The sequence below is a fragment of the Peribacillus sp. FSL P2-0133 genome, from assembly GCF_037975445.1.
GTDB classification, from domain to species: domain Bacteria; phylum Bacillota; class Bacilli; order Bacillales; family DSM-1321; genus Peribacillus; species Peribacillus simplex_E.
Genome location: NZ_CP150254.1, coordinates 5,471,264 through 5,586,606, shown reverse-complemented (window position 1 = coordinate 5,586,606; position 115,343 = coordinate 5,471,264). Strand labels below are relative to the sequence as shown.

The 115,343-nt window shown below is 41.5% G+C and carries 98 protein-coding genes, 1 pseudogene and 1 riboswitch (1 of these 100 cut by a window edge); of the genes and pseudogenes, 75 read left to right on the top strand and 24 right to left on the bottom strand.

Translation table 11 applies throughout. The annotated features are described in order from the left end of the window. On the top strand, window positions 1-224 hold the final stretch of the coding sequence (spoIID, locus tag MKY17_RS27015; RefSeq protein ID WP_260397942.1) for a stage II sporulation protein D. 814 nt of this gene lie to the left of the window's left edge; 224 of the gene's 1,038 nt are visible here — the last part of the coding sequence; its start codon lies off the left edge, out of view; it ends in the stop codon at window positions 222-224. A 20-nt stretch (window positions 225-244) separates the two neighbouring features. Here the strand turns inward: spoIID and MKY17_RS27010 are convergent, their stop codons facing one another. Then, window positions 245-670, bottom strand: coding sequence for a VanZ family protein (locus MKY17_RS27010; RefSeq protein ID WP_076368335.1), 426 nt, complete (start codon window positions 668-670; stop codon window positions 245-247). Window positions 671-821: 151 nt separating this feature from the next. Here MKY17_RS27010 and MKY17_RS27005 point away from each other — a divergent pair, with 151 nt between their 5' ends. The 8 genes from MKY17_RS27005 (at window position 822) to MKY17_RS26970 (ending at window position 7,330) form a co-directional block, all read left to right on the top strand. Then, window positions 822-1,721 carry a M23 family metallopeptidase gene (locus MKY17_RS27005; protein ID WP_098371637.1) on the top strand — a complete coding sequence of 300 codons (900 nt, stop codon included), beginning with the start codon at window positions 822-824 and terminating at the stop codon, window positions 1,719-1,721. A 434-nt stretch (window positions 1,722-2,155) separates the two neighbouring features. Further along, a complete protein-coding gene (gene spoIIID / locus MKY17_RS27000) occupies window positions 2,156-2,428 on the top strand; it encodes a sporulation transcriptional regulator SpoIIID (protein WP_034315767.1) in 273 nt (90 codons plus the stop codon). A gap of 309 nt (window positions 2,429-2,737) precedes the next feature. After that, entirely contained in the window at window positions 2,738-3,739 is a 1,002-nt protein-coding gene (locus MKY17_RS26995) for a rod shape-determining protein (protein WP_076368333.1), read from the top strand. A gap of 279 nt (window positions 3,740-4,018) precedes the next feature. Continuing rightward, complete coding sequence (locus MKY17_RS26990) at window positions 4,019-4,858, top strand: flagellar hook-basal body protein (RefSeq protein ID WP_098371635.1); 840 nt, start codon at window positions 4,019-4,021, stop codon at window positions 4,856-4,858. A gap of 54 nt (window positions 4,859-4,912) precedes the next feature. Continuing rightward, window positions 4,913-5,755 (top strand): flagellar hook-basal body protein, encoded by an 843-nt coding sequence (locus MKY17_RS26985; RefSeq protein ID WP_098371634.1) that lies wholly within the window; start codon window positions 4,913-4,915, stop codon window positions 5,753-5,755. A gap of 169 nt (window positions 5,756-5,924) precedes the next feature. Beyond that, window positions 5,925-6,179 carry a DNA-directed RNA polymerase subunit beta gene (locus MKY17_RS26980; RefSeq protein ID WP_098371633.1) on the top strand — a complete coding sequence of 85 codons (255 nt, stop codon included), beginning with the start codon at window positions 5,925-5,927 and terminating at the stop codon, window positions 6,177-6,179. Between the two features lie 128 nt (window positions 6,180-6,307). Beyond that, window positions 6,308-6,736, top strand: coding sequence for a 3-hydroxyacyl-ACP dehydratase FabZ (gene fabZ, locus MKY17_RS26975; protein WP_034315755.1), 429 nt, complete (start codon window positions 6,308-6,310; stop codon window positions 6,734-6,736). 288 nt (window positions 6,737-7,024) lie between these two features. Next, window positions 7,025-7,330: a hypothetical protein gene (locus MKY17_RS26970; RefSeq protein ID WP_339201131.1), complete on the top strand. Its 306-nt coding sequence runs from the start codon at window positions 7,025-7,027 to the stop codon at window positions 7,328-7,330. A 113-nt stretch (window positions 7,331-7,443) separates the two neighbouring features. Here the strand turns inward: MKY17_RS26970 and MKY17_RS26965 are convergent, their stop codons facing one another. Further along, window positions 7,444-7,878 (bottom strand): YwpF family protein, encoded by a 435-nt coding sequence (locus MKY17_RS26965; RefSeq protein WP_098371631.1) that lies wholly within the window; start codon window positions 7,876-7,878, stop codon window positions 7,444-7,446. 359 nt (window positions 7,879-8,237) lie between these two features. Between MKY17_RS26965 and ssb the strand changes: the two genes are divergently transcribed. The 8 genes from ssb to MKY17_RS26925 all read left to right on the top strand — a co-directional run bounded on the left by ssb (window position 8,238) and on the right by MKY17_RS26925 (window position 19,347). Beyond that, a complete protein-coding gene (ssb, locus tag MKY17_RS26960) occupies window positions 8,238-8,600 on the top strand; it encodes a single-stranded DNA-binding protein (RefSeq protein ID WP_098371630.1) in 363 nt (120 codons plus the stop codon). 514 nt (window positions 8,601-9,114) lie between these two features. Next, a complete protein-coding gene (locus MKY17_RS26955; protein WP_179891069.1) occupies window positions 9,115-10,119 on the top strand; it encodes an ABC transporter ATP-binding protein in 1,005 nt (334 codons plus the stop codon). Next, window positions 10,100-11,068 carry a dipeptide ABC transporter ATP-binding protein gene (locus tag MKY17_RS26950; RefSeq protein WP_098371628.1) on the top strand — a complete coding sequence of 323 codons (969 nt, stop codon included), beginning with the start codon at window positions 10,100-10,102 and terminating at the stop codon, window positions 11,066-11,068. The genes MKY17_RS26955 and MKY17_RS26950 overlap by 20 nt, the downstream gene beginning before the upstream one ends. Window positions 11,069-11,110: 42 nt before the next feature. Beyond that, window positions 11,111-12,727: an ABC transporter substrate-binding protein gene (locus MKY17_RS26945; protein WP_098371627.1), complete on the top strand. Its 1,617-nt coding sequence runs from the start codon at window positions 11,111-11,113 to the stop codon at window positions 12,725-12,727. Between the two features lie 115 nt (window positions 12,728-12,842). Then, the gene (locus MKY17_RS26940) at window positions 12,843-13,847 is read left to right on the top strand and encodes an ABC transporter permease (RefSeq protein ID WP_098371669.1); all 1,005 of its coding nucleotides are present in this window, start codon (window positions 12,843-12,845) and stop codon (window positions 13,845-13,847) included. A 12-nt stretch (window positions 13,848-13,859) separates the two neighbouring features. Then, window positions 13,860-14,762, top strand: coding sequence for an ABC transporter permease (locus tag MKY17_RS26935; protein WP_076368323.1), 903 nt, complete (start codon window positions 13,860-13,862; stop codon window positions 14,760-14,762). 207 nt (window positions 14,763-14,969) lie between these two features. Then, window positions 14,970-18,707, top strand: a complete 3,738-nt coding sequence (locus MKY17_RS26930) for a S8 family serine peptidase (protein WP_098371626.1) — start codon at window positions 14,970-14,972, stop codon at window positions 18,705-18,707. 223 nt (window positions 18,708-18,930) lie between these two features. Next, window positions 18,931-19,347 (top strand): hypothetical protein, encoded by a 417-nt coding sequence (locus MKY17_RS26925; RefSeq protein WP_098371625.1) that lies wholly within the window; start codon window positions 18,931-18,933, stop codon window positions 19,345-19,347. Window positions 19,348-19,474: 127 nt separating this feature from the next. On the opposite strand, the gene MKY17_RS26920 is transcribed toward MKY17_RS26925, so the two are convergent. Continuing rightward, window positions 19,475-20,920: a PLP-dependent aminotransferase family protein gene (locus tag MKY17_RS26920; RefSeq protein WP_098371624.1), complete on the bottom strand. Its 1,446-nt coding sequence runs from the start codon at window positions 20,918-20,920 to the stop codon at window positions 19,475-19,477. 122 nt (window positions 20,921-21,042) lie between these two features. Here MKY17_RS26920 and MKY17_RS26915 point away from each other — a divergent pair, with 122 nt between their 5' ends. After that, the gene (locus MKY17_RS26915; RefSeq protein WP_098371623.1) at window positions 21,043-21,651 is read left to right on the top strand and encodes a LysE family transporter; all 609 of its coding nucleotides are present in this window, start codon (window positions 21,043-21,045) and stop codon (window positions 21,649-21,651) included. Between the two features lie 169 nt (window positions 21,652-21,820). Here MKY17_RS26915 and MKY17_RS26910 read toward each other — a convergent pair whose 3' ends face one another. The 3 genes from MKY17_RS26910 to MKY17_RS26900 all read right to left on the bottom strand — a co-directional run bounded on the left by MKY17_RS26910 (window position 21,821) and on the right by MKY17_RS26900 (window position 27,942). Then, the gene (locus MKY17_RS26910; RefSeq protein ID WP_098371622.1) at window positions 21,821-24,793 is read right to left on the bottom strand and encodes a DEAD/DEAH box helicase; all 2,973 of its coding nucleotides are present in this window, start codon (window positions 24,791-24,793) and stop codon (window positions 21,821-21,823) included. Next, on the bottom strand, window positions 24,786-26,411 hold the full coding sequence (locus tag MKY17_RS26905) for a hypothetical protein (RefSeq protein WP_098371621.1): 1,626 nt from the start codon (window positions 26,409-26,411) through the stop codon (window positions 24,786-24,788). The genes MKY17_RS26910 and MKY17_RS26905 overlap by 8 nt, the downstream gene beginning before the upstream one ends. 637 nt (window positions 26,412-27,048) lie before the next feature. Next, window positions 27,049-27,942 (bottom strand): helix-turn-helix domain-containing protein, encoded by an 894-nt coding sequence (locus MKY17_RS26900; protein ID WP_098371620.1) that lies wholly within the window; start codon window positions 27,940-27,942, stop codon window positions 27,049-27,051. Between the two features lie 547 nt (window positions 27,943-28,489). Between MKY17_RS26900 and MKY17_RS26895 the strand changes: the two genes are divergently transcribed. After that, on the top strand, window positions 28,490-28,804 hold the full coding sequence (locus MKY17_RS26895; protein WP_098371619.1) for a hypothetical protein: 315 nt from the start codon (window positions 28,490-28,492) through the stop codon (window positions 28,802-28,804). Between the two features lie 28 nt (window positions 28,805-28,832). Here the strand turns inward: MKY17_RS26895 and MKY17_RS26890 are convergent, their stop codons facing one another. Continuing rightward, on the bottom strand, window positions 28,833-28,976 hold the full coding sequence (locus MKY17_RS26890; protein ID WP_179891068.1) for a hypothetical protein: 144 nt from the start codon (window positions 28,974-28,976) through the stop codon (window positions 28,833-28,835). Between the two features lie 469 nt (window positions 28,977-29,445). Between MKY17_RS26890 and MKY17_RS26885 the strand changes: the two genes are divergently transcribed. The 3 genes from MKY17_RS26885 (at window position 29,446) to MKY17_RS26875 (ending at window position 35,452) form a co-directional block, all read left to right on the top strand. Next, window positions 29,446-30,882, top strand: coding sequence for a hypothetical protein (locus MKY17_RS26885; protein ID WP_098371618.1), 1,437 nt, complete (start codon window positions 29,446-29,448; stop codon window positions 30,880-30,882). Window positions 30,883-31,037: 155 nt separating this feature from the next. Continuing rightward, window positions 31,038-33,044: a penicillin-binding transpeptidase domain-containing protein gene (locus tag MKY17_RS26880; RefSeq protein WP_098371617.1), complete on the top strand. Its 2,007-nt coding sequence runs from the start codon at window positions 31,038-31,040 to the stop codon at window positions 33,042-33,044. Between the two features lie 338 nt (window positions 33,045-33,382). Next, complete coding sequence (locus tag MKY17_RS26875; protein WP_098371615.1) at window positions 33,383-35,452, top strand: SpoIID/LytB domain-containing protein; 2,070 nt, start codon at window positions 33,383-33,385, stop codon at window positions 35,450-35,452. Between the two features lie 31 nt (window positions 35,453-35,483). Here the strand turns inward: MKY17_RS26875 and MKY17_RS26870 are convergent, their stop codons facing one another. Beyond that, window positions 35,484-35,975 carry a hypothetical protein gene (locus MKY17_RS26870; protein WP_339201129.1) on the bottom strand — a complete coding sequence of 164 codons (492 nt, stop codon included), beginning with the start codon at window positions 35,973-35,975 and terminating at the stop codon, window positions 35,484-35,486. Window positions 35,976-36,076: 101 nt separating this feature from the next. Next, window positions 36,077-37,501 (bottom strand): alkaline phosphatase, encoded by a 1,425-nt coding sequence (locus tag MKY17_RS26865; RefSeq protein ID WP_339201128.1) that lies wholly within the window; start codon window positions 37,499-37,501, stop codon window positions 36,077-36,079. Between the two features lie 242 nt (window positions 37,502-37,743). Between MKY17_RS26865 and secA (MKY17_RS26860) the strand changes: the two genes are divergently transcribed. The 4 genes from secA (MKY17_RS26860) to MKY17_RS26845 all read left to right on the top strand — a co-directional run bounded on the left by secA (MKY17_RS26860) (window position 37,744) and on the right by MKY17_RS26845 (window position 42,616). After that, complete coding sequence (secA, locus tag MKY17_RS26860) at window positions 37,744-40,128, top strand: preprotein translocase subunit SecA (protein ID WP_339201126.1); 2,385 nt, start codon at window positions 37,744-37,746, stop codon at window positions 40,126-40,128. Continuing rightward, window positions 40,125-40,586 carry an SLAP domain-containing protein gene (locus MKY17_RS26855; RefSeq protein WP_098371612.1) on the top strand — a complete coding sequence of 154 codons (462 nt, stop codon included), beginning with the start codon at window positions 40,125-40,127 and terminating at the stop codon, window positions 40,584-40,586. Before secA (MKY17_RS26860) ends, MKY17_RS26855 begins: the two co-directional genes overlap by 4 nt. After that, entirely contained in the window at window positions 40,571-40,756 is a 186-nt protein-coding gene (locus MKY17_RS26850; RefSeq protein ID WP_098371611.1) for a hypothetical protein, read from the top strand. Before MKY17_RS26855 ends, MKY17_RS26850 begins: the two co-directional genes overlap by 16 nt. Window positions 40,757-40,828: 72 nt before the next feature. After that, entirely contained in the window at window positions 40,829-42,616 is a 1,788-nt protein-coding gene (locus MKY17_RS26845) for an LTA synthase family protein (protein WP_098371610.1), read from the top strand. 20 nt (window positions 42,617-42,636) lie between these two features. On the opposite strand, the gene MKY17_RS26840 is transcribed toward MKY17_RS26845, so the two are convergent. The 4 genes from MKY17_RS26840 to tagD all read right to left on the bottom strand — a co-directional run bounded on the left by MKY17_RS26840 (window position 42,637) and on the right by tagD (window position 46,743). Further along, complete coding sequence (locus MKY17_RS26840) at window positions 42,637-43,563, bottom strand: LCP family protein (RefSeq protein WP_098371609.1); 927 nt, start codon at window positions 43,561-43,563, stop codon at window positions 42,637-42,639. 289 nt (window positions 43,564-43,852) lie between these two features. Further along, a complete protein-coding gene (locus MKY17_RS26835) occupies window positions 43,853-44,896 on the bottom strand; it encodes a peptidoglycan endopeptidase (RefSeq protein WP_098371608.1) in 1,044 nt (347 codons plus the stop codon). Window positions 44,897-45,188: 292 nt separating this feature from the next. Then, the gene (locus tag MKY17_RS26830; RefSeq protein ID WP_179891067.1) at window positions 45,189-46,352 is read right to left on the bottom strand and encodes a CDP-glycerol glycerophosphotransferase family protein; all 1,164 of its coding nucleotides are present in this window, start codon (window positions 46,350-46,352) and stop codon (window positions 45,189-45,191) included. Continuing rightward, entirely contained in the window at window positions 46,345-46,743 is a 399-nt protein-coding gene (gene tagD / locus MKY17_RS26825; RefSeq protein ID WP_057278149.1) for a glycerol-3-phosphate cytidylyltransferase, read from the bottom strand. Before tagD ends, MKY17_RS26830 begins: the two co-directional genes overlap by 8 nt. 895 nt (window positions 46,744-47,638) lie before the next feature. Here tagD and MKY17_RS26820 point away from each other — a divergent pair. The 5 genes and pseudogenes from MKY17_RS26820 (at window position 47,639) to tagH (ending at window position 55,569) form a co-directional block, all read left to right on the top strand. After that, the gene (locus MKY17_RS26820; RefSeq protein WP_098371606.1) at window positions 47,639-50,968 is read left to right on the top strand and encodes a CDP-glycerol glycerophosphotransferase family protein; all 3,330 of its coding nucleotides are present in this window, start codon (window positions 47,639-47,641) and stop codon (window positions 50,966-50,968) included. Between the two features lie 101 nt (window positions 50,969-51,069). Next, window positions 51,070-52,608, top strand: coding sequence for a glycosyltransferase family 2 protein (locus MKY17_RS26815; RefSeq protein ID WP_179891066.1), 1,539 nt, complete (start codon window positions 51,070-51,072; stop codon window positions 52,606-52,608). 232 nt (window positions 52,609-52,840) lie between these two features. Continuing rightward, a pseudogene (locus MKY17_RS26810) lies at window positions 52,841-53,953 on the top strand (CDP-glycerol glycerophosphotransferase family protein); the annotation flags it as partial. 3 nt (window positions 53,954-53,956) lie between these two features. Then, the gene (locus MKY17_RS26805) at window positions 53,957-54,754 is read left to right on the top strand and encodes an ABC transporter permease (RefSeq protein WP_098371603.1); all 798 of its coding nucleotides are present in this window, start codon (window positions 53,957-53,959) and stop codon (window positions 54,752-54,754) included. Between the two features lie 17 nt (window positions 54,755-54,771). After that, window positions 54,772-55,569: a teichoic acids export ABC transporter ATP-binding subunit TagH gene (tagH, locus tag MKY17_RS26800; RefSeq protein WP_098371602.1), complete on the top strand. Its 798-nt coding sequence runs from the start codon at window positions 54,772-54,774 to the stop codon at window positions 55,567-55,569. 36 nt (window positions 55,570-55,605) lie between these two features. Here the strand turns inward: tagH and MKY17_RS26795 are convergent, their stop codons facing one another. Genes MKY17_RS26795 through MKY17_RS26785 form a run of 3 tightly spaced genes read right to left on the bottom strand, consistent with a single transcriptional unit; the run spans window position 55,606 to window position 59,755 of the window. Beyond that, window positions 55,606-56,772: a glycosyltransferase family 4 protein gene (locus tag MKY17_RS26795; protein ID WP_339201122.1), complete on the bottom strand. Its 1,167-nt coding sequence runs from the start codon at window positions 56,770-56,772 to the stop codon at window positions 55,606-55,608. A 21-nt stretch (window positions 56,773-56,793) separates the two neighbouring features. Then, window positions 56,794-58,320, bottom strand: a complete 1,527-nt coding sequence (gene murJ, locus MKY17_RS26790; RefSeq protein WP_098371600.1) for a murein biosynthesis integral membrane protein MurJ — start codon at window positions 58,318-58,320, stop codon at window positions 56,794-56,796. Window positions 58,321-58,324: 4 nt separating this feature from the next. Further along, the gene (locus tag MKY17_RS26785) at window positions 58,325-59,755 is read right to left on the bottom strand and encodes an O-antigen ligase family protein (RefSeq protein WP_098371599.1); all 1,431 of its coding nucleotides are present in this window, start codon (window positions 59,753-59,755) and stop codon (window positions 58,325-58,327) included. Window positions 59,756-59,866: 111 nt separating this feature from the next. Here MKY17_RS26785 and MKY17_RS26780 point away from each other — a divergent pair, with 111 nt between their 5' ends. From MKY17_RS26780 to MKY17_RS26770, 3 genes are all read left to right on the top strand, one after another. Continuing rightward, a complete protein-coding gene (locus MKY17_RS26780) occupies window positions 59,867-60,610 on the top strand; it encodes a WecB/TagA/CpsF family glycosyltransferase (RefSeq protein ID WP_098371598.1) in 744 nt (247 codons plus the stop codon). An 18-nt stretch (window positions 60,611-60,628) separates the two neighbouring features. Next, complete coding sequence (locus MKY17_RS26775) at window positions 60,629-61,732, top strand: glycosyltransferase family 4 protein (protein WP_098371597.1); 1,104 nt, start codon at window positions 60,629-60,631, stop codon at window positions 61,730-61,732. Between the two features lie 85 nt (window positions 61,733-61,817). After that, on the top strand, window positions 61,818-62,876 hold the full coding sequence (locus tag MKY17_RS26770; protein ID WP_098371668.1) for an MraY family glycosyltransferase: 1,059 nt from the start codon (window positions 61,818-61,820) through the stop codon (window positions 62,874-62,876). 213 nt (window positions 62,877-63,089) lie between these two features. On the opposite strand, the gene MKY17_RS26765 is transcribed toward MKY17_RS26770, so the two are convergent. Together MKY17_RS26765 and MKY17_RS26760 are read right to left on the bottom strand one after the other, a co-directional pair. Further along, window positions 63,090-64,118, bottom strand: coding sequence for an LCP family protein (locus MKY17_RS26765; protein ID WP_098371596.1), 1,029 nt, complete (start codon window positions 64,116-64,118; stop codon window positions 63,090-63,092). A gap of 178 nt (window positions 64,119-64,296) precedes the next feature. Continuing rightward, window positions 64,297-64,932, bottom strand: coding sequence for a YigZ family protein (locus MKY17_RS26760; protein WP_098371595.1), 636 nt, complete (start codon window positions 64,930-64,932; stop codon window positions 64,297-64,299). A gap of 617 nt (window positions 64,933-65,549) precedes the next feature. On the opposite strand from MKY17_RS26760, the gene MKY17_RS26755 reads away from it, so the two are divergent. From MKY17_RS26755 to MKY17_RS26660, 20 genes are all read left to right on the top strand, one after another. Next, window positions 65,550-66,692, top strand: coding sequence for a sensor histidine kinase (locus tag MKY17_RS26755; RefSeq protein WP_098371594.1), 1,143 nt, complete (start codon window positions 65,550-65,552; stop codon window positions 66,690-66,692). A gap of 47 nt (window positions 66,693-66,739) precedes the next feature. Then, window positions 66,740-67,423, top strand: coding sequence for a response regulator transcription factor (locus MKY17_RS26750; protein ID WP_098371593.1), 684 nt, complete (start codon window positions 66,740-66,742; stop codon window positions 67,421-67,423). A 200-nt stretch (window positions 67,424-67,623) separates the two neighbouring features. Next, a complete protein-coding gene (locus MKY17_RS26745) occupies window positions 67,624-68,466 on the top strand; it encodes a DegV family protein (protein ID WP_098371592.1) in 843 nt (280 codons plus the stop codon). 122 nt (window positions 68,467-68,588) lie between these two features. Continuing rightward, window positions 68,589-69,980, top strand: a complete 1,392-nt coding sequence (locus tag MKY17_RS26740) for a DEAD/DEAH box helicase (RefSeq protein WP_098371667.1) — start codon at window positions 68,589-68,591, stop codon at window positions 69,978-69,980. Next, a complete protein-coding gene (locus MKY17_RS26735; protein ID WP_098371591.1) occupies window positions 69,973-70,665 on the top strand; it encodes a ComF family protein in 693 nt (230 codons plus the stop codon). The genes MKY17_RS26740 and MKY17_RS26735 overlap by 8 nt, the downstream gene beginning before the upstream one ends. A 95-nt stretch (window positions 70,666-70,760) precedes the next feature. Next, window positions 70,761-71,174, top strand: coding sequence for a TIGR03826 family flagellar region protein (locus MKY17_RS26730; RefSeq protein WP_098371590.1), 414 nt, complete (start codon window positions 70,761-70,763; stop codon window positions 71,172-71,174). A 211-nt stretch (window positions 71,175-71,385) separates the two neighbouring features. After that, window positions 71,386-71,649, top strand: coding sequence for a flagellar biosynthesis anti-sigma factor FlgM (gene flgM, locus MKY17_RS26725; RefSeq protein WP_098371589.1), 264 nt, complete (start codon window positions 71,386-71,388; stop codon window positions 71,647-71,649). 77 nt (window positions 71,650-71,726) lie between these two features. After that, window positions 71,727-72,215: a flagellar protein FlgN gene (locus MKY17_RS26720; RefSeq protein ID WP_179891065.1), complete on the top strand. Its 489-nt coding sequence runs from the start codon at window positions 71,727-71,729 to the stop codon at window positions 72,213-72,215. A gap of 30 nt (window positions 72,216-72,245) precedes the next feature. Continuing rightward, the gene (gene flgK, locus MKY17_RS26715; protein ID WP_098371587.1) at window positions 72,246-73,805 is read left to right on the top strand and encodes a flagellar hook-associated protein FlgK; all 1,560 of its coding nucleotides are present in this window, start codon (window positions 72,246-72,248) and stop codon (window positions 73,803-73,805) included. Between the two features lie 15 nt (window positions 73,806-73,820). Beyond that, entirely contained in the window at window positions 73,821-74,699 is an 879-nt protein-coding gene (gene flgL / locus MKY17_RS26710) for a flagellar hook-associated protein FlgL (protein ID WP_098371586.1), read from the top strand. A gap of 44 nt (window positions 74,700-74,743) precedes the next feature. After that, window positions 74,744-75,322 carry a DUF6470 family protein gene (locus MKY17_RS26705; RefSeq protein ID WP_098371585.1) on the top strand — a complete coding sequence of 193 codons (579 nt, stop codon included), beginning with the start codon at window positions 74,744-74,746 and terminating at the stop codon, window positions 75,320-75,322. A gap of 8 nt (window positions 75,323-75,330) precedes the next feature. After that, window positions 75,331-75,774: a flagellar assembly protein FliW gene (gene fliW, locus MKY17_RS26700; protein ID WP_098371584.1), complete on the top strand. Its 444-nt coding sequence runs from the start codon at window positions 75,331-75,333 to the stop codon at window positions 75,772-75,774. Beyond that, a complete protein-coding gene (gene csrA / locus MKY17_RS26695) occupies window positions 75,774-76,007 on the top strand; it encodes a carbon storage regulator CsrA (protein WP_098371583.1) in 234 nt (77 codons plus the stop codon). Before fliW ends, csrA begins: the two co-directional genes overlap by 1 nt. A 138-nt stretch (window positions 76,008-76,145) precedes the next feature. Continuing rightward, entirely contained in the window at window positions 76,146-77,411 is a 1,266-nt protein-coding gene (locus tag MKY17_RS26690; RefSeq protein WP_098371582.1) for a flagellin, read from the top strand. Window positions 77,412-78,168: 757 nt separating this feature from the next. Next, on the top strand, window positions 78,169-78,531 hold the full coding sequence (gene flaG / locus MKY17_RS26685; protein WP_098371581.1) for a flagellar protein FlaG: 363 nt from the start codon (window positions 78,169-78,171) through the stop codon (window positions 78,529-78,531). Between the two features lie 14 nt (window positions 78,532-78,545). Beyond that, a complete protein-coding gene (locus tag MKY17_RS26680) occupies window positions 78,546-80,057 on the top strand; it encodes a flagellar hook-associated protein 2 (protein ID WP_098371580.1) in 1,512 nt (503 codons plus the stop codon). 24 nt (window positions 80,058-80,081) lie between these two features. Continuing rightward, window positions 80,082-80,483 (top strand): flagellar export chaperone FliS, encoded by a 402-nt coding sequence (gene fliS / locus MKY17_RS26675; RefSeq protein ID WP_098371579.1) that lies wholly within the window; start codon window positions 80,082-80,084, stop codon window positions 80,481-80,483. Next, complete coding sequence (locus MKY17_RS26670; protein ID WP_098371578.1) at window positions 80,483-80,827, top strand: flagellar protein FliT; 345 nt, start codon at window positions 80,483-80,485, stop codon at window positions 80,825-80,827. The genes fliS and MKY17_RS26670 overlap by 1 nt, the downstream gene beginning before the upstream one ends. Window positions 80,828-81,079: 252 nt before the next feature. After that, the gene (raiA, locus tag MKY17_RS26665) at window positions 81,080-81,637 is read left to right on the top strand and encodes a ribosome-associated translation inhibitor RaiA (protein WP_098371577.1); all 558 of its coding nucleotides are present in this window, start codon (window positions 81,080-81,082) and stop codon (window positions 81,635-81,637) included. Window positions 81,638-82,268: 631 nt separating this feature from the next. Then, window positions 82,269-82,354, top strand: a riboswitch (cyclic di-GMP riboswitch). Window positions 82,355-82,385: 31 nt separating this feature from the next. After that, complete coding sequence (locus MKY17_RS26660; RefSeq protein ID WP_098371576.1) at window positions 82,386-82,526, top strand: anti-repressor SinI family protein; 141 nt, start codon at window positions 82,386-82,388, stop codon at window positions 82,524-82,526. Window positions 82,527-82,675: 149 nt separating this feature from the next. On the opposite strand, the gene MKY17_RS26655 is transcribed toward MKY17_RS26660, so the two are convergent. Beyond that, window positions 82,676-82,999 (bottom strand): helix-turn-helix domain-containing protein, encoded by a 324-nt coding sequence (locus MKY17_RS26655; protein WP_063233922.1) that lies wholly within the window; start codon window positions 82,997-82,999, stop codon window positions 82,676-82,678. 416 nt (window positions 83,000-83,415) lie between these two features. Here MKY17_RS26655 and secA (MKY17_RS26650) point away from each other — a divergent pair, with 416 nt between their 5' ends. The 9 genes from secA (MKY17_RS26650) to MKY17_RS26610 all read left to right on the top strand — a co-directional run bounded on the left by secA (MKY17_RS26650) (window position 83,416) and on the right by MKY17_RS26610 (window position 94,934). Continuing rightward, complete coding sequence (gene secA, locus MKY17_RS26650) at window positions 83,416-85,929, top strand: preprotein translocase subunit SecA (RefSeq protein WP_098371575.1); 2,514 nt, start codon at window positions 83,416-83,418, stop codon at window positions 85,927-85,929. Between the two features lie 170 nt (window positions 85,930-86,099). Continuing rightward, a protein-coding gene (gene prfB / locus MKY17_RS26645) for a peptide chain release factor 2 (RefSeq protein ID WP_283899583.1) occupies window positions 86,100-87,198 on the top strand; the annotation gives its coding sequence in 2 pieces (ribosomal slippage) (window positions 86,100-86,162 and window positions 86,164-87,198; 1,098 coding nt in all). A gap of 157 nt (window positions 87,199-87,355) precedes the next feature. Then, window positions 87,356-88,219, top strand: coding sequence for a YitT family protein (locus tag MKY17_RS26640; RefSeq protein WP_098371573.1), 864 nt, complete (start codon window positions 87,356-87,358; stop codon window positions 88,217-88,219). A gap of 49 nt (window positions 88,220-88,268) precedes the next feature. After that, window positions 88,269-88,610 carry a cytochrome c551 gene (gene cccB / locus MKY17_RS26635; RefSeq protein WP_076368274.1) on the top strand — a complete coding sequence of 114 codons (342 nt, stop codon included), beginning with the start codon at window positions 88,269-88,271 and terminating at the stop codon, window positions 88,608-88,610. Window positions 88,611-88,904: 294 nt separating this feature from the next. Further along, window positions 88,905-89,591 (top strand): cell division ATP-binding protein FtsE, encoded by a 687-nt coding sequence (gene ftsE, locus MKY17_RS26630; RefSeq protein WP_076368273.1) that lies wholly within the window; start codon window positions 88,905-88,907, stop codon window positions 89,589-89,591. Beyond that, window positions 89,581-90,474, top strand: a complete 894-nt coding sequence (gene ftsX / locus MKY17_RS26625) for a permease-like cell division protein FtsX (RefSeq protein ID WP_098371572.1) — start codon at window positions 89,581-89,583, stop codon at window positions 90,472-90,474. The genes ftsE and ftsX overlap by 11 nt, the downstream gene beginning before the upstream one ends. A gap of 91 nt (window positions 90,475-90,565) precedes the next feature. Next, entirely contained in the window at window positions 90,566-91,960 is a 1,395-nt protein-coding gene (locus MKY17_RS26620; RefSeq protein ID WP_098371571.1) for a M23 family metallopeptidase, read from the top strand. Between the two features lie 141 nt (window positions 91,961-92,101). Further along, window positions 92,102-93,526: a S41 family peptidase gene (locus tag MKY17_RS26615; protein WP_098371570.1), complete on the top strand. Its 1,425-nt coding sequence runs from the start codon at window positions 92,102-92,104 to the stop codon at window positions 93,524-93,526. Between the two features lie 214 nt (window positions 93,527-93,740). Then, window positions 93,741-94,934 (top strand): PDZ domain-containing protein, encoded by a 1,194-nt coding sequence (locus tag MKY17_RS26610; protein WP_098371666.1) that lies wholly within the window; start codon window positions 93,741-93,743, stop codon window positions 94,932-94,934. 107 nt (window positions 94,935-95,041) lie between these two features. Here the strand turns inward: MKY17_RS26610 and MKY17_RS26605 are convergent, their stop codons facing one another. Both MKY17_RS26605 and MKY17_RS26600 read right to left on the bottom strand, forming a co-directional pair. Continuing rightward, entirely contained in the window at window positions 95,042-96,031 is a 990-nt protein-coding gene (locus MKY17_RS26605; protein WP_098371569.1) for an iron-siderophore ABC transporter substrate-binding protein, read from the bottom strand. Further along, on the bottom strand, window positions 96,024-96,152 hold the full coding sequence (locus MKY17_RS26600; protein ID WP_339201110.1) for a hypothetical protein: 129 nt from the start codon (window positions 96,150-96,152) through the stop codon (window positions 96,024-96,026). Before MKY17_RS26600 ends, MKY17_RS26605 begins: the two co-directional genes overlap by 8 nt. 59 nt (window positions 96,153-96,211) lie before the next feature. Between MKY17_RS26600 and MKY17_RS26595 the strand changes: the two genes are divergently transcribed. Further along, window positions 96,212-97,216: an iron ABC transporter permease gene (locus MKY17_RS26595; RefSeq protein ID WP_098371568.1), complete on the top strand. Its 1,005-nt coding sequence runs from the start codon at window positions 96,212-96,214 to the stop codon at window positions 97,214-97,216. Next, window positions 97,213-98,268: an iron ABC transporter permease gene (locus MKY17_RS26590; RefSeq protein WP_098371567.1), complete on the top strand. Its 1,056-nt coding sequence runs from the start codon at window positions 97,213-97,215 to the stop codon at window positions 98,266-98,268. Before MKY17_RS26595 ends, MKY17_RS26590 begins: the two co-directional genes overlap by 4 nt. 56 nt (window positions 98,269-98,324) lie before the next feature. Here the strand turns inward: MKY17_RS26590 and MKY17_RS26585 are convergent, their stop codons facing one another. Together MKY17_RS26585 and MKY17_RS26580 are read right to left on the bottom strand one after the other, a co-directional pair. Then, a complete protein-coding gene (locus MKY17_RS26585) occupies window positions 98,325-98,858 on the bottom strand; it encodes a YceI family protein (protein WP_098371566.1) in 534 nt (177 codons plus the stop codon). A 467-nt stretch (window positions 98,859-99,325) separates the two neighbouring features. Continuing rightward, window positions 99,326-101,515, bottom strand: coding sequence for an MMPL family transporter (locus tag MKY17_RS26580; RefSeq protein ID WP_286177042.1), 2,190 nt, complete (start codon window positions 101,513-101,515; stop codon window positions 99,326-99,328). A gap of 319 nt (window positions 101,516-101,834) precedes the next feature. Here MKY17_RS26580 and MKY17_RS26575 point away from each other — a divergent pair, with 319 nt between their 5' ends. From MKY17_RS26575 to MKY17_RS26530, 10 genes are all read left to right on the top strand, one after another. Continuing rightward, on the top strand, window positions 101,835-103,412 hold the full coding sequence (locus MKY17_RS26575) for a catalase (RefSeq protein ID WP_179891064.1): 1,578 nt from the start codon (window positions 101,835-101,837) through the stop codon (window positions 103,410-103,412). A 189-nt stretch (window positions 103,413-103,601) separates the two neighbouring features. Next, the gene (locus MKY17_RS26570) at window positions 103,602-103,832 is read left to right on the top strand and encodes a CsbA family protein (protein WP_034309928.1); all 231 of its coding nucleotides are present in this window, start codon (window positions 103,602-103,604) and stop codon (window positions 103,830-103,832) included. 218 nt (window positions 103,833-104,050) lie between these two features. Further along, window positions 104,051-106,036 (top strand): excinuclease ABC subunit UvrB, encoded by a 1,986-nt coding sequence (gene uvrB / locus MKY17_RS26565; RefSeq protein ID WP_098371664.1) that lies wholly within the window; start codon window positions 104,051-104,053, stop codon window positions 106,034-106,036. Between the two features lie 6 nt (window positions 106,037-106,042). After that, entirely contained in the window at window positions 106,043-108,922 is a 2,880-nt protein-coding gene (uvrA, locus tag MKY17_RS26560) for an excinuclease ABC subunit UvrA (protein WP_098371564.1), read from the top strand. Window positions 108,923-109,718: 796 nt separating this feature from the next. Further along, window positions 109,719-110,819, top strand: a complete 1,101-nt coding sequence (locus MKY17_RS26555) for a DUF4097 domain-containing protein (RefSeq protein WP_098371663.1) — start codon at window positions 109,719-109,721, stop codon at window positions 110,817-110,819. A gap of 417 nt (window positions 110,820-111,236) precedes the next feature. Next, window positions 111,237-112,172, top strand: coding sequence for an HPr(Ser) kinase/phosphatase (gene hprK, locus MKY17_RS26550; RefSeq protein ID WP_076368260.1), 936 nt, complete (start codon window positions 111,237-111,239; stop codon window positions 112,170-112,172). Window positions 112,173-112,198: 26 nt separating this feature from the next. Continuing rightward, window positions 112,199-113,011 carry a prolipoprotein diacylglyceryl transferase gene (lgt, locus tag MKY17_RS26545; protein ID WP_098371563.1) on the top strand — a complete coding sequence of 271 codons (813 nt, stop codon included), beginning with the start codon at window positions 112,199-112,201 and terminating at the stop codon, window positions 113,009-113,011. Between the two features lie 27 nt (window positions 113,012-113,038). Beyond that, the gene (locus MKY17_RS26540; protein ID WP_098371562.1) at window positions 113,039-113,983 is read left to right on the top strand and encodes a nucleoside recognition domain-containing protein; all 945 of its coding nucleotides are present in this window, start codon (window positions 113,039-113,041) and stop codon (window positions 113,981-113,983) included. Then, a complete protein-coding gene (gene ppaX / locus MKY17_RS26535) occupies window positions 113,973-114,641 on the top strand; it encodes a pyrophosphatase PpaX (RefSeq protein WP_098371561.1) in 669 nt (222 codons plus the stop codon). The genes MKY17_RS26540 and ppaX overlap by 11 nt, the downstream gene beginning before the upstream one ends. Continuing rightward, the gene (locus MKY17_RS26530; protein ID WP_098371560.1) at window positions 114,638-115,156 is read left to right on the top strand and encodes an acyltransferase; all 519 of its coding nucleotides are present in this window, start codon (window positions 114,638-114,640) and stop codon (window positions 115,154-115,156) included. Before ppaX ends, MKY17_RS26530 begins: the two co-directional genes overlap by 4 nt. Before the next feature lie 34 nt (window positions 115,157-115,190). On the opposite strand, the gene MKY17_RS26525 is transcribed toward MKY17_RS26530, so the two are convergent. Then, window positions 115,191-115,334, bottom strand: a complete 144-nt coding sequence (locus MKY17_RS26525) for a hypothetical protein (RefSeq protein ID WP_179891063.1) — start codon at window positions 115,332-115,334, stop codon at window positions 115,191-115,193. Window positions 115,335-115,343: the final 9 nt, after the last annotated feature.

Below are 115,343 nucleotides of genomic sequence, written 5' to 3'. Positions count from 1 at the left end.
AGAAGCTCGGGCTGACATCATCCGATTTTGACTGGGAGCGTCAGGGCAACCAGATTGTCATCACGACAAAAGGATCCGGACACGGAGTTGGAATGAGCCAATACGGTGCTAATGGCATGGCCAGGGAAGGTAAAACCTATGAAGACATCGTGAAATATTATTATAAAGGAGTCAAAGTTCAGTCTTCAAATAAGTGGCTGAATACGATGACAGCAAAAAAATGAGAGATGGGAATCCCCATCTCTCATTTTTTTGCGCTTAATTTTTCTATAATGGTCAAAAAGCCCCGTTCACGCTTGAAATAATGATATTGGACATGAAAATAGACTGCTGCTACTCCTATGATATCTTTAATGACGTCTATTAAGGTAGAGGAGCGGTATGGGACGAAAGATTGGTGGTATTCATCAATAACTCCGTAAAGGCAAGCCACAAGTGCCGCCAACAGGCTTAAACCAGGCTTCAGTTTTTGGTTTGCAGCAAGGGCGGAAACTAATAATATATACAAAAGGGCAAATTCGACCAGATGAAGTGCCTCTTTGATAAATCGGTCAATTGAGGATGAGGGAAGATCAAGAATCATATCATCGGGGTTGCTCGACATTATCCAAATGGCAATCATATATAGAAAGGGCAATAACGTTAACACAAGTTTAAAAGCTTTTTTCATGATTTAAACATCCTTCAACAGTAAGATACCAAACATTTTACCATTCTACGAATAAAATCGGTTTCATTTCCACAAAATAAATGTAAAAAATTTTTTCCTGAATGTATATAATCTTAACAAAATGTTCAGAATGATTGCTGAGGTGATTAATATGAGAGAGGAAGAAAAGAAACCAACTTCCACAATCCGACGTATACTAAAACAACGTTGGGCATTATCAGCAATCTATATCGCAAGTGCAGCCATAATCTTAGCCGCGGCCTTCTTATTACAAAATAGTTTTGACGATTCAGCTAAAGATGGTAAAGAGGAATCAGCTGAAACAGGAAAAAACTATGGTGAGCCTTCTGTAGAGGTTAATAGTAATCTTGAGACAATCAAGATGCCTGTAGCCGATGCGGACAAAACGGTTATCAAGAAACAGTTTTATGATGTGAATGCGGATGAAAAGGCACAAGAAGAAGCATTGGTATTCTACAACAATAGATATGAGCAAAACAAAGGTATAGACATTGCAATGGAAGATGGAAAGACTTTCGATGTAAAAGCTTCCTTAAGTGGAAATGTAACGAAAGTTCAAGACGATGCGTTACTTGGAAATTTAGTTGAAGTAGAGCATGAAGATGGAGTTGTTACCCGTTATCAATCTGTTAAAGACATTAAGGTTGCAGTCGGTGACAAAGTGAAACAAGGACAAGCAATTGCTACAGCTGGAAAAAGCCAAATCAATGAAGAGGCTGGCGTACATGTACACTTCGAAATCAGAAAAGATAACATTGCTTTAAACCCACTTGATTTTGTTGATAAACAAGCTTCTGCGATTCAATCGGCAACTGAAGCTGAAGGCAGCGAACTTGAAGATTCAGCTAATAAAGAAGAAACACCTGCAGTCGAAGGATCTGAAGCTGATAAAGAGGAAACACCTGCAGTTGACGAAACTGACGAGAGCACTGATTTAGAGAGTGGCACTGATGAGGAAGGCTCTGTCCCTGGTGAAGATAAAACTGAAGACAGCGATTCCTTAAAAGATTCGTTAAATCAATCTAATTAAGATTAAGATTTTTAATAAAATCAAAACAAAAACCTAGAGCGTTACGAATGACAACAACTGAAAATTTGGTAAAAGGAAGCCGTTCACTTTGAACGGCTTCCTTTTTTTTTTCGAGGAAATATTGGCCAATATGCTGAAACCTTTGAATTTCTGACAAATTTCTCGGGAAATAATTTACGCTTAATGAAAATAAACAGATGAAAATCAGAAATATATCCAAACCGCCTGTCCCATTAGGCATATATTCTTAACCAAGCTAATAAGATGTTATAAACCATGCAAAGAGAGTGTTTGAGGTGAGGAATCGTTTATTACAAATTATCTAATAGGTGAATAATTCTATCTTTCATTGTTTATAGGGCAGCGGTATTCGATTCGAAAAATACGAATCTCATTTCACACTTCTCACATCCAATTTGGGGAGGTCGAGTGGTGTGCACGATTACATCAAAGAAAGAACTATCAAGATAGGAAAGTATATCGTGGAAACTAGAAAAACAGTCCGCGTCATTGCAAAAGAGTTCGGAGTCTCTAAAAGCACGGTTCATAAAGACTTAACTGAGAGGCTGCCGGAAATTAATCCTGATTTGGCTAACGAAGTGAAGGATATATTGGATTATCATAAATCCATTCGCCACCTTAGAGGTGGAGAAGCGACAAAGTTAAAATATAAACGTTCTGAAAGAGAAGAAGAAATCGTTAAATGATACTTGAATCATTCCGGCAATTGGAAGTGAATCGGGCAATCGGGGCAGAATAAGGGGACATGAAAGTGAATGTCAGCTTTTTTCTTAACCTTGATTGCGGTTCCATGCCGGGATTTTTTTTATGGGGAATTGCGGAAAATTTAGTACATAAGGCATCGATTTTTTTTACATATTGGCAAAAAAGGGAATAATAGTATTTATTAGTGTTTATTTATAATTCATACTTACTTGTGCCAATGCAATATGGTAAAATAAACAATTAGGACAGAAGTAGGTTATATGTGAGGATATTCAAGGAGGATTTAAGAAATGTTTGCTAGAGATATTGGGATAGATCTTGGAACAGCCAATGTTCTTATACATGTCAAAGGTAAAGGAATTGTGTTAAATGAGCCTTCGGTAGTTGCGATTGATAAGAATACGAACCGTGTTCTTGCCGTCGGGGAAGAAGCTCGTAAAATGGTAGGCCGTACTCCAGGAAACATCATCGCAATCCGTCCTTTAAAAGACGGTGTCATTGCGGATTTTGATGTAACAGAATCGATGCTTAAGCATTTTATCAATACATTGAATGTGAAAGGCTTCCTTTCAAAGCCTAGAATTTTAATCTGCTGCCCGACCAACATAACAAGTGTCGAACAAAAAGCGATTAAAGAAGCTGCTGAAAAAAGCGGCGGGAAAAAAGTATTCCTTGAAGAAGAACCAAAAGTGGCTGCTATCGGTGCCGGTATGGATATTTTTCAACCAAGCGGCAATATGGTCGTAGACATTGGCGGGGGTACAACGGATATTGCCGTTCTTTCAATGGGGGATATCGTTACATCTTCTTCTATCAAAATGGCCGGTGACAAATTCGATAATGAAATTTTAAATTATATCAAGCGGAAGTACAAGCTCCTTATTGGTGAGCGCACAGCGGAAAACATTAAAATCCAGGTTGCAACCGTCTTCCCTGGATCTCGTAATGAAGTCATCGATATCCGTGGGCGCGATATGGTATCGGGATTGCCTAGAACCATTTCGGTCAACTCGGAAGAAATTGAGGAGGCTCTTCGCGAGCAGGTTTCCATCATTGTACAAGCTGCAAAAAGCGTGCTTGAGCGGACACCGCCAGAACTTTCTGCTGATATCATCGACCGCGGCGTCATTTTAACAGGCGGAGGAGCATTACTTCACGGGATTGATTTACTCCTTGCTGAAGAACTTAAGGTCCCAGTACTTGTTGCCGAGCAGCCAATGGATTGTGTAGCAATCGGAACCGGTATCATGCTTGATAATATGGATAAATTGCCACGGCACAAATTCAACTAAAAAGCGGATGGAAATCCGCATCATAAGATAGGGGTCTAAGGTTCAGACAAACGTGAGGCATAGTGAAAGTGCGTGCAGTTCTAGTACAGATGAGCAATAGGCCCTCTTCTTTTAATCGAGAATTTAACACCATTCCTTTAAATCTGACCTAGCCTACGATATAGACAAATTCTTCTGCCTAATGCTGTCCCTTTTCCTTAAGATACTGATGTTCATGACCGATATGATAGATATGAGAAATTGAACGGGATAAGTTATGTAAATTGAGGAGTGAAGAAGATGTTAAGAGGTTTTTATACGGCTGCTTCCGGGATGCTTACACAGCAAAGGCGCACAGAATTGCTCACAAACAATATGTCCAATGCGAATACAACAGGGTATAAAGCGGATCAAATGAGTGTAAGGTCTTTTCCGGAAATGCTCATAAGCAACATAGGTGGTAAAACGGTTCCTACGGAGAGCAAATTGAGCATGTCTAACTTATCCCAGGTTGGGGGGCTCAGTACGGGTGTTTACGTACAGGAAGCGAATCCTTTATTTGCCCAGGGCACATTGGAGGAAACCCAGCTTAATACGGATATTTCCTTGGTTGATGAAAACCTTCCGATCAATGAAGAAACGGGTCGGCAAGGATCGGTTTTTTTTACTGTCCAGGATGGTGATGGTGCTATCCGTTATACACGTAACGGCAGTTTCACCCTGGATGGGCAAGGTTATCTGACTACGCCTTCCGGTCATTATGTATTGAACGAAAATAATGAAAAGATCCAGCTTGATGGCGATCAATTCACAGTAGCGGAAAACGGTGTTATTTTAGAAGGAAATGTTCAAATCGCACGTATGGGCATCGGTTATTCGGATGATCCGTCATTACAGCTCATGAAGGATGGGGAAGGCCTGTACAAGGCTGTGAATGATGGGGATTTACCTAGCGCATATGCTGCTGCAGATGTCGGTTTTTCTACTAAGCAAGGCTTTCTTGAAGGCTCCAATGTTGACCAATCGAGAACGATGACAGAAATGATGTCGGCATACCGCTCTTTTGAAGCGAGTCAGAAGGTTCTTCAAGCCTATGATAAAAGTTTGGATAAAGCGGTCAATGAAGTTGGCAGGCTTTAATTAAACAGTAGGGAAAAATGATTTTGGAAATTTGAACATGTAAGGGGAAAAACCATGAATCGGACGATGATGACGGCGACGAATACGCTGAACCAACTTCAAAGTAAAATCGACCAAATAGGTAATAATATCGCGAATGCGGACACGACCGCCTACAAAAAGACCCAAACGAGTTTCAATGACTTATTGACACAGAGTTTCAATAATCAACCGGGTGAGACCAAGGAAAAAGGAAGATTGACCACACCTGGAATCCGGCAAGGAACAGGTGCTATGATAAGCCAATCTCAATTGGTGCTTTCACAGGGAGCCTTAAAAACGACGGACCGCAACCTTGATGCTGCATTCACCCGGGATGACCAATTCTTCACCGTAAGCGTTCATGACGATAAAGGGGTCAATACAAGGCTTACAAGGGATGGGGCCTTTTATTTATCTCCTAATGCTAACGACCAACTGATGCTCGTTACCTCTGCTGGACATAAAGTCCTTGATGAAAATGGTGAACCGATCCTCATTGAGGGGAATATTAAAGACATTAAGATTTCAGAAAATGGCTTATTGATAGTGGATACGGAAGAATATGGCGAAAAGAGTTTTGGGCTCGGAATCGTCTCGGTCAAGAAAACGCAATTTCTTGACCGGCTAGGCGGAAATTTACTTGGACTGCCCAAAAACTTCAATGCCTTGGGTGTTACTGAAGACGATATCATGACTGCATTAACAGGGGATTCCCGCAACCGGGCAGCAGTCCGTCAAGGGTCTTTGGAGTCATCAAATGTCGATCTTTCCAAAGAAATGACGGATCTAATCAATGTTCAGAGGTCTTACCAATTTCAATCCCGTGCTGTAACGATGGCTGATCAAATGAGCGGATTGGTCAATGGAATCCGTTAAGGTATCTGGTAAATAAAATGTCTCCCTGCGGAATTAGAGCAAATCGGTTATAATGTATTCATAACAAAGAGAATCATTCGTGCCGATCATTTTTGCATAGCTGCTGAATTTCTGGTGTATAGGGAAAATCAGTCGGCGAGTTTTCTTAAAAGGAGCTTTCACATTCTATATGGAACAAAATCGTGTAATGAGACAAGAAATTGAAGAAGAGATAAAGGAAGTTGAGGCGAAACCGAATCGTAGAATCAAGGTCCGTCTTTTGCCAATTTGGCTTCGTTTACTCATTGTTATTGGATTGATTTTCATTGCTGTATTATCCGGGGCACTATTAGGATATAGTGTGATTGGTGGAGGACATGCAATGGATGTTTTCCAAAAATCCACATGGACCCATATTATTGATATAGTGAACAAGGGCGCGTAGTTCCATGTTTTTTTGAAGTAGTTGCTGTCGTTATCGGATTTATATTACATGGCAACTACGCCTCTGTCTACATGGCAGGGGCGAGTTTATGTTATGTTAGAAATATTTTAGTCATAGGAGGAACATGTATGCTTGATATCACACAAATAAAGGAAATTATCCCACATCGTTACCCATTCTTATTAGTCGACCGGATCATAGAAATAGATGAAGGGAAAAGAGCGGTTGGATTGAAGAATGTCTCAGCAAATGAAGAATTCTTTAATGGCCATTTCCCCGATTATCCAGTTATGCCTGGAGTTTTGATTGTAGAGGCATTAGCGCAAGTCGGTGCTGTAGCCGTTTTGAAACAAGAAGAATACAAAGGAAGGCTTGCTTTTTTCGCTGGGATTGATAATTGCCGCTTTAAAAAGCAAGTTAAACCAGGTGATCAGCTGCGTCTGGAAGTGGAAATAGTGCGTATGAGAGGGTCAATGGGTAAAGGGAAAGCAGTGGCAACGGTAGATGGAGAAACAGCATGTGAAGCCGATATCATGTTTGCTTTTGGTGACAAATAAGATTCATTTTCCGCGAAAGGGAAATGGAATGTTTTAACTATATTTATCGAAAAATGGTTTAAGGAATCGTGAAGCGGTGTATATAAAAAGCACTGCATTGCTTTTTTAAAGCAAGAGCTGTTTTTAGATCTTTCTATTCTCCCTTTGAATGCCGGACATTTTATATGTCCGGCATTTTTTAATGATTAAGCAAAGCGAAATTTCTTTTTAAATTTAAAATAGGGCGCAAGTTATTTTCACATTCGGGCAAAATAACTAATGATAAAGAAAGAAGGGAGGTTGCCAAAAATGATGAAGAAAATTTTTGCACTAATTGGGGGATCTTTATTATCTATTATGTTCCTTGCTGGATGTGGAACGAATGATAATGACAACAATCCCGCACCAGAAGATGATAACAACATCATAGATGATAATAACAATGATGTAAATGATAACAACGATGATAACGATATGAATGATAACGATGATGATGGAGTGCTTGATAACGGCGATAATAACGTCGATGATAACGTCGATGATAACGTCGATGATAACGTCGATAATGATGCGGATGACTTGATTAAAGATAAAAAAGACGACGACAATAAGTAATTAGCAGAATGACAAAGACTGGCTTAGGTAAGAAGAGGATTTGTATCCTTATTCGTCTAAGTCAGTCTTTTTTATGTGCATTCGATTAGGGATGGGAATTATGGGAAGGGTATTTATTTATTAGTTGCCAATTTAGGCTTTGAGCGGATTTTTTGCTTGAACTCTTTTATTAATTCATCGCCGGATAGACCTTTTTGGACCAAATCTTCAAGAAGGAGTTCAGCATATTTGCTCCGTGTTTTTTTGATGTGGCCAACGAATAAAAGGCTATAATGGTTGCCCACTTTTCTTATTGTTCGTAAAACCGTGTGGAACAAAGCCGGTTCATTGTCCTTTTTGGTAATGACTGCCTGGATATACACCTCTCCGTCTATATTGGGAAGTGAGGGTTGAAGCTTATTGAAATGATTTTCTTCTACAAAGGCTTCCAGTAACCATGTTCTGGCGTCATTTTCTTTATTTATTATCAGTCCATCTGTTAATGCGATATCAATCAAGTTTAAATTTTCAGTAACAATTTGCAACGAGATCAATTTAAATGATTTCATCTAATTCCTCCGTTTCTTGCAAGAAAGAGCGGTATTACCTCTCTTAAACGTAATTTTGAAATGGTACATATCGATTTAATCCTTTTAAAGGTAATTATATCATACTAAAAAAAAGTCCCTTAATGAAATGAAAACCCAACATTTGTCTAAATTATGAAGGATAGAATAAAAATTTGCAAAATATTTAATTTTGTTAACTATTCGCTTTTCACCTGATTTTAATCAATAAAAAATGATTTTGCATCAATCCAAACGGTTTTTTATGAAGAAAAATGGTGTAATAAGACCATTTCCTCGATTTTTTAATCGATGGAAGAAAGAGTATGATTAAAGCATATTAAAGAGGAAGGAGTGAAAAGATGATTAACCAAGTTACCCTCGTCGGCAGGCTTACGAAGGATCCCGAATTAAGATACACACCCGATGGCAAGGCTGTTTCCAATATCACGTTAGCAGTCAACCGGAACTTCCGTAATACTGTCGGTAACTATGAGGCGGACTTCGTACAGTGTATCATATGGAAAAAGTCGGCTGAAAATACTGCTCAATATTGTAAAAAAGGTGCAACGATCGGCATAACTGGCAGAATACAAACAAGGAGATACGAAAATCAGGAGGGCAAATATGTATATGTAACTGAAGTGGTTGCCGAGAGGGTTCAATTCATTGGGTCCAAACAAAATGATATTAAGCCCAAAGATTTTGAACATATTGGTTTATAGTGTTACGTGGAGGTTGGTATGATGGCGTGCCACAGGACGGAAGCAAGTTTGTTTTCAAGAAAATGTAAGAGTGGGTTTATCCCGCCATGTGGTGAAGACCCATGTGAAAACGTAGGACCGATCAATTTGATGCTTACTGCATTGGAAACAATAAAAGTATTTATATGACCATAATGAAAAATACATGCACAGTTTTTCAGCACAATTTAGTCAAACTCGACAGTAGTATATAGATTATCTTTCATCCATTCATTCCCCAAAAGCTAATATAGCTTCTTCCCCGCTGGAAACCTCGATTTACCCTCAATAAAATCGAGTTATCTGATTTCCCCCTTGTAATGACTGCAAATAAGCAGTCATTTTTTTGTGCCAAAATGTGTGTAAAAGAGAAAAATAAAAAAATAATTCTGTTAAATTAGAATTTTTAGAAAATATATTGTAATATTTTAATTTTGATGCAATAATAAACCCAATAATATAATTGGAAAAAAAGTTATATATAGGAAGTGATTTGATGGACGAACCAATTATTAAGGTGAATGGGCTGCGAACCAGTTTTCGTACTGACGATGGGGTGATTCCTGTCGTGAATTCAATCGATTTCCATGTCAATCCTGGTGAGGTTCTAGGGATTGTAGGAGAATCGGGATGCGGAAAAAGCGTAACTTCTCTGTCCATCATGGGTCTGGTTCCTTCGCCGGCTGGTAAGGTGGAGGGGGAAATCCTTTTTAAAGGAGAGAACATCGCAAATGCTTCTGAAGCGAAAATGAGAAAAATTCGCGGGAATGATATAGCGATGATATTCCAGGAACCGATGACAAGCTTGAATCCTGTGTTCACTATTGGCGAGCAGTTGGTCGAGACGCTTCGGATACATAAAAAATGGAACAAAAAACAGGCCCGACATAGAGCGGTTGAAATGTTGAAGCTGGTAGGGCTTGGCCGTGCCGAGGAATTGCTCAAAGAATATCCGCATCAGCTTTCAGGTGGAATGAGACAAAGGGTCATGATAGCAATGGCCATGATTTGCGAGCCGAAACTCCTTATAGCCGATGAACCGACAACGGCTTTGGATGTGACGATCCAGGCACAAATCCTAGAGTTAATGAAGAATTTAAATAAAGAAACAGACACGGCAATCATGATGATTACCCATGATCTTGGGGTAGTGGCGCAAATGTGTGAACGTGTCATTGTCATGTATGCCGGCAAGGTGATAGAGGAAGGAAATGTGCAAACGATTTTCCAAAACCCTAAGCATCCTTATACGGTCGGTTTACTTCAGTCGATTCCTGATATGCGAATAAAGAAAGATCGCCTTTACTCGATACCGGGTAATGTGCCAAAACCTGGGACAAGCAACCTCGGGTGCCAGTTTGCCCCCCGGTGCTCCCATGCTATAGAGCAATGTATAAATGAGACCCCGTCTCTATTGAAATTCGATGAGGGTCAGCATGTTCGCTGCTGGCTGTATGAAGATGGGAAAGGAGCTGCCTTGCATGAATCAAACATTGGTTAAGGTAGAAAACCTAAAGAAGCATTTTCCAATCAAAGGAGGGGTTCTCGGAAAGACCATCGGAGAGGTCAAGGCAGTTGATGGTTTGTCTTTTTCCATTTATAAAGGGGAAACCTTAGGACTTGTCGGTGAAAGCGGTTGCGGAAAGTCTACGACGGGAAGGTTATTGCTTCGATTGCTTGAGCCGAGTGAGGGTAATGTTTATTTCGAAGGAAAGGACCTGACAGCTTTATCTTCCAGTGAAATGAGAAAGATGCGCCGTGAAATGCAGATGGTCTTCCAGGACCCATTCGCTTCCCTCAATCCCAGGCATACTATTGAAAAAATATTGGAAGAACCGCTCATCGTTCATGGGGTTAAAGATAAAAGGGCGCGAAAGGCCCGTGTGCAGGAACTTCTTAAGGTTGTTGGCTTAAGCAGTTACCATGCTAAGAGGTATCCGCATCAATTCAGTGGGGGCCAACGGCAGCGTATTGGCATCGCGAGGGCACTTGCAGTCAAACCCAAACTGATCATTGCCGATGAGCCGGTATCTGCACTGGATGTGTCGATCCAGGCACAGGTCCTGAATTTGTTGCAGGATTTGCAGGAAGATTTTGATTTGACCTACTTGTTCATTGCCCATGATCTTGGAGTGGTGAGGCATATCTCCGACCGTGTCGGTGTCATGTATCTTGGACATATAGTTGAATTGACGGAAAGTGAAGGACTTTATGAAGATCCGCTTCATCCATATACGCAGGCTTTACTATCAGCCGTGCCCATCCCGGATGTGGGATACAAAGGGGATAGGGTAATCCTGCAGGGAGATGTTCCAAGCCCATCAAACCCGCCCGGAGGCTGCCCATTCCATACGAGATGTCCGAAGGCGATTGCAGGATGCAGTACGGAAAAGCCAATCCTGAATGAACATAAACCTGGTCACTACGTTGCTTGTCATTTATACAATTGACACGACGTATACATAAATTCGCAAATAATAAGGGGGAAGAATATGAAGAAAACATTGGCATTATTGCTGACTGGTATCCTGGCTCTTTCGCTAGCGCTTGCGGGATGCTCCTCGTCTACATCAAAAGAAAAAGATGATGGTAAAGGGGGATCGAGTGAAGCGAAGGGCGGCGTATTGATATACGGTAAAGGCGGAGACGCTGTCGGTCTTGACCCGGCTATCGTAACCGATGGGGAATCATTCATCGTCACACAGCAGATTTTTGAAACGCTTGTGAAATATGGGGAAGATGATACGGAAATCAATCCGGGTCTTGCGGAATCATGGGAAGTGTCCGATGACGCAAAAACATACACATTCAAATTGAAAACCGGAATCAAGTTCCATGATGGTACGGATTTCAATGCAGATGCAGTCGTAAAAAACTTTCAACGTTGGGCAAAGAGTAAGGATGAGGGTAAATTTGCTTACTATGCCTCCATGTTCGGAGGATTTGAAGGTGATGAAGGCCATGTTATCAAAGAAGTAAAAGCGATCGATGCCAGCACGGTGGAATTCACTTTGAACCGTCCGCAGGCGCCGTTCCTGAAAAACCTTGCCATGCCTACATTTGCAATAGCCAGTCCGGCTGGAATTGAAAAAGAGGGTGATGACTTCACTAAAAATCCATCTGGTACAGGTCCTTTCAAATTCAAATCATGGAAACCTGGCGATACGATTGAAGTTGTGAAAAACGATGATTACTGGCAAGAAGGACTGCCGAAACTTGATGGAATCACGTTTAAGGTCATTAAAGATAACTCTGCGCGTTTAAATGCTGCAATCAAGGGTGAAATCGACCTGATGGACGGGTTGAACCCAAGTGATATCAGTAAGGTTACAGGAGATGAAAACCTGCAAATATTCGAACGTGCATCCATGAACGTCGGGTACTTTGCTTTTAATGTTGAGAAAGCGCCATTCGACAAGAAAGAAGTGCGTCAAGCCATTTCGCATTTGATCAATAAAAAGGAAATCATTGATAATTTTTATGAAGGCACAGCAGAGCCTGCCAAGAATCCTATGCCGCCATCCGTTTCTGGCTACAATGATAAAGTCGAAGACTATGATTACGATGTAGAAAAGGCGAAAGAACTGCTGAAAAAAGCTGGGCTTGAAGACGGATTTAAAATGGACCTATGGGCAATGCCGGTACCGCGCCCATATATGCCAGATGGTCAAAAAGTGGCTGAGGCCATTCAAGCAAGTCTAAAACAAGTCGGCATCGAAGCGAATATCGTTTCGTACGAATGGGCTGCATATTTAGAGAAAGTGCAGGCTGGTGAAGCCCAATCCTTCATGATGGGCTGGACAGGCGATAATGGAGATGCGGATAACTTCCTTTATACATTATTGGATAAAGATAATATCGGCTCCAACAACTATGCCCGTTACGCAAACGATGAGGTCCATAAACTGCTGATCGAAGCTCAGTCCACGGCAGATGAAGCCAAGCGAAATGAGCTGTATGGAAAAGCACAGGAAATCATCCATGATGATGCTCCATGGGTTCCGCTTGTACACTCTTTACCGCAGTTAGCCGGATCTAAGACGGTCAAAGGGTTTGTTCCACATCCAACTGGTTCACAATCCCTTGTTAATGTTTCACTAGAAAATTAACCGTACGAACCGGGTAGTATGGAGTCTTGCATGCTTCCCGGTTTTGTTATGGAATGTATTTCAAAATGATCAAGGGCGCTTCGAAGGACCCTTATTTAAAAGGCGGGTGATTGTTTTGTTTTCCTATACCGTACGACGTTTAGGATCTCTCATTCCAGTGTTACTCGGAATGGCATTTATTGTATTCATGATGATTCGGGCGATTCCTGGAAATCCAGCACAGGTGATTTTAGGGCAGCAAGCAACGGAAGAGGCAGTCGCTGCAATGACAAAGGAACTAGGTCTGGATAAACCTTGGTTCATTCAGTTTTGGGATTATTTATCAGGTCTGTTAAAGGGAGACCTGGGTGTTTCGTTAAAAACGAATAGTCCGGTTTCTGAAGAAATTGGGCCATATCTAATGGCCACGATAGAACTGGCCTTGATCGCCATGATCATCGCCGTGGTCATAGGCGTGAATGCAGGGATAATATCAGCTTGGTTTCAAAACTCATGGTTTGATTATGTCGCCATGGTGATTGCGTTGATTGGTTTGTCCATGCCTATTTTCTGGCTGGGATTAATGGAGCAATACATCGTTTCAATTCAATGGGATTTACTTCCGACGACAGGGCGGGATAATATCAGGGATCCCGTTGAAGCCATAACCGGCCTGTATTTGATGGATACACTCATGGCTGGCAGGGTTGATCAGTTTTTCGAGGTGATCAAACATCTCATTTTGCCGGGGATTGCGCTTGCGACCATTCCGATGGCCATTATTGCAAGGATGACACGTTCGTCCATGCTGGAAGTTATGAGATCGGATTTTATTCGTACGGCTCGTGCTAAAGGAATGAGAATGTTTTGGGTTGTTTACAAGCACTCCCTTAAGAATGCCCTGATTCCAGTGGTGACGGTTATCGGCCTGCAGACAGGATTACTTTTAGGCGGCGCCATATTAACGGAAAACATTTTTGGGTGGCCAGGTATCGGTACATATATTTATGATGCAATACTATCTCGGGATTATCCGGTGATACAGTCCGGAATTCTCGTCATCGCCTTTTTGTTTGTCATGATTAATCTAGTTGTGGACTTGTTGTATGCAGCGATCGATCCTAGGATTAAGTATAAATAGGGAGGGAAACTCATGCCTGAAATAGCAACGAATACTTCGCCAATCCTTCCTCCAAAAGAGGCAGAGGAAAAAGTCATCTCTCCCTGGAAGGAAGGATGGAAAAGTTTTAGGAAAAATAAGGTAGCCCTTGTGGGTCTGGGGATTGTTGCATTTTTTATCTTAATCGCCATCTTCGCGCCCGTTATTGCACCATATTCATTTGAGGGGCAAAAGCTAAGTGATAAACATTTGGCCCCGTCTGCGGAGCATTGGTTCGGAACGGATGAATTTGGACGTGACATTTTGAGCAGGGTCATTTATGGCTCGCGCATATCGATAGGGGTCGGCTTCTTATCTGTTGCCGGATCTGTCGTGGTTGGGTCTTTTTTAGGAATCATTGCCGGTTACTACGGCAAGTGGATAGATACGATCATATCGAGGGTCTTTGATATCATTTTGGCCTTTCCAAGCATCTTGCTTGCCATTGCTGTCGTAGCCGTTTTGGGACCTTCCCTTCGCAACGCACTTATTGCCATCGCCATCGTCAATGTCCCGATATTCGGCCGGCTTTTACGTTCACGGGTCTTAACGGTGAAAGAAGAGGAATATGTAACGGCTGCGAAGGCAATTGGAATGGGGGATGGCCGCATTCTCCTTCACCACGTCCTTCCTAATAGTCTTGCACCGATCATCGTTCAAGGTACCTTGGCGATTGCAACTGCCATAATTGAGTGTGCAGCACTGGGCTTTCTCGGCCTCGGTGCACAGCCGCCAGCACCAGAGTGGGGAAAAATGCTTGCTGATTCCAGGGCGTTCATCATTCAGGCACCATGGACGGTTCTTTTCCCTGGCCTTGCGATCATGCTTACGGTACTCGGCTTTAACCTAATGGGGGATGGGCTGCGCGATGCATTGGATCCAAGAATGAAAAACTAGAAGTAAAAGGGTGATGTTAGTTTAACATCACCATCTTTTTGTCGTTTATCTTGTAAATCTATTAAAATATGAAAAATAATAACATAATCCTAGTTCGAAATAGGAAAATAGTGACTATTACCCCTTAAAATCACCCCAAAAGTTGTGATACTTTTATACTCAGTAAGAATATTCCAAAAATTGATTATTTTAGAGGAGGAAAGTTCAGTGATTAAACGCAGCTTGTCCATTCTAGCAATCTTTCTATTAGTATTTACTGCAAGCGTTTCCGCAGCCAAGCTCCCAGATCCCCCGACAGGCTCAGGCGATGCAGGTAAGAAGAATCAGGAAAGTATTATAAAGCTGAAGAAAAATGATTTGGGGAAGAAATACAAAAGCAATGAGAAGGTCAGGGTCATCGTAGAGATGAAGGAAGCCCCGGCAATAGAAATAGCTTCGAAAGAAGGAAAACTTTTTAAACAGTTATCAAAAAATAAGAAACAACAATTAAAGTCCGAAAAGCTAGCTAATCAAAAGAAATTGAAAAAAAAGGTGAAAGAGAAAAAAATAGCTTTCAAGGAACTTGAAAGTTTTACGACAGTCGTCAATGGGTTCAGTGGTGAACTTCAGTATGGTGAAATCAAAAAGGTGGAAGCCATGCCTGAAGTTGCTGAAGTACATATTGCGAATGAATATGAACGTCCTGTAGAAAAACCCGAGATGCTTTATAGTAAAGAACTTGTCCAAGCCCAGGAAGCTTGGCGGGAATATGGATATAAAGGGGAAGGGATGGTCGTCGGGATTATTGATACTGGAATCGACCCATCTCACCGTGATATGGTCCTGAACGACGAGACTAAGGCTGAACTGACTGAAAGTGAAATAAGCGGGATGAAGGAATCTAGCCATCTATTAGGCAATTATTATACGGAGAAGGTGCCTTATGGATACAATTACATGGATGAAAATGAAGAAATCCTTGACCTTGGTGAAGGGGCTTCCATGCATGGAATGCATGTAGCAGGTACGGCTGGTGCCAATGGAGATGAAGAGAACGGCGGCATTAAAGGGGTTGCTCCTGAAGCCCAGCTGCTTGCTCTAAAGGTCTTCGGGAATGATCCCGACATGCAGACAACATGGGGTGATATATACATTAAGGCGATTGACGATGCCATTATCCTTGGGGCGGATGTGCTGAATATGAGCCTTGGCTCCACTGCAGGTTTTGTATCGGCAGAAGATCCGGAGCAGCAGGCGGTATCCAGGGCTGTTGATAATGGGATCCTCATGTCGATTTCAGCAGGAAACTCGGCGCATTTTGGAAATGGATTTGCAAACCCATCGGCCTCGAACCCGGATATTGGCGTTTCAGGTTCACCTGGGCTTGCTTACGATTCTGTACAAGTGGCATCGGTAGAGAATAACTATATGGATTTGGATGCAGCGACTTATGATATAAATGGACAAGCAGGTAAAGCTCCGTTCATGTCGGCTTCAAGCGTACATCCCAATACTTTGAAGGATAAAACACATGACTTGGTGGCTGCAGGTCTTGGGACGCCGGAGGAGCTTTCCAAAGTGGATGTTGAAGGCAAGTTCGTCCTCATCGAGCGCGGCACGCTTTCTTTTATAGAAAAGGCGCAAAATGCCCAGGCAGCAGGAGCGACAGGAGTCATCATTTACAATAATGCTGACGGATATATTTCCATGGCCACAGATCCAAGCATCACCATTCCTCAGCTGTTCATGTTGAAATCGGATGGTGCAAAGCTGAAAGCGGCCTTAACGGATGGCGAAAAGGTGAAGGTTACCTTTAATGGCGATAAAACAAAAGCTGTAAATCCAGAAGCAGGGAAAATGAGCTCATTCAGTTCATGGGGAGTCGCACCGAACTTGGATTTCAAACCAGAAATCACTGCTCCGGGCGGACAAATTTATTCGACGCTGAACAACGATGAATATGGAATGATGAGCGGTACTTCGATGGCGGCACCACATGTTTCCGGAGGCTCGGCACTGGTTCTTGAAAGAGTGGATAAAGAATTTAAATTAGATGGATCTGCCCGGGCTAATTTAGCTAAGAATCTTATGATGAATACTTCAAAACCATTAACGGATCAGGGTGTCGTCAATAAGGCCCTTGACTGGGAAAACCCTTACTCGCCTCGCAGGCAGGGAGCCGGAGTCATGCAGCTGCAATCCGCATTGTCCACACCTGCTGTCGTGACCGAGGCATTCACGAAAGAAGCGAAGGTTGCAATGAAGGAGATCGGCAATAAGTTCGCCTTCACTTTAAAGGTTGAAAACTTCAGCAACAAAGCGGTCAAGTATGATGTGAAAGGAAACATCCAAACGGACTATGCAATCCAGGGACAACTGGGTTATTCCGCTAATGAGCTGGAAGCACAGGAAATTAAGAACGCTTTGATTAAAATCAATAATAAAAATACAAATAAGATTACCGTTCCTGCAAAAAAATCGGTTACATTCGAAGTGAAAGTGGACATATCCGATGCAAAGGTACTTGGCGATGACCTTCAGACTCTTGTAGACATTGACAAGGTCTTTCCAAATGGATACTTTGTTGAAGGGTTCATTTCATTGAAGGATCCAGCCGATACGAATCCGGAACTGAATGTACCGTATGTAGGGTTTAAAGGAGAGTGGGACAAAGCCCCGATCCTGGATGGCACTAAATATGACAAAGAGTCTTTCTATGGCATGGCAGGAGGAGTATCGACAGCAGGTGAAGATTTCACTTATCTCGGCTATGACCCTGCGGGAAAAACATTCAATGGCAAAAATATTGCAATTTCCCCAAATGGTGATGGTGCACAGGATGACTTCGTGCCGGTCCTATCATTCTTAAGGAATGCGAAAAAGGTAGAATACAATATATTGAATGGTGAAAACAAGTCGGTCCGGAAACTTCGCACAGAGAATAATGTACGTAAGGACTATTATGATGGCGGACAAGGGACTGCATACACCCTGGATCCAGCCCGTAAATGGGACGGTAAAATCAATAATGCACTCGCTAAGGATGGGGTCTATTATTTTGAAATCAAAGCGATGATAGATTACGAGGGTGCGAAATGGCAGACGTTTAAAATGCCTATCAAAATCGATACGGTAAAGCCGACAGTCAAGATTTCGAAAAAAGGTAATGTATTGACCATCCAAGGTAAGGATAATTTGAATGGTTCAGGGCTTGCTTATTACGATGTACAAGTCGATGGAGCATCCATCATGGAAGAACCGCTCCCGGCGAATGCGAAACAATTCACCCTACCTGATGTAAAAGGGGATAAGGTTCAGGTTGTAGCAATAGACTATGCAGGTAATGAAAAAACGGCTGAAACCGAATTAGCAAGTGATTCGGCTCCGATCGATAATCATGCACCAGCTGTAAAGATCAAGAGTCCTAAAGCCTTGAGCGTGAACAATAAAACTAAAATCAAAATAACTGGAGAAATTGAAGAAGCGTCGGAAATAACGGAATTTAAAATCGACAATAAAACGGTACCTGTAACGTATAACAAGACGAATAATAAATATCAATTCTCATATGAAAAGAAATTTGTAGATGGTGTCCAAAGCTTCACGGTTAAAGCAACCGATAAATGGGATAACACGGTTTCCTTTAAACGGACGATTATGGTCGATGCAACAAAGCCAGGGTTAAAAGTTAAAGGTGTACCGGAAACTGTGGGAGCCAAAGGAAAGAATCCAAAAGTGGACGTGACGGTAGAGGATAATTTTGATGAAATCCGTCTTTACCTGAACGGAAGCGAAGTATTCTATCATGAATTCAAGGAACCATACAAAATGCGTGCCTACAAGAAGAAGATAGAGGATATGGAGCTGCCGCTTAAAACAGGCAACAACAAGATTGAATTTAAGGTGACCGATCTTGCAGGAAATGAATCGAAGAAATCCTTTAACATCAATAAAGCTAAAAAATAATGAGAAACAGCCCTCTTATCCAAGAGGGCTGTTTTTACGAAATGAGATTTCCGGATTATGGATTTGAAGTATGAATTCTTTAGTAGTTTATGGAGTAGTTTGCTTCGTTTTCACCGTGCAAATATGGAAATCTATTAGTAAGGAAGTATTTTCATTATCAGGCAGGTATATGGAACGGGATGAAAGAATTAGGTATAAAGAACCTATTAAAAGGAGGGTATCTATGAGTTATAAGAAAAAATCCAGCAATAAAGTAGGTAGTCTTGGAATTACAGTGAAATTCGAAAGGAGAGGAAGCGACAGTTCATATCTTACAAAACCGAGTTTCTTTGATGCACTTCAGCACGTCCATTCCCCCTTTGAAAAGGATCCCCGCTCAGATTCACTCTATCAGGATTTTCCTCTATGTCAGGAGGTAACCCTTTCTTTTTTTGAAAGAGGTGCTAAAACATCTATTAATTATGATCCCCACCAAGAAAAAATCATCATTGAGGAAAGTTCAGGGACGTATCAGCCGAATAAGGGTGAGGTGCTTACTGCAATCCTCGATCATATCATGATCAATCATGGCCATCACCATTCTTTTTTCATCATCCAGCAAAAAGGGCGGAACGTAAAAATGAAAGCTGCTAATCCGTGATATCATCTTCTGGAACTGCAGGACATTGTAGGGCATGAGAGCGTACGAATAAGTTACTTTACTCAATAGGGATGGAGCTGCCACGGCAGCTCCTCGATATGATGAGTGTTTCCTATCCTTCAAAATGTCAAACCATCCGCCGAATGATCTTTGATAGGGTTTGGATGCCATAAGCTAATTGATCCTTCGAGGCGTATGAATATGAAAGCCGTATATGTGTATGGTTATTTGGTTCGTATATGTATCCCGGATTAAGAAGTATGTTCTCCTTTATCGCTTGCTTGAAAAGGTTTGGATTCACGATGGGTTTACATAATTTTAACCATATATAAAATCCGCCTTGAGGTATTTGCCATTCAGCCAGTTCCTTAAAATATTGATCGAGAAGGGTTAATGTAAAATCTCTGCGATCTATCAACTCATGCCTTAGCCACTCTAAATGCCTTGAATATTGACCATTTGCTAACCATTCTGCCACAAGGTGTTGGGAAAGTGCACTGGAACCGTAATCCATTTGCATTTTAATGTCCGCTAAACGTTCAATCACAGTTATCGGGCCAGCAATCCATCCGATACGCAATCCGGGGCTTAAAGTTTTGGACATACTGCCAATGTGCAATACAAGGCCATCTGCATCAAGAGATTTTAAAGGCGGCGGTGGTTCTTTTTCAAACCACAAATCACTATATACGTCATCTTCAATAATAGGAATCTGTTCTTTTTTGCAAAGTGATAGGAGGTTTAGTCTTTCTTCTTTTGTCCATGTAGTATTTGTTGGATTGTTAAACGTTGGAACAGTATAAAACAGTGACGCTTTTTTCCTTCCATTGATGCGCTTTATTTGTGTCGGAATACTTTCCCGGCCTTGTATTGATAAACCTAATAAGTGCATGCCCGCAGATTGAAAAGGGTGAACGGAATTTAAATAGGAAGGGGATTCATGTAAAATCAACGATCCCTTCTGAAGTAAACCAACTGAAATCAACTGGAGTGCCTGAAGCCCGCCAGAAACGACCATGAGGGAGCTGGGACTTGCGTTGATCCCTTTTGTTTCTAAATAAACACTTATACATTGGCGAAGTCTCTTATCACCCTTGGGCTCGGAATAACCTAATGAGTGGGCATCAAATGAAGTGGATCGCAACGTCTTTTCGATTTGTTTTGTAGGCAATAGAGCTGGAGATAGTTCGCCCGTGCCCAATCTGATGATGGCGGTGTCCGTTTCATACTGATTAATGTCCTGAATCGTTTTTAAATTAGGTTCATGAAGGCCATTCCGGACATAGTTTTTCCAGTCGGGCTGTTTGCTGGAGACGAGCACATTCCATGTATTATTTGAAACGAATGTGCCGGACCCAATCTTAGTTTCCAATAATCCATCTGCAATCAGCTCATCTATGGCTGTGATGAGGGTACTTCGGTTTACACCAAATGAGTCGGCCAATGAGCGTTGTGATGGAAGCTTAGTACCAACCGGCCATTCCCCTCGTGTAATTTGTTGTTTGACCCAATCTACTATTTGTTGGTGAAGTGATTGGTCGGAAGTCCGGGTTGGCCTCCATTCGATAAACATGCGAAAACCACTCCTTTCATGTTCTATATTCATTAAATTGGTTGGATTGAAAACCAACCAATTGGATGGTTAATTCCTTTGTTATTTTCATTATACTGAATATGAAGGGAGGGGGTATTCGTATGGGGCCATTTTTTCATGGATTATTATTGGCATTAGGGCTGATACTTCCGTTGGGAGTGCAAAATGTATTCATTTTTAATCAAGGAGCAATCCAACCTACAATAAAAAGAGCATTGCCAGCAACGATCACAGCTGCAATTTGTGATACAGTGCTCATTCTGTTAGCTATTTTAGGTGTTTCGTTGGTTGTCATGCAATATGATTGGTTGCGCCTTACATTAATCATAATCGGAGTTGTATTTTTATTGTATATGGGTTTTCAGATTTGGTTTGCCAAATCGAATTCACAGTCAGGTGCCCAATCCATGCAGATGTCGACCAAAAAGCAAATTGTGTTTACTCTATCAGTCTCATTACTGAATCCGCATGCAATCTTGGATACGATAGGTGTAATCGGTTCAAGCTCACTTGTTTATTCTGGGAAAGATAAAATGATATTCGCCATAACGTGCATCTTTGTGTCATGGTGCTGGTTCCATGGATTATGTCTTGCGGGGCGATTGCTGAAAAAGGTTGATACATCCGGGAAATTCCTTGGAATATTAAATAAAATTTCTGCAATCATCATTTGGATCACAGCTCTCTATATGGTGAAATCGCTTTTTTGAATCATATAAACGTATTCGAACTAGACCATGCCAGGTATTCAAGGGTTTAAAAGTTACAGACGCTTATGTATAAAAAAAGGGGAATGCATATCATATATGCATTCTCCCCTTTTTTTGTCCTGAGTAGCTAACAACCTGCCCTCATTCATCTTCATATCGTGAGAGCGGGTTATTGAAGAGCAACCAAGTCCTTGATTTCCTCTGTGGAAAGTTCGGTGATCCAGTTGTCACTGCTGATGATCTCGTCGTTCAGGGCTTGCTTTTTATCAAGCATCTGGTCGATTTTTTCTTCCAGGGTCCCTGTGCAGATTAGCTTATGAACGTGAACGAAACGCTGTTGTCCAATTCGGTAAGCACGGTCGGTGGCTTGATTTTCAACAGCCGGATTCCACCAGCGATCATAGTGAATCACGTGGTTTGCTTCTGTAAGATTAAGTCCAGTGCCGCCCGCTTTCAACGAGAGTATGAAGATGGGGAATTCCCCATCTTGGAATCGGGTGATCATTTCATCACGCTGCTTCTTGTTCGCACTCCCGTTCAGGAATGGCACTTCAAAGCCATATCGTTTTTCCAGCAATTCTTTAATCATATTGCCCATCCCGATATATTGTGTGAAAATGAGACAGCTTTCATCCTGTTCGCGGACAGCATCGATAATCTCGGTCAGCTTCTCGAGTTTGCCTGATCGGTTAGGTGCCTTCATGATGTTTTCCTTCTCCGTCTCTTTTAAGTAAAGAGCTGGATGATTGCAAAGCTGCTTGAGCTTATTCAGCATCTGGAGGATGATGCCTTTTCTTTCAAAGGCAGACAGTTGTTCGATATCAGTGAATGTATCTTTTATCAGTTGTTCATACAACGATGCTTGCTCGGTGGTAAGCGGTACGAATTCCTTTTGTTCTTGCTTATCCGGAAGATTAAGAGCGACTTCTTTATCGCGTTTTGTACGGCGAAGCAAGAAGGGCTGAATCAAACGCTGCAATTCCTTGATTTTATCCTTCTGTTCATCACGCTCAATGGTCGCCACATATTTTTCCTGAAACTGACCTAGCGTTCCAAGATAACCTTTGTTGATGAAGTCGAAAATCGCCCACAGCTCACTTAAACGGTTTTCCATCGGCGTACCCGATAAGGCGATATGATGTCTGCCGTTTAGCTTGCGGACCGCTTTGGATTGCTTTGTTTGAGCATTCTTGATGTTTTGTGCTTCATCAAGGATAACGCTGCTCCAATGGATGGTGGTCAGTTCAGCCACATCTTGGTGGGTCAGTCCATATGATGTTAAGACAATATCATGATCGGCTGCCAGTTTAGTAAATGCTTCACCTTTAGCACGATTCGATCCGTAATGAAGGTGAACTTTAAGTGAAGGTGCGAATTTTTCCAATTCCTTTTGCCAGTTGCCCAGGACCGACGTCGGGCAGACGATGAGCGACGATTGTACAGAGACGGATTCGGGGGTAGTGGCAATGATCTCAGCCTCATCACTGCTCTCTGTGCTACTATCCTCTTCGACAATGATCGGTTCACTTTTTTGTTTAACCCTGGGGGCAGTGGGGAGCTCTTTACTCACTCCTTCTTTGCCTTTCACATGAAGTAGGTAGGCAATCATCTGGACGGTTTTTCCAAGTCCCATATCGTCGGCTAGACAAGCACCAAAACCATGCTCCCTTAAAAAAAGGAGCCAGCTCATGCCCAGTTTTTGATAGGGGCGTAAATCACCTTGAAGTGCATTAGGGACGGGCAGGATGGATATGTTTTTGGTTTCCCGGAGTCTTCCAACCATTTTACGGAGCTCCTGGTTCAATTCAAATTGAATCCGAAGCATTTCGTCGTTTTCAGAATCGTCATCGCCATCTTCATTTACGCCATTCAACAGTTCCTGCTGCAGCAAGTCAGTCAATTGGATGCCTTTTTCATTAGCTGTTTCCATCAGCTCCTGAATTTGTTTAATGAAAGCTGGATCAAGCTTGACCCATTGGCCGCGGATGAAGACAAGCCGCCTTTTTTCATTGACGAGCTCCTCGAACTCCGCCTCGGTGAGCTCTTTGCCATTTAATGAGAAACGCCAATCGAAGTCCATTAAAGCTTTTAACCCGACATAAGACGGGCCGCGGTTCGATTGGCTCTTCACTTTCGCCTTGACCTTCAATGAAGACTCCTTCAAGGCAAGCCACCACGATGGAAGGAGAATTTCGACGCCAAGAAACAGGAGCTTTTCGCTTGCGTCGGTCAGAAACTCCCATGCATCCGTTTCCGAAATCTCCCTTTTCAGACGGCCATTCTCCCCAAGCCATGGCACGACGAGTTGCCAGCGTTTCGTAGCACGCACCACTTCACTTGCATACTTATTCCAGCCGCGCGGCAGTTTTTTTCCTGTATATGTTTCAAGGATATTCTCATCCCTTTTTGAACGAAGGGTAACATCGAGAATCCAAGGCCCATTGCCATCAGGAGGCTCAGTTAAACGGAGACCTATGGTGAATGGCTTGGGATCGGGCAGGGTACCGAGCCATTCCTGCCAGCTGTCTTTGTCAAAAAAGGCCTGCAATTCTTCGGGAGAAAGTCGTGTATCCTTTAATGCCCCGACGGCTTCACTCCATTTATGCTGCATGGGTGAATAGTTTTTTAAATACATATTAGCGGCACCGTTATACCACTTTTCGATAAAAGTACGGTTTGTTTCCAGTTCAGGTGAAGGGAGATCCAAAGATATTTCTTCTTCCCAAAAGGAAGGGACGAATTCCTCTTCCACTTCTTCCGGCAGCTTCCAGCCGATGGAGTCCAACTGAAGATTAGTGAAATCCGGTACGGGGATTCCGGCTTCAATGGATTCATGAAGAACGGGCGCTGCTGATAGGCAAAGGGAGGATAACTCGGACCATTCCCATTCTATGAAGGAGTTAAAGCTTTCCCTAGCAAAAAAGTTGAGAAGTCCCCAAGCGTCAAGAATGAATACTTGATTTCCATCCACTATATCCGTAGTCATTTTAGTACCATAAAAGCTTGCGTCATCCCAGTTGAATAACAGCCTGCGTATATGATTCGTAGTGAGGAAGGTATTCTCTTCATTGACGACACCAAGGGCGTAAGTTCCGTTTTCGAGAGCCGCTATTTTGATTTTTAATTTCCCTGGATTAAACATCGATAAGCTTACCCCTTTTTAGTTCTTCTTGGAAAGCGCGAAGCCGTTTGGTTGAATCTGCTACATAAAGTATATAACGATCGAATACGTCTTCCTTTTTGCTCTTTTTATAAATGGTGCGCATCCTTTTCAAATAACGGACAGCTTGCTTATAAGCAGGCCGGTTTTTCAAAGAAACTTTTTCCTGGACCGCATGATAATAAAGGGGCAGGATTAGTTCCGGTTCTTTTGAGACCACTTCTTTGATGGATTCACTGCTGATTAAGTCAATGCTGATTTCTGAGTAAATATGCATCTCCACCCATTTTTTATATTGTCCTTGTTCAAAAAGGAAATTTGCATAGTTCCAATAGCTGTGCGGAAGGGTGGCCCTGTAAAATTTCTCAAGCAAATCGGTCCGTTTTAATTTATAACAGCAACTGTTAATTAAAGTCGTGAACGTTCGGACGAAATCTACCCGTTTATAATAATCGGATAAACCGGCAAGGAATTCCTGGACATTATTATTGATGAATTCAATAAAAGGGATGGCACGTGACCGGTTGTCAGATTCAGCCAGGAGATTCAGCCAATAAAAAATGTATGGACAGGCTTCCTTCTTCAATTCATGAAGAAACTCAATCGCTTGTTTATCATGGCTCTCCAAAAGGGATAGGTGAATGGCTGCGAGGGAATAGGACGTCCTCTCAGTGGTGCCAATATACTTGTCGGGAAGTTCTTTATTGATTCGTTCCAGTTCCTCTTTACGCCATGAGGAGTTGGAGAATAAGTAGCTCCATATCTCCCGGTAGAGGTCGATCTTTTCGTATTCCAGGCCTTCTCCTCCATCCAGTAGTTTAGCTACATCTTCCTTGATGCTGAAAACGAATGGATCAAAGGCGAAGGGCCTCGCTTGCCTGCTAAGCGGCTGTACCGATTCATGCAGCTCTTCTGCCAGGTCGACGGCAAGTGCATAAAAGACCCTGATCGTTTGCGTCTCACTTTTATGCAGCTGAATCATTCTTAGTGTCTGCTGCATCGTGCAAAATTGCGTAACGAAATGATAAAGCAACTTCCATTCCCTTTCCATTGGAGCTTTTGAGCTAAGGCGTTTAAAGTAAGTTTGTATATGATTTTCAATCATATAAGTAGCCTCGCCTATATGGGGCTCGACATGTTCCGCAAAGGCATCATTGACGAATTGCTTCCATGATGGGTAGCTTTTATCTAAGATGATGGAATTCCCCGCCGCCTGTTTAAGTAATTCACTTGCCCGTTTGACTTGCTGCAGTGCTTGGGCAGTTGAGGTGTTTTTTGGTGCTTTCCATTCGCTCAGCCATTCGGAAACACTAGCGTGTTCAGAATATGCAGAAAAGAAAACGGCCATTTGATGCCGGCATATGAACCTTGAATCACATGTACAGCTTCCATCCTGAGGGAAGAGCAGATTCAGCCTGGCCCTAAAGCGTGTCCCATCCTGTACCTCAGCCGCAATCGTATCCACCGCTTCTTCTTTAATATCGACGAGCCCCTGACGGTATAACTGGAGCCCTTGATTCACCACATCCGAATCTTCCGGATCCCCGGCCTCCAAAAATTCCGCCAGCCGCTCCCCAACTAACAACAACTCCCGCTCCATACTCTCCTCCTTCAGGGACAAGCCCTGTTTACCAAAATTTATATTTTTTGTATGATCATGAACCATCAGTTCTTTAACTTATCGTAATCCCGCCCCCGGTTATTCTTGGGCCGTGCATATATTACATCCCGGGATCGATTGCCGGGCTTTTTCCATGGGCGTTCTCTTTACGTTCTAAAACATTTAATCGAACAAACCATCACTGCTTCTAGCCGTATATTCATAAAAACCCTGTAAAAGTCAATATCGTCAAAAATCCCCTTGAATATAAGCGGTTCGGATATAAACAGGAATAACTGGCATTAACGTTAACCATGCCTGAAATCCTTCATCCTCATCACGCTTCACAAAACTAAGTGATGAGGGGCTGGAACCTTTTATTAATGTGCGTTTTTTGAAGCATCTCTTTATTATACTTCATTTTGGCTTGGAATTTAAAATGTAGAATGGAGGTTTTGAAAATGATGCGTGTGAAATTATACATATTCCTGGTGAATGGCTCAGTTTGTAGGCAAATGGGGTTCTATATAAAAGTTAAAACAAAGTTGACTGGAGCGGGTGCCTGGAGGCAACGTTCAAATTGTACATTCCTTAAAAAATTGGAGCCATTCCCATGGGAATGGCCAAAAATATAGAATTAATTTATTTTCATTTCATTCTTCCAACTGTCTAACTTTTTGTTTATGAATGTAACAAAGGTATGATTCTTTTGTAAATTGAATAGAAACGCTGACTTTTCCAAGTACTCTTTTGCCTCTTCAAAGTTACCTATGAGTTCAAAATTGTAACCTAAATGGTAGTGTAAATCAGCTAAAGCATATAATTGATCATGTTCGAGGCACCACTTTATGGCATCTTGGCAGCAGGCAATGGACTCTTCATATCGGACCAGGCGTGTTAACACTCTGCCAAAATTATAGGATAGGCGTGTCTTTAGCGTTTTATCCGTCAAAAAGGGTAGGGCTTTCAAGTGATCTAAAGCTTTCCTTAACAAGGCGAATGCATTTTCGTACTGTTCTTCGGCAACATACATTACACCAAGGCTGCTTAAGATTTCAAGCTCCCGTTCCGAATATATTTTGTCGGTCGTATGAGTAATGGCGATGGCCTGATTAATGAATTCTATGGCTTTATCTAAATCTTTATTTTTTTCATATTCGTATATTCCCTTGTGCCAAAGAATCAATTGATGATTCTTTTTATTCTGAAGAAATAGGGGACTGTTTTCCTCAGCCTTTACAATTTGCTGCATTTCCTCATAATTTCGGGTTCTTCTGGCTATTTTTAATTGATAAATCACTTCTTCAACGTAATCCAGCCTAGGGGTCATTCCAATATCGAAAAAATAGTTCACATCAACGCCTAAACGTTGGGAAATTAAGTAGAGGGTGGATGCATATGGATAGACATCGCCTTTTTCAATCTTGCTGATCTGTGCTTGTGTACAAATACCGGATGCCAACTCTTCCTGGGAAAGCCCGATTTGTTTACGTAGCTCTTTGATCTTTTGTCCAACTGCAAAAAAATCCATTTTGATTCTCCTTAAAATATGCCTAGAGTTATATTTTGTCATGAAAAATCGGTGAAAGCGGTATGTACAGGTCCTGAACGGTTTAAATAGAATCTTTAGTCGAAATTTATGGTTTTAAGAAGTGTGGTTAAATATAACTATAGAATTATTTTCTATTTTAACCAATATTTTTTTAAAAGAAAAGGAGGAATGACCTATGAAAAAAAGTACTAAAGCATTAGTCGTATCTTTTCTTATCATCGCTGCTTTTGTTATTGTCCCAAGCGAATTACCAGGCCTTTACGCAGAACTTCCAGGTTTATATAAATAAGTACTGAAGCTTCCCTATCAATCATTCAAGCATCTTCATTAGAAGATGTTTTTTTATTATTATTAAATGATTATTCTTTTACGCATATTCCTGTAGTTATAATTATCTATGAATGGGGAGTGTAAAGTCCATTTGTTAGGTGCGGAAGAAACGTGAGCGTAGTTTGTAACGCCTATTTCCTTTTAATGATTTTGTTATAGTGTAAATAACAAAACGGAGAGAGGTGTAAGTTTAACGATGGATATTAATATGAAAGTTCAACCCTCTTTTTACGATGATGAATGTGCCATTGTGTTTTCTTTTTATTTTGATAAGGCAACCAGGAATATTGGTGAAGCTGTGGTGTACACATGCAAAAAATCAGATCAAAAAGAATACAGCCAAGATCATATAGATACAGATATACAAGAAAAAATCGCTTATATTAGAGAGTTTTCCATTGTAGATGAATATCAGGCAACCTCGATGAAGAAAATTAAACATTTTTTGAATGTAATCGGTATCAAGAAATGTGTAAAGCACAACCTTCAGGGAAATGAAATCGCATTTTAAACGATAAAAACTCATGACATCCAACCCGTCATGAGTTTTTACCATTTAAATGAGAGTGTTGAGCATTCATCTTCTTTTTGATGAAATCGCTCATTTGTTTCCGTTCACTTGGTTTAGCGTTATTTGTTCTTTCAAAAAATTTAAAGTGTTGTTTATTGCTATCGGATTTCATGATGTCTCTCCTTTGCTTTTTTTTATTTACCCATTTCTCATTAGTTAAAACGTGATTTTCATGATAAAGGGAAAAAATAATGAACAAAAAAATTTTCGTTATTATTCCTATAGTTATATTTTCTTCTGGGAATCCCTGTATATAAGGATTAATTAGATAATAATGAGTGGTAATGCCTAAATATGGAGGAATTTCGTGTTTTATCATACTTTAAATAAATGCTAAAATGGTCCGAATATCGGATTTTTCATTAGAAACATCAGTTTCTAGTACCCTAAAGTGAAGAGGGTTGCAGAACTCTTTTCGATGGCCCCCGAGCACTTGCTTGGGGGATCTTTTTCTATATGGATAATTTGTCCACTTTATTTCTACAATATGTTTCGTTTTGTTTGTATATACATGGGTAAATATAAGAAACAGATGAATTAAACCTATGTTTATCGCTGGTTTAATCGGAGGAATATATTTTATGGTTGCGAAAGTAAAGAATGATCCCACAAAGCGAACTTTCCAGCAGTACATTTTTCCATTTGCGCTTGAAGGAAATATGATTGAAAAGTTTGTGAAAAAGTTGTTTGAGGACAATTTCGTTTTTTTGAACTTGAAAGATATGGAACAACAAAATCAATTTTACGGTGGCCATAAAGTTTCTCACCGTAAATTGGAAAAGTATTTCATGCCATACATCGAACCGATTTTATTTCCGGGTAATGCAAAACAGAAGGAAGGCTTGCGGCGTTTCACGAAAAAACTGGATATTGAGTGTACCTTCGAATCACCCTATCTAAATACCCCATTTATTATTAACTCTATAGATATCTTCATATGCCCATTTCATATTGGCATGATGAATCTTCGCATTACTTTGCCTGAAGGGCTTTCATATGATGATGTGCTCTATTTTGGCGATACATTCCGAATCCTCGAACCGATTGCTGATGATGAAGAAAAAACGAAAGTAAGCTGTCGTGAAAATCAATATGAACAGGTGAGGGATTTCATCTTCAATGAACTATTGCCGCCGATTGAGGAATATATGGATGAAGAACAAGCGAACCCGACTTATTTTGGCAGTTTGCCCTTCTTCATCGATGAAAGAATGTACGTGGTCAGCTATACTGCATTCCCTGAGAATCGTGATATCACTAAAAATGATTTATTCCGCATCAGTGAGCTGAACGGGTATGACAATGATGGTGAGCCATATATTGGCGCAATAAACCCCGATTATATAGAAAAGTATTATCAAGAAAGGGTATATGACAGGTGGGGCAAGGAAACCTATTATGTAACTAGCATGTATCATTTCGCTTGTGTCACGAAAGCGACAGGTAAATTGGAACAGGAACTGGCAAGTGAAATGTATGGCCAGCATTTTTATACAGTGTTGCTTTTCTTCTATTATAAAATCGTACTGCTTAAATTGGCTCATGAACATTCCCAGATAGATGTGGAAAAAGATCAATCGGATACGGAACAGTTGATTTTCATGATCACTCAGTTTTCTGCAAAGTACTTATTCACTGAAGTCAATAGTACGGCAATCGGTAAGGAGCTATTCAAAAAAACGGATGAAGCCTTCAGGATTTCCGCTCTCTACAGAGAAGTGAAGGAAACACTTTCCTACCTTTATCAAAATCAAGATAAACTGTCTGGGAAAAGCAGTAATTATCTCTTGCAAATATTAACGATTTATACGGTTGTTTCCGGGATATTCGGAATGAATCTATATATTGAAGATTGGAAAGGGAAATTGCCGTGGAAAGCGTACATGAATTACACCTTATACGAGTGGGTAGCTGTCATTGTTACGACTAGCGGTCTAATCATTTCGGGTATCTTGGGCTTTTTCTTCTTGAAAAAATGGCTGCAAGAGAAAAAAAGCCGAAAAAAAAGAATGCTTTAATATAAAAGTCCTGTACACTATGTACAGGACTTTTGTTTTAGAAAAAACATGGTCAATTAGAAAAATGAAGAAATTCGGCGTGCAAAATCCCCCATTCCCCTAATATTTTGCTAAACTATAGGTATATCATTCTAACTATTCATTAGGAGGAAATCATGAAGAAACTAGTTTTAGTTTCCAGCTTATTGTTGATGAGCGTATTGTTTCTGGCCGGATGCTCGGATGAGCCAAGTCCTGAAGATCGCTTTGCGGCATACACGAAGCTTTGGAATAAACAAGATTTTGCAAAAATGTACGAGTATCTGTCACCTGAGACAAAGAAAGAAATCAGTGCGGATGAATTTGCGAACCGTTATGAAAAAATCTATACGGGCATAGAAGCCGACCAATTAAAGGTGGACTATAAACAGCCTAAAGAAGAGAAAAATCATAAAGATGGAGAAAAGGTAAGCCTTTCATATACCGTTGACATGTCCACTATGGCTGGTGCTGTCAGCTCTGACCATAAAGCGACACTTGTCAAGGAAGGGGAAGGCGAGGAAGAAAATTGGTACATCAAGTGGGATGAAAGCTATATATTCCCACAATTGAAAGCTGGAGAGAAGGTATCGGTTGAATCGTATCCAGCCATTCGCGGTGAAATTGTCGATCGAAATGAACGCGGCCTTGCCATGAATGGAACGGTAGCAGAAGTGGGGATCGTGCCAGAGAAAATGGCCAACGACTCCGAAACGGTTAAAAAGGTCGCTGGAATCCTCAATATGTCCACCGACGAAGTGAATCAGAAATTAAAACAATCATGGGTAAAGCCAAGCTATTTCGTGCCCATCAAGAAAATGTCAAATGATAATGCCGCAACCTTGGAAAAGCTATTGAGCATTGCCGGTGTATCTGTCAATAATACGGAAGAGCGTATATATCCATATAAAGACGCTACTGCCCATCTAATTGGATATGTCGGTGAGGCATCGGCGGAAGATCTGGAGAAATTGAAAGGAAAAGGTTATACCGCAAGTGACGTTATTGGCAAGCGAGGTCTTGAGGAAGTGTTGGAAGCACGGCTTAAAGGTAAACCTGGCGGTAAAATCTTTATTAAAACCGAAGATGGTGAAGAAAAAGTGATTGCTGAAAAGCCTGCTGAAGAGGGAGAAACAATTACCTTGACCATCGACGCCGAGCTTCAAAAGGATATCTTCGAGCAATATAAGGACGAAACTGGATCGGCATCGGCAATTGATCCGATGACAGGCGAAACGCTTGCACTTGTTTCAAGTCCGTCATTCGATCCTAATAAATATATTTTCGGGATAACAAAAGCGGAACAAAAAGCGCTTGAAGAAGACCCGGAAAAACCACTTTTGAACCGCTTCAGTTCGACGTTTGCACCTGGATCAACCATTAAGGCCATCACTGCGGCAATCGCTTTGGAAAATGGTGTGGATCCGAAAGAGTCGATCAATATCCAAGGGAAAACGTGGGCCAAATCGACATGGAAAGATCATTCCATTACAAGGGTGTCGGACCCCGGTGTTCCAATCGATATGGAAAAGGCATTAATTTATTCAGACAATATTTACTTTGCCCAAAAAGCTTTGGGGCTTGGAAAGGAAAAATTCACAAATGGACTCAAGGCATTCGGATTTGATGAGTCTTTGAATTACGATTATCCAATCAAAGCATCGAGCATCGGTAAGATCGACAGTGAGGGACGCTTGGCAGATGCCGGATATGGTCAAGCGCAAGTCCAAATGAGCACGCTACATCTCGCCATGACCTATTCAGCCTTCTTGAATGAAGGAAACATCCTGACACCTTCGTTAATAACAGGAGATAAAACAGAAAAGAAAATATGGAAAGAAAATGCGATATCAGCAGACCAAGCAAATCAGATCACCAAGATGCTGACACAAGTGGTGGAACATCCTAAGGGAAGCGGACATGGAATAGATGATCTTGGCATCAAAATCGCTGCCAAAACGGGAACTGCCGAAATCAAGGCATCCAAAAATGCTGACGGAACAGAAAATGGCTGGTTTGTTGCCATGGACACAGAAGACCCGGAACTTCTCATGGCATGGATGATGGAAGATGTAAAAGGACGAGGCGGCAGCCATGTCGTTGTCGATCATATGAAACCGGTGTTGAAAAAGTATTTGAAGTAAAGAAAAAAGTCATCCATCAGAAATGGGTAAAAATGCAGCAAGCATTTACCATTAAAAAGCAGGACATGGTTTCTTACATGTCCTGCTTTTATTTTTTCACATGTTGAGGATTCCATTTTGTTAAGACAATAAAGCTGGAATTGAAGGATAATGAGTCGTACATACAGAATGTAAAAAGAGTACCTGCAAGTAAGCCCGCGATCCAGGTGGTCCTGAAATCCATCAGGGGTTTCTGCAGCTGTGACATCTTCCAGGCCGTTATCCATGCCAATGGATTGAACAGGATTAATTCAAAATTCTTTGAAAGATAAATAGAATAGGAATGAGGATGAAAAGCAATGAGAAGTTTAAGGTATTTGTTTATCGCTTTCTTTATCATTTTTTTTGCATTTCCTTCTCATGAAACAACGGCAGCGGAAGAGAATACAACGATGGAAGTGAAACTGAAGAATTATTTGGGGAATAGAACCAGCGTCAAAATAAAGGCAACCGGGGACTACAGTACTTCAGGGGGAGAGATATTCATTAAGGCGGGGGAAAATCTGACTTTGAAAGTGGAGTCGGGTAAACTTGCTGTATACAAAGGTTTTAAGAAAACGGGATCTTATGCTTCCTTTAAGGTTATGCCAGTTAAACCTGATGCTTCATTGTCCATAAACGGCCGTCCGTATCTTGGCTCATTTTCATTTACAGCGGAGGACGGTTACATCCGGCCAATCAATCATGTTTACATGGAAGATTATCTGAAGGGCGTTGTCCCATTGGAGATGCCCGCTCTATGGCATGCCGAGGCCTTAAAGGCACAGGCGATTGCCGCCCGGACTTATGCACTTCGCCATCAATCCGCAATAATTGATGATACGGTTTCTTACCAAGTATATGGCGGGGCAGCCGGTCACTATCGAACTAATTCAGCCATTGAACAGACAAAGGGCATGGTAATCAAACATGATGGCGAAATAATCGAAGCGTTCTTTTCCTCAAGCAATGGAGGAATGACCGAATCGAATTCAAATGTTTGGACAAGTGGCAACCCCCTTGGATATTTATCTATAAAAGAAGATCTCTATGATTCGAAAACCAATTGGGAGATAATGCTGGACAAGCAGCAAATCGACCTGTCAAAAATGGATTTATCTAAACCGGAAGAATGGTGGGCAAGTGTAGAGGAAAAAGATAAAACGGTTGTGCCGAAGCTGAAGGTTTGGCTGAAGAATAATGGATATGCGAATAAAGATATTAAAATAACGGAGATTCCCTTGTTAACATTTACAGATGAAAAAACGGGAGGCCGTGTAACGAAAGGCTCCATCCAACTGAATTTCTATGTAAGAGATCTCGTTGATGACAGGGGGAAACTTTTGCAGCAAACGGTTAAGCTTACTAATGTAGCGGCTTCCAAAATCAGGGGCATGGTGGGGCAAGAGGTGATGAAAAGCTATTTGGTTGACCATTCATCTACCAATCCTTCCAAAATCTCTATTGAAGGATCAGGATATGGGCATGGTGTCGGACTAAGTCAGTTTGGAGCGAAAAACAGAGCGGAAGCAGGCCAATCATATCAAGAGATTTTGTGGTTTTATTATCCTGACACAACTATAGAAAAGGAATATGGACCAGGTGCTGGATCTAAAACGGAACCTGTCGTAAAGGCGGAACCGAATTCAGTAAACATGAAAGCGGAGACGGATCATTTAAATGATGAGGTTGGAATCACATACTCCCTAAAAGAAGATGCTGTGGTAACACTCACGATTAAAGATAGTAAAGGGAAAGCCTTAGCTACCCCAGTCCGTGACCAAACAATGAAAAAGGGTACCCATTCTGCAATCTGGAACACAAAAGCGGTAAGTAACGGTACATATGAAGCAGAAATATCAGCAATGGACCGAAGCGGGAATGAAGGTTTGGCCACAATGGCGATTAAGATCAGTAAAGATACGTCGGCACCGAAAATAACCGATGTCAATACATCGGGTGATTATAGTACCGAGAAAGCGAACATAACCTATACAATTAATGAAAACGCTAATGTAACAGTGGAAATTAAAAACAGTAAAGGTAAGGTTGTTGGCATCCTTTCTGAAAGGCAGTTCCATAAAGGCAGCCAATCGGCAACCTGGGATTTCAAAAATATATCCAACGGGATGTATACGGTGACAATCTCCGCTAAGGATAAGAGTGACAATCAGAAATCCATTTCAACGAAAGTCTCCATTAGGAAGACCCCGGGAATAGTGACAGCAAGCGAATTATATATTAAAGAAAATAAAAATGCATCTTCTGAAACGGTCGGGAAACTATACAGGGACCAAGCCGTAACAATCCTAGCTCAACAAGATGAATGGTATAAAGTGAAAAAGGGAAGCCAAATTGGTTATGTATTAAAAAAACATGTAAAGAAATGAATGGGGAGGACGTCAATTATGGCGTCTTTTTTTATAAATGGTATTTAGATTCTTCATCAAATTCACGAGTAAAAGGCGCAAACTCACGAGTAAACGCGCCAAATTCACGAGTAAAAGGCGCAAACTCACGAGTAAACGCGCCAAACTCACGAGTAAATGCGCCAAACTCACGAGTAAATGCGCCAAACTCACGAGTAAAGCGCAATTTCACGAGTAAAAGGAGCAAACTCACGAGTAAAGGGCACAAACTCACGAGTAAATGCGCCAAACTCACGAGTAAAAGGCGCAAACTTACGAGTAAAAGGCCCAAACTCACGAGTAAATGCGTCAAACTCACGAGTAAAAGGAGCAAACTCACGAGTAAACGCGTCAAACTCACGAGTAAAAGGCCCAAACTCACGAGTAAAGGCCCAAACTCACGAGTAAAGGGCACAAACTCACGAGTAAACGCGCCAAACTCACGAGTAAAAGGAGCAAACTCACGAGTAAAGCACAAACTCACAAGTAAATGCGCCAAACTCACAAGTAAATGCCCCAAAACTTTGTTTTAACGACCTCAATAGAAATGTATACGGAAAAAATCCAGTTAATTTAGATAGAATTTTAAAAGAGGACTGAATGTATTCATTCCTCTTTTGTTTTATGCTGACCGGGTGTGAACGGAACACCGGCGGCTTTTGAGATGATTTTCGAAATATCCGTATTTTCAAGGACTCCATCGAAGGCTTCACTGCCTGGACCCGAGGCGAAAATGGGAATCATATTGGCTGTGTGCCCTCCTGTGGAACTGGCCGCCCGTATGCTTCGATCAGCTACACCCGCCTTATGATGCCTGGCGATAGTGCTTCCGATTTCCCAATCGATTTGATGTTGTGGATAGACAAGCGTTCTATTCTTTCTTACGTTATCGATGAATTGATCGACTTCCTGATCCGTAAGAGATATATGTGCATACTTCTTGAATGTGGAAACGACACTTTCTGGATTGATTTCATTATTTTTATCGAATGTAAGTTGTTTGGACATATATTCAGATGAAACCCTGATTTTTTTCAATGCAGTGATATCCATTGTTTCAGAAGCGGAGATCCCCATTGTTTCGTGGTCTGCAAGTACAACAATCAATGTATCATTTCGATTTTTTGCCCAATTTACAACCTCTTTCACGGTTTGGTCAAATTCGATCGTTTCTTTCCATATTCCAGTGATATCGGCTGCATGCTCCATATGGTCAATACGCGCACCTTCAGCCATCAAGAAGAATCCTTTATCACCCCTTGATAAAATATCCATCGCTTTGGATGTCATTTCGGGCAGGGATGGCTCTTGAGAATGTAATACTTCTTTATCCAGTTTAAAATTCATATAGGTAGGGTGAAATAACCCTAAAAGTTTTTCCGGTTTATTAATGGAGCTAAGTTCTTCTTTCGTCGTCGTAATCCCATAGCCAGCTTGTTTAAATTTAGCGATTAAATCCTTGCCATTCTGCTTATCCGCCTCGAAATAGTTGGCACCTCCGCCGAGAATGACGTCGATGCGGTTATCAAATAGCTGCCTAGCGATATTTGCGCCACCTGTCCAGCGGTTAGGAACACTTGCACCAAAGGCAGCGGGTGTAGCATCGACTACCATATTGGTTGAGATGATCCCCACTTTTTTTCCATTGCTCTGAAACGCATCCAATATACTATCCACCTCGGAACCATTGGCATCGACACCGATAGATTCATTGTTGGTTTTTATACCAGTGGCAATCGCGGACCCTCCTGCTGCAGAGTCAGTGACGAAATTATTGGCGGAATACGTGCGCATCAGGGCAACATGCTCCAGTTGTTCCAAATGTAGAACACCTGTCTTTCCATATTCCAATTGCCGGGCAATTTCTATGGCCCCTACCCCCATGCCGTCGCCAATCAGCAATATGACATTCTTGGGGGTGTTTTTTGTCTCTGCTTGAATAGGTGAGCTCATGTAAATAAGGCAAAATATAAGAACGAATAATCCGAAGAGATGCGGCTGTGCAAGTTTATGAATGAAATTCTTATTCATCTGTAATCCTCCATTGGGTGAAAGTCTTTCTATTATTTGTTTAAATCGATAAAAAAACCCCTCCCTGATATTCAGGATGGAGCTAATCTTTTTAGCGCTTTTAATGGAAGGGCATCCAGCCGCTTTTTACGTAATTTATCTTTCAAAAAAAGAAAGAATTTCTATGATAATTAATAAACAGTAAATATTTAACTGATATAATTTAACTAAAGTTCAATTGAATTAATAGGAGAGAAAACCCTATGCTATCCAGTATGAAAAAGTTCTTCAAAGAAGGTTCTAAAGACTTAAAGAGAATTTATAAGTTGGTAGAAGATGTGAATCGGCTAGAGGGTAAATATGAAAGTTATTCAGATCTGGAATTAAGCGGAATGAAGGATAGATTTAAAAGCGTATTGGATGCTGGTGACAATATATTGGATATACAAGCCGAAGCTTTTGCGGTCGTGAGGGAGGCTTCTAAACGAGTATTGAATCTTAGGCACCATGATGTTCAGCTTGCAGGCGGTTTTGTCCTGAGTGAAGGGGGCATCGCACAAATGAATACGGGCGAGGGGAAGACGCTTGTCTCTACTTTGCCTAGCTATTTACATGCACTGTACGGTAATGGTGTCCATATTATTACGGCCAATGAATATTTGGCCAGACGTGATATGGAGTTAATGGGACAAATTCATGAATTTCTAGGGTTGACGGTTGGTTTGAATATTTCCCAAATGGGGCCTTCCGCAAAACGTGAAGCGTATGCGGCAGATATCACGTATGGAACGGCAACAGAGTTCGGTTTTGATTATTTGCGTGATAATATGGTTTACCGAAGAGAAGAAAAGGTTCAGAGAGGACACCGATTTGCCATCGTCGATGAGATTGACAGCATCTTGATTGATGAAGCGAGGACACCATTAATCATTGCGGGCAGGGCAAGCGACGGAACCGAGCTTCACCAGATCACGGCACAAATCATGAAGACATTTATAGAAAATGATGATTACGAGATTTTCAGCGATTCAAGGTCTGCCTTTTTTACGGATCAAGGGGCTTCAAAGATTGAAGAGGCCTTTGGTATCGACAATCTGTATGGAATGGAACATCAAGAGTTATTACATAATGTTACACAGGCGCTAAAAGCCCATGCAATCATGAAATTGGATGTGGACTACATTGTCATCGTTGGTAAGGTTGCAATCATCGATAAATTCACAGGCAGGGTGATGGAAGGGCGAAGCTTCAGTGATGGGCTTCATCAAGCGATTGAGGCAAAAGAAGGCTTGGAGATTTCCGAAGAGAATGAAACACAGGCCATGATTACCGTCCAAAATTATTTTCGATTATATCATTCAATGTCTGGGATGACAGGCAGTGCAATGCCATCAAAGTCTGAATTCCAGGAAATATATCAGCTCCCCGTCATTGAAATTCCAACGAATGAGCCCATCATTCGAGTTGATGAGGTTGATTTGATTTATAAAGATGAAACCAGCAAAATCAACAAAATCGTCACGGAAGTAAAACGGATTCATGATGGAGGCAGACCTATTCTGATCGGGACGACCTCCATTGAGCAATCTGAAAAAATTTCATTTCAACTAGAGAAGGAGAAAATTAAACATCAAATCCTTAATGCGAAGACGGAAGAGGATGAAGCGGAAATCATTGCGAATGCCGGGCAAAAAAATCAAGTGATGCTGGCTACGAACATGGCTGGGAGAGGAACGGATATATTACTTGCGAATGATGTCAAGGAATTGGGCGGCCTTCATATTATCGGTACGGAGCGACACGAAAGCCGTCGGATCGATATGCAGCTAAGAGGACGTTCCGGCCGGCAGGGTGATCCTGGTTCAACACAATTCATCATTTCTTTGGAAGATGATTTGTTTGATTACTATGATGAAGAAGAAATCGGGCGTTATATCAAGAAAATCAAAACGGATGAAAATGGATTGGTGCTGAGCCCTGCACCCGATAAATTCGTAAAAATGGTTCAGGAAACGGTAGAGCAGATGCATCAATCAAGCCGTTACCATTTATTGAAGTTAGAACATGCATTAAATGAGCAGAGTAAAATCATCTATGCAATGAGAGATCGGATACTTGATATGGAGCCTGGACGGATGTCGGCCATTTTACTTGAATATATCGAAAAATACATTACTCGGCTTACAGTGAAATATTACCCTGAACATATGGTGGAACCTGATCCCTCTGCCTATATTGAAGAGCTTTCCCTTGTTTTCCCGTCGTTAGGTTGGCAGGCAAGTGATTTTCAGGATTTAGAAGGCCAAATTGAAGGAAAAGCGTTGGATGCTTTAAGTGAATTGGAATCGAGGCTGAGGCTGATGATCTTTCAAAACGATGCAGAATGGGGAAACCAGTTGCGTGCTTTCATGTTGCAGCATATTGATACAAATTGGATGAACCATTTAGATGAAATGAACAGTGTGAAGGAAGGCATTGGTTTAAGCGGATATGGTCAGCAGGACCCATATACACTTTTTGAAAAAGCGGCTCTCAGTCAATTCAACCTTCTATTAAGTAAAATTGAGTCGGAGATAAGCATCCGTTTTATGGAATATATGAAAAGCAATCAGAAAGATGCAGCTGCTTTGGAGGGTGAGGAACGATGAGTTTATTTGGAAAAAGGGATAATGTAGCTTCAGATGTACATGAGTTATTAAATCAGGATGACACCATTCATACTGCCCTGATGTTTCACAAAGGGTGGGAAATTTCCAAGCAAGAGGAATATGTATATAAATTCCACCATCAAAGGCTGCCTGCATTAAAACCGAACCAAATTTCAATATCCGGCATCAAGCTGACCAGGGTGGAAGATGATGTAATCATAGTGGCTTTTCTACGAAATTCAATAGAGAAAGCTGTCAGGTTTGATATCGTGGATTTACTGTTAGTTGATGGAGATGGGAAATTCCTCGCAAAAAAGACATTCGATCTTACAGAGCTTGGTGAGATTCCAGCACTTTCAAGCATGCCATGGCGTTTCTTATTCGAGGAAGGAGATTTGTTGGCGGAATCGATTCCTGATGAAGGTTGGAAGATTGCTTTTGAATGGAAGAGGAAGTAGGAAAACAACCGCATGATCTGGCGGCAACCGGCAGCTTTTTGCTGGAGTGCCAAAGCAAAGCCCTCATCCTTTTAGTGATGAAGGCTATTTGTTTATTAGGGAAGTCATTAGTGCCAAATATTTATGCCGTTTTCTGTGTGCATTTTCTCATAAATGGCAACGCTAAGTAATATTTATAAGTAATCTTCCGCAATCAGGCTTAACTAAGGCTTGGAAATAATGAAGAGGAAAGTGGCAGGAGCATGAAGAATAACCTGAATCAACGATTGAAGGAGAGGCTATTTGAGATATTGTCATTTTCAATCGTCGCCATACTTTTCATTTATACGAATGATAGGATGGGTAACGATCTTTCTATTGGGATCATTACGATAATCATCGGTGTTGCCGGTTTTATTGTCTATCTGAAGGAATGGATAACGAGTCGAATCGTAAAGGGCATCATTTTTTCAGTTTTCCTTCTTTCGATCATGCTCTTTTTCCTTGGGGACATCTGGTTTTATCGTTATTATTCGACACCTATAACGTCCTATATGTGGATGCAAAAAAGTAATCTGAATGGGCTAGGTGAAAGTATATTCAGTATGGTGGAAATGAAGGATGCAATCTTTCTTCTGTTAGGCATTCCAATTGCTGAATCATTTGTGAAGAAAAAATACCCCCTCAAGCATATGGCTCTAGTGCCGGCCGTAATATTCCTGATGATAGCAGGATTAAAGCCGGTCAAGAATATCTTTATCGACAAAGTAGATATAACCCGGCGTTATGAGGCGAATACCTTCTTGCGAAACTGGGGCCCTATCGGTCATCACGCATTGGATACGTATGCCTATTTTACTGACTCGGGAAGGCATGGAATGTCCTCGGAAGAAAAGAAGGCCGTTTCTGATTACTTCAATAAAAAGAAAAGAAAGGAAAATGTCCATTCCGGATCCTTGGAGGGGAAGAATCTCATTATCATCCAGGTGGAATCTTTACAGGCGTTTCCGCTATTTCAAAGTAGTGCCGGGCAGGAGGTCACGCCATTCATGAATGAACTGGCGAAAGGGGGGATGTACTTCCCGCATGTATATCCACAGACGGTATTTGGAAATTCATCTGACGGAGAGCTTATCGTGAATACCGGACTATTTCCTTTAAAGCAAGGTGCGACCTTTTTTCGATTCCCTTATAATGATTTTCCGGGCCTTGCTAAGGAATTGAAGAAGTCGGATTATCAAAGTTTTGCTTTCCATGGAGATGAAGAAGACTTTTGGAATAGGCAGCATGCATATCCCTCGCTAGGGTTTGATGACTATCTTTCCATAGAGGATATGCAGCAGGATGAGATGATTTCGATGGGGTTGGGAGACCGCAGTTTCTTCAATCAAAGCTATGATTTCTTAAAAGATAAACGAAATCCCTATTACGCCTTTTTCGTTACTCTGACCAGCCATGTACCTTTTTCACTACCGAATGAACAGATAACATTGAAGCCTGAAGTTGGAAAAGAGAACAGTTACCTGACCAAATATTTTGAAGCCATTCATTATACAGATTCCGCCATCGGGGATTTCATAAAGAAGTTGAAGGATGACGGGAAATTGAAAGACAGCGTGATTGTCATATACGGAGATCATGATGGCCTATTTTTAAAAGATAAACAAGAGGTTGAAGCGTATTATGGCAGTAAAATTAGCGATGAAGAGTGGATTGAAAAATATATGCCCATTCCCGTGATCATTTATCAGGAGGATATGGAAGGAAGAACGATTGATAAGGTAGCGGGCCAAATCGATATTCTACCAACTCTATATGATCTGTTCAATATTAAGAGTTCTTCATACTTTGGAGAGAGCATGCTGAATGGCGAAGAGGGTGATGCTTTGGTATTGAAAGGGGATTATGGTTCTCAAATGAAAATAAATGGGGAAGGCAAGGTCGATGGATTTTCACCTGTAGACCAAAAGGAGATCGATCTGAGTGATCAAGTGATACGTTCCGATTACTTTAAACAAATTGGAAAAAAGGTAAAAAAAGAGGATGACTGATAAAAGCCATCCTCCATTCATTATAATCCCAGATGTGCTTTCACACGATTTTGGGCTTCAAGCTTTGTATCTTCTGGAACGATGTTGTACCAAACGCCATTTACCCGTTGATTGTCACCTTCGAGTGTATATTGTTCAATATTTTTGAGGGATGATTTGTAGTTATTTTGGATACTTAACATTTCATTGAAACTTAAATTGGTTTCCACGTTTTTACCTAGAGCTTCGAATATATCGTCATAATTGGTAAGTGTTGATAGGCTTGACCCTTTTTTCATGACAGCTTGGATAACCTGGCGTTGACGCATTTGCCTTCCATAATCCCCGCGGGGATCTTCTTTACGGATTCGGGAATAAATCAAGGCCTCTTTACCATTTAAGTCGATCGTGCCTTTGTTGAAGGTATATCCTTTATAGGCAAGGTCCATATCATTATCGACTGTGACACCACCAACGGCATTCACAATATCCTGAAAGCCTTCCATATTCATTTTGACATAATAATCAATCGGAATATCCAAATAGGCTTCCACTGTATTTATCGACATGGCAACTCCGCCATATGCATAGGCATGGTTCATTTTATCAGTTGTACCTTTACCGATGATCTCTGTACGCGTATCTCTCGGTAAACTCAATAACTCAATCGATTCCTTTTTAGGATTAACCGTCATGACGATCATCGTATCTGATCGACCTGAGTCATTTTTTCTTTCATCCACACCAAGAATTAGTAATGAAAATGGATCTTTGCTTTTGAACTTTATGTCCTCTACCCGCTTATCCGTTTTATGGGCTGTACCCTGCATGGTGCTGATCGCACCGGCTAATGATTGATAAACTGAAGCGCCATAAACACCTGCGCCAATGAAAAGGATAAGAAGGGTGAAGCCGATTATTTTAAACGTTTTGCGTTTCTTTTTCTTTTTTTTATGTTCGGATCTCATTTAATATTCCTCCCTTAACCATCCCACAAAATGGAAGGTGTGAAAAAGTACCTAGTCGGTATTTTTAACTATACCTTTTTTTTGTCAAAAATAGAATAGTTTCTTTTTGTAGTTAGAGTGCATATTTTCCTTTTTTTATCCAAAAAAACGAAGGATTCTAGAGAAACCGAATTCCTTCGTTGGCAAATCATTCGAATGTTTCGTAAATTGTATAACCCAGAGATAAAGAAACTATGATTCTTTTACATGAAATTGCCAGACTTTAAGAGGAAAGTCTGGCAAGAAAATCTTATAAACTTCTATAACCGATGATTTTACTTTTAAAATAAGAGTTTGAAGTAGCACTGATAGTTACTCCCTTACTTGATGAGGCATGAATGAATTCCCCGCCGCCCAAGTAGATTCCCATATGGCTTATCACTGATTTATTGGAACCAGTTGCAAAGAAGATAAGATCGCCGCTTTTCGGTGAAGTAACTTTTTTACCCATATCATAATATGTGGAAGATGAAAGCCTGGGAACTTCATACCCAGCCTTCTTGAACGTATAGTAAATAAATCCGCTGCAATCAAAGCCTGATGGGGAGGCACCCGCCCACGAATAGGGTGTACCAATTAATTTCTTTGCTTCGGAAACGAGCTTGGCCACTTTGTTCCCCGAACTTGGGGCTTCCACTTTTCCAACATCGTTATTATCTGCAGGGGCAGTGCTTGCCGATTTACTTAATTTTAGTTTTTGACCCACTCTAATTAAATCGGACTTTAACGAGTTGATTGATTTAAGCTGGGCTACGGTCAAGTTGGTTTTTCTGGAAATCTTGGAAAGAGTGTCACCTTTTACCACTATGTATGTAGACGAATTGGCTGGGGTCTGAGTTACATTGGATGGTTTGGAGCTGCTGCCGGGTAAATCAATGGTAGTAGTGGTGGTTGATTTGGATACGATAAGTTTGGCGCCTGCATAAATTCTATCGGATTTTAAGTTATTCATTTTCATCAATTCAGCAAGTGTAAGGTTATGCTTGTTTGCTATCCTGGTTAAGGTATCACCTGGAACAATGGTATATGTGGTTTTCTTTGTTTTCTTCACGGAAACAGAAGAAGCATTTGATGTTGTTGTGGAGTTGGGTGTAATTAATTTCTGATTGATTCTCAAAAAGTCTGATTTTAAGTTATTAAGCTGTTTTAAGTCTTTTACCGTCGTATTATGCTTCTGGGCGATTTTACTTAAGTTATCACCGCTTTTGACTGTATATGTACCGGCAAGGGCAGGAGAAACAAAAGTCGAAGATAAAATGGCTAATGTCGAAAATGCGACAACACTTTTTTTCACGGTTTTCCACCTCTAATATGTCTTTTTCCCTATTCTAACAAATTAAATGGGAATAACCATATTACATTTTTGTTACAAGGGGGAAATAGTAGTATTTTACTGGTTTATATTGGTGGGGTTTGAGTATTGTAATCTACAATATTTTCTATATTGTGAGTCTTTTTTCACATTGTGGAGCTTCCTGTTTTCGATTGTCATTTGCTGTAAAAATCCCCCTGTTTTTAGGGTGTGCCTACATCGAGGGGTTATTGAAAAAAATGAAAACCCACTTCGTTTTACGAAGTGGGCGGTTTTATTTAAAAAGGAAATCAACTAAATCCCTGCTTGAATTTCCCGTGGAGTATTCATTCCATTTTTGGTTAAAGGAAGCGATCTTCATTAATGAATGATCGGCGGTACGTATTTCCCTTAAGATCTCTTCCGTGGTAGATACCACGGGTCCGGGCATGGAAGAAGAGTAATCCTCCCAGAATCCCCGTTCCTGCACATACTTTTCTAAGTCATATGCAAAGAATATCATGGGTCTTCCCAAAAAAGAGAATTCAAACGGTATCGATGAGTAATCGGTAATTAAAAGATCCGTACTGATCAGCAGTTGATTAACGTGAAATTCACTATTTACAGGGTAAATGAATCCCGGGAATTTATCTTGTAAATCATGCTCTGCTTTTACAGCTGGATGCAGTTTTAGTAATAACGCATAATTTTCGCCCTGAAGTTCCTTGTAGAGCAATTCCAAATCAAGTGCAATCTCTCCGTTGTTCAAGCCGTCATTACGAAATGTAGGGGCATATAACATGATTTTCTTATGCTCAAGTTCTGGATACTTGGCCAGCAAAGCATTACGGGCAATTCTTTTTGATTCATCATTAAAAAAGAAATCGGTCCGAGGTATTCCGGTCCTTAGGATATGGGATGCCGGTAGTTGAAAACTTTCCTGATAAATACCGGCCATTATCTCTGAACCTGCCGTAACATAGTCAAATTTTTTATATACTTCCAAAAATCTTTTCCTTGCACCGGCTGAACGGTTTTGAATGGACGGGTCTTTTGCCCCGAATTGCTTCACGGCCCCTGCCGCATGCCACACTTGAACACATGTCACTTGCTTTTTGAATGCAATAGCTGAAAGAAAGCCAAAATAATTATCGATGATAATCCATTTTGATGTAGCCAGATGATAAATCGATCGGATCATGGCAATGATATTTTTTGATTCAAACGGAAGGACGATGGTTTCCCCATCGTCCTTAACTTGTATAGAACTGCTCGATTTCATTAAAAAAACTTTTTGAACGGAAATGTCCTGCTTGTCCATTTCATCTGCGATATATTGGCAATTGTCCCCGAATGATGTGACAAAGGTCGTTTTGTCATATAAAGGGGAAAGCTTAAAGATAGAGAATAAAATTTTGAAACAAAAAAGATAAATCCCTATCGCGAATTCTTTAGCCATTAGTAACTTGTAAAAGGTCATCTTTAATTTGGGAAGTCGAAATGCCGATTGTTCTTGGAAGGTAGACCACTTCACAAACTTCGGATAATTCATCGAATTGGCCTTTCCAGTCATCACCCATTACAAAAATATCTACACCCTCACGAACGATGTCTTCCCTCTTTTGTTCCCAATTGTCTTCCGGTATAACTTCATCCACATAACGGATTGATTCAAGGATCATTTTTCTGTTTTCAAAGCTATGATAAGCTTTTTTATCTTTTAAAGCATTGAATTCATCCGTTGAAATGGCAACGATCAGATAATCTCCTAAATCTTTAGCGCGTTTTAATAGATTGATATGGCCCCAATGAAGCAAATCAAAGGTTCCGTAAGTGATTACTTTCTTCATTTTTATTCCTCCTTTAAGACTCTTAAACTGTTATTCAATCAAATTAATATATATTTGGTCTATTAGAATATGAAATGGAACAATAAAACAGGCAGCCAGCATTTCAATTCTGCTTGTTTTATTCCTATATTTTTTTGGCAATGACATTCTCTAACTAATTATAACTTAATAGCTTTACAAATAAACCACAATTTTTTTACAAATAAACCACAATTTTTTACATTGAGGATTATTGTTAATATTATTTTTTAAGCTAAAATAAAATGTTGACTAATTTGTCTTACTCAGCAGGGCATAATAAAGTATCTATAGAAATGCATGATTTATAATGAAAGGCATTTAAAAATAAGTTCATCAAATTACTTTAAGTAAGCTGATGAAAGATAACGATATGATAAGAAAAATTTCATTATTCTTGCTGCAATCAGAATAAGCCATTCACAATTTTACCACGTTTAGGAGAGAACAACTAGAGGAGCATCATAAATCCCTGTTAATAGATGGGTCATGTATAGGCCACAATCTATCGCTTCACATTTAATAGCCCGATTATGAAGTGCAAGTATAAACAGTCGGCCTGTTTTGAAAGCGTTCACTTTGATGTCAAGAGACTTCTTTGCAATTAAGAAACATGTTTTTGCTATTCCCTTTCCATTCTGGCAACATGGAAGGACGTACATATTTACGAAATGTTTTTAGTTTTAGTATGTTCGTTTTCAATATTGAACTAACCAATATTGTCTTTTTTGTTTATTGGAGGAATTAGAGGTAATTTATGGTCGGTTTACCTGTCTGTTTAATGATATTGAGGAAAAACCGAAAAAAGTTTATGATTTTAAAGTACAATAAATGATTCATTTTTATTTAAATAATAATTTGTTATAGGTGGTCTAAAATGATTAAAAAGCTTCTTGGAAAAGGGAAAGCAAAAAAAGCTCCTAAAATTAAGCTAAAACAAGTTCTGACCATTGCGCAAGAGGAAGATACGCTGTTGATAAAAGGGGAATTTTCAATAGAACATTATTGCGCAAAAGAACTATGGCTATATTCTAGGGAAAACGAAGATCAAAAAATAAAAATTGCTGAATCAGTGAGCTCATCTAAATTTGAGTTTAAAGTAGATATGAAAGATTTAATGCGGAAATTGGAAGATGATGAACCGACTGTATATGACTGTTATATAAAGGTTACCGTTCCGGTTGAAAAGCTGAGCAAAAAAACGATACTTAGTATTGAACATAAAGCTGAATATGTAGATGTGAACGAACAGGTTCATATCGAATATCCAATTCGCCTCGGGCGTTTTCAGGAAACGTACGTGAACAATTTGAGTATTTACACCTATGAAAATAAACAAAGTATATTTTCTATAACGAATAAAGGGAATTTATCTCTTTACTTCAATATGGCCCCTAAAATTTCGATTAAGTCTCAAATTGAAAAAATCCAAAACAAGTCGAAAACCATGCAAATTAATGGTCAAATTTTCACCAAGCATTCAAGAATCATAAAAGGTGAGGGACTTGTAAGAGGAAGGCAAAGTGGCAAAGAATATCAGGCAGATATATCTTTTATTCATAATGAGGAAATGAATATTAAGAAATATGGACTGAATCGTTATCTATATGATTTGATATTGGATCTAGAACGATTAGTCAGTGCGGATTTGGAAGATGATGTATATGACATTTACATGAAACTACATTTACATGATCAGGAAGAGCCGAAAATGGTACGCGTCGGAAGACCAACCACCAGAACTAAATTATTTACTAAAAAGACTGATGTCAGCTCGAATGCTGGAGTTGCTATCGTCAATCCTTACTATACCTTTAAAGCATCCAATTTGTCTTTGGAAGTGTTTAACTTCTCTACAGATAGTTATCGGTATTTAAAAAGGATGATGGGGTGGAGGAGATTCCTGACTTTATTTAAAAAGAAAAAGGATGTCTGGCTAGTTGGAGAAAGAACGTATAAAGCCCAGGATACTGGATATCACTTTTTTAAATATATGAGGGAAAATCATCCAGAAAAAGAAGTGTATTATGTAATAGAAGAAAATTCCGTGGAAGCCAAGAACGTCGAGCCCTTTGGAAATGTACTTTATTTCAAGTCAAAGGATCATATTAAAAAGACGATGGAATCGACACGTATCATTTCATCACATCACCCGGATTATTTATATCCTTTAAGGACATCTGAATTTAAAAATCGTGTTAAGGGGGTTAAGGTTTTCCTTCAACATGGTGTTATGGGCACGAAGAATATGGTGGCAAACTACGGGAAAAATGCAGTTTCCGGTTTTAGTACGGATGTTTTTCTAGTAAGTTCAGACTTCGAAAAGGATATGATTGTAACTGATTTTGGTTACAACGAAAAAGAAGTATTCGCGACGGGACTTTCGAGGTTCGACTCGCTGTTTAAGGATGATGTTTCAACAAAGAGGCAATTATTGATCATTCCAACATGGAGAGATTGGATTACTTCCGATGAAATATTTTTGGAAAGCGAGTATTTTGAAAGGTATCAGAAATTAGTGAATCACCCGGTATTACATGATTTATCTAAAATCAATGGGTTTGAAATCATTTTTTGCCTTCACCCTAATATGCAGAAATTCACGTCTTATTTTAAGGATGCCCCAGTTAGGGTAATTAGCCAGGGTGAAGTGGATGTCCAAAGGTTAATCAAGGAAAGTGCGATAATGATTACGGACTATTCAAGTGTAGCTTTTGACTTTAGTTTCCTGCATAAACCGGTAATTTACTATCAATTTGATAGAGACCGTTTCATAGGAAAAAGACCGTCACATTTGGATTTGGATAACGATCTTCCAGGTGAAATCGTTGATGAATTGGATGAATTGTTAGGTGTATTAGCCGAATATGCCAATACTGATTTTGTCATGAAGAGGAAGTATATGGACAAGGCCAACCGTTTTATTAAATATCGCGATGTCCATTCTAATTCAAGGATATTCGAAGTGATTCAAAATGCAGAAAAAGATCAAAATTCACTAACTAAATTATATAACCATCCGATATCCAAACTCATTTTGAATCGGTTTAGGAAAAGTGATAAATATTTCCCTGTCATGAAAAAAGTTTATAAAATCATGTCCAGGGTTATCCCGGTTGACCGGAACCTTATTCTTTTTGAGAGTGGGATAGGGAAGCAATTCGCCGATAGCCCCAAGTATATTTATGAAGAACTGGTCAAAAGGGATAATAAATATAAAAAAGTTTGGGTGTATAATGGTAATTTACCGATAAAAGGAAAGAATACGAAGCTGATAAAACGCTTAAGTCCGGAATACTATTATTATTTAGCCAAAGCAGGTTATTGGATAAATAATCAAAACTTCCCTACCTATTTAAGCAAAAGGAAGGAAACGACTTATATTCAGACTTGGCATGGTACCCCATTGAAAAAAATGCTATTTGATATAGATAATATTCAAGGAAGAGACGATGGGTACTTAGATCGAGTGCATGGTGCAACGAGAACTTGGGATTATTTAATATCACCAAGTCCATACGCATCCAAGGCCTTCAGAAGCGCTTTCAAGTATGAAGGGGAAATTTTAGAAACGGGATATCCAAGAAATGATTTGTTTTACAGGGAGGATTCTTCAATAATTTCCAAGTCAGTGATGGAAAAACTGAAGATACCAAAAGGAAAAAAAGTCATCTTATATGCTCCTACATTCCGGGATAATCAAACTTCGAAAAATAATAAATTTGTTTTCGAGCTGAAATTTGATTTGGAAAGAATGAAGGAAGAACTTGGGGATGAATATATCCTGTTGTTAAGGATGCATGTTGTTATAAGTAATAATCTCATCATCCCAAGCGAATTTGAGGATTTCGTGATAAATGTATCCAATTATTCAGATATTCAGGAACTTTACCTGATTTCTGATATATTGATTACGGATTATTCTTCAGTAATGTTCGATTTTGCTAATACTGCTCGGCCGATTTTGTATTACACTTATGATTTGGAAGATTACCGAGATAACATCCGCGGATTCTATATGGATTTTGAAAAGGAAGCACCAGGTCCATTTTTAAAAACAACTGAGGAGATTATCGAAACTATTACCAATATTGATAAAATAAACATGCAATATAAAGAAAGATATGGTTTATTTAGAGAGAAGTATTGTGGAATAGAGGATGGTAAAGCTACCCAGAGAATCGTGGATAAATTTTTTAATGATTGATTCCTAAAATAAAGGGTATTGTTGCTTAAGTAACTGGTGAATTTGGCTGCCTGGTCGAAACGTCTATGTTACCTCTAGACATAAAAGGAGAGAGGAATCGTATGAATTTCTTGGTACGTCAAAAAGCGAGGGAACTTTTAAAGAGCGGTAATATTCAATTAAAAAATAGTCCTGTAAGCTTAAGAAATAAATTTTTAGGAAAAGGAAAAAAAGTCACAGTAGTCACTGCTGCATATAATGCTGAAAAATTCATCAGAAAAACGATTGAATCAGTAATCAATCAAACCATGGGCATAGATCAGATTGAATATATCATCATTGATGATTGTTCGACTGATGGCACAAATAAAATCATTCAAGAGTATACGGCTAAATATAAAAATATCTGTTCCGTTACCCTTCAAGAAAATAATGGGTCACCTGGGACCCCGAGAAACATTGGAATAGAATTGGGAACATCCAAATATATAACTTTTTTAGACGCGGATGACTGGCTTGCACATGATGGACTGGAAAGCCTCTATAACATACTGGAGGAAACCGGTGATGATTATGTAGTGGGCAAAACGGTAAAAGTCGAATCTGAGTCAGAGAGTGTGATCGGGGAGTTTGCTTCCATTAAAGAAAGAAGAAGCATCACCCCAATGGATGTTCCGCACTTTTTTTATCATATGGGTCCAACGGCCAGGATGATGAATCTGCATATGGTTAAAGAAAATGAAATTGGTTTTCCGAATATGAAATTCGGTGAAGATAAATGGTTTTTTACTGATGTTTTCTTTAAAGTTAGAGCTGTATCAACTACTAAAAAACCTATTTATTATGTCAATAGAACTTCGGAAAACTCATCTTCTTTAACACGTGTTACGAATATGTTAGACAAAAGAAAAGCGGATGTTGGCATAATAAAGTATATTCAATCCAAGGATATTGCCATTGAATTGAAAAGGGTGGCTCTTAACCGGATTTATGAGTACGATATTGTAAAAACGTTCGACAGTCAAACCTTTGTGAAATCCAAGAAAAAAGAAGATTTTATTGAAATATTAGGGGAAGCCGTCGAAACTGCGAAAAACTTGTCATATGACTTCAAGAATGAATTTAAAGTACCTATTTATAAATTAGCACTTGAATTATTCATGGAGGATCGTATTGATGATTTCATAAAGTTGTTTGAATGGTTAAAGCGAGATTCCAATAAAAAATATCATATAAAAGATGGTTTACCTTATTATGAACTTCCATTTCTGGAAGATGAATATCGCTTTGTCAGGATACCGATGCTTGCCCGTGCACTGGATTCTTATATTATGGATAATGCCTACCACCAAAGTTTTGAGATTTATGGTGATGATATAGACAACATAGATTCTGTATTGATACGTGATAGGACAAGATTTGACAATGAAATCAATTGCGGAGTTCAAATAGAAGGTAATAGAGGCCATTTCACTGTTTCATTAGATGAAATTGATAAAATGGAAAAGTCGTTATTTACGGTGTTCATTCGCTACAATGATTATCAATTGGTGAATATTAAAAGAATCCTGAAAAATAAGATGACATATAATAAGAAAAATGTGGAGTTTTATACAACAGTGGCAAATAATTTGGGACTGGCAATAAAGTCTTTGGAGTAGCTGTTAGAAGTACACCAAAAATAAGCTCTCCCTTCTATTGGGCGAGCTTATTTTTAATTCGATTTATTAGCATGGTTCCATTATCATTAATCAATAAAAAGGGAGATCGGATATGTCAAATGAAAAAATACAAACCTCAAAGAGACCTTCCTTTCTATCGCTAGTTAAAAATAAGGCTAAAGCAATTTTTTTAAGAGGATATAAAGTGGCTTTTGCAATGGCGGGCACAGTATTGCCGGTAGACCGGAAGCTGGTTATTTTTGAGAGCTTTTTGGGCAAGCAGTATAGCTGCAACCCCCGGGCGATTTATGAATACTTGCAGAGTCACCATCCTGAATATAAAATGTATTGGAGCGTAGATAAAAGATATACAGCTCATTTCGAAGAGGCAGGCATCCCATATCTCAATCGTTTTTCATTTAGTTGGCTGCTCAAAATGACAAGGGCCCGTTATTGGGTAACGAACAGCAGGCTCCCGCTTTGGATTCCGAAGCCAAAGCACACGATCTATTTGCAAACGTGGCATGGTACTCCATTAAAGAAACTTGCGGCGGATATGAATGAAGTTCATATGCCTGGAACAACGACGGATAAATATAAAGAAAATTTCCATGCCGAATCAAGTAAATGGGATTATTTAATTTCACCGAATGCTTATTCCAGTGAAATTTTTGCCCGGGCCTTCAATGTCGATACTTCTAAAATTCTGGAAACCGGTTATCCTCGTAATGATATACTTTACAATGGGAATAATCGTGATACAATCGACTCATTGAAACAGAAGTTGGGTATACCAATAGAGAAAAGGATCGTTTTATATGCCCCGACTTGGAGGGACGATGAGTTTTATAGCAAGGGAAAATATAAGTTTGAAATAAAACTGGATCTGGATCGAATGAAACGGGAATTGGGGGAGGAGTATGTCATTTTGCTTCGTCTTCATTATTTGATATCAGAGAACTTGGATTTATCGGCGTATCAAGGATTCGCCTATGATTTATCCAGTTACGAGGATATCAGTCATTTGTATCTTATTTCTGATTTATTAATAACTGATTATTCATCCGTGTTCTTTGATTACGCAAATTTACGGCGTCCGATGCTTTTCTATGTATATGATATTGAAAATTACAGGGACAAGCTTCGCGGGTTTTACTTTGATTTTGAAAAGAATGCACCTGGTTTGTTAGTCAAAACATCTGATGCGGTCATTGATAGTATCAAGACGATGAAATACGAAAATACCAATGATATCAATCATTTTCACGCGCGGTTTTGTGCACTCGAGGATGGCCAGGCTTCACGCCGTGTCGTAGAAAAAGTGTTTTTAGGAAGGTCTGTGTAATTTATGAGTTCAGCTTTGACCGTTTTAAAAGAACAAATCAATAGTTTTTATTTGGTAAGGCGTTTATCTGTTTATGAAGTGAAAAGTGCCAACAGCAATAACTACCTGGGAATCCTATGGGAAATCATCAATCCGATGATACAGATTGCGATTTATTGGTTTGTATTCGGCTTTATAATCTTAAATCGGGGTGAAAATTTTCTTCCATGGCTAATGGCAGGGATCGTTGTCTGGTTTTTTGTGAACCCTTCAATAACCCAAACGTCCAAATCCGTCTTTTCCCGACTGAATATGGTATCCAAGATGAGCTTTCCGATGAGTGTCATCCCTTCGTATGTCATCTTTGCCAAGTTGTATCAGCATTTAATGCTGCTGGGAGTCATCATCATCCTATTAGGTTTTACTGGATACCTCCCAACAGTCTATATCTTGCAACTGCCGTATTATATTGTTGCAACGGTCTTGCTGTTATTTTCGTTTGGGTTAATCTCTTCAACATTATCAACCATTATTCGTGACGTTCATAATATAATCGTGTCCTTAATGAAAGTCTTGTTTTATTTAACACCAATCCTTTGGGTATTGGATGCTAAGGACCATCCTGTTCTAGTCAATATCATGAAGCTGAATCCACTATATTATATTGTGGATGGGTATCGAGCTTCATTGTTGGGGGAATCATGGTATCTAATAGAGCATTGGGAATATACGCTTTATTTCTGGGCAGTCGTTATCATCTTGTTTTTGATAGGTTCCTCGCTGCATGTCAGGTTTAGAGATCGCTTTGTTGACTTTAAGTAAACTGGAAGTGAGAAAAGTTGGAAAAATCGGTAATAGTCAAAGATATAACGAAAAAATATAAATTATATAATAAAAACTCGGAAAAATTATTGGATCTCCTTTTGCCCAAAAGCTATGGAGAAGAGTATTTTGCTCTGAGAAATGTAAGTTTTGAAGCTGAAAAAGGCGATGTAATAGGATTTGTCGGGGTCAACGGATCAGGGAAATCCACATTGTCCAATATTATTGCAGGTATTATCCCGCCCACGGACGGAAATGTCCAAACCAACGGGAAAACGGCTTTGATTGCCGTTGCATCGGGCCTGAATAATCAGTTGACGGGCAGAGAAAACATCGAACTGAAAATGCTGATGCTCGGATTCGACAAAAATCAGATCAAAGAACTTGAGCCTGAGATCATCGAGTTTTCAGAGCTTGGCAAGTTCATTGACCAACCGGTGAAATCCTACTCAAGCGGCATGAAGTCCAGGCTTGGTTTTTCCATTTCCGTGCATATTGATCCAGATATCCTGATTATTGATGAAGCCTTATCAGTCGGGGATAAAAACTTTGCTGAAAAGTGTTTGGAGAAAATGAACGAATTTAAGGAAAAAGGCAAAACGATGTTCTTTGTCAGCCATTCAATCGGTCAGATGAAGAAATTTTGCCAAAAGGCTTTATGGCTTGAATATGGAGAGTTAAAGGCATACGGTGCCATGAACGAAGTAATGCCGCAATATGAAGCATTCTTAAAAGAATATAACGCCATGTCTAAACAAGAACAGAAAAAATACCGTGAAGAACAAATGAAAAGGCGTAGTTCCGCACTGGTATGAAAGTGAAAAGCAGACCCGGGCTTCGGGTCTGCTTTTTTAGTTCAGTACTTCATCATAAGCTTTCTTAAACCGCTCGGCAGCTGAAAGGTGGGAGTATTCGCTTTCCATTTTATATCTTGCTTTCGCAGCTAACTTTGTTGCATAAGCAGTGTCTTTAAGCAGAATGGAGATGGCTTGTGCAAGTGCTTCTTTATTTTTTTCCTCCACTAACAAACCATCTTCACCATCAATGAGAATCTCCTTTAAACCGCCAATTGCGCTTGCAATGACGGGTGAGCGGCAACTCATCGCTTCTAATGCAGAAATGGAAGTCGCTTCTTCCACCCCGTGGGAATGAACGCTTGGGATGAGTACGATGTCCGATGCTTCATAGAGATTATGCATTTTCTCGAACGGCACTGAACCCAAGAAAAGGACGGAATCAGATATTTGGAGCCTGGCTGCCGTTTCCTCAAGCCGGCTTCGCTGTTCTCCTGTACCTGCATAGACCAATACCGTTTCATGATGATTTTCCAGCACCTCCGGCAGAGCAAGGAGCGGGTAGATGACACCGTTCTTTTCCGTCATTCTTCTCGGAACGAAAAGCATCTTTTTATGCAGGGGTATTTGAAAGTCCCGGCGAGTATGCTCCCGCTTTGCCATTTCCGGTTTGAAAGCAGACACGTCAATGAAGTTCTTTATCGTATCCGCCTCTATATGTGCCAAATGATTTATATAGTCTTTGATCCTTTGATCGACCGTCACCACTTTTGCAGCTGACTGATAAGCTTTTCTTTCCAGCTCCCGAATGATCAAATCTTCTTCACTATCCGGGAGAAGGGCGCCCCTGCTGACTGCCTCGAATGAATAATACCCATGGACGGTTTGCACCGTTGGTATCCCGGATTCGATGGAGGCGAGCGTTGCGAAAATGTCTTGAGCATTTATGACATCATAGTTCTTTTTCAAGGCTTTAATAGATGAAGCCAATAATCTTTGGCGTTGCCGGTCATTGAAAAGCTGGCCGCTCCCCTGTTTTACTTTATTTAATAAAAAACCTGGAGCCTGGGCGAGCATCTTCCTCTTGAAAGGGGGTAATTGAGAGAAAGATAATATGTCCACATTATGGCCCCGCGACATTAAACCCTTTTTTAACGTAGTGATATGGCTCGATAGCCCTCCTTCATGAGGGTAGTTGAAAATCGTCGTGATTAAAATGTTCATAATGGCACTCCTTCTAATGTATTACTTTGATGATCTGATCCTTTTCATCGCTTGCAGGCTGCTTACTTTAAAAAGAATGGATAATGCGAGATATAATCCGAATACCAGCAGCGAGATGATCACTAATTCCATGATGATGGGCAACGTCATGGTAAGCGGATGGATCCAGAGAGCGAGTCCGTAAATGATGATTCCGATGATGGCAAGCTTGCTGCTTTCCTGAAAAACATCCCTGAAAGCTGCCTTGTCCGTTCTTTCTGTCTTTAGCCATAGGTAGCCGAAAAGGTATAGAGATTGCAGGAGCATGGAAATGCCCGATGCTAAAGCGATTCCGCCGACGCCGAGATAACGTGATAGGACCCAGCTGAGCAGGACGTTAAGTAATACGGCAATCAGGCAGGAATACATGGCCACTTTCATTTTCTTCAAGGCGTAGAAGGCGTTCATCAGATAATCCCGCAGTGCAAAGAACGGGAGGCAAGCGGAATAAAAGATGAATGCCCTATAAGTCACCTCTGTTGCTGAAGCATCGAAGGCCCCGCGTTGGAAAGCCAGAGTGATTAAGCTGTTTCCGCTGATTAACATGACGACCATGAACGGAATAGCTAAAAATAATAGCGATTTCAATCCCTTTAAGGTCAAATTAAGGAAAGATTGATAGCCTATAAGTGCGCGCTCGACGATTGAAGGGTACAATACGGTAATCAGCGGCGTGAGGACAATGCTTAATGGCAGCCACAGCAGGCGATTTGCATAGTTCAGTGCAGATACGCTCCCTGTTTCGAGCGAAGTCGCGATAATCCGATCGACGACACTATTCAACTGGATCGCCAAAGCGGCGATGATGATTGGATAAAAGGTGTACAGTGTTTGAACGATCTGCCTTTTATGAGGCAGGAAAGCGACTATGGGCCGGATTCCGTATTTCTTCAATGATGGGTATTGAATAAGGAACTGGCTTGCTGCACCGAATACAAACCCCCAAGCCAATCCTTCAATCCCAAACGGAGCAGCGAACAATACAGTGGCTGCAATAATGACCGTGTTTTGTGCAGTTGAAGTGAGTGCCGGCAGAATAAAACGCTTATTCGCATTCAGGACCCCCGTCGCCATGTATGAAAGCGTGAAAAATAGTAAACTTGGCAGCATGATCCGGGTCAGTGACTCCGTCAGGGCAAGCTCGGAATCAGAGAAACCCGGGGCTGTCAACATGACGAGCGGCTTTATGAAAATCATGCAGGCAATGGTCAGGACTCCGGCTACCAGCATAAAGAAAGAGCCTAAAACACTGATGAATTCATCAGCTTTCAACGGATTGTCCGCTTTCTTTTCCAAGTAAATAGGAATAACGCCGGCCTGAAGACCGCTGCCGAGAGCCGTAAAAAGAATGGTTGGTATGAGGCTTGCCACGAAAAAAACATCTGCCATTGATGATGCCCCGAAATAGGCGGCTATGATCGATTCCCGCCCGAATCCGAGGACTTTTCCAATGGCTGCAATAATGGTGACGAGCCCGACCGATTTAATGACATGTGAAAGAGTAGGCATATTTTCAATCCTTTAAAATGATGTCCTTCTGTAAACAGATTCCCAAACAACTATAAAATATCAGCGTAAACGTTTTATCTTCGAGAATATTGTAGAAAAGTCCTGCTAATAATGCGGCCAACATCAGGCAGATGGTGAACGCCGCTAAAGTGCCATTTCCCGATTTTAGGATTTTACGGCAGGTGAAAAAGATGAATGCAAGAACTGCAAGAAATCCCAGTACACCAGTTTGGACCAGAATCTGGATATATTGATTATCGGTATACATCCTTTCACCAATTTGGTATTCCTGATAGATTGGTGAGGAATAGGAAAGTGTGGCAGAATCTCCGAAGGTTGCTAGCCCGGTACCGATTATCGGGTGATCTGTGAAAATTTCAATTCCTTTGATTAGGACATATAACCGGCCCCATTCCGTACTTTGGTGCAGAGTTTTATCAGAGAACATTTCTGAAAAACGATTGGAGAGGGCATGTTCGTGTTCAGGAGAAGGGGTGCTGCCAATTACCACATTTTCCATGGGAATCGATGCGGATACCTCCACTTTACTTGATGCAAATAAAACTGGGTAATAAATAAGAAGCAGGCCGAGACAAAATGCTCCTACAGCATATTTGAGAAATAGTTTATTTCTAGTCCATATCATAAAGACAAGCGCCGAGAACCCGAATGCAATCATCGTGCCCCGTGAATAGGTAAGCAGTAACGTTCCGGAAAGCAGGATGGCTGCCAGGAAGACGATCCATTTATATTTTTTCAGCGACTGAAATAGAAAGAAACTAAGGAATAACTGGATGCTTAAGAATAAGGCAAATACATTAGGATTGGCAGGTGCTCCATAAATCCTCATCCGGTTTGTTGGAGAAAGATTCCACATTTCCCATGCATGGGGAAGCAGGACCGTACGTGAAAAGATTTTCTCCACCATGCCATGCAGGCAAAGTAAGATTGTAAATATTAGGATTACCTTTAAAAAGCGAAAGATATCCTTTCTTTCTAGATTTAATTCACCGATAATGTAAAGAAGCAAGAATGTAATAAGCAATGCACGGAGTTCAAATAGGATGGGGAGGATTCCCACTCCGGTTATGAGTGCAGCCCCGGCACCAATTAAACAAAACAACCAAAATGGCGCAGTAAAATGATATTTCGAAAATTGCCATTCGTTCTTTTTGAATCTTTCAATAAGCAAAGTAATGAATAAGGTGAGGATGATCAGGTCACCTGTATAGGTTAAGCCGCTATTCAGTTCCATCAATAAGGGACGGGCAGGGAAATAAATGAATAGAATTAATAACAGGTTTTTTTTATTTATACCGATAAAAATGAGCATCAGCGCCGTTGCCATGTAACCGGCGATAGGGTGAGGCACTGCCGATGGGACGAGCAGGCACAGAAATAGAATGGGTAACGATTGCTTTTCTATAAACTTCAATTGATTAACCACCTTTGAATCAAAAATCAAGTTCTATGATGTGTATGAAAAAATTTCTTGAATAATACCCCACCCTTTAGATGTATAGTACATATGAAAGGCTGAAGTGAAATGACAGAAAAGTTTGTTGAGATACTATCCATACCATTCATTGATAGCAATATGGATGAATTCATGAATGGAATGATCTATCCAAGATTGATGAATCAGGAAAAAACGTTTATCGTTACGGCAAATCCGGAAATAGTTGAGTATGCAAATGAACATCAGGATTATAAAGACATCATTATATCGGCTGATTACATCACTCCGGATGGCGTTGGTATTATTATGGCCTCTAAATGGCTAAATCAACCTTTACAAGAGCGGATTACTGGATTCGACTTGATGAATGAATTATTTCGGGTCGCTGATGAAAAAGCGCTGAAGGTATACCTGCTTGGAGCGGAGGAAAGCGTGATTGAAGCAGCGGCCCTGAAAGTAAAAGAATCATACCCGGGTCTCGAGTTGGTGGGATACAACCATGGTTACATTGATATAAAGGATGATGCCCTGCCTAAGTCGATAGCGGAACTTGAACCTGACATCATTTTGACTGCATTAGGGTTCCCTAGGCAGGAAAAATGGGTTTCCAAGCACTATGGGCTATTCAATAAGGGGTTATTCATGGGAGTTGGGGGAAGCTTTGATGTCCTTGCGGGAAAGGTGAACCGTGCCCCGGTTTTCTGGCAAAAGATGCGTCTTGAATGGTTGTACCGACTGATCCAGCAACCTTCGCGGTGGAAACGGATGCTTGCGCTGCCAAGATTCGTTTTAAAGGTTAAGCGGTTAAGGAAAACGGTGCAGCGTTCCTGAACATAAGGAGTGGACTGGATGAGGATCTTGCACTTAAACGCTGGGAATGAAACTGGCGGCGGAATGTTTCATATTATGTCCTTACTGAACCAATTGAATAAAGAGGAGTGTTTGCTTGGTGTATTTGAAGATGGTGAACTATACCGGCGGGCCATGTCTTCCGGGATACAAACCGAACTTTTCAAGCAACATTCCAAATATGACCTTTCAATTTTGAAACCTTTACGGGACTTTATCCGTCTAAATAATATAGACATCATCCATACACATGGTCCGCGGGCGAATATATATGGTGCCTTTATAAAGCGCCTCATTAAATGCCCTTGGCTTCTTACTGTTCACAGTTCACCCCATCATGACTTTTTGGGGCAGGGTGTAAAGGGAAAATTGTTTACGGGCCTTCATGTAAGGTCATTTAAATATGCCGATCATATACTGGCAGTTTCTGACCGCTTTAAGCAGGACTTGATTGACCAAGGAATCCATTCGACAAAAATAACAAAGATCCTAAACGGAATTGACTTTGAAAAGGTATTGCCTTTCCCGTTTCAAAGAGAAGATTTCGGGTTTGGAAAGGATGATTTCATCGTCATCATGCCTGCAAGGCTTGAATCGGTGAAAGGTCATGAATTTGCTTTAGCGGCATTAAGTGAAGTGGTATCGGAATTCCCGCATGTAAGGCTGTTGCTTGCAGGGGACGGGAGCAGGAAATCCGCTCTGGAAGAGATGGTCTCGGAAAAGGGATTATCCGATCATGTGCACTTTTTAGGGTATCGTGAAGATTTAGAACGAATCTACCCGTTAGGGGACATCACATTATTGACTTCATTAAGCGAAAGTTTTCCGCTGGTTTTACTTGAAGGAGCAAGATCGGGTCTTCCGGCAATCACAAGTGATGTCGGAGGTGTACAGGAATTGATTCCCGATCGGAGCAAGGGCTGGATTACGGATATCGGCAATGTCGAACAGCTGAAATTGGCCATCTGCAATGCTTTAGAATTAAAAAAATCCGGGGACCTGACAAAGATAGGGTCGGATTTACAAAAATTTGCAAAAAACAACTTTTCTATAGAGATTTTAGCCAATAACGTATATAATGTTTATTTGAGGATGAAAAATTAAAATAAGCATTTATATATAGGTTTTCTTATAGATCGTTACGGGTATTAGATTTTTAGTTGAATTGAGGTGGTTCTTGATGTTCTTGATGTTAATAGGGGCCTTGGTGGTAGCCTTTTTATTATCCATTTTTTTGACTCCTTTTGTCGGAAAGCTGGCCTTTAAGTTAGGAGCTACCGATAAACCGAATGAGCGAAAAGTGCATAGTAAAATTATGCCGCGTATGGGCGGTTTAGCTATATTTTTAAGTTTTTTCATTACTTTCATTACCTTCTTACTTTTCATGAATGACTTTCGGGAGCGGTTGCCCCTTCTGGTGGGAGCCCTTGTCATCATTTTGATCGGGATGGCTGATGATATTTTTGAATTAAAAGCTGCACCCAAATTCCTGGGCCAGGTTTTGGCGGCCCTCATTATCGTATTATGGGGCGGTCTTGAAGTGAAATTCATCAATTTGCCGTTCTTTATCGATACAGTTGAATTTGGTGTTTTAAGTATACCGATCACAATTTTGTGGATTGTCGGCATCATTAATGCAATCAACCTAATAGATGGACTGGATGGTCTCGCAGGCGGTGTCTCAACGATCGCATTAGTGACAATTGCAACTATGGCCCTTATTAAAGGGGACCTATTTGTTGCTATGGTAGCATTGATCGTGATTGGAAGCACTCTTGGCTTTTTGAAATATAACTTTCATCCGGCAAAGATTTTCATGGGAGATACAGGCGCATTATTCTTAGGTTACATCATTGCCGTTCTGTCCCTGCAAGGGTTTAAAAACGTTACGATGATTTCATTGATCGTACCGATCATCATCTTGGGTGTTCCCATTTCGGATACATTTTTCGCGATTATCCGCAGGGTCGTCAATAAACAGCCGATCTCGGCTGCTGATAAATCCCATTTACATCACTGTTTGATAAACTTGGGATTCACTCATAAGCAGACTGTCTTGCTCATTTACGCTTTAGCTGCTTGCTTTGGCTTAGCGGCAATAATCTTTCAATTTGCAACGGTGTGGGGAGCTTTGATCCTTGTAACGGGACTCCTACTGATCATAGAAATTTTTGTGGAGAAAATTGGTTTGGTCAATTCAAACTACCAGCCGTTGCTGAAGATGCTCAACTTTAAAAACAAGCCATGATCGTTCTGGAAATAGATTACTAGATTAGCTAATTTTGCTAGTGTATATATGAAAAGCCACCAACCGTTTAAATAACGGTTGGTGGCTTTTATTGTTGTGTTGAGTGCGGATCATTTAAGGCTGTCTGTGAAGCATGTCATTTCATATAAGTTAAGCTATATGGAGGCGAACGCTTCAAAAAGGAAACCCCCACTCATGAGTGGGGGTTTCACTTTATTCTTGTGTTTGTGATTGTGATTGAGCGGCTTCGGTTTGATTGCCTTCATTCGGTCCCAGGTTCAAGTGGGATTGAAGCAACAGCTTAGTGTTCGCCACTGATGTATCGTTCAGCTGATAATAATAGGTTCCGTTAATGGTAGAATCCTGACCTTCAAGTTTGATGGTTTCAAGATTGAGTCCTTTATCGGTAGTTACATATTTTATGAAACCTTTCATTTGTGAGAATTGAAGGTTCGTTGTCATATTGTCACCGACAGCTTCCATTACGTCTGTATATTTCGTCAGTGATCCGGCAGATGTTGCTTTGGCAATGATGGCTTTTAGGACTTCCTGCTGACGCTCACCGCGTTGGATGTCACTGTCCTTTTTACGTGTCCGTGCAAACGCTAATGCTTCTTCACCATTAACGGTCTGTAATCCTTCTTCGAGATGGATGGCATTCTTCTTGTCATGTGAATCGATTTCATTTATTTCATAAGGGACGTCGACTTCGATACCATCCAATGAATCTACGACATCGATGAAAGCATTAAAGTTCATGCTAACATAATAATCGACAGGGATATCGAATAATTCCTCTACGGTGTCCATCGTCGCTTTTGGTCCGCCGGCTGCGTGGGCCGCGTTGATTTTCGTGGTTACGCCTTTGGCTGGCACGTACACATAGGAATCACGTGGAATGCTTAATAGTTTTATAGATTTTTGATCTTTATTGAACGTGGCCAGCATTAAAGCATCCGAACGGGAATTTCCTTTTAAGTCACGGTCCTTACTATCATCGATACCTATGAAAAGGATCGAGAAATTATCTTTGAGAGGGTCGATCGCTGCATCTCGCTTTGCTGATGCTTCCACAGGGTCATAAGAATCACTGAATACATTCTGGGCTTTCATATACAGGGTTGCAGCATACGTAGAAGCCCCCAGACCAAGTACCAGCAGGGGAACAAGCAATAACCAAAGCCTCTTTCGCCTTTTTTTCTTTGTTTTTTTAATTTTATAAACACGCCTAGTAGTAGACATCTTTTTCTTCTCCTTTTAAATAACGAACATCAGACATATATCGCTATTTTTCGAATCCTGCAGTTTATATTTCGTCATATATTACACCTAATTTTACAATGATTTAATAATTTCGTAAAATAAATATTTCTTTTCAATTATATTACAGCATAAAAAAGGAAAAATATGCAGGAGTTTATCAGGCGAATTCCTCTTCCAAATAAAGCATTTCTTCCTCAGTGATATGGCCTTGACCATTTGTCAGCTCTGTAATCCAAGCGGTATATGTCTCTTTTTGTGTTTCCTCAACATATACAAGGATATTGACCTGATCAAGGTACTGAATTTCCTTTATTTGATAAATGGAAGATCGCAATTCGTTTTCCAATTTTCCTAGCCAGGTATAGTCGACGGTTGTCGAAATGACCCGCATTAGTTTTCTTACGACCACACCAGTGGTATTTATTCCTTCTGAAGTCGCTTTGCTGTAAGCGCGAATAAGACCGCCAGCACCAAGTTTGATGCCGCCAAAATATCGTGTGACAACAACAGCGGTGTCTTTCAGTTCTTTTTTCTTAAGCACTTCCAGGATAGGGACGCCTGCCGTTCCGCTCGGTTCCCCATCATCGAGGGCTTTTTGGATTTGATTTTGTTCCCCGATCATATAAGCGGAACAATTATGTGTAGCATCTTTGTGCTTTTTCTTGATTTCCTGGATAAAGGCCTGTGCGGCATCTTCGGTTTCAACTCGGGCGATGTGGGAAATAAAACGGGATTTTTCAATGACGATTTCATGTTCGCCGCGACCTGCCACCGTTAAATATTGAGTGAGCATAACTATTCCACCTTCGTACTTCCTATTAGTTGATTTATTATAAGGCTTTGCGGAAAAAGTGGCAATGACGATTCATTTACATACCGCATGTGTAAAGAAACTTTAATATTAGAAAAAGCTGTACGTGTTATAATTAATTTCATTGCCTGTTATTGTTATTAGCTGGTCATATATGCTTAAAAGAATAACATTGTTGGAAAAACATGAGTTCTGTGCCATTATCCTGGCTTTACTTTAACGCGTCCTCTCATTTCAGGGATTTTGCCATTTAATAAATGCATCTATTTCATATGATAATCAATGGAGCGGAATATCTCATTTGATTGAAAAGGATATTTTGTATTAGGATAATTGAAATGGCTTACTGCCTTTAATAGGCAGACTTAATGGCCGGGAATATGAGATGTATAGTAAATAGGTACATTTTATGGAAATCATAAAAGGGAATTAACGTATTTTTAATCATTTTTTGGTACAATATGTTCATGAAGGTTACTTCATACAAAATTTACCTGAAATTTAACCATTCATGAAAAAGGGAAAGAACTTTTTTCCATATACATAGTCTTTAAGACAATAAATTGTTTAAGTCTTTTGATTTAAGTGGAGGGATCTTAATGTCCATAAAAAAGGTTGATGCTAAAGCATTGGACAAGATCTTAGAAACAATGGTGAGCACTGTTAGTGAGAGTAAGGATGAAGTCTTTGATATCGGCGAACAATGCCGAAAGGATTTCGAGTCATTATCAAAAGAGCTTGATGATGTGAAAATCAGGGTTGCCATTGTGATAACCGACAGCGATGCATTGGATGCAAAAGCCAGGTTTGCTCGAAAAAGGCTTTCAGAAGTCAGTATGCACTTCAACCATTTTTCTGAAGAACAGGTGCGCGATGCTTATGAAAGGGCACATAAGCTGCAAGTCGATTTACAAATTAACCGGCAATTGGAGAAAGAGCTCCGTAATCGCCGGGATGAGCTTGAGTTAAGGTTAAGGGGTCTACAGCAGACGATCGATAAAGCGGTGCATCTCGTTTCGCAAATATCGGTAGTACAGAATTATTTGACACAGGATCTTAAATTTGTGGGGGAAGCCCTTCAAGAAGCGAAACGCAAACAGGACTTCGGCCTGAAAATAATCGAAGCCCAGGAGCAGGAACGTAAAAAGCTCTCACGTGAGATTCATGATGGTCCTGCGCAAATGCTGGCAAACGTCATGATGCGCTCAGACTTGATAGAACGAGTGCAACGGGAGAGAGGTCCTGATGAAGCGTTAGTGGAAATCCGCAGTTTAAAGGTCATGGTAAGGAATGCTTTATATGAAGTGCGCAGGATCATCTATGACCTTCGTCCTATGGCGCTTGATGATTTAGGCCTTGTACCTACCCTCAGAAAGTACCTGCAAACGACCGAAGACTATAATAATGGCGTGAATCTGAATTTCGTCAACCTTGGACAGGTCAAAAGGCTTCCTTCCGATATGGAGGTCGCTTTATTCAGGCTGGTTCAAGAGGCTGTACAAAATTCATTGAAGCATGCGGATCCAAAACAGATTCAAGTTAAACTGTCCATTTCCAAGGAGATGGTGACCGTCGTCGTCAAAGATGATGGAAAGGGGTTTGACTCTTCGATTCAAAAAGAAGGTTCATTTGGCTTGGTAGGAATGAGGGAAAGAGTCGAGCTGCTGGAAGGTGAAATGACGATCGATTCACAACCGGGGGCAGGCACTTTGGTATTTATACAAGTTCCCTACCATTTATAAATAATAGAGAATAAACATATTAAATAGAAATTAGGAGGAAGAAGCCGTTGAAGACTAGTATCATCATTATCGATGACCATCAGCTTTTCCGTGAAGGCGTAAAGCGCATATTAGATTTTGAATCATCCTTTGATGTTGTTGCCGAGGGTGATGACGGAAGCGAAGCTATGGACCTCGTTGAAACACATAAACCTGATGTTGTTATAATGGATATCAACATGCCGAACATGAATGGGATCGAAGCAACAAAAATGCTCGTGAACCGTTACCCTGAAACAAAAGTCATCATCCTTTCCATTCATGATGATGAAAACTACGTGCAGCACGCATTGAAAACAGGAGCACAAGGTTATCTTTTGAAAGAAATGGACGCAGATGCGTTGATTGATGCTGTGCGTGTAGTCGCTGAAGGCGGCTCATACCTTCATCCAAAGGTGACCCATAATTTAGTTAAAGAATATCGCCGCTTAGCAGCTGAAGAGGGTGCTGATCGTGATTCCGTACATACGATAGAAATCAGGAGGCCGCTACACCTATTGACTCGACGCGAATGTGAAGTGCTTCAACTTCTAGCGGACGGGAAAAGCAACCGGGCCATCGGCGAAACTCTATATATCAGTGAAAAAACAGTCAAGAACCATGTGAGTAACATTCTTCAGAAGATGAATGTGAATGACCGTACACAAGCGGTTGTACTAGCTATTAAAAATGGCTGGGTGGAAGTGAAGTAATTAAAGCGTTCGATAAGTCCGGCTCTTCAGATACCGCAATGCGTGCTGAAGGGCTGGATTTTTTTTGAATGGATGACTCGATTCAAATTCTCGGTTTCATATTTTTGGTAATGCAGAAGGCTATTTAATGCAAATAAGGGCATTTTCAGATAAAATGGTGAATATGATACAGAGTAAATTTTTATAAGGATGGTACTATTATGAAAACCGCAGTCGTAACAGATAGCACTGCATATATACCTAAGGAAATACGTGATCGTTTACATATACATATGATGCCGCTTAATGTCATTTTTTCCAATGAAGCTTACCGGGAGGAAGTTGATATAACTGCGGATGAGTTTTATGAGGAAGTAAAGATGCAGGAGAAATTGCCGACCACTTCACAGCCTCCAATCGGGAAGTTTGTCGAGAAGTTCGAGGAACTGCAGAAAGAATATGATGATGTTATTTCCATTCATTTATCGAGCGGCATCAGCGGAACGTATCAAGGAGCGGTATCTGCAGGTGAAATGGTCGAGGGAATTAGGGTTCATGCCTTTGATTCGGAAATCAGCTGCATGGTACAGGGGTTTTACGTGATCGAGGCGGCAAAAATGGCACTTGATGGTAAAGGCGCAGAAGAAATCATGGCAAGGCTCGAAGAAATGAAACCATCGGTAAGGGCCTACTTCATGGCAGATGACCTATCCCATCTGCAGCGCGGCGGCCGCTTAAGCAGTGCCCAAGCATTGATTGGCAGTTTGCTTCAAGTGAAGCCTGTCCTCCATTTTGTTGATAAAGTCATCGTCCCATTCGAAAAAATCCGTACAAGAAAAAAAGCGATGAAAAGGATTGCCGATTTACTTGGGGAAGACGCGTCGAGCGGCGAGAAATATAAAGCCGTCATCATTCATGCAAAACGGGAAAGTGAAGCTAAAGACTGGAAAGCCGAACTTGAAGCCCGATTCCCAAATGTCGAGTTCGACATCAGCTACTTCGGTCCAGTAATCGGAACGCATCTGGGCGAAGGTTCAATGGGGATGGGCTGGTATAAAATTTAAGCTGTGACGCCTTTACTAAGTGTAAGGCGTTTTTTTTGGAGCTAAAAGGAATCCGGGAGTAAAAAGCGAATGATAAGGAGGAGTGTAATTTATCAAGAAATGGAGGTTGCAGTTTGAAAAACATGAGCATTTCCCCCCCTTATTCCCCGGAACTTCAGAACCATCTCACCGGAAAACACCTTTTGGCCTTCGAAATCCCCTTCTCCCAAGAACTCCTCGAAGAGCACCTCAAGAATGGGTATGTCTCGGAAACTTGCGGCGTGCAATCGGGGAACGGCAGTTATAACTGTGTACGCTGCGGTAACAAAAATCAAACGTTGTTTTATACATTCCCTTGCAAGATTTGCAATCAAGATTGCACATACTGCCGCTCATGCATCATGATGGGACGGGTCAGTGAATGTGCAAAGCTTTATAGGTGGACCGGGCCCGGCATTCAGTTTACGATTCCTGACAATGTGATGAGGTGGGCAGGCACTTTATCGGCAGGTCAACAAAATGCCTCCGACTGTGTCGTTGAAGCCGTGAACGGAAAAGATGAATTCCTGGTATGGGCTGTATGCGGGGCAGGGAAGACGGAGGTCCTATTTCCGGCGATTGAGGCAGCCTTGCATGCCGGGAAACGGATTTGTTTGGCAACACCGCGGACCGATGTCGTTCTCGAACTCTCCCCAAGGTTAAAAAAAGCCTTTCCTGCCATTGACGTCACGACCCTCTATGCCGGCAGTGCAGATAGACATGGCTTTTCACCACTAACCGTTGCCACGACACATCAGCTTTTCCGTTTTATTGAAGCTTTCGATGTCATCATCGTTGATGAAGTCGATGCGTTTCCCTACTCAATTGATGATTCGCTGCATTATGCGGTTAATAAATCGAAAAAGGTTTCTGCGTCGACCATCTACTTGACCGCCACACCTTCGAAACGGATGCAGCGGCTATACCGAAGCGGTAAATTGAAAGCCGTGATAATTCCGGCCCGTTATCATCGACAGCCAATTCCTGTCCCTGGAATAAAGTGGAGCGGCAATTGGCAAAAACTATTTCTTCAACAAAAGATTCCCCCCGCAATTAATGGATGGGTTAGTGAACGCCTTAAGCAGAACATCCCCTTCCTATTGTTTTTTCCAAGCATTCAAGTGATGGAGCAGGCCATTCCGTTGTTCCAAAGACTGTCCCAAAAATTATCGATTGTCCACTCCCGGCACCCTGATCGAAAGGAAAAGGTAATGGCACTAAGGAATGGAATGATTCCAGGATTACTGACAACGACCATCCTGGAACGCGGCGTGACAATTGATCGGTTGGAAGTAGCCGTGATTGGTGCTGAACATGAAGTGTTTTCTGAAAGTGCCCTCGTTCAGATTGCCGGCAGGGTAGGGAGAAGCTTTGCTAACCCTGCCGGGACGATTACCTTTTTTCATTACGGTAAAAGTAAAGCGATGGTCGAGGCGGTTCACCATATACAAATGATGAATAAAGATGCCATGAAAAGGGGGCTGCTCGATGAATAGATGTCTTGTTTGTGATGAGGGAATGAAGCGGGCATTGACATGGAGGAGCTTGCTTAAGCGGGCCGAGGCAAGGGCAATCTGCGAAGGATGTGAGGGGAAACTTAATAGGATTACCGGAGAGACGTGTACAATGTGCTCAAGGGAGTTGGACAGGGAATATATGACCAGTGACCTCTGTCTGGATTGTTCAAGATGGGAAAGGGATGGGGAATGGGGAGGCTATTTGTCGAAGAATATATCGCTATTTCATTACAATGAATACTTAAAAGATATCATTGCTAAATATAAGTACAGGGGGGATTATGCATTAGCTGAGGTTTTCGCTCCTTTTTTGAAAGAAAAGTTAAAGGACATGGAATTTGACCTGGTAACGGCCATCCCGCTTAGTCATGAACGGCTTAGGGAGCGGGGATTCAACCAAGGGCAGGCTTTGGCGGATCTCATTGGACTTCACACGGTTGAGACTTTGACAAGAATCCATACGGAAAAACAATCAAAAAAATCACGGCAGGAGAGAATCTCATTGCCGCAGGTTTTTCAGGTGATGCAATCTGATTTGCTGGAGCATAAATCTATTTTGATCATCGATGACATTTACACGACAGGCACAACGCTCAGGCATGCAGCGAAAGCATTGATAACGGCTGGGGCCAAAGAAGTATCATCCATCACACTGGCTAGGTGAAACAGCTTATTTTAATGAACATCCTAAAGTATCGCCGGGATTATTCGATATATACACTAAAGAATAATCGCTGTGATGGTGAAGGAGGTACCTCGATGGAAGTATTCAACTGTCCAAACTGTAATTCGTTATTCGTTATGACGAAATTCCGGGATGTATGCGATGCCTGTTATAAAGAAGAAGAAGCCCAATATGATAAAGTGTATGCATATATTCGCAAGAAAATAAATAGAACGGCGTCCATGATGCAGGTGGTTACGGACACCGGCGTTGAAGAAACGTTATTAATTAAATTTGTGAGAACCGGAAAGCTGGCGCAGTTTCCCAATCTAGGAATTCCATGTGAAAGGTGCAGCGCTAACATCAAGAGCGGAAGGTTATGCAGCAAATGCGGCGATTCACTGCGAACGGATTTGCAGGCATTTGAAAATGAGGAAAAGCGCCTGACTGAAATTCAAGGAAATGATAAAAAAAATACGTACTACATGAAGGATGATCAAAAAGGATAAATCATGGAAACATGATGCGGTATTTGTTAAAATATTCGATATTGAGAACAATATTCGACAATGGGTGTCGAAGGAAAGATTATAGGAAACAATTAAAGAAATCCAATCCTTGTCGATAATAAAGATAGGGAGAATAACACAGTCCAGAGCCATTTTCATGTGTTTGGAATCAATGGGATTTAAAAATCGATCGAAGGAGAGGATCTGGAATATGAAAATCAATAACGTCGGTATGACAGGTGTTAACCCTTATAAACTACAAGCCAATAAAACGGGGAATATACAAGAATCCAAGGTCAAATCCTCGGATAAAGTTGAAATTTCTTCAGCGGCAAAAGAAATGCAGCAATCATCTCCGATTCTTGCTGCAAGACAAGCAAAAGTGGACGAATTGAAAATCCAAGTTGAAAAAGGAAATTATAAATTGAATGCACAAGCAACGGCTAAGGGTCTCATCGATTTTTACCGGAAATGAATTTTCAATGAAAAAGCTTGAATGAAGTGGACGGAGCCATTTTCCGTCCTTCATTTATGAGCGGAGGAGGCAGGAAAATGTCTGCACGGAACATCATCGGATCGCTTGAAAAATTGATCAAGCTTCATAAAAGTTTCAATCAATTGGCGATAAGGAAAACGGCCATTTTGAAAGCAAATGATACTGAGGCGATTACTGTCCTGCTGATTTCGGAACAAAAGCATATAAAAGCCATCAGTCAAACGGATAAGGAAAGGGAAAGGGCAGTCGAGGAATTTCTTGCAGCTAATGGAACGGTGGGACAGCCTGCCTCCATCCATACCGTGACTAAACTGACAGGACCTGAAGAAACGGAAGTCCTTGAAATGCTAAAAGCGGAATTGATTGATGAAGTGGCAAAGCTGAAGGAGAGGAACGGTTTAAATCAGCAATTGATCTATCAGTCCCTTCAATTCATCAATGTCTCTTTGGATATTCTGAGGCCGCGGAACCAGAATCTGAATTACGGGGATTCGGTTAGGAAAACGGCGAAAATCGGCATGGGAATGTTTGATTCCAATGCATAAGAAGCAGAAAGAAGATGGAGGTGCGAGCAAATGATTTCAACCTTTATGGGTCTTGAGACCGCCAAACGCGGATTATCCACCTCTCAAGGAGTATTGTATACAACAGGAAATAATGTGGCCAATGCCAATACTTTAGGATATTCAAGGCAGCGGGTCAACTTGGTCCAGACGTCGGGCTTTCCTACCGTCGGTTTGAACAGCCCGCGTGTTGCCGGCCAAATCGGGACAGGGGTGGCAGCTGAAACGGTTCAGCGGATCCGCGACAGTTTCCTGGATGCACAATACAGGACACAAAGTAATAAAATCGGTTATTACGGGGCCATGAGCGAATCCCTGACGAAAATGGAAGGGGTCATGAACGAACCGACCGACAGCGGATTAGCCGCCACGATGGGGAAGTTCTGGAATTCGCTGCAGGGGCTGACGGCCAATACGGAAAACTCCGGGGCTCGTGAAGTCGTTGCCTCGACGGGTGTCATGGTCGCGGATACCCTGAACTACTACTACAACTCGCTAACGAATGTTCAAACGGATATAGGCAATCAGATAAACGTCAAAGCGAACGAAATTAATACGCTCATCAGCAGTATTGATCAGCTTAACCAACAGATCAGTAAAGTGGAGCCGCATGGTTATGTCCCCAATGACCTTTATGATAAACGTGATGTACTCGTGGACAATCTCTCGCGGCTTGTCAGCATTAAAGTGAATAACGTCATTCCGACGGATTACGGCAGAGCCAGCGATGTGGCTACAGGGCTATACAACATCGAATTGATGCAAGAAGACGGTTCGTCTTTTGCGCCGCCCATCAATCTTGTCAGTGTTAACCAAACCGGGATGGCGGGAACTTCGAAAGTTGAAGTTAGCCATGATAAAAAGACGGGTATGGTAGACGGATTGCAATTCGGTTCGAAAACATTGACGGATTACAATTTCTCGGGAGAACTATCCGGTTTGATCAAAAGCTTCGGCTATAAGAAGGCTGATGGCACGATCGGCGGCGCTTATCCTGATATGCTGAAAAAGCTCGATAATATGACGACGGCTTTTGTGAATGAGTTCAATGCCATCCATAAACAAGGGTATGCCTTAGGTGATGACAACACTTCAACATTGAACTTCTTTGAACTTGAACCTGGTAAGAGTGCCGCCCAAAGCATCAAGGTGAATAGTGAAATCGTTAAGGATCCCGCAAAAATAGCCGCAGGCGGAAAAAGCGGAGGGGCATCCGGTGATAATGAAAATGCCAAACTCCTGGCTGACCTTAAAAAGAAGGCGTTCAGTGAGTACTCGACTAAAGACCAAAACTCTGACGAATTGACGGGAAACTTCGACACCTATTATTCCGGTATCATCGGAAAGCTTGGCGTGGATTCCCAAAGCGCCCAAAAGAACCTTTCCAATTCTGTCGTGCTTGCTGCATCGGTCAATCAAAATAGGGAGTCCGTCAGTTCCGTATCCCTTGATGAAGAAATGACAGACATGATCAAATTCCAGCAGGCATACAACGCATCTGCAAGAATGATGACGATGATGGATGAAATGCTCGATAAAATCATAAACGGAATGGGTACGGCAGGCAGATGATAGGAGGGGACGAACATGCGGGTAACGCAATCGATGCTAACCAATAATATGTTGAGCAATTTAAGCAGCAGTTACGAAAAGATGTCCAAGCTGCAAGAGCAGGTTTCCTCTCAAAAGAAATTCTCCAAACCATCCGATAACCCTGTTGCAGCCATGATGGGAATGGGGTACCGGACAAACCTCAATCAAATAGGGCAGTATCAAAGTAACATTGCCGAGGCGACCAATTGGATCGACAGCACGGATGATGCCATTACGGAAGCGGTTTCAGCCATGCAGCGGATTCGTGAATTAACCGTTCAAGGCAGCAATGGCACGTATGAAGGGGAACAACTTAAAACCATTACTGAAGAAATTAAACAATTAAAAGAACATCTCATAACTCTTGGCGACACACAAATTGGCGGGAAGTATATTTTCAACGGTCAGGATACGAATGTTAGACCATCGTCCGTTAAAGATGCGAATGGAAATACGGTGTATGGCACAGGGGACATAAACCTTGAAGTGTTTTCCGGGCTTTCCCTTAAAATCAATACGGACGGATCCAAGATTTTTGGTGATGCACTCGCTGCCGGCGGAAGCATCGACCGGACGATCGATGCACTCGAAAACGGCGGGGACGTGAGCGGGACGCTTGAAGGGCTTGACGCAACGATAAATACTTTCTTAGGCATGCAGGCACAGGTTGGCGCAAGGCAGAATCGGATTGAGCTGATGACGGACCGTCTCAAGCAGCAGGAGGTTTTTGCCACTGAAATCCTTTCGAAAAATGAGGATGTCGATATCGAAAAGGCGATCATGGATTTGACGACCCAAGAAAGTGTCCATAGTGCTGCATTAAGTATCGGAGCAAAAATCATGCAACCGAGTTTAATGGATTTTCTTCGCTAAGCTATTCTTAAATGGATAGCTTTTTTCTATAAGGAGTGTTGATGATGCAGATTCCGCAAATCAGATTGCAATCCACCCCAATGAAGATTGGATTGAATCTAGAGCAGCCTGTACAGCAAATCGAACAGAAGGCGGCGGTCCAATCTATCGAACAGCCGCAAGCCATACTGGAAATTCAAACGACTCCAGGCAAACTGACGATCGATCAGTCACAAGCAAGGGAAGACATGGATTTGAAAAGCCTCTCAAGAAGAGTCGATGAATTTGCGAAGCAGGGATATCAAGATTGGCTGGCGGGTATGGCAAGACGTGCTCAGCAGGGAACGGAGCTGAGGCATATTGAGAAAGGCGGTAATCCACTCGCTGAACAGGCCAGGCAAAACAGCAAAGGACCTGAGAAGCAGTTCAATCTCGGCTGGATTCCCTCACCATTCAGCGTAAAGCTTGACTATCAGCCAGCGGAAGTGAAGATTGAAGCAACCGTACAAAAACCGATCATTGATGCTCAAATCAATGGGGCGAACCATACATACACACCAGGAAGTGTGGATGTCGAAATTCTACAAAAATATGCGCTGGATATAGATTTCATCAATTTATTTTCGGGTGAGATAGGGGAGTGAAAACATAGATGATCATACAAACAAAATTTCATGGCGAACTCGAATTGGCAGAGAAAGAGATTTATGTATTTGAAAGCGGGATACCAGGATTTTTAGAAGAAAAACAGTTTTGCTTGCTAGCTTTGGATGACACGCCCTTTTTCGTCCTGCAATCGATAGAAACAAAAGAGCTTGCCTTCATTGTGACAGATCCTTTTGAAGTGTTTCATGATTACGAAGTGAAGCTTACGGATGAGGTGTTATCTTCTTTACAAATTGAAACGGAACTGGAAGTCATCACTTTCGTCATCTTAACGATCCAGGACCCTTTCAATGAAACGACGGCCAATCTCCAAGCTCCCATCATCATAAACGGACCTAAAAAAGTGGGTAAGCAATTTATCATGAATGCTAGTGAATACCTTACAAAGCACAGACTGTTTGAACCTCCAGCAGAACAGGGGGGGAAATGATGCTCGTATTGACCAGAAAACCAAATGAAGCGATCATGATTGGCGATGATATCGAAATTACGATCCTGTCCGTTGAGGGGGAACAGATCAAACTGGGGATCAATGCCCCTAAAAACGTCGATATCCATAGGAAGGAAGTCTACCTGTCCATCCAGCAGGAAAATAGAAAAGCCTCAAAAGCAGAAACCAATTTTCTGGAAAATATAAATGAGTATTTCAAGAAAAAATCGTAAAATCCGCTAAATATGTTTCCAAGCAGGTCGATATTAACTATACAACGATGGGCTGTGAAATATGCGGCCGACTTATTCACTGCCCATCGTAAACAACCACATGGACGTGGGGACTTAAGACTCAAGGAGGAAACATAAATGATTATCAATCACAATATTTCAGCTCTAAACACGCACCGTCAATTATCAAGTGCAACGAATGCACAATCCAAATCAATGGAGAAACTAGCTTCAGGCATGCGCATCAACCGTGCAGGCGATGATGCAGCCGGTCTTGCAATCTCTGAAAAAATGCGTGGACAAATCCGCGGATTGGACCAAGCTTCCCGTAACTCACAAGATGCCATCTCTTTGATCCAAACTGCTGAAGGTGCATTGAACGAAACGACTGACATCCTTCAACGCATGCGTGAGCTTGCTACACAGGCATCAACGGATACTAATACAACTAGTGACCGGGGAGAAATCCAAAAGGAAATGGATTCATTAACATCTGAAATCAACCGTATCGGTAACACTACTGAATTCAATACACAGAAATTATTGAATGGTTCTAAGGATTCAGCAACTGCAGCTCAAGCAGCAGTGGAAGCTGCTCCTGCCGTGGCCGGTAGCGTAACATCAACAGGAACATTAAGTACAACTGCAGGCGACACAGTAGTGGTAGATGGAAAAACATTTACAGTTGCCGCTGCTGATGATGCCGCTGCCGGAGAGTTCACAGATCTTGATGGATTAATTGCTGCTATTGGAGCAGATGCTGAATTAAGCGCTAAGTACACTGCAACTAAAGATGGCGGACAACTTAAATTAGAACAAAAGACTGGAGCTGAATCTGCAACTGCAGCAACTATCACTGGAACTGGCGGTCTATCTGTAGATGCTGCTGAAACTGTAGATGGGTCTGCGGAAGTAAAAGCCAAAGAAGCTGTTGAAGCTGGAGCAGGTCTTCAATTCCAAATCGGTGCAAACGAAAATCAAAGCCTGACACTTGAAATTGGTGATATGCGTGCAAGTGCTCTTGGATTGACTGGTACTGGTACAGGCTTCACAACTGATACAAATGTAAGCAATGGTACAGATTCTACAGGTGTTGAATCTGGCCTGGATGTTTCTAACGCTAAAAACGCATCAGCTGCTATTACAAAAATTCAATCTGCGATTGACACTGTTTCAGCAGAACGTTCTAAACTAGGCGCTAACCAAAACCGTTTAGAGCATACGATCAACAACTTAGGTACTTCTTCTGAAAACCTGACAGCTGCTGAATCACGTGTTCGTGATACAGATATGGCTAAAACAATGATGGAGCAAACTAAAAACTCTATCTTGGCGCAAGCTTCACAAGCAATGCTAGCTCAAGCAAATCAGCAACCGCAGGGCGTTCTTCAGTTACTTCGGTAATTAAATAGTTAGCCTAATAAAGGGTCTGACACTTTGTGTTAGGCTCTTTTATTTGTACTGATTGAAGGGTGCAAGGAACACTACGATGCAGAAAAGTGGGATTACTGACCCTTAAAAAGTAAGGGACCATCCGTTTATCTACCACCAAGGAATCTTATGGCTACAATCCTAATGATATTATCTTCATTGAGTATGATGGGACTACAAAATACGTAGATGAAGATGTGATTACTGTATATGGTGAAATGACTGGTGAACACAGCTATCAATCACAAGCTGGATGGGATATATCCATTCCTAGTATGTTCGCAGATTCATTTGAATAAAAAGGGAGTTCTATAAATTAAAATCATCAGTCATAATTTTTTCCGAACGTAGAGAAGTGATTATCACCCTCAGTTTTAATCTTTCTAATTTTAAAAAAAGACTGTAGATAAAAGGATTTCTATCTAAATGTTAAAACAAGGTTGATTGGAGCGGGTGTGCGAGACTCCTGCGGGAGATACGTGTCCAAGGGAGACCCCGCAGGCGCAAAAGCGCCGAGGAGGATCCCGGACCGCCCGCGGAAAGCGAGTGCCTGGAGTGGAAATCAACTAGACTCCAGTTATTCTTCTGGAGTTTTTTAGTAGAATCTCTTTTATAGAAAAAGATCATTCATGATAGTCTACAGTTGAAACCAAAATCAAAAAGCTTTACTAAATATAAAACTGTAAGAACCGATATAAAAAGTAAAGACATCATATTGGGGGCTATTTAGATGCTGGAGAGCTTGTCCACGAATATTCTTTCCTCACAACATAGAACAGCAATCTCGGAAGGAATCAGTGCATATTATCAGCGGGAAATGAATACGCTTGCCTATTCGGAACAAAGTGTGGAATCTACTGATGAGCCTTTAAAAGAAAAGGTGCAGGAAATGGTGGATAGTTTGAACACCTTCCTGAATCCGACACATACGGCCGTTCGTTTTGAATATCACGAGAAGCCGGATGAGTACTTTGTCAAGGTAGTCGATGACGCGACGGATGAGACGATCAGGGAAATTCCGCCGAAGAAGTTATTGGATTTCTATGCGGCAATGACGGAGTTTGTCGGCATCATGGTGGATGAAAAAATATAAGCGGGTGATTTATTTTGGTACGAATCAGTGGTTTAGCAAGCGGGATGGATATTGATGAACTAGTTAAGAGCATGATGCAGGCAGAACGGGTGCCGTTGGATAAATTAACACAGAAAAAGCAGTATTCCGAGTGGCAGCGGGATGATTACCGTTCGGTAAATACAGCTTTATCAGAATTGGATACGCTCATTCGTGATGGAATCGGGAAGCAGTCTTCTTTCATTAAAAAGAAGGTGTCGGTATCGAATCCAGATGCTGTATCAGTGAGAAATGTGAATTCGACCAGTGATTTTTCCGGGAATATACAAGTGAATGGACTTGCTAAAGCAGCAACCATGACAAGTACGGAAAAATCAGCTGTTACCGACCCCAAAAAGAAACTATCGGAATTGGGTTTCACGACACCACAAGATATTACGATACTCGCCATCAATAAAAATGGCGGTTTTGATACGGAAGTAAAAGATGGAGTGACAGTGGAAAAACCGTACACGCTTACCCTTAATGCGGACGATACGTTAGAGAGTGTGATAAATAAAATTAACGCTAACTCGGGAGTGACTCTATTTTTCGATGAAACGTCCCAGCAGTTTTCCATCACTGCTAAAAATACCGGTGATGTTAAAGGTCGGCCTGAAATTGAATTGGGAGGCACCGGAGATTTTTTCGATACGTTAAAACTGGGCAGTAACAATGAAGGGGCTGGCGGCTCAAAAGGGGAAAATGCGTCCATTGTTTATAATGGACTGGGAATTTCCCGGCCTTCGAATACGTTTCAGATTAATGGAGCGGAAATAACGGTAAAGCAAAAAACGACCGATACAGTCACATTCTCATCAAAAGCAGATGTGGATGCCATCCTGGATACAATCACTCAGTTTGTGAATAAATACAATGAAGTCATTAAAAAGGTTCAAGATAAAACGGGCGAAGCGAAATATCGCTCCTTTACGCCGCTTACCTCTGAGCAAAAGAAGGCGATGACGGAGGATGAAGTGAAGCTGTGGGAAGAAAAAGCGAAGAGCGGAACGTTAAAAAGTGATTCGACATTAAAAAGTCTCCTGACCACAATGAGGTCATCTCTATACACCTCGGTGGATGGAATCACTGGAAAAAACAATCTCAGCAGTTTGGGGATCACCACGACCAAGAATTATTTGGAGGGCGGTAAATTAATGATTGATGAGGACAAGCTCCGGACAGCCATTAGTGAGGATCCCAATGAGATTTATGATATGTTCATGGCCAATGGTTCGGAAAAGAGCGACAAAGGCCTCGCGCGCCGGTTGAGGGATGATATAGAATCATCGATGAAGGTGATTACTGAAAAAGCCGGAAAGGCCGGCTATGTTAATAACAATTTTACAATCGGAAAATTGGTTGACGGGCTGGACAAGAAGATCTCAACATTTGAAGCAAAGTTAACGAAATTGGAATCACGTTACTACAACCAGTTCACGGCGATGGAAAAAGCGATTCAAAAGGCAAACAGCCAAAGTGCATCGTTAGCTTCTTATTTTAGTTAAGGTAAGTTGGAAAGGAAGTTAAGTATGGCGATAAATAATCCATATCAATCGTATCAGCAAAATTCAGTCAATACAGCATCCCCGGGAGAGCTTACATTAATGCTTTATAATGGCTGTTTGAAGTTCATCATGCTTGGGAAGAAGGGCATTGAAGCAGGAAATATCGAAGCGAAGAATACGAACATCATCAAGGCGCAAAATATTATCCGCGAATTGATGGTGACGCTGAATATGGATACGGATGTATCCAAAGATATGATGAGTCTGTATGATTTCATGAACCGGCGTCTGATCGAAGCGAATATGAAAAATGACGTTTCTGCCTTGGAAGAAGTGGAAGGACTTGTTACTGAGTTCCGGAATACTTGGAAGGAAGTAATTAAGATCAATCGGAAAAAACAATTTACCCAAAGCGGTCAAGTGTAATGGTAATTAGAACCTTTCATGATTTGACTGCTGAATTGCTTGCCGTTCTGGAAGATCGCACGATCACAGAGCGTGATGATAAAATAGAAAGGATCACAAAGCTGATTGATCATCGGGATGGGCTTCTTTCTCAAATCAAACCGCCTTTTACTGGTGAAGAGCAACAATTGGGCCGTGCAGTACTGTTGCTCAACCAACAGGTCGATCACTTGCTTAAGCTCCAAAAGCAGGAGATACAGCGGGATATCCAGGAAATAAATAAGAAGAAACGATCGTCCAATAAATACACGAACCCGTATGAAAGTCTATCAGTGGATGGCATATTTTATGATAAAAGAAACTGATTACCCTGCCGTTTGGATTCCAAACGGTTTTTATGTTAAATATTTTTAAATTTTCTGTAAATAATATAGGCTTAATTTTTTCTTTATAGCATAGCATTTGATATAATGAAGCTAGGGCAGACATCAACCCTTTCCAAACCTTCCGACAATTGTTTCATTATTTCGACATATTTCATGATGTGTTTCTAAAGGAAACCGGAGGGGTATTGTAGAATCTAACTGTATAGTCTTAATTTAAGGAGGACTCACTTTATGAATTACAACGTACGCGGTGAAAACATTGAGGTAACTCCAGCAATTCGAGAATACGTCGAAAAGAAAATTGGCAAGTTAGAACGATATTTTAACAATACACCAGATGCAAATGTGTTAGTGAATTTAAAAGTGAACAATAATACATCTAAGGTCGAAGTGACGATTCCTATGCAGAATTTGGTTCTTCGCGCTGAAGAGGAAAATGCGGATATGTATGCTGCCATTGACTTGATCAATGATAAGCTTGAACGCCAAATTCGTAAACATAAAACGAAGGTCAACCGTAAGTTCCGGAATAATCTATCGACGACACCCGATGCATTCGCCTTCAATACGGATGTTGACGAGGTGGTGGATGAATTCGAAGACGATAATGATATTGAAGTGGTCCGCAATAAGCGCTTTGATTTAAAGCCGATGGACAGTGAAGAAGCGATTTTACAAATGAATATGCTTGGTCACAGTTTCTTCGTTTACACGAATGCGGATACTAATACAACAAACGTAGTGTACCGCCGAAAAGATGGGCGCTATGGATTGATTGAACCTAGTTAACTATTAATCTAAGATCAAAAGCACAACCCAGCCTCTGGGTTGTGCTTTTTTAATAGAATTCGTTGGCTGTTGGATTTAAAATTTTGTTCTCTAAAACACCGAAAAGTTCATTTAAAAGAACATAAAGTGTTCTTCATTAAGATAAATAGTCAGTTTTACCTATTTAAACACCCCTAACTTTTGCACTATACTCGAATTGTTAGTTCTTTAAAAAGAACAACTAGTTATTTATAAACAATTTGATTAAGGTGCAGAGGGGTTGGATAATATGTATCAAAAGAATTGCCATACATGCCATAGGGCTTCTTTTAGCAGTGCGGAATATGGAAGGTGGCTTTGCCCGCGATCTGCGGTGAGGATTTAACTGCGCAAAAAGCCCTCGATGCACTTATAATTGAGAGAATCAATACACCCCAACGAAATATTAAGAGAAGCAATATTCACTATTATACAAAAAAGCGAAATTGAATTAGTCCATGATAAATTACCTGCACTATGAATTTTCTTAATTTTGTAATATTTTGTCGGATAAAAGTTTTTGCTTTTATGTGGATTACCGACATAAAATAGCAATATATGGAGTATGTATCCGTTATAATATGATTATAGGCATTGTATTTGGTAATAAGTACCATGACAAAGGCAAACTTATTGAAAGATTAGGGCGCAAAGGCACAGGTCTAAGGTCCTTGTGACTATGATGGCTGGTCTGCCTGAAATACAAAGAGTATTTTAGGAGGTAGAAGAGGTGGCTAATGTGGCAATGGATCAAGAATGGGTGAAATTGATTTCAGAAGCAAGGAGCTTGGGTTTCAAAAAAGAGGAAATCAGTGCTTTTTTGAAAAGGGGAAGCCTTGAGGTATCTTTTGAGGAGAACGATGGAAAATAGGTTTCGAACAAGATCGAGAACATCCCTATAAACAGTGGTTCGATTCATTAGCTGTTTATAGGGTTTATTTCTCCTTGAGATTCTGGCGAGTCTAGCTTATTCAAACTGTATTCTTCAGGATTATGTAGGTAAACTAGTGCACTACCACTCTACTCTTCTTTATCTTTTCTCCATTTATTAAACTCGATGAATTCCCTGAATTGTTGTTTTGAAACACCCGAATTCATGGCTTCCTCAACGATTTTCATCCAGTCAGTGTCCAAGGTTTCCTTATTTGGTGCATCATAAAGCAGGGCATCAACAGGAATGTTAAGTACGGCGGAGATTTTTTCAAGAAATTGAATAGAAGGATTCGTTTGTAAGTTCCGCTCGAGCGAACTTAAATAAGACTTTGCCACACCCGCTTTATCGGCAAGTTCAGTCATCGACATTTTCTTTTCTTCTCGCAGTTTTTTTACACGTTCACCAATCATCAATACCACCTCGAAACATGTTCTATTTATCTTCCGCTATTAAGTTTCAGTAGCCCACCTTATCATTCAAAACATGACGCCTGTATGGTTGGATTACCTTGACATATTATCGCTAGAGAGGACATAGCACCTAATGGAAGGTTATGGATAATTCTCATTTACATATGGAATAGTAGGGAGTTTGCAACATATTTTTTATACTTCCTTCTATTTTAACAGTTTTACTCCTCATTTATCCATTGTTTTTCGCAAGAATTGAATTCAGGTCTATACCAGGTAAGTGACATGAAGTTGTACCTCTAGAATAGAAGTGGTAAAATTAAGCGTGCATTAGTAATAATAGAAGTTGTGTTTCTTCTTACTTATATGAATTTAGTCATTGAACGATCATTACCATAATAGAGGAGCGTTATTGAATGCTTAATATATTAAATAAAGTTTTTGATCCGAATAAGCGAGAAATCAAACGATTAGAAAAAATCGCCGATCAGGTCGAAGCATTGGCTGATGAGACGGCTGCGCTATCGGATGAACAGTTGCGTGTCAAAACGGATGAGTTTAAAGAGCGTTATCAAAATGGGGAAACCGTTGATGATTTGCTTGTCGAGGCTTTTGCGGTTGCGCGTGAAGGTGCAAAGCGTGCTCTGGGCTTATATCCTTACCGTGTTCAAATCATGGGTGGGGCATCCCTTCATGATGGAAATATCTCCGAGATGAAAACAGGGGAAGGTAAAACCTTGACATCCACCATGCCTGTTTATTTAAACGCGCTTACCGGTAAAGGTGTACATGTCGTTACTGTCAATGAATACTTGGCACACCGTGATGCCACCGAGATGGGTGTATTGTATGATTTTCTTGGTTTGACCGTCGGATTGAATTTGAACAGTCATTCTAAAGAAGAAAAGCAGGCGGCGTACAATGCGGATATTACGTACAGTACGAATAATGAGTTAGGTTTTGATTACCTTCGTGACAATATGGTGTTATATAAAGAACAAATGGTACAGCGCCCGCTGCACTTTGCTGTCATTGATGAGGTCGATTCGATTTTGATCGATGAGGCGAGAACGCCATTGATCATTTCCGGTTCCGCACAAAAATCGGCTCAGCTTTATATCCAGGCCAATGCGTTTGTGAGAACCTTAAAAAAAGAAACGGACTACACATATGATGAAAAGACAAAAGGTGTTCAGCTGACGGAAGATGGGATGAACCGAGCTGAAAAAGCGTTTAATATCGATAATTTGTTCGATATTAATCACGTTACTTTGAATCATCATATCAATCAGGCGTTAAAGGCGCATGTTTCCATGCATTTGGATGTGGATTATGTGGTCCAGGAAGGCGAGATAGTCATCGTTGACCAATTCACTGGCCGTTTGATGAAAGGCCGCCGTTACAGTGAAGGTCTCCACCAGGCGATCGAAGCGAAAGAAGGACTTGAAATTCAAAATGAAAGCATGACTCTTGCGACGATTACATTCCAGAACTATTTCAGGATGTATGAAAAACTTTCAGGTATGACCGGTACAGCCAAAACGGAAGAAGAGGAATTCCGCAATATTTATAATATGAATGTCATTGCGATCCCGACAAACAGGAATATCATTAGGGATGACAGGGCAGATCTTATATACGCGACAACTGATGGGAAATTCAAGGCTGTTGTGGAAGACATCGCCGAGCGTTATAAAAAGGGTCAGCCTGTGCTTGTCGGTACGGTTGCCATCGAAACATCTGAAGTCATATCCGCCTATTTATCCAAAAAAGGAATCCCTCACGATGTTTTGAATGCCAAGAACCATGAGCGTGAAGCAGAAATCATTGCGAATGCAGGTAATCAAGGCTCAGTTACGATTGCTACGAACATGGCAGGGCGCGGTACGGATATCAAGCTTGGTGAAGGAGTCAAGGAGCTTGGAGGCCTTGCTGTCATCGGCACGGAACGTCATGAAAGCAGGCGTATAGATAACCAGCTGCGTGGTCGTTCCGGCCGTCAGGGAGACCCAGGGGTCACTCAATTCTATTTATCAATGGAAGATGAATTGATGCGCCGCTTCGGTTCGGATAACATGAAAAACATGATGGCACGCCTTGGAATGGATGATTCTCAGCCAATTCAAAGTAAAATGGTGACAAGGGCCGTTGAATCCGCACAGAAACGGGTCGAAGGCAATAACTTTGATTCACGTAAGCAATTACTGCAGTATGATGATGTTCTCCGTCAACAACGGGAAATTATATATAAACAGCGTTTCGATGTCATGGAAAGTGAAAACTTACGTGAAATCGTCGAAACTATGATTACGGCATCCATCCAGCGAAATGTTGTCGCCTTTGCACCAATGGGTGATGAGGAAGGCTGGAATTTACAAGGCCTTGTGGATTACCTGAATGGTAACCTATTTAATGAAGGTTCAATCACTGTAGCTGAATTGGAAGGGAAAAATGAAACGGAATTGGTTGATTTCATTTTAGCAAAAGTGAAAGAAAGCTATGACCAAAAAGAAGAAGAGCTATCGGAAGAACAAATGCGTGAGTTCGAAAAAGTAATCGTTCTTCGTGCAGTCGATAGTAAGTGGATGGACCATATTGATGCAATGGAGCAATTGCGCCAAGGGATCCACCTTCGTGCTTATGGCCAGATCGATCCGTTACGTGAATATCAATCTGAAGGTTTCGCAATGTTTGAAGCCATGATTGCTTCAATGGAAGATGAAGTCGCCAAATACATCATGAAGGCTGAAATCCGCAACAATTTGGAGCGTAAGGAAGTCATAAAAGGACAAGCGGTCAATCCGAAGGAAGAAGACGGGGGAAAAGTGAAAAAAGCCCCTGCCCGTAAAAAGGAAGACGTTGGCCGAAACGCGTTATGCCCATGCGGCAGCGGTAAAAAATATAAGAATTGTCATGGTAATTTAGGCTAAAGTTAGGTGTATAATGATTATGGGACGGTTAAGTGTGAGGCTTGCCGCCTCTTTTCATGTTTAGTTTGCATAAAGCAATATATTTGCATATAGTTTGAAGAGGTTTATTTGTAATGAAGCGAATCCCTCTTCAGGGATTTTTTTTAACATACTTAATGAGGTGAAGAGAAATGGAATTAGCAGAAATAAGAAATGAACTTGAACGGACAGCGCAACGATTAACGGACTTTAGGGGGTCTCTTTGACTTAGATGAAAAAGAGGCACGAATCGCACAGCTTGAAAATGAGATGACACATCCCGATTTTTGGAATGATCAGCAAAAAGCACAAATTGTCATCAATGAAACGAATGCTTTGAAAGAACAAGTCAATCAATTGTCCGATCTGAATGAATCATATGAAAATCTCGATTTGACATATGAATTAGTGAAAGAGGAGAATGATCAAGAACTTTTGGCTGAACTGGAAGAAGAAATCACGATTCTTTCACAAAAGATGAATGACTTTGAACTTCAACTTTTACTAAGTGAAGAATATGACTCGAAAAATGCCATTCTTGAACTGCATCCTGGTGCAGGCGGAACGGAGTCCCAGGATTGGGGTTCCATGCTGCTTCGTATGTATACAAGATGGGGTGAAAAAAGAGGCTTTAAAGTGGAAACCCTTGATTACCTTCCAGGTGATGAAGCTGGAATCAAGAGTGTCACTTTAATTTTCAAAGGCCATAACGCCTATGGTTATTTGAAAGCGGAAAAAGGGGTCCACCGTCTTGTCCGGATCTCTCCTTTCGATTCCTCAGGGAGACGCCATACTTCATTCGTTTCATGTGAAGTCATGCCGGAATTCGATGAGACGATCAATATAGAAGTACGTACGGAAGATTTGAAAATCGATACGTACCGGGCAAGTGGTGCAGGTGGTCAGCATATCAATACAACGGACTCGGCAGTCCGGATCACCCATATACCTACGAACACCGTGGTAACGTGCCAAAACGAGAGATCTCAAATCAAAAACAAGGCCCAGGCCATGAATATGCTGAAAGCCAAATTGTATCAACGTGAAATTGAACAGCAACAAGCGGAATTGGATGAAATCCGTGGTGAGCAAAAGGAAATTGGCTGGGGCAGCCAAATTCGTTCTTATGTTTTCCACCCGTATTCCATGGTTAAAGATCACCGTACCAGTGCGGAGACCGGAAACTTGGGAGCGGTCATGGATGGGGATATCGATATGTTCATTGATGCGTACTTGCGTTCAAAATTATAAGATCAGCCAGTCGGACCGGTATCCCCGGTCCGGCTTTTTTTTTATGATTGCCTTTTTAACGAATCTTCTGGCTGACATTTACAGGATGGAAAAGGGATGCTCTACCTCGTTCGGCCAATACTAGATAATAATGATGGTTCGAGGAGACTTATGCAAAATGAAGAAAAGATACCGGGAGCAGAAGCACCCTTTAGTTCAAAAGTTATTGGAGTATGGATTGGTGATTGCCGGTTCGGCCATAATTGCCATTGGTTTTAACGTATTCTTACTGCCAAACCAGGTTGCATCTGGCGGGGTCAGCGGGATTAGCACGATTCTCGATTCAACTCTCGGTTGGGAGCCGGCTTATGTACTTTGGGGTTTTAATATCCCATTGTTCATTGCGGGGCTTATTATCCTTGGAAGACATTTCGGAGCCAAAAGCCTGATTGGAACCTTGTTTCTGCCTTTAGTGGTATTTCTGACAAAGGATTGGGATGCATGGACGAATGATGCATTGCTTGGTTCGATTTGCGGGGGGATGATGGTCGGACTTGGGCTGGGGATCGTCTTTCGCGGGAAGGGTTCCACAGGGGGGACCGATTTGGCGGCACAGATTTTCCATAAGTATACCCATCTGTCATTGGGGACCTGTGTGGCTGTCATTGATGGAATCATCGTTTTAAGTGCTGCCATCGTTTTTGATATTGAAAAAGGGCTATATGCATTAATAGGGCTATATGTGACAAGTAAGACGATCGACCTCGTCCAGATTGGATTGAACCATTCGAAGATGTCTTTAATTATCACGAATAAAGAAATGGAAGTAAGGGATGCTATCATACATGAGCTGGACCGGGGTGTAACAGGCATATCCGGGTATGGCGGCTATACGGATGATACTCGTCCAATTTTGATGTGCGTAATAGACCAGTCGGAATTCACCAAATTGAAACAATTGGTGAAACTCGTTGACCCTAAAGCGTTTGTAATTGTAATGGACGCATCGGAGGTACTTGGGGAGGGTTTTAAACTGGATTGAAATTGGTATAATGTTCTTGTGCTGGTATAAATCAGAGGGGGTAAATTCAATGAAAGTGAAATGGTTAGCCTTAGTTTTGGGTACTTCTTTGGCCTTGGCTGCATGCGGCGGGAACGATGATGCTGCAGATAAAGAGCCTGCAAGTGAAAATAATGAAACGACTACGGCAGGTGCCGGTGATGCCGCTAAAATTTATGAAAACAAATGTTCAAGCTGTCATGCAGTGAATCTTGAAGGCGGCGTGGGGCCGAATTTAACGAAGGTCGGTTCTAAGCTTTCGAAAGAAGACATCGAAAAAGTCATAGCGAATGGCCAAGGTGGAATGCCAAAAGGTATAATCCAGGGCAAGGAAGCGAGCATGGTCGCTGAATGGCTTGCTGGACATAAGTAATGATAGATGAAACGTCCTGCCTTAGCAGGACGTTTCATTTAGCCTCCTTAAAAACCTCGAAACAACTCACATTTAATCCCTTATCAAGCAATCAAAACCTGGAATTATTACATAGATGTTGATATATGTCTAACTGAAATGAAACTGTAATATTTTTTATGCTTAATTTGACAAAATATGATGTTATAATGTTTCTGTGCTCAAGTAAGAGAGATTCCTGTCAGATTTCAGTGAAAATTGTCGAAAAAGCTGTTGGTACATAGTGATAATCCAAGCAAATTAGGTGGTTTTAGAATGATAGAAATGATAGATGTGAAAAAGACATATCCAAATGGCGTAATTGCCATTAATGGAATCAATGTGAAAATAAAGGCAGGCGAGTTCGTTTATGTAGTGGGTCCGAGCGGTGCCGGAAAATCGACCTTCATCAAAATGATGTATAGGGAAGAAAAGCCTACAAGCGGTAATATCTTGGTCAATGGCCTTAGCCTGCCAAGTATCCGCAATTCGAAAGTTCCTCTATTCCGCCGTAATATCGGTATGGTATTCCAAGATTTTAAACTCCTTCAAACATTCACTGCATATGAAAATGTTGCTTTTGCCATGGAAGTTATTGAAAAGGAACCAGAAGAAATCAAAAAGAGAGTCATGGAAGTTCTCGATCTGGTTGGCATTAAACATAAAGCGAGGATGCTGCCTTCAGAGTTATCCGGTGGGGAGCAGCAAAGGGTTGCAATAGCCCGTTCGATTGTCAATGACCCTAAGGTAGTCATAGCCGACGAGCCTACAGGTAATCTTGATCCCGAAACATCATGGGAAATCATGAACATATTTGAAGAAATTAATAAACGCGGAACTACGCTTGTCATGGCCACTCATAATAGGGACATCGTCAACAATATTAAACGACGTGTCATTGCCATTGAAAGTGGAAAAATAGTACGCGATGAACATCGAGGTGATTACGGATATGAAATTTAGAACATTGCTCCGTCACTTCCGTGAAAGTTTTAAAAATATTGGCCGTAATGGATGGATGACGTTTGCTTCAGTCAGTGCAGTAACGGTCACTCTAACATTGGTTGGCGTCTTTTTAGTGCTCATGATGAATTTAAATCATATCGCGGGAAATGTGGAGAAAGATGTCGAAGTTCGGGCACATATTGATAATGCGGCGAATGATGACGATATAAAAGCTATCGGTAAGCAAATTATGGAGATGAACGGCATTGAATCAGTGATTTTCTCTCCAAAAGATGAAGAGCTTACTAATTTAATAGATGATTTAGGAGATAATGGTGATGCTTTTAAACCATTTGAACAAGATAACCCATTAAGGGACGTTTATGTCATCAAAACGAAATCCCCGCAAGATGTCATCAAGGTGGCAAAAAAGATCGAAGGTTTGGAGTATATCCAAAGTGTTAAATATGGACAAGGCTATGTCGAGAAACTATTCAGCTTTGTTAATATTGCTAGAAACATAGGAATCGTTCTTATTGTAGGCTTACTATTTACTGCAATGTTCCTGATTTCGAATACGATTAAAATTACCATTGTAGCCAGAAGAAAAGAAATTGAGATCATGAGGTTGGTAGGGGCGACGAATACGTTCATCCGTTGGCCATTCTTCTTGGAGGGTCTCTGGTTGGGAATCCTCGGTTCCATCATTCCGATAGGTCTGATAGCAGTACTCTACTACAATCTATATAAATATGCAGCACCGCAAATCACGTTCAAATTCATAGATTTCCTGCCTGCAAATCCATTTATTTATCAAGTTTCGGCCATCCTCATCGTAATTGGTGCCGTTATCGGGATATGGGGCAGCTTGATGTCCGTCAGGAAGTTCTTGAAAGTATAAAAGTGTATCTTTACTCGAAAGCCAAAAGAAGCCAGACATAGAGAGACGTTACAAGGCATGGATGTAACGGGTTGAAAGGGGAAATGAAACGTTGAAAAAAAATATCATTGCCATGAATGCCTCCATTATGATCGGGTTGGGAAGCATTCTAGCGGCACCTTCGGTTTATGCTGAGTCGATTTCGAATTTAGAAAAACAGAAAGAATCCATCCAGGATAAACGTTCGGGTGTTGAATCGAATATTTCCGAAACGGAAAAGAAAATCGATAACCTGCAGGATAAGCAAATGACAGCAGAAGATCAAATTGCTGCCATTGAAGCGAAAATTGCCGAGTCCGCAAAAAAGATCGATGCTAAAAATGCTGAAATTACTCAAACGAAAAAAGAGATCGAGGCATTGAAAGAAGAGATTAAAGTATTAAAAGAGCGGATCGCCAAACGTAATGAAGTATTGAAGGAAAGGGCCCTTTCTTTCCAAGAGACTGGCGGGGACGTGAACTACCTTGAAGTATTATTCGGATCATCCAGTTTTGGGGATTTAGTTGACCGTGTCGGAGCTGTAGCGACAATCGCTGAAGCCGACCGCGATATTTTAAAGCAGCATGAGCTGGATAAAAAGGATCTGGAAGAAAAGCAAAAAGCCGTAGAAACGAAGCTAGCCAGTTTAGAAGTGGCAAAAGCTGAACTATTGGAAATTCAAAAGCAGCAAAAACAGCAGAAGCAAGAAAAGGATGCTTTGGTTAAGAAATTAAAGCAACAAACTAAAAAGCATGAAGACGAGAAGATGGGTCTAGAGGAAGAGAAAGCGAATCTTGCCGCCCAAGAAAAAGCGATCAAATCAGCCATCAGCTTAGAGCATCAACGTCTTGCTGAATTGGAAGCAGCTCGTAAAAAAGCGGCAGCTGAAGCGAAAAAACGTGCAGAGCAAGAAGCTGCGCAAGCGGCAGCACAAGCAGCTTCTCAAGCATCACAGGCAACCGAAACAAAAAAACAATCCACTTCTTCAGGATATAGTGCAAAAAGCAACAGCTCATCATCGTCATCTTCACAATCTTCGTCTAATGTAAGTCAAGCGCCAGCTGTATCATCTGGTACTTTCACTAGACCTAGTGCAGGATATGTATCTTCAACAATGGGTGAACGTTGGAATAAACAGCATGCCGGCATCGATATAGCTGCTAGCGGAACGGTTCCAGTTGTAGCGGCAGCCGACGGAGTCGTAAGCCGTTCTTACTTCTCAAGTACATACGGTAACGTCGTCTTCGTTACCCATTCAATCGGCGGTCAGCAATGGACTACTGTGTATGCACACTTAAGTTCTAGACAAGTAGGCGAAGGTGCTGTAGTTGCCAAAGGTCAACAAGTTGGCATCATGGGTAACACAGGACATTCCTTCGGTCAGCATTTACACTTTGAGCTACATAAAGGCCCATGGAATTATAGCAAGTCAAATGCTGTTAATCCATTAAACTATATAAATATTTAATACACAATATATCAATGGAAAAACAGACAAGGATAAATTCCTTGTCTGTTTTTTTGTGTGGGGTCACCATTTTCTATAAGCATATTCTTTCCATTCCCTTCATATAGTGAAATACATATCAGGTCAGAAATGGGGATAAATATGGTCAAAAAATGGGTACTTCCTCTAGCAATCATCATGTCACTAGCCATTGGAGCAGTGGGGGGCATATATTGGACAAGCCTTCCGGCCAAGAATGAAGCAATGGATGAAAGCCAAGAAATATCAAAGGATAAGGAATGGGCAAAAGTTGAACAAGCCTACGGTTTGATCGTAAGCCAGTATGTGGAACAGGTGGACGGTTCCAAACTGGTCGAGGGTGCCATCCAAGGCATGCTGTCTGCGTTGAAAGATCCTTATTCCGTATATATGGACAAGGAGACCGCTAAGCAATTCAATGAAACCCTGGACTCCTCTTTTGAAGGGATTGGGACTGAAATCGGAATGGAAGATGGCAAGGTCATCATTGTTTCTCCTTACAAAGATTCACCTGCTGAAAAAGCAGGATTAAAGCCGAAAGATCAAATCCTTAAGGTGAATGGCGAGAGTGTGGAAGGTTTGGATCTGTATGAGACACGCTTGAAAATCCGTGGCGAAAAAGGATCACCCGTCAAAATGGAAATAAAGCGGGCCGGGGTGAACAATCCGCTAGAATTCAATATGATGCGTGCCGAAATCCCGTTGGATACCGTATTTTCATCAATTAAGGAAGTCACCGGAGAACAAATCGGTTATATCGAGTTGACCACATTCTCGGAAAATACTGCGACTGATTTCAAAAAGCAGTTGAAGGAGCTGGAAAAGCAGGGAATCAAGGGCTTGGTCATAGATGTACGCGGCAATCCAGGCGGCCTTCTTTCCAGTGTGGAAACGATTCTTGGCGAGTTTATCACGAAAGACAAACCCTATTTGCAAATTGCGGAAAGAACAGGGGAAACACAATCGTTTTTTACAAGCCTTAAGAAAGCGAAAAGTTATCCCATCGCGGTCTTGACGGATAAAGGCAGCGCCTCAGCTTCGGAAATCCTGGCTGGCGCGATGCAAGAGGCGGGTGACTATCCATTGGTCGGTGAGAAGACCTTCGGGAAAGGTACAGTACAGCAAGCTGTACCAATGGGTGATGGCAGTAAGATTAAACTTACGTTATATAAGTGGCTGACGCCTTCAGGGAACTGGATCCATAAAAAAGGGATCGAACCGACAATCAAAGTGAAACAACCGGAGTATTTTGATGCACATCAGCTGGCCGTTGAGAAGGTGTTGCAGCGGGATATGAATGATGAACAAATCCAGTATGCCCAAAGCATTCTGAAAGGACTTGGATTTGAACCGGGTCGTGAGGATGGATATTATGATTGGAGTACAGAAATCGCAGTAAAGGCATTCCAAAAACAATTTGGCCTGGATGTGACTGGTAAACTGGACGCTAAAACCGCAGCACATCTGGAATCCGCCATTCTGGATAAGATCCAGGATGAAGATAATGATATTCAGTTACGCACGGCTTTGAATTATTTAGTGAAATAAATTGATCGCACCGTTCCCCTTGGAACGGTGCCTCTTTTGCATTTGATCGAGCCCCGCCTGCGAACATGAAGGCAGTATAGGGGAAACTTAAGATAAAGCTACTTTTTCTGCATCTTAATAGGCATGAAGGTTACATTTTTGATAGAATAGGAGGTAACTGACCAGAACGAAATTTGACAAAATTTTGATTACTTTTGAGGATGGTGGAAAGAAATTGACAACGGATTGGCTGACTGCATGCTTAATGGGATTAGGAAAACTCTTCCTTCATCCTTTGCTTTATGTTTCGATTGCCTATTGTTTATTCATCGGCTATCTTCGCGTTAAACGGGAACGCCATGATTTCAATACGAAGATTTACAGTTTTTCCATGGAGCTGCGTTCCATGTTACCTCAAGGATTGATATGGGGATTGATCCTTTCCTTCGTCACGCTGGCTACTGGACTAGCCATTCCTTTGGCGGCTCTGTTCATCATGGCAGTGGTTACAGTTTTGTCCATGCTATCCATGAAAAAGAGGTTTGTTTCCCCCGTTTACACAGTGGGACTCACCTTCTTTATCCTTTTCTTTTTATATGATAGTGATATCCAGCTGACTTTATTTCAGGATGCCTTTAATCAGCTGGATCGGTCCGTATATCCGACACTTGTTATTTTGATAGGGTTATTCCTCATTGCTGAAGGGTTTTTGATTGCTGGCAATGGAAGTGAAAAGGTCTCTCCTCAGTTGGAGGTATCCAAGAGGGGGCAGCCGATAGGTGTGTATGTTTCACAGCGAATCTGGCTAATTCCCATGTTCGTTATGATTCCTGGAGGACAACTTCCAGTGCCTTTCGAATGGTATCCGGTTTTTTCAATCGGGGACATGTCCCTATCGCCGATCGTATTGCCCATTTTAATCGGCTTTAAGCAAAAAGTTCATGGGACGCTTCCGGAACTGGCCATTAGGGCGCAAGGCAAAAAGGTAGGAGCATTGGGAATTGTGATTACGATATTGGCGGCAGTTGGTTACTGGTACCCACCATTGGCAATCATAACGGCTGTTTTAGCAATCCTTGGTCGTGAATTCCTGCACTATACCCAAAAGGCAATGGATCAAAAGCTTCCTTTTTATTTTTCGAAAAGTAAGCTGGGTGTCCAGATCTTAGGCGTTATCCCTCAATCTCCGGCAGATAAAATGGGCTTGCAAAAAGGCGAGGTCATTTCGAAAATAAATGGGGTCGTCGTCAGGGAAGAAGAAGAGTTATACAGGGCGCTCCAAATAAACCGGGCACATTGCAAGCTTGAGGTCATCGATAATAATGAACAGATACGTTTTGTGCAAAGAGCTCTTTTTGACGGGGAGCATTACGAATTGGGCATCTTGTTCGTAGATGATCAATTAAAGGAAAGCGGACAAGTGGGTTAAAGTCACAAATGACACAGCAGCAGTTCGCATGAATGTAAAATAAAACGGCCTTTCTCGAATTCTATATCGAGAAAGGCCGTTTTCAGTAGGATCGCAATCCTAATTTATTACTTTTCAAGCATGATTTTTTCTATATCGTCCAGCATTTTATTAGCTGCAATTACCCCGCCAGCTGTATTCCAAGTAGCGTCGCTAACCTCATAAGCTTTTCCATTTTTAACTGCATCAAGGTTTTTCCAAAGTGGATCATTAGTCCATTCTTTTGCTGTGCTTAGGGCCTGTTTGTCCCCTTCAGGAGCGTACGTGAAGTAGAAGAGAAGATCTCCATCCATTTTAGGGATGACTTCTTTCCCAACCTCAATGGCAAGGTTACCTAATTTATTGTCTGCAGTGAAAAGTTCCTTCTGTTGTTCTGCACGTTTAAATCCTAATTGATCGAAAATCACTCCAGAGAATGAATCTGTGTAATAAATACGAGTAGTTCCAGCCATGAAACGAACAATGGAAACTTCTTGATTTACTTTATCACCCAATTTAGCTTTAAGATCTTCTGTGTGTTTATCGAATTCTGCAATTACGTCGTTCCCTTTATCTTCAAGGTTAACGGCTTTTGCATATAGTTTAAAGTTTTCTTTCCAATCTCCTCTAAGCGTTTCCGAAAAGACGGTAGGGGCGATTGCACTTAATTTATCATATACAGCCTCTTGGCGTATCTTGCTTCCGATAATCAAGTCAGGCTTCAGTGATGCGATTTTTTCTAAGTTAACTTCATGTTCAACCCCAACAACTTCGACCCCATCCATATCATCTTTAATATGGTCGTACCAAGGGTCACCAAGCCATGATTGAACGGCACCAACAGGTTTAATTCCTAAAGCAAGCAATGCCTCAGTACCTTCATTTGTTAAAACGACCACCCTTTTAGGCGTTTCTTTCAACTCGGTAGTGCCCATGGCATGCTCAATTGTGTAACTTTTATCTTCTTTCTTGTCTTCAGCTTTATTTCCATCGGCTTTATCATCCGAATTCCCGCAAGCTGCTAGAAGAAAGACTGCAAATATTGTAAAAATCGTTAATAATGACTTAAATCTAAACATCTATGTATCCCTCCCAATTTTTCAGCAAATGATAATCATTCGCACTTAACAGCATCATCATAAAATGAATATACTTTTCTGTCAATATATAAATGAAAATGATTCTCAAATTCGTTGACATAATCCCATTACCACCAGTAAAATATTACTATACAAACGTGATTGGAAAGGTAACTGGATATGTTATTAAAATATACATGGCAGAAATGGATGGGGCTGTTCATTACCATTATTTTGCTGCTGTTTTTACTGTGCTCAAGCATTGTATACGGTTATACAGATACAACCTGGAAAATGGCCATCGATGCTTTTACCCATTTCAATGGGACCAATGAACACATTGTCATTCAATCAGTAAGACTTCCGCGTGCCCTGATCGCTTCGGCAATTGGTGCAAGTTTAGCCATCTCGGGGGTTTTGATGCAAACGCTAACTAAAAACCCCCTGGCCTCTCCAGATATATTCGGGGTCAACGCCGGGGCGGGATTGGCGGTTGTCACTGGGGTCACCGTTTTTGGGATAAGCAATCTTCAAGTATTCACATGGCTGTCATTCATAGGGGCGGCCATAGCCGCGATAAGCATATATATGATTGGAAGCATGGGACGCGGCGGCTTAACACCGATGAAGCTGACATTGGCTGGTGCAGCCATGACGGCCATGGTAGCTTCACTTACACAAGGTCTTCTTGTTTCCAATGAGGCACTATTAGATCAAGTTTTGTTCTGGCTTGCTGGATCGGTTTCCGGCAGAAGTTTAGACAATTTAATTGCCGTCCTGCCTTATCTTGTCGTAGGTTGGGGCCTTGCCTTGATTATGTCCGGTAAAATGAATGTGTTATCAATGGGTGAAGATGTTGCAAAAGGCCTTGGACTGAATATAGTTTTCCTTAAACTGGTCCTGGGGCTGGCAATTATACTGCTCGCTGGCGGATCAGTGGCGGTTGCGGGTCCGATTGGCTTTATAGGAATCGTCGTTCCGCATCTTACCCGTTCTATAGTTGGCATCGATCATCGCTGGTTGATTCCGTTCTCTGGGCTTTTCGGGGCGGTGCTTTTGATTGCAGCCGACGTCATATCCAGGTATATCCTGATGCCTCGAGAAGTTCCGGTTGGAGTCATGACAGCCATAATCGGGACCCCATTCTTTATTTACATAGCTAGAAAGGGGTTCAGCGGCCGATGAAGTCATATAAGAGCTTTCGTTTATTTAATGAAAAAATATCATTCTTGATGGATAAAAAAGCTATGATCGTGATTTTCATATTATTTTTAGTCACTTCACTAGTGTTTGTGATCAGTACTGGAGTGGGTGAAATGAATATAAATCCGTTAAGTGTCCTCCAGGTCTTTATTGGAGGGGGGACGGAGAGCGATCGGCTTATTATCCAATCTTTCCGCCTGCCTAGAATAATTGTTGCCCTGTTAGTAGGGATGGGCCTTGCAGTAGCTGGAGGAATCCTTCAAGGGATGATTCGAAATCCGCTTGCTTCGCCGGATATCTTGGGGATAACAGGAGGAGCGACTGTAGCGGTCGTTGGATTCCTGGCCATTTTTAGCGATAAGAATCATTCTTTAACGGTGAGCATCAATTGGCTGCCGTTAGCTGCATTCATTGGGGCGACGGTCGTGGCCTTTCTTGTTTATTCTTTAGCCTGGAAAAATGGAGTTCCCCCGATAAGGCTTGTGTTGATCGGGATTGGGGTGATGGCTTTAATGAAGGCACTCACTACGATGATGATGATTCTTGGCCCAGTCTATCAAGCGAGCCAGGCCAACCTTTGGATCACGGGGTCAGTGTCTAACTCCACCTGGAATAATATCGCTGTACTGGCACCATGGACGATTCTATTCCTGTTAATAGCCTTCCTGTATGCCAGGAATATTAATTTACAGGAGCTAGGCGATGACCTTGCAACGGGGCTTGGGGGACATGTCCAAAAACAGCGGTTTGCATTATTGATGATCAGCACGGCCTTGATTGGTGGTTCCACGGCATTTGCCGGCGGAATAGGATTTGTGGGATTAATGGCACCCCACATGGCCAGAAGGCTGGTTGGCTCGAGTTTTGGAGTGTTACTGCCCACTTCAGCTTTGCTTGGTGGCATCCTGGTTATGGTGGCGGATTTAATTGGACGGACCTTATTCTCACCTTTGGAAATACCGGCTGGTGTCTTCACAGCGAGCATCGGGGCACCATACTTCATTTATTTACTATATAAAACGAGGAATTCGTAAATCCGATAATTGTAGAAAGCAGCAGTCATCCTAGGGATGGCTGCTGCTTCTTTTCATTAAGCTTCTTTAGCTGCTTCGATTTCAATGGTAAGCGTGATTTGATCGCCGATCAGTACGCCGCCTGTTTCTAATGCCGCGTTATAGGTTAGCCCATAATCACTGCGTTTGACTTTCCCTTTTCCGCTAAATCCAGCTTTTTCATTTCCCCATGGATCTTTCCCTTGGCCTTCGAAGGTGATGCTGAAAGTTTCTTCTTGTGTGATTCCATTAAGAGTCACATTTCCGGTTACATCGTATTCATCTTCATCCGTTTTCACGATTTTTGTTGATTTGAATGTTAAAGTAGGATTGTTTTCTACATCAAAGAAGTCAGCGGAACGCAAGTGATTATCCCGGTCTGCATTGCGTGTGTCAATACTGGCCACATCAACGGTAAAATCGATTTCTGCAGTTGTTAGATCCAATGGGTTTGCTAGAATGCTTGCATCGAACTTATTAAAACTTCCTTTTACTTTTGCGATCATCATATGTTTTACGGAAAATTCAATAGCACTGTGAGTCGGGTCGACTGTCCATTTTGTATTTGTCATGTTTATTCCTCCTGATTATTAATCTTGAATTTATATATCTTTAATTTGAGATATCTTAACTTAATGTAATTATAAGAGGTGGAAGCAATAGTGTCAACTGAAAGTTTTCCTTAATTTTGAAAACATGAAAAACCCTGTGCATTTATGGAGCACAGGGTTTTCAGACTGTATACAAACTCGATGAAAATCAAGTTTGTCTTAGTTTTTATGAAGGTTTATAAAACCTCGAACGTCGATTTCCACTCCAGGCACTCGCTTTCCGCGGGCGGTCCGGGAGCCTCCTTGGCGCCTTGCGCCTGCGGGGTCTCCCCTCGACGTGCTTTTCCCGCAAGAGTCTCGCACCTTCCGTTCCAATCAACTTTGTTTTAAAATTTTAGGTAAAACCCTTTTGTCTACAAACTCAAACCCTGTGCATTTATGGAGCACAGGGTTTTCTCTTAGAAAGGAGAATAAAGCTGACACCTTAATTAATTGACATGTTCTTTCTCTTCATGATTGGTCACTTTACTCGGCCAAAAAGCACGGCGGCCAAGTAGGGCGGTGATTGCAGGAACAAGGAACGGGCGCACAATGAATGTGTCCATTAACACACCAAGAGCAGTAATGAGCCCGAATTGAACCAATACTTGAATCGGAAGTGTGGCTAGAACGGAAAAAGTCGCTGCCAAGATTATTCCGGCCGAAGTGATGACACCGCTTGTTTCGGCAACGCCCTTTCTGATGGCCTGCTGGATTGGCATCGTTTCTTTCTTACGCCAAATGCTTGAAACCATGAAAATGTTATAATCCTCTCCAAGCGCAACCAGGAATACGAAAGAATAAAGTGGAATTGTCCCCTCTATGGCATCGACACCCATGAAATAGTGCAGGATTATCCAACCTAAGCCCATTGCTGCAAAGAATGAGAGAATGACTGTCCCCATTAAATACACCATGGCTGTCACAGATCGCAAGTAGGCTAAGAGGAGCAGGGAAATCAGGACGATGATGATCGGGATGATCATGAACTCATCGGATTTTACGGTATCCCTTTTATCGAATTGCGTCGCAGTTTGCCCGCCAATCCAAACCTTTTCATCAACGGAAGATATATTGGCGGCCTTCAATTCTTTCTCCGCCATTGTGCGGATTTCCGGAATGGAATCAATGGCCTCGATAGCATATGGGTTCAAGTTGAATGTGACGTCGTAGGATTGCAGATCTTTATTGGATTTACTTGTGACTGGATCGGCAACACTTTCAACAATATTCATCCTCTCTAATGCCGGCGCTAAATCGATATCTTCACCATCCGTATCGATAACCACTGTGGCTGGTGCCAGTTCGCCCGGTGAGTACGAGTCGGAAATGACAGAATAGCCTTCACGGGAGTTCATATCTTCAGGGAAGGAAGAGAGAATATCATATGAATATTTTATTTGTGAAGAATATCCAGCTAAAACACTGAAGATGATCAGGCATGTAAGAATGACAGTCCATGGCTTGGTCGTGACGATATGACCAAGCCATTTACCGATGCGGCCACCTTTATGCTTTTTGACGGCTTTTCCCTTTTTCTTAGCCCGTGCTTCTTCCATTTCAGGAGTACGCGGAACGATCGGGAAGAAGGAAGCCCTTCCGAATACAGAAAGCAATGCCGGTACAAGTGTTAAAGCTGCCAGCATCATGATTAAAATGGACAAGCTGAATGGTACAGCGAAACGGTGGTAGGCTCCGTATTTGGCTACAAGCAATGTTAGCAGGGAGATGACGATCGTAAGTCCGCTCATCGCAATGGCGCCTGATGAATCTTTAAATGCGGCGATCATGGCTTTCCGTTTGCTTTCATGATTCCTTAATTCACTTCTGTAGTGAGAAATTAAAAATAGACAATAATCCGTTCCGGCACCGAATAATAATACGGTCATTATTGAAATTGCCTGTGAATCGACTGTAATCCAACCATGGTCTGCCATGAATCCAAGAATAGGGCTCGTGACAATATAGGCGAAGCCTACTCCGATTAGAGGAATGATGGCTAAAAGCGGGGAGCGGTAAATAAGTAATAAGACGACAAGTACAAGTATTACTGTCGCTAATAGCAATTTGAAATCAGCACCTGAAAATAAACCGGTTGCATCGACGGATATTCCTACAGGGCCTGTCACTCGAAGGGATAATTCATCTGAATCTGTCGGGACCTTGAATGGGTCAGATCCAATGCGTTCCGATACTTTCTCATTAATGCTTTCAAGATTTTTTTCGAGAATTTCAGTCTCGGTCTTTTCTTTAAAGAAAAGCGGCTGTACGAAAGTCGTTCCATCTTCTGAAACCGATCCTTGAAGAGCAGGCAACGGAATTTCATGAAGCGGCGGTAAAAAAGATTGCTGTGTCAATGGGTTATCTGTCAGTTCTTTGGAAAGGTACTGGATTTCAGCCAAGTCGGCCTCTGTCAGTCCACTTTCCCGATGCCATGTAAGGAGGGCAGGTAATCCAGAGGATTTTGGAAACTCTTCTTTAATAAGTTCATCAGCCATGACAGAAGGTGAGTCTTCGGGCAAGTCTGCGGCATTATTTGCTGTTCGATCATTTACGGCAGGCAATGTGAAGGTTAATGCGATTGCTGCAATTATCCATACAGCAATGACAACCCAACGACCGGTTTTTCCAGTCATCATCCTGCCAAGTCTTCCTAAAATTGATTCGTCCAATGAAGGCACCCCGCTTTTTGAATATTTTATCCTTAGTTCATTATAATGGAGCGCTGTTGTCATATACAAAAATGGGTATGCTTCCTCCATGTTTCTACTAAATGCTTCAAAGCTTACTTATCATTATATGATTTACACCAGTTGTTAATGGCATAAACATATGATCAGCGATATATAGGGGGAATTTAACTAATTTCAATTAAATTTGAAGATTGAAGAGTGAAATATAGGGAAAAGGGGAAAGTATACTAGTATTGTGGCTTTTATTAACAGAGGAGGTATATTTTTGTCTGATAAATCCAAAAAACCAAATGATGAATCGAAAGAAACATTAACGAACAGGCAAGGGCACCCGGTAACGAATAACCAGAGTCTTAGAACTGTAGGAAACAGAGGACCTAGTACACTTGAGAACTATGATTTCCTGGAAAAGATCAGCCACTTCGATAGGGAGCGTATCCCTGAACGGGTGGTGCACGCCCGTGGTGCAGGTGCACATGGTTATTTCGTTCCGACCGGTAAAGCGGGGGAAGAGCCTATTTCAAAATATACGAGAGCGAAGGTTTTTCAGGAAGAAGGTAAAAAAACCCCGGTATTCGTGAGATTTTCATCTGTTATTCATGGAGGGACGTCCCCGGAAACGTTACGTGATCCCAGGGGATTTGCGGTTAAATTTTATACGGAGGATGGAAACTGGGATCTTGTAGGCAATAACCTGAAAATTTTCTTTATCCGTGATGCCATGAAATTCCCGGATTTGATTCATGCCTTCAAACCCGATCCGGTCACGAACATTCAGGACGGCAGGAGGATTTTCGATTTTTGCTCGAGCTCACCTGAAACATTCCATATGATTACCTTTGTGTTTTCCCCATGGGGCATTCCAGCTAACTACCGCATGATGCAAGGGTCAGGGGTCAATACTTATAAATGGGTCAATGAGGAAGGGAAAGCGGTGCTTGTCAAGTATCATTGGGAACCGAAACAAGGGATCAAGAACCTGACACAGCAAGAGGCAAATGAAATTCAAGCTACGAATTTCAATCATGCCACACAGGATCTATATGAAGCGATCGAACGCGGGGACTATCCTGAATGGGATCTCAACGTACAGATCATGAGTGATGATGATCATCCTGAGTTGGATTTTGATCCGCTGGATGATACGAAAATCTGGCCGAAAGATGAGTTCCCATGGCTGCATGTCGGTACGATGGTTTTGAATAAAAACCCTGAAGACTATTTCACTGAAGTAGAACAGGCTGCATTCGGCACCGGTGTCCTAGTGGATGGACTGGACTTTTCTGATGACAAGATGTTACAGGGACGTACATTCTCTTATTCCGATACACAGCGCCACCGTGTTGGTGCGAATTATCTGCAATTGCCGATTAATGCTCCAAAGAAACCAACAGCCACGAATCAGACTGGCGGACAGATGCAATATGAAGTTGGCAGAGGCAGCCAAAGCCCCCACATCAACTACGAACCATCAACTGTCGGCGGCTTGAAAGAAGCCAAGCAGACGGGCAAGGAGTATACACCTATGGTGGAAGGGAAACTTGTTCGTGAGACAATCGATCGCCAAAACAATACGAAACAGGCTGGTGAAACATTCCGTGAATTCGAGGATTGGGAAAAAGACGATTTAATTTCCAATTTAGTGGCGGCATTGGCTCCTGCCGACAAGCGCATTCAGGAAAAAATGATAGCTCTTGCCGAAGAGGCCGATGAAGAGTATGGCCGCAGATTGAAAGAGGGACTGGCCGCGGCTTCTGAACATACGGACTCTTCAAAACCTCTGGGTGGGACGGATAACCCTGAGGACGCCGTTAGAAAAGGACATGAAGCGGATCCATATTGAGTGGGCTGAAAAGAAGCAAACTTCCCTTTAAAGGGGTTTGCCTCTTTTTTTTATGGGCATAATTGGAGGATATGTGGAATGCTCTTCTGATGATGCCTTGAAAATCAAGTAGGAAATTGATTGGCAAAAAACTTGATAATCATTTAAACTGAAACTACTCTATTTTTCTCTTATAAAGGAGATGAAAAAATGATTAAAATTCTTTCTGCCCTTTTCCTTCCTTGTCTACTTGTCATGCTATTTTCAAGAGTCACCTATAACAATGTCGTGGGCCTTGTTTTAACTGTTGCCTTGATTACAGCTTCTGCATATAAAGGTTATACGCATACAAACTTATTGATCATCGTCGATGCCTTATCCCTGACAGTTGGATTTTGGTTATCAAAAAGAATGATGAAACGTACATCCAAGAGCGCCTGACACTAAAGGTGCTTTTTTTGTACTCAAACATGTCATTCCCCTCAACACATCATGAATTCCATAAAACAAAAATAGAATGGATGTTCGCTTATTGCTGGTTTGTTTTAAGGCTAATGTGGTAGAATGTGTATATATGCTTTATTAAACCGGAATAAATAGAAGGGATATAGGCATGTCCCGTTTTCATATAAAAATATTTCAATAGGAGGCTATGCTTGGTGAAGGATAAGTTTGAGTTAGTCTCAAAATACTCTCCTCAAGGAGATCAACCGGCAGCGATTGAAATGCTGGTCGAAGGGATTAAGGAAGGCAAGGAAATGCAGACGCTATTGGGGGCAACGGGGACAGGGAAAACGTTCACCGTTTCCAATGTGATTCAAAGAATCAATAAACCGACTCTTGTCATTGCCCACAATAAAACGTTGGCAGGGCAGCTTTACAGTGAGTTCAAAGAGTTCTTCCCTAATAATGCCGTTGAATACTTCGTTAGCTATTATGATTACTACCAGCCAGAGGCTTATGTTCCATCCACGGATACATTCATCGAAAAAGATGCAAGCATCAATGATGAAATCGATAAACTGCGTCACTCGGCAACCTCATCTTTGTTCGAAAGGAAAGATGTCATCATCATTGCCAGTGTTTCGTGCATATATGGGCTCGGTTCCCCTGAAGAGTACGGGGAGATGGTTGTTTCCCTCCGAACAGGCATGGAAATAGACCGGAATGCCTTGCTGCACAGACTCGTGGATATTCAATATGAGAGGAATGATATTGCTTTCCAACGGGGGACCTTCCGCGTTCGCGGCGACGTGGTCGAAATTTTCCCGGCTTCACGTGATGAACATTGCGTACGGGTCGAGTTTTTCGGGGATGAGATTGACCGCATCCGTGAAGTCGATGCCCTGACTGGTGAAATTACTGGTGAACGGGAACATATCGCGATTTTCCCGGCTTCCCACTTCGTAACCCGCGAAGAGAAAATGCGGATAGCCATTCAAAATATCGAAACGGAACTGGAAGAGCGATTGAAGGAATTAAGGGAAGATGAAAAACTCCTTGAAGCACAGCGCTTGGAGCAGCGGACCCGTTATGATTTGGAAATGATGCGGGAAATGGGCTTTTGTTCAGGGATCGAGAACTATTCCCGCCATTTAACCCTTCGTCCCTCAGGTGCGACACCATACACTTTAATGGATTACTTTCCAGAGGACTTCCTATTGGTCGTGGACGAATCACACGTAACCCTTTCGCAAATCCGCGGAATGTTCAATGGAGATCAGGCGCGGAAGCAAGTGCTCGTCGATCATGGCTTCCGTCTGCCGTCTGCAAAAGATAACCGCCCGCTAAGATTTGAAGAATTTGAAAAAAAGGTACATCAATCCATATTCGTTTCTGCAACTCCGGGACCATATGAACTCGAACATACGCCAGAAATGGTTCAGCAGATCATCCGTCCTACCGGATTGCTGGATCCGACGGTAGAAGTGCGGCCGATTGAAGGGCAGATAGATGACATGATCGGTGAAATACAGGAGCGCGTCAAAAAGAACGAGCGTGTGCTCATTACGACCTTGACGAAAAAGATGTCCGAAGATTTAACTGATTATTTAAAGGAAATCGGCATCAAGGTCCAATATCTTCATTCGGAAGTGAAGACCTTGGAAAGGATAGAAATCATCCGGGAACTTCGAATGGGCAAATATGATGTACTCGTTGGAATCAACCTTTTAAGGGAAGGCCTGGATATACCGGAAGTGTCGTTGGTGACCATTCTGGATGCCGATAAGGAAGGGTTCCTTCGCTCGGAACGTTCGCTTATTCAAACAATGGGCCGTGCAGCCCGTAATGCCAACGGTCACGTCATCATGTATGCAGACCGCATCACGAATTCGATGGAACTTGCCATCAATGAAACGAGGCGGCGCCGTGAAATCCAGGAAGATTATAATAAAGAGCATGGAATAATGCCTCAAACCATTCAAAAGGATATCCGTGACTCCATAAGGGCGACTCATGTAGCCGAAGAAGGCGAAGAGTATAAAGAAGACCTTGCACCAAGCCTCGCGAAGCTCCCTAAAAAAGAGCGTTTAAAAGTGATGGAGAGCATGGAAAAAGAAATGAAGGAAGCGGCAAAGGCACTGGATTTCGAGCGAGCTGCCGAGCTGCGTGATTTATTACTAGAGTTGAAAGCGGAAGGGTGACGAAACATGGCAATGGATAAAATTGTGATAAAAGGCGCCAGGGCCAACAATTTAAAGAATATTGATATCACGATACCGAGAGACAAACTTGTTGTACTGACCGGATTATCCGGATCTGGAAAGTCTTCCTTGGCTTTTGATACGATTTATGCAGAAGGGCAAAGACGTTATGTAGAATCACTGTCCGCTTATGCTCGTCAATTCTTAGGCCAAGTGGATAAACCGGATGTCGATGCGATCGAAGGTTTGTCACCAGCCATTTCCATAGACCAGAAAACGACCAGTCGAAATCCTCGTTCAACCGTAGGGACTGTTACGGAGATCTATGATTATTTAAGGCTGTTATTTGCACGGGTCGGCAGGCCGACCTGTCCGATCCATAATATTGAAATCACCTCACAAACGATTGAGCAAATGGTGGACCGCATTCTTGATTACCCTGAACGAACCAAGCTTCAGGTATTGGCACCGCTTGTCTCGGGCAGAAAAGGGACACATGCAAAAGTCTTGGAGGAAGTTAAGAAACAAGGATATGTCCGCATTCGTGTGAATGGGGAAATGCATGATCTCAGCGAGGAGATCACTCTCGAAAAGAATAAAAAGCATTCAATTGAAGTCATCATAGACCGGATCGTCATTAAAGAGGGTATCATGGCGCGGCTCGCAGATTCATTGGAAAGTGCTTTGCAGCTTGGCGAAGGCAAAGTCATCATTGACGTCATGGGTGAGGAAGAGCTGCTGTTCAGTGAACATCATGCTTGTCCATACTGCGGATTTTCGATTGAAGAGTTAGAGCCGAGAATGTTCTCCTTCAATAGCCCATTTGGGGCATGCCCAGATTGTGATGGCTTGGGGGCGAGGCTTGAGGTGGACCGTGATCTGGTCATCCCGAATAACGAATTAAGCCTCCGCCAACATGCGATTGCACCATGGGAGCCGACGAGTTCTCAATATTATCCGCAGCTCCTTGAAGCGGTAGCCAACCATTATGGGATAGATATGGATGTGCCCGTTAAAGATTTACCGGAAGAGAAGATGGATAAGGTCTTGCTTGGTTCAGGTAAAGATAAGATTCATTTCCGCTATAAAAATGATTTTGGAAGAGTGCAAGAAGGATATATTCCTTTTGAAGGAGTGTTAAGAAACATCGAAAGGCGCTTCAAGGAGACGAGTTCAGACTATATTCGTGAGCAAATGCAGAAATATATGTCAGAACATCACTGTCCGACCTGTAAGGGTCATCGATTAAAAAAAGAGAGTCTTTCCGTGCTCATTCAAGGGGTCCATATAAGTGAAACGACAGCTTTATCAGTGGAAGATGCGTTAGTATTTTTCGATGAGCTTGATTTGACTGAAAAGGAAGCTGCAATTGCGAGATTGATTTTACGTGAAATTCGTGAGCGGCTCGGTTTCCTGGCTAATGTAGGTTTGGAATATTTGACGTTGAGCAGGGCAGCGGGAACATTATCAGGCGGTGAAGCGCAGCGTATACGATTGGCTACGCAGATCGGTTCCCGATTGACGGGAGTACTCTATATTTTGGATGAACCTTCAATAGGGCTGCATCAGAGGGATAACGATCGATTGATCGAAACATTGAAGAATATGCGCGAAATCGGGAACACCCTGATTGTTGTCGAGCATGATGAAGATACGATGATTGCTGCGGACTATTTGATTGATGTTGGTCCTGGAGCAGGAGCGCATGGAGGGGAAATAGTGGCCGCTGGTACTCCGGAAGAGGTCATGAATAACCCTAAATCCTTAACGGGCCAATATTTAGCAGGGAAGAAATTCATTCCATTGCCATTGGAACGCCGGAAAAATGATGGCCGTGTCATTGAAATAAAAGGTGCCAAGGAAAATAATTTGAAAAACGTTAATGTGAAATTCCCACTTGGAGTCTTTACAGCCGTTACAGGAGTCTCTGGATCAGGGAAAAGTACATTAGTGAATGAGATCCTCCATAAATCGTTGGCTCAAAAGCTGAATAGGGCAAAAGCCAGACCAGGCGATTTCCGTGAGATCAAGGGAATTGAGCATTTAGATAAAGTCATTGATATTGATCAATCACCGATCGGCAGAACCCCACGATCGAATCCAGCTACCTACACGGGTGTATTCGATGATGTTCGTGATGTATTTGCCTCGACTAATGAAGCGAAAATCCGCGGTTATAAAAAAGGAAGGTTCAGTTTCAATGTGAAGGGCGGCCGTTGTGAAGCATGCCGAGGTGATGGCATTATCAAGATTGAAATGCATTTTCTTCCAGATGTCTATGTCCCATGTGAAATCTGTCATGGGAAACGTTATAACCGGGAAACTCTTGAAGTGAAATATAAAGGGAAAAACATTTCCGACATCCTCGATATGACAGTTGAGGAAGGCGTTAGTTTCTTTGAAAATATCCCAAAAATCAAACGGAAGCTACAAACGATTTATGATGTTGGTTTGGGTTATATCAAGCTTGGACAGCCTGCTACCACTTTATCAGGCGGTGAAGCGCAAAGGGTGAAACTTGCTTCTGAATTGCATCGCCGTTCCACTGGGCGCTCCTTTTATATCTTGGATGAACCAACTACCGGACTTCATGTCCACGATATAGCAAGGCTGCTCCAGGTTCTGCAGCGGCTGGTTGACAATGGGGATACAGTTCTGGTGATCGAGCATAATCTGGATGTCATCAAGACGGCGGACCATATTATTGACCTGGGACCGGAAGGCGGAGATAAGGGCGGAACAATCGTCACTTATGGAACACCTGAAAAAATATGTGAAGTTTCCGAATCGTATACGGGAAAATACTTAAAACCTGTACTTACCCGTGATCAAATTCGTATGGAAAATTGGATTGAAGAAAAAGAAACTCAGCATGAACATGCTTAAAAGAACAAGCCATCAGGCTTGTTTCTGTTTGTAGAAAAAAGGGGGTTCGGAACGGTCTCATTCCGAACCATCATTAAAAAAAAGACTAGATTATCCTTCATGTTTTTTTACTGTAATCCATTGGATTGAAGAAATTTGCGACACTCCTGCCGAATAACTGGCTAGCCAAGACCCCACAGGCGCTTGCGTCGAGGAGGCTTGGCAGACAGTCGGCGGAAAAAGAGCGGATTTCTGAAATCAATTGGAATGGTTTTTATAAAAAACTGTAGGCAAACCGGCTTTTCTTAGAATCTGTCTACAATCAGAGGTTCGGAACGTCATCCCGAGACATGATTTTAAGATAAGACTAGATTATCCTTCATGTTTTTTAACTGTAATCCTTATTGGATTGAAGAAATTTGCAACACTCCTGCCGAATAACTGGCTAGCCAAGACCCCACAGGCGCTTGCGTCGAGGAGGCTTGGCAGACAGTCGGCGGAAAGGGAGCGGATTTCTGAAATCATTTGGAACGGTTATTATAAAAAACTGTAGGCAAACCGGCTTTTCTTCAAGTTTATCTACAGTCTGGAACAAGCCATCAGGCTTGTTTTTTTGTAGAAAAATGACGGTGCGCATTTAATCAATCATTTGATTAAAGAATAGGAAAACAAGATATTTCCGGGGAAATCATACATCTCCCTTTTCGGAAATTGTCATTTCCCTTTGTCGAATGATGGGAAAAACGGTATTTATGAAACTTTTTAGATATCTGGGCGTATGTATGAATAAAATGATAGAAGAAAGCGAGGAATGTTCATGCAGGAGGAAAGAAAGAAAATCTTAGAAATGATTCAGGATGGAAAGTTATCAGCGGAAGAAGCCATGGGCTTATTGGAAGAATTAGATAAAGCCAGTCAGGAAAGTGAAGCTAAAGAGCAGAAATTGCAAAATGAATTATCGACGGTAGTCGTGGATAAGAAAAGCGAGGGAAGCACTCAGGATACGTTTAAGAAGAATATCCAGTCATCGAAAGAAAAGATTATTGATTTCGTTGAAAGTGCTTTTAAGAAAATCAAAGAAACGGACCTTGATTTCAATTTTGGGAAATCTGTGGAGGTCAGTCATATTTTCCAGCATGATCATGATTTCCTGAATGAAGTTGATGTGGATATAGCAAATGGGAAAATAAAAATCGCCGCATGGGACCATAATGATGTCAGGGTTGAATGCGAAGCTAAGGTATACCGTGTGGAAGATATAGAAGAAGCTAGGAAGAACTTTTTGGAAGAAGTCGATTTCACTATTGAAAATGGAAAATTGAGGTTCAAGGTTCGTGAAAAATCCATAAAGGTTGATACGATCATGTACATTCCAAGGAAGGAATATGAGGATATCCATATAAGGATGTTCAATGGCGCAATCACGACTGAATCATTGAAATCAGAGAACCTTAAAGCGAAGACGGCGAATGGTGCCATTCATATCATGCAGGGTACGGGTGATTCGTGTGAGCTTGAAACAGCTAACGGGATGATCACCATTGCGGATACCAACTTTAATGACTTGGAAGCCGAGACCCTGAATGGAGCGATTAATGCCGATGGATACTTCAAGAAATTGGATGTCCAAACTTTCAATGGGGAAATCATCTGTACGAATTCAGGGATGGATTGCGATTCGATCCATGCTAAGTCAATCACTGGAAAAGTCCAGCTGACCCTGCCAACAGGTAAGGCGATCGAAGGAGAGTTGAAATCAAATTTAGGAAGCTTTAATGTAACTTTGGAAGGGATGACCATCATCGAAGAGAAAAGTGATGTGGTTCAGAAGGTCCTTAAGTTTAAGACGGTTAAGGAAGAGGTTCCTGTGCTCCATGTTTTTGCAGAAACCAAGACGGCAGCGATAACGGTTTCCTGAAGAAAAAGAAAGCACGCTGATATAACTGGCGGGCTCTGAATGTAGGCAAACTCGGTGAAAATCGAGTTTGCCTACATTTTTTTAGGGCTTGTACAATTTGGATAGAAATTATAACTAAGGAGTTGAAGGTGTTGCTTTGGAGTTGGTTTGGGAACATCATTTGATGAAAGATACGTTTTCTGATGCCTTTTGTGTACAAAGTGAGCCCGCCAATATAAACTTGCGGGCTTTCTTAGGATTCATGTAGTTTCATCTCATCTCTTTCCTGTTCACGGAGACCTTCCCGCTTTCATAATCCGGGTGCAGTGAATAAAAAAACAATAAATCGATAATGCTTTGTTTGGTTATTAACAGAAAAATGCTAAAATAGAAAAAGTATCTCGAAAAATAGCAACGCTCCAAAAGGAGGAAAGATATATGGCAAAAGTCCGTACAAAGGATATAGTAGAAGCGTTCGGTCTAGAACTTATCAGTGGGGAAGAAGGAATTAACCGACCAATAGTCACGAGTGATTTATCTCGTCCCGGACTTGAAATAGCCGGTTTTTTTGATTATTATCCCGCGGATCGAGTACAGCTTTTAGGTATGACGGAGATGTCCTTTTTTAATCGGTTGAATGAACCGGAGCGAATACAGAGGATGGAAGAGTTGTGCAGGGACTTTACTCCAGGCATCATCATTACGCGTGGTCAGGAAGTGCCGATAGAATTGATCGAAGCTTCTGAGCGGGAATCCGTTCCTGTGATGAGATCTAATATGAAGACAACAAGGTTATACAGCCGTCTGACCAATTTCCTTGAAAGCAGGTTGGCACCAACTACTGCTGTTCATGGTGTATTGGTGGATATCTATGGGTTAGGGGTGTTGATCACCGGGAAAAGCGGAGTCGGTAAAAGTGAGACAGCCCTGGAATTGGTGAAACGGGGTCATCGTCTCGTAGCCGATGACTGCGTCGAAATCAGGCAGGAAGACCAAGATACGCTAGTAGGGAATGCCCCAGATTTAATCGAACATCTTCTTGAAATAAGAGGATTGGGAATCATAAATGTAATGACACTTTTTGGAGCTGGGGCAGTCCGAAGCAATAAAAAGATCTCAATTGTCATCAATCTGGAACTATGGGAAAAAAACAAGCAGTATGACCGGGTTGGTCTTGATGAAGAAAAAATGAAAATCATCGATACGGAAGTGACGAAAATTACCGTACCTGTCCGTCCAGGGCGAAATTTAGCAGTTATCATTGAAGTGGCAGCCATGAATTACCGCCTGAAACGAATGGGTGTAAATGCTGCGGAACAGTTTTCAGATCGCTTGAACCATGCCATTGCAGATCCGGAACATGATGAATTTTAAAAGGTTATAGGAAAAGAGGGGACAAAATGGAACAAGGAATACAGCCGCTGAATCCAATCGCGATAGATCTAGGCCCCATCCAGGTACATTGGTATGGACTGATCATCGGTTTCGGTGTGTTATTGGGTCTTATTATCGCTTTGAGGGAATCAGAGCGAAGAGGTCTTGATAAGGAAATATTTACGGATATGATTTTGTTTGCTGTCCCAATCGCGATCATTTGTGCCCGTATTTATTATGTGATCTTCCAATGGGAGTACTATTCACAAAACCCGGGGGATATCATAAAAATATGGAATGGCGGAATTGCCATACATGGTGCGTTGATTGGATCGGTGCTGACTGCCATCGTCTTTGCCAAGGTCAAGAAAGTCTCATTCTGGAAGCTGGCGGATATTGCTGCACCGAGCTTATTGTTGGGGCAGGCGATTGGCCGTTGGGGTAATTTCATGAATCAGGAAGCGCATGGGGGAGAAATAACAAGATCATTCCTGGAAAATATGCATTTGCCTGAATTCATCATCAATCAAATGTACATAAACGGTACGTACTATCACCCGACCTTTTTGTATGAATCGATTTGGAATATCGCTGGTGTCATTATCCTCTTAAGTTTACGGAAAGTGAACTTGCGCAGGGGGGAACTATTTTTAACCTATGTAATATGGTATTCCATCGGCCGTTATTACATTGAAGGATTGCGGACGGATAGTTTGATGCTGACGGAGTCACTGCGTATCGCACAAGTGATCTCGATTGTGTTGGTAGTTGTAGCCATTGCTTTAGTGGTCTATAGAAGGGTCAGCGGGCATGCAAACAAACGATATTTAGATGCATAGGGAATATGTGTAAAGGGAGAGGGCATAGTGATAGTAGATTCGATTAAAAAGGGACTTCTTTCAGGCTTGAACACAACTTGGTCTTTGGGGAAAGTGATATTTCCAGTCACTTTGATCGTCACTGTGCTTCAATATACGCCTGTATTGCCATACATCATTAACTTGATAGCGCCTTTGATGAATCTCATCGGTCTTCCAGGGGATGCGGCAATTCCGCTTGTGTTAGGGAATTTCCTGAATTTATACGCGGCGATCGCTGGCATATTAACACTTGATTTGACTGTGAAGGAAGTTTTTATTATCGCTATGATGCTATCTTTTTCACATAATTTATTGATCGAGTCAGGTGTGGCGATGAAAACCGGTGTCAAGCTGTGGATCATCCTAACAGTACGGATCGGGCTTGCCCTTTTATCAGCGATCGTCATCAATCTTGTCTGGCAGGGCGGATCTGAAATGGCCCAAGGAGTGGCTATTGGGGAGGCTGCAGAGATTAACGGAGCAGGTGCAATCCTCCTACATGGTGTCCTCCAAGCCCTTTCAGGAATCGGTCAGCTGGCGGTCATCGTTATTCCGCTCATGGTGGCGGTTCAAATCATGAAAGATTTAAAATGGCTGGAAGCCTTCTCGAAAGCCCTGGCTCCCTTCATGAAGGTCCTGGGGATGAAGCCGAATGCTTCCATGCCTTTCGTTACAGGCCTGACTCTCGGTTTGGCATATGGGGCGGGCGTAATGATTCAAGCCGCTAAAGAAGATAATGTTTCGAAGAAGGATATGACGATTGCGTTCATCTTTTTAGTTGCCTGCCATGCTGTTGTAGAAGACACACTGATTTTTATTCCGCTGGGGATTCCAGTCTTGCCGTTGTTGCTTATTCGGCTACTCACTGCCATTGTTTTAACGATGGCCGTTGCGTATATATGGAATCGGACTGACAGGGTACAGAGAAAGGGAGCTGTATATGAACAGTAACATAACTACATTATTATTTGATCTTGATGGGACGTTGATCAATACAAATGAATTGATCATCGCCTCTTTTACGGAAACTTTAAACCACTTTTGTCCCGGAAAGTTCAATCGGGAAGATATTATTCCATTTATCGGACCGACTTTGGTCGATACTTTTTCTTCCATTGATCCAAAACAAGTGGATGAAATGATCGCTTACTATCGGGAGCATAATTGGAGGAACCATGATTTGCTTGTCACACAATTTGACGGGGTGTATGAAACCGTTCAAACGTTGAAGCAGAGCGGTTATAAATTGGCAGTCGTTACGACAAAGAAGCGTGATGTCGTCGAAAAGGGCCTGCGTTTAAGTAAACTGGATCAATTCTTTGAAGTGGTGGTCACACTGGATGAAGTAGAAAAGGCAAAGCCGGACCCAGAGCCTTTGGTAAAAGCTTTAAATCAACTCGGTTCGGTTCCTGAAGAAGCGATCATGATTGGTGACAGTTATCATGATATTATGGGCGGTAAAAATACAGGTACAAAAACGGCAGGGGTCTCATGGTCCATTAAAGGCCGTGAATTCTTGGAAAGTTATCACCCTGATTATATGCTTGAGCAGATGGCGGATATATTGAATATCGTTGAGGTTGAAAAACTCACGGAGGCTAGAAAATGAGACGCACGTCCCGCTATCCAGTTGAAGGGGCTAATTCACTATGGCATGTATATAAGACCGTTCCATTCTGGAAAGTCGTAAAGAATTTTGTGGTGATACAGCTAGCGCGTTATACGCCTTTTCTGGGCATGAAGAATTGGCTATACAAGACTTTTTTACATATGAAAGTAGGAAAGCATACTTCGTTTGCCTTAATGGTCATGCCGGATGTGATGTTTCCGGAAAAAATATCGGTTGGAATGAATACTGTCATTGGATATAATACGACGATCCTTGCTCATGAATATTTGATTCATGAATATCGTTTAGGAGATGTAGTCATTGGTGATGAAGTGTTGATTGGAGCCAATTCGACCATTCTTCCAGGACTTTCAATTGGTAATGGGGCGATTGTCTCTGCGGGGACGCTTGTCCATAAGGATGTTCCGGAGGGAGCTTTCGTCGGGGGAAATCCAATGAAAATCATATATACCAAAGAGGAAATGCTTGAGAGAGATCAGCAAACTTCCTTATGAAAAAGGACTTGCCCATATATGTGGCAAGTCCTTTTTAATGGCATTTTGGGTATAACGGAGTCAGTTCACTCTTTAGATGCTCTATCACTTCGTTGATTGATACATTTTCCTGGTTCACCGTTGCTTCATACGTTTCTTTTAAAATTTGAAAAAACCTTTGCTGTGCCTGTTCATCCATGTTGAGCTG

Bases quoted from the DNA above. Each gene is read 5' to 3' on its own strand.
- MKY17_RS27010 (WP_076368335.1), bottom strand. From the start codon at position 670: ATGAAAAAAGCTTTTAAACTTGTGTTAACGTTATTGCCCTTTCTATAT.
- MKY17_RS27005 (WP_098371637.1), top strand. From the start codon at position 822: ATGAGAGAGGAAGAAAAGAAACCAACTTCCACAATCCGACGTATACTA.
- MKY17_RS26995 (WP_076368333.1), top strand. From the start codon at position 2,738: ATGTTTGCTAGAGATATTGGGATAGATCTTGGAACAGCCAATGTTCTT.
- MKY17_RS26990 (WP_098371635.1), top strand. From the start codon at position 4,019: ATGTTAAGAGGTTTTTATACGGCTGCTTCCGGGATGCTTACACAGCAA.
- MKY17_RS26985 (WP_098371634.1), top strand. From the start codon at position 4,913: ATGAATCGGACGATGATGACGGCGACGAATACGCTGAACCAACTTCAA.
- MKY17_RS26980 (WP_098371633.1), top strand. From the start codon at position 5,925: ATGGAACAAAATCGTGTAATGAGACAAGAAATTGAAGAAGAGATAAAG.
- fabZ (WP_034315755.1), top strand. From the start codon at position 6,308: ATGCTTGATATCACACAAATAAAGGAAATTATCCCACATCGTTACCCA.
- MKY17_RS26970 (WP_339201131.1), top strand. From the start codon at position 7,025: ATGATGAAGAAAATTTTTGCACTAATTGGGGGATCTTTATTATCTATT.
- MKY17_RS26965 (WP_098371631.1), bottom strand. From the start codon at position 7,878: ATGAAATCATTTAAATTGATCTCGTTGCAAATTGTTACTGAAAATTTA.
- ssb (WP_098371630.1), top strand. From the start codon at position 8,238: ATGATTAACCAAGTTACCCTCGTCGGCAGGCTTACGAAGGATCCCGAA.
- MKY17_RS26955 (WP_179891069.1), top strand. From the start codon at position 9,115: ATGGACGAACCAATTATTAAGGTGAATGGGCTGCGAACCAGTTTTCGT.
- MKY17_RS26950 (WP_098371628.1), top strand. From the start codon at position 10,100: ATGAATCAAACATTGGTTAAGGTAGAAAACCTAAAGAAGCATTTTCCA.
- MKY17_RS26945 (WP_098371627.1), top strand. From the start codon at position 11,111: ATGAAGAAAACATTGGCATTATTGCTGACTGGTATCCTGGCTCTTTCG.
- MKY17_RS26935 (WP_076368323.1), top strand. From the start codon at position 13,860: ATGCCTGAAATAGCAACGAATACTTCGCCAATCCTTCCTCCAAAAGAG.
- MKY17_RS26925 (WP_098371625.1), top strand. From the start codon at position 18,931: ATGAGTTATAAGAAAAAATCCAGCAATAAAGTAGGTAGTCTTGGAATT.
- MKY17_RS26920 (WP_098371624.1), bottom strand. From the start codon at position 20,920: ATGTTTATCGAATGGAGGCCAACCCGGACTTCCGACCAATCACTTCAC.
- MKY17_RS26915 (WP_098371623.1), top strand. From the start codon at position 21,043: ATGGGGCCATTTTTTCATGGATTATTATTGGCATTAGGGCTGATACTT.
- MKY17_RS26910 (WP_098371622.1), bottom strand. From the start codon at position 24,793: ATGTTTAATCCAGGGAAATTAAAAATCAAAATAGCGGCTCTCGAAAAC.
- MKY17_RS26905 (WP_098371621.1), bottom strand. From the start codon at position 26,411: ATGGAGCGGGAGTTGTTGTTAGTTGGGGAGCGGCTGGCGGAATTTTTG.
- MKY17_RS26900 (WP_098371620.1), bottom strand. From the start codon at position 27,942: ATGGATTTTTTTGCAGTTGGACAAAAGATCAAAGAGCTACGTAAACAA.
- MKY17_RS26895 (WP_098371619.1), top strand. From the start codon at position 28,490: ATGGATATTAATATGAAAGTTCAACCCTCTTTTTACGATGATGAATGT.
- MKY17_RS26890 (WP_179891068.1), bottom strand. From the start codon at position 28,976: ATGAAATCCGATAGCAATAAACAACACTTTAAATTTTTTGAAAGAACA.
- MKY17_RS26885 (WP_098371618.1), top strand. From the start codon at position 29,446: ATGGTTGCGAAAGTAAAGAATGATCCCACAAAGCGAACTTTCCAGCAG.
- MKY17_RS26880 (WP_098371617.1), top strand. From the start codon at position 31,038: ATGAAGAAACTAGTTTTAGTTTCCAGCTTATTGTTGATGAGCGTATTG.
- MKY17_RS26875 (WP_098371615.1), top strand. From the start codon at position 33,383: ATGAGAAGTTTAAGGTATTTGTTTATCGCTTTCTTTATCATTTTTTTT.
- MKY17_RS26865 (WP_339201128.1), bottom strand. From the start codon at position 37,501: ATGAATAAGAATTTCATTCATAAACTTGCACAGCCGCATCTCTTCGGA.
- secA (WP_339201126.1), top strand. From the start codon at position 37,744: ATGCTATCCAGTATGAAAAAGTTCTTCAAAGAAGGTTCTAAAGACTTA.
- MKY17_RS26855 (WP_098371612.1), top strand. From the start codon at position 40,125: ATGAGTTTATTTGGAAAAAGGGATAATGTAGCTTCAGATGTACATGAG.
- MKY17_RS26850 (WP_098371611.1), top strand. From the start codon at position 40,571: ATGGAAGAGGAAGTAGGAAAACAACCGCATGATCTGGCGGCAACCGGC.
- MKY17_RS26845 (WP_098371610.1), top strand. From the start codon at position 40,829: ATGAAGAATAACCTGAATCAACGATTGAAGGAGAGGCTATTTGAGATA.
- MKY17_RS26840 (WP_098371609.1), bottom strand. From the start codon at position 43,563: ATGAGATCCGAACATAAAAAAAAGAAAAAGAAACGCAAAACGTTTAAA.
- MKY17_RS26830 (WP_179891067.1), bottom strand. From the start codon at position 46,352: ATGGCTAAAGAATTCGCGATAGGGATTTATCTTTTTTGTTTCAAAATT.
- tagD (WP_057278149.1), bottom strand. From the start codon at position 46,743: ATGAAGAAAGTAATCACTTACGGAACCTTTGATTTGCTTCATTGGGGC.
- MKY17_RS26820 (WP_098371606.1), top strand. From the start codon at position 47,639: ATGATTAAAAAGCTTCTTGGAAAAGGGAAAGCAAAAAAAGCTCCTAAA.
- MKY17_RS26815 (WP_179891066.1), top strand. From the start codon at position 51,070: ATGAATTTCTTGGTACGTCAAAAAGCGAGGGAACTTTTAAAGAGCGGT.
- MKY17_RS26805 (WP_098371603.1), top strand. From the start codon at position 53,957: ATGAGTTCAGCTTTGACCGTTTTAAAAGAACAAATCAATAGTTTTTAT.
- MKY17_RS26795 (WP_339201122.1), bottom strand. From the start codon at position 56,772: ATGAACATTTTAATCACGACGATTTTCAACTACCCTCATGAAGGAGGG.
- murJ (WP_098371600.1), bottom strand. From the start codon at position 58,320: ATGCCTACTCTTTCACATGTCATTAAATCGGTCGGGCTCGTCACCATT.
- MKY17_RS26780 (WP_098371598.1), top strand. From the start codon at position 59,867: ATGACAGAAAAGTTTGTTGAGATACTATCCATACCATTCATTGATAGC.
- MKY17_RS26775 (WP_098371597.1), top strand. From the start codon at position 60,629: ATGAGGATCTTGCACTTAAACGCTGGGAATGAAACTGGCGGCGGAATG.
- MKY17_RS26770 (WP_098371668.1), top strand. From the start codon at position 61,818: ATGTTAATAGGGGCCTTGGTGGTAGCCTTTTTATTATCCATTTTTTTG.
- MKY17_RS26765 (WP_098371596.1), bottom strand. From the start codon at position 64,118: ATGTCTACTACTAGGCGTGTTTATAAAATTAAAAAAACAAAGAAAAAA.
- MKY17_RS26760 (WP_098371595.1), bottom strand. From the start codon at position 64,932: ATGCTCACTCAATATTTAACGGTGGCAGGTCGCGGCGAACATGAAATC.
- MKY17_RS26755 (WP_098371594.1), top strand. From the start codon at position 65,550: ATGTCCATAAAAAAGGTTGATGCTAAAGCATTGGACAAGATCTTAGAA.
- MKY17_RS26745 (WP_098371592.1), top strand. From the start codon at position 67,624: ATGAAAACCGCAGTCGTAACAGATAGCACTGCATATATACCTAAGGAA.
- MKY17_RS26740 (WP_098371667.1), top strand. From the start codon at position 68,589: ATGAGCATTTCCCCCCCTTATTCCCCGGAACTTCAGAACCATCTCACC.
- MKY17_RS26735 (WP_098371591.1), top strand. From the start codon at position 69,973: ATGAATAGATGTCTTGTTTGTGATGAGGGAATGAAGCGGGCATTGACA.
- MKY17_RS26730 (WP_098371590.1), top strand. From the start codon at position 70,761: ATGGAAGTATTCAACTGTCCAAACTGTAATTCGTTATTCGTTATGACG.
- flgM (WP_098371589.1), top strand. From the start codon at position 71,386: ATGAAAATCAATAACGTCGGTATGACAGGTGTTAACCCTTATAAACTA.
- MKY17_RS26720 (WP_179891065.1), top strand. From the start codon at position 71,727: ATGTCTGCACGGAACATCATCGGATCGCTTGAAAAATTGATCAAGCTT.
- flgK (WP_098371587.1), top strand. From the start codon at position 72,246: ATGATTTCAACCTTTATGGGTCTTGAGACCGCCAAACGCGGATTATCC.
- flgL (WP_098371586.1), top strand. From the start codon at position 73,821: ATGCGGGTAACGCAATCGATGCTAACCAATAATATGTTGAGCAATTTA.
- MKY17_RS26705 (WP_098371585.1), top strand. From the start codon at position 74,744: ATGCAGATTCCGCAAATCAGATTGCAATCCACCCCAATGAAGATTGGA.
- fliW (WP_098371584.1), top strand. From the start codon at position 75,331: ATGATCATACAAACAAAATTTCATGGCGAACTCGAATTGGCAGAGAAA.
- csrA (WP_098371583.1), top strand. From the start codon at position 75,774: ATGCTCGTATTGACCAGAAAACCAAATGAAGCGATCATGATTGGCGAT.
- MKY17_RS26690 (WP_098371582.1), top strand. From the start codon at position 76,146: ATGATTATCAATCACAATATTTCAGCTCTAAACACGCACCGTCAATTA.
- flaG (WP_098371581.1), top strand. From the start codon at position 78,169: ATGCTGGAGAGCTTGTCCACGAATATTCTTTCCTCACAACATAGAACA.
- fliS (WP_098371579.1), top strand. From the start codon at position 80,082: ATGGCGATAAATAATCCATATCAATCGTATCAGCAAAATTCAGTCAAT.
- MKY17_RS26670 (WP_098371578.1), top strand. From the start codon at position 80,483: ATGGTAATTAGAACCTTTCATGATTTGACTGCTGAATTGCTTGCCGTT.
- raiA (WP_098371577.1), top strand. From the start codon at position 81,080: ATGAATTACAACGTACGCGGTGAAAACATTGAGGTAACTCCAGCAATT.
- MKY17_RS26655 (WP_063233922.1), bottom strand. From the start codon at position 82,999: ATGATTGGTGAACGTGTAAAAAAACTGCGAGAAGAAAAGAAAATGTCG.
- secA (WP_098371575.1), top strand. From the start codon at position 83,416: ATGCTTAATATATTAAATAAAGTTTTTGATCCGAATAAGCGAGAAATC.
- MKY17_RS26640 (WP_098371573.1), top strand. From the start codon at position 87,356: ATGAAGAAAAGATACCGGGAGCAGAAGCACCCTTTAGTTCAAAAGTTA.
- cccB (WP_076368274.1), top strand. From the start codon at position 88,269: ATGAAAGTGAAATGGTTAGCCTTAGTTTTGGGTACTTCTTTGGCCTTG.
- ftsE (WP_076368273.1), top strand. From the start codon at position 88,905: ATGATAGAAATGATAGATGTGAAAAAGACATATCCAAATGGCGTAATT.
- ftsX (WP_098371572.1), top strand. From the start codon at position 89,581: ATGAAATTTAGAACATTGCTCCGTCACTTCCGTGAAAGTTTTAAAAAT.
- MKY17_RS26615 (WP_098371570.1), top strand. From the start codon at position 92,102: ATGGTCAAAAAATGGGTACTTCCTCTAGCAATCATCATGTCACTAGCC.
- MKY17_RS26605 (WP_098371569.1), bottom strand. From the start codon at position 96,031: ATGTTTAGATTTAAGTCATTATTAACGATTTTTACAATATTTGCAGTC.
- MKY17_RS26600 (WP_339201110.1), bottom strand. From the start codon at position 96,152: ATGTCAACGAATTTGAGAATCATTTTCATTTATATATTGACAGAAAAG.
- MKY17_RS26595 (WP_098371568.1), top strand. From the start codon at position 96,212: ATGTTATTAAAATATACATGGCAGAAATGGATGGGGCTGTTCATTACC.
- MKY17_RS26590 (WP_098371567.1), top strand. From the start codon at position 97,213: ATGAAGTCATATAAGAGCTTTCGTTTATTTAATGAAAAAATATCATTC.
- MKY17_RS26585 (WP_098371566.1), bottom strand. From the start codon at position 98,858: ATGACAAATACAAAATGGACAGTCGACCCGACTCACAGTGCTATTGAA.
- MKY17_RS26580 (WP_286177042.1), bottom strand. From the start codon at position 101,515: ATGATGACTGGAAAAACCGGTCGTTGGGTTGTCATTGCTGTATGGATA.
- MKY17_RS26570 (WP_034309928.1), top strand. From the start codon at position 103,602: ATGATTAAAATTCTTTCTGCCCTTTTCCTTCCTTGTCTACTTGTCATG.
- uvrA (WP_098371564.1), top strand. From the start codon at position 106,043: ATGGCAATGGATAAAATTGTGATAAAAGGCGCCAGGGCCAACAATTTA.
- MKY17_RS26555 (WP_098371663.1), top strand. From the start codon at position 109,719: ATGCAGGAGGAAAGAAAGAAAATCTTAGAAATGATTCAGGATGGAAAG.
- hprK (WP_076368260.1), top strand. From the start codon at position 111,237: ATGGCAAAAGTCCGTACAAAGGATATAGTAGAAGCGTTCGGTCTAGAA.
- lgt (WP_098371563.1), top strand. From the start codon at position 112,199: ATGGAACAAGGAATACAGCCGCTGAATCCAATCGCGATAGATCTAGGC.
- ppaX (WP_098371561.1), top strand. From the start codon at position 113,973: ATGAACAGTAACATAACTACATTATTATTTGATCTTGATGGGACGTTG.
- MKY17_RS26530 (WP_098371560.1), top strand. From the start codon at position 114,638: ATGAGACGCACGTCCCGCTATCCAGTTGAAGGGGCTAATTCACTATGG.
- MKY17_RS26525 (WP_179891063.1), bottom strand. From the start codon at position 115,334: ATGGATGAACAGGCACAGCAAAGGTTTTTTCAAATTTTAAAAGAAACG.